The sequence below is a fragment of the Nitratireductor sp. WH36-1 genome (assembly GCF_058725515.1).
In genome coordinates, this window is record NZ_CM178970.1 from 3856019 (window position 1) to 3970437 (window position 114419).

Consider the following 114419-nt stretch of genomic DNA (forward strand, 5'->3'; position numbering starts at 1 on the left):
CACACCCGAAAAAGACGACCCGCTGACGCGGGCCGCCGCACGCTGGCTCGGCCGGGACGCCTTTACGGGCCGGTCCATCGCGCCCGTGGAGGCAGGCCCCTTCTCTGCTGCGGAGATTTCCTTTCACACCGCAGCCGCGCGCCGCTACGGCTTCCATGCAACGCTGAAGGCCCCGTTCCATCTGGCGGAAGGTCAGAGCGAACAGAGCCTGATCGCCGCGCTGGCGGACTTCTGCGAGCGCACGGAGCCCGTGATCATTCCGCGTGCGGTTGTGCGTCGTCTCGACGGTTTCTTTGCGCTGGTGCCCGAGGACCGCTCCCCACGGCTGGATGCGCTGGCCGGCAACATCGTGGAGGCGTTCGAGCCCTTCCGCGCACCGCTGACCCAGGAAGAGCTGGAGCGCCGCAACCCCGAGGGCCTGTCGCCCAGCCAGCTCAAGAACCTCTACAAATGGGGCTACCCCCACGTGTTTGAAGCATTCCGCTTCCACATGACGCTGACCGGCCGCGTGCCGCAGGCAGAAGCTGTCCGCATGGAGCGCGCCATAGACGCCTTCTTCGGGCCGCTTTTGTCGGAACCATTGGAAATCGGCTCGCTGGCGCTGTTCATCGAGCCTGAGCCGGGCGCACCTTTTCAGGTGAGATACTCCCACGCGCTCGGCTGGAACAAGACAAGAAAGACCGCCTGATAATGACGCAAGAACTGGTTTTAAGAAACGCCCGCATCGTGCTGCCCGATGAGGTCATCGAAGGCAGCGTGGTGATCCGCGACGGGCGCATCGTCGACATTGCCGCCGGCAATGCATCCATCGGCGAGGACATGGAAGGCGACTACCTGCTGCCGGGCCTTGTCGAGCTGCACACCGACCATCTGGAACGCCACTACGCCCCGCGCCCGAAAGTGCGCTGGAACCCCATCGCATCGGTGCTGGCGCATGATGCGCAGATCGCCGCTTCGGGCATCACCACCGTGTTTGACGCGCTGCGCATCGGCCTCGACGAGGACAGCAATCTCGGCGCGGAAGAAATGCGCGAACTGGGCAACGCCATCGAGAACAGCGTGGAGGCCGGCCGCCTGCGCGCCGATCACTTCCTGCATCTGCGCTGTGAGGTTTCCGCACCCGATTGCCTGGAAGGGTTCGAGCTCTTCAAGAACGACAGCCGCGTGAAACTCGCCTCGCTGATGGACCATTCGCCGGGCCAGCGTCAGTTCACGAGCATCGACACCTACAAAGTCTACTACATGAACAAGACGGGCATGACGGAAGAGGATTTCCGCCAGTTCTGCGAAAAGCGCGTTGCGCAGTCGCAAACCTATTCCAGCCGTCACCGCAACGCCATCTCCGACATCTGCCGCGAGCAGGGCATCATTCTGGCGAGCCATGACGACGCCACGATGGAGCATGTGGACGAGGCGGCGACGCAGGGCGTGCGCGTGGCCGAGTTCCCGACCACACAGGAAGCGGCAACCGCCTCGCGCGACGCCGGCATGCAGGTGCTGATGGGCGCGCCCAACGTGGTGCGCGGCGGCTCGCACTCCGGCAATGTCTCCGCCCGCAGCCTGGCCGAGGGCAACACGCTCGACATCCTGTCTTCCGACTACATTCCCTTCAGCCTCGTTCAGGCCGCTTTCGCGCTGGGCGAGACCGTGGACCACATCTCGCTGCCGCAGGCCGTTGCCATGGTTTCAAAGAACCCGGCGGAAGCCGTGGGTCTCGACGACCGTGGCATCCTCGAACAGGGCCGCCGCGGCGACGTCATCCGCGTGCGGGTGGACGAGCATGTTCCGATCGTGCGTTCGGTCTGGCGTGAGGGGGCGCGGGTGGCATGAGGGCATCGGCCACGCTGGAGCGTGTCATCGACGAGCAGGACGTCCCGATCCGCCATGGCGTATTCATCGCCGTCGCCGGTCCTTCGGGGGCCGGCAAGGACTCTGTGATGGACTATGCGCGCCAGCGGCTCGGGCCGCAGGACAGCGACGTGACCTTTGTGCGCCGTGTCATCACCCGTGAGATGGACGGCGCCGGCGAGGCCCATGACTGCCTGACGCGCGCCGATTTCGATGAAGCCGAGGCAAAGGGCGCATTCGCCGTGAGCTGGGAAGCGAACGGACTGAAATACGGCCTGCCGGCAAGCGTGGATGACATTGTGCGCGACGGGCATGTGGCCGTGGCCAACGTGTCGCGCGCCGTCATTCCGCTCCTGCGTGAGCGCTATGGCAATGTGGTCGCCGTGATCGTGACCGCCGCCCGCGACGTGCTGGCCGAGCGGCTTTCGAGCCGTGGCCGCGAAACCCGCGAAGAGGTTCTGGCGCGGCTCGAACGGGCGCACGCGAAGGAACTGACCGTCGAAGGCGCAACCGTGATCGACAATTCCGGTACGCTGGAAGAAGCGGGCGAGCGGTTTCAGGACGTTCTGCGCCGCGCCGCTGCCTGGAGCGCGGTAAGCGATTCCGTGTGAGGCTCCGCCTCCCGTTTCGGATATGTGAGTAGATGCTGAAAGCGCCTCTTGGCGCTTTCTCTGTTCTGGTTTAGTTCTAGTTCATCTTGGAACACCGGACGCACCCCATCGACGGCATTGCCGCCCCGTTTCTGCCAGCGCCCTTCAGCGCGTGGTTCGCCACGCGCGGGTGGCAGCCCCGCGCGCATCAGCTTGAACTTCTGGCGCGCACGCAGGCCGGTCGCTCCGCACTGCTGATCGCCCCCACCGGTGCGGGCAAGACGCTGGCCGGCTTTCTGCCCACCCTCACCGATCTCGCGGCGCGGCCGAAGCGCAAACCCGGCGCAGCGCGGCGTGGCGTGCACACGCTCTACATCTCGCCGCTCAAGGCGCTCGCCGTCGACATTCAGCGCAATCTGAACATGCCTGTGGCCGAGATGGAGCTGCCGGTAACGATGGAGACGCGCACCGGCGACACGCCCACCCACAAGCGCCAGCGGCAGAAACACGCCCCGCCCGACATTCTGCTCACCACGCCCGAACAGCTCGCCCTTCTGATCGCCTCGCCCGATGCGGACAGGTTCTTCTCGGATTTGCGTTTCGTGGTGTTCGACGAATTGCACTCGCTGGTGATTTCCAAGCGCGGGCATCTGCTTTCGCTGGCGCTGGCGAGACTGCGCCGGATGCGGCCGGAGCTTCAGACCATCGGTCTTTCCGCGACGGTGGCCGAGCCCGATGAGCTGCGCCGCTGGCTCGTGCCGCAGGATGCGGCCCGCGCCCTGTCCGATATCGTGACCGTGTCGGGTGGCGCAAAGCCGCACATCACCATTCTGGAGACGGAGGAGCGCGTGCCCTGGGCCGGGCACTCCGCGCTCTACGCCATTCCGAAGGTCTATGAGGCGATCAGGGCCCACCGCACCACGCTGCTCTTCGTCAACACGCGCAGTCAGGCGGAGCTTCTGTTCCGCGAATTGTGGCGCGCCAACGATGACAATCTGCCCATTGCCCTGCACCACGGCTCGCTCGATGTCGGCCAGCGTCGCAAGGTGGAAAAGGCGATGGAGACCAACAGTCTGCGGGCCATCGTCGCCACGTCGACGCTCGACCTCGGCATCGACTGGGGCGACGTGGATCTGGTCGTGCATGTGGGCGCGCCAAAGGGGGCGAGCCGGCTGGCGCAGCGCATCGGCCGCTCCAACCACCGCATGGACGAACCGAGCCGCGCCATTCTCGTGCCGGCAAACCGTTTCGAGGTGATGGAGTGCCGCGCCGCCCTTGAGGCGAACTATCTGGGTGCGCAGGACACGCCGCCACTGGTGGAAGGCGCGCTCGACGTGCTGGCGCAGCACGTTCTGGGCTCGGCCTGCGCCGCCCCCTTCGACGCCGACGTGCTTTATGGCGAAGTGGCGAGTGCAGCCCCCTATGCCGCGCTTGATCGGGCAACCTTCGACCGCATCGTGGATTTCGTGGCAACCGGCGGCTACGCGCTCAAGACCTATGAGCGCTATGCCCGCATCCGCAAGACGAAAGACGGGCTGTGGCGCATCGCCAATCCGCGCATCGCCCAGCAATACCGGCTTAATGTCGGCACCATCGTGGAATCACCCATGCTCAACATCCGCATGGTCAGGCGCGGCCGGGGCAACGCCTCGCGCGGCGGGCCGGTGCTGGGCAAGGTGGAGGAATATTTCCTCGAAACGCTCACGCATGGCGACACCTTCCTTTTCTCGGGCCGGGTGCTGCGCTTCGAAGGCATTCGCGAGAATGAGTGCCTCGTCTCGACGGGCGGCGGCGAGGATGCAAAAGTGCCCTATTACGCTGGCGGCAAGTTTCCGCTCTCCACCTATCTGGCGTCCGAAGTGCGGGCCATGCTGGCCGACCCGAAGCGCTGGAAGGCGCTGCCCGAACAGGTGGCCGAATGGCTTTCCATCCAGCGCGACAAGTCGATCCTGCCGCGCCGCGAAGACCTTCTGGTGGAGACCTTTCCGCGCGGCGAGCGCTTCTACATGGTGCTCTACCCGTTCGAGGGGCGGCTCGCGCACCAGACGCTTGGCATGCTTCTGACCCGCCGGCTGGAGCGGGCAGGCGCACACCCGCTCGGCTTCGTCGCCAATGATTACGCCATCGCCGTGTGGGGCCTGAACGACATGGCCGCCATGCTGAAGGACGGACGGCTGAGCCTCGCCGCGCTCATGGACGAGGACATGCTGGGCGACGATCTGGAAGCATGGATCGCCGACAGCTGGCTTTTGAAGCGCACCTTCCGCAATTGCGCGCTGATCTCGGGACTGGTCGAAAAGCGCCACCCCGGACAGGAGAAGACCGGCCGGCAGGTGACCGTTTCCGCCGACCTCATTTACGACGTTTTGCGGGCTCATGAGCCTGACCACATTCTGATGCAGGCCACCTGGGCAGACGCCGCGCAGGGCCTGCTTGATGTCAGGAGACTGGGGGAGATGCTGTCGCGCATTCGGGGTCGAATCGTGCATAAATCTCTCAGTCGCATTTCACCGCTGGCCGTGCCCATCATGCTCGAGATCGGCAAGGAGGCCGTGGCCGGCGACGCCAATGAGGCGCTGCTCGGCGAAGCCTCACGGCTTTCCGGCGAGGAATTGATGCAGGAGGCTCTTGAGGCATGAACAGCCTTGCACCCGCAACCGGGACAAGCACCGCGCTGACGATCCGCATCGCCGGACACGAGGCCGTGTGCGACTGGCGCGGCGTGCTGTTCTTCCCGGAGATGAGCCTCATGGTCGTCTCCGACCTGCATCTTGAGAAGGGTGCGGCCTACGCCCGGCGCGGGCGCATGCTGCCGCCCTATGACACCGCCGCCACACTGAAGCGGCTGGCAACAACGTTAGCCGACTACGATCCAGAGATCGTCATCAGCCTTGGCGACAGTTTTCACGACGATCACGGCGCGGCGCACATGCCCGGGCCTTTCCGCACGCGGCTGGTCGAACTCATCGGCGCGCGCGACTGGCACTGGATCGCCGGCAACCACGACCCTGCCCCGCCACCGGACCTTCCCGGCCACTGCGCGCAGGAGATCGCCATTGACGGGCTGATCTTCCGTCATGAGCCGGCAAAGGGAAGTGCCCGTGGCGAGATTGCCGGGCATCTGCATCCCGGCGCGCGCATTGTGCGGCGCGGCCGCTCGGTGCGGCGCGCATGCTTCGCCTCGGACGGTAGCCGGCTTATTATGCCCGCATTCGGCAGCCTGACCGGTTCGCTGAACGTGCTCGACCGTCCTTTCGACGGCCTGTTCGCGCGCGAGCGGCTGGCCGCCTACATGCTGGGCCGGCAGGGCATTTACGCCATTGCAGGCAGCATGCTGCGCTGAAGCACAGCGCCGGAGCGCGCGCGCTCAGTCCTTGCGGAAGATGATCCGTCCCAGCCAGCCGGTGATGATGGCGATCAGCACGGCGGCGATGCCGTAGATCAGGCTGTTCTGATGGGCGAATTCGTAAAGCCGCTGCTCAAGACCCGCTTTGCGGATGGTTAGCTGGGCCGATGTCTCGCGCAGGAACACGCTGTTGCGGAACAGATAGGCGCGCGCCCTGTGCGTGCCGACCGCCACATTGGGGGCCAGCTTGAGGGACGCGCGGAACAGGCTTTGCGAGAGGAAGCGCACGCCGCCGGTCTGCGTCGAGTAGAGCCCGAGCGCCTCCTTGCGCTGAAGCAGCGCCTCGGTGAACTCCTCGATGGTTTTCGGATCGCCATCGGCCTTGAGCGGCTGGAAGTGCAGATTGTCCGCACCCAGCGCGAGCCTCTTGTATCCGTCGGGCGTGCTGATGTCCTGCGGCGCGCGGGTGAGCGCCATGGAATAGGATTCCGGCACATCGCGGAAGATGACCGATTCCGTGTTGATCCACATGCCCAGCACGCGTGTCTTCTTGCGCACCGTGACGGCGCGCGGCGGCCCTTCCAGAACCACCACGACATCGTAACGCCCCTGCCGCGCCACCAGCGGGTCGGCATTGTCGAGCGCGCCGAAAATGGTCAGCTCCGCGCCGCTGAAATCGGACGTGATCGACACCTGATCGGTGGAAAGGCCGATCTGGATGTTCTCGGGGATTTCGTCCTGCGCCCGCACCGGCAGGGCCGGCAGGAGCAGAAGAAGCGAGGTGGCGGCTGCCAGGAAACGCGCGCGCATGGCTCACATCGCTCCCGTGGACAGGCTGTAGACACTCTCCGGCTGCACGAACAGGTCGAAGCCGAGACGCAGCGCCACCGCCAGAACCAGAAGCGCCAGAAGCGCACGCAGTTGCTCGCCGCGCAGACGCTGCCCCACCCGCGCGCCATATTGTGCACCGGCCACGCCGCCGACCATCAGCAGGAAGGCAAGCACGACATCGACGCTCTGGTTCGCTGTGGAGTGAATGATGGTGGTGAAGGCCGCCACGAAGATGATCTGGAACAGGGATGTGCCGATCACGACATTGGTCGGCACTTTGAGCAGATAGATCAGCGCCGGCACCATGATGAACCCGCCGCCGACACCCATGATCGACGCCAGGAAGCCAATGAACGCACCAAGCACCACCACCGGGATGACGCTGACGAACAGCTTCGACGCGCGAAAACGCATCTTGAGCGGCAGACGGTGAATCCAGTTGTGCTGGCCGGGCTTTCTGAGCGTGGCCGTCTGGCCACCGCGCGAACGCCGGATGGCGCGCACGCTCTCCATCAGCATCAGGCCGCCAACGACGCCCAGAAACACCACATAGAGCAGCGAAACGATGAGATCGAGCTGGCCCAGCCGGCGCAGATAGGCGAACACGAACGCGCCGATGGACGCGCCGACAATGCCGCCGGCGAGCAGGACCGTGCCCAGTTTGACATCAAGAGACTTGCGCTTGAAATGCGCCAGCGCGCCCGAGAAGGACGACGCAATCACCTGATTGGCGCCGGTGGCGACAGCGATCGCAGGCGGGATGTTGTAGAAGATCAAGAGCGGCGTGATCAGAAACCCGCCGCCAACCCCGAACATGCCGGACAGAAAGCCCACCGCGCCGCCCATGGCAAGCAGCACGAAAACGTTGACGGACATTTCGGCGATTGGGAGATAAATACCCACCCGCGGCACCCGAATAATTGTTTGCCCGGCAGCGGCGCCGGACGAGGTGTGGAAGCATTAATGCGTGCTTCCGTTCTGCGCCCTACCGCCCGCGAAGTCAAACCGGGAGGTGGCAGAAACCGGAAAAGTTTGAACGGCTTGCCACACAAAGATGACGTGCGTCTTCCGGGACACACATCAACCTGCCGGCAAACGATGCCGCGACAGCTTACTGAGCGCTTACAGCCGCTTCATTCTTCTCCAGAAGGGCACGCACCAGCGCCTCATCGACCTGCCCCGTCGGGTTCAGGCCATTGGCCTTCTGGAACTGCGTGATCGCGGCCTTGGTCTTGGCGCCCATGATGCCGTCAGGCTTGCCCGCATCAAAGCCTTCCTTGTTCAGGATAAGCTGGATGTTGGTGATCGCCTTGGTCATGTCGACGCTCGCCGTGAGCTCGCGGCTTTCACGCCAGGATTCCGGAATATCGACCAGATTGACCGCCGGATCGATCTTCTTGACCTTCCAGAGCGCCGTCTTGTTTTCTGCCTGTTTCAGCTGCCCGGGCGACAGCGCAGCGGCGATTTCGTCGCGCTTGGCGGCTGCATCCCTGTCACCGCCCTGGGCAACGATGGCGAACCATTTGTAGGCTTCCGTCAGGTCCTGCTGCATGCCCATGCCCTTGGCCGAAAGGATGCCCAGATTGAACTGACTGTCCTTCACGCCATGCTCGGCAGCTTCAATGAACCAGCGGGCGGCGGACTTGTTGTCGGCCGGGCCATCCGCACCCATGGCGAACAGCACACCGAGATTGTGCATGGCGCTGGCATTGCCCTGCTGGGCTGCAAGCTGGAACCACATCTTCGCCTTGGCGGCGTCACGGTCCACACCATTGCCCTTCTGGTAGAGGTCGCCCAGCCGATACTGAGCCGGCGCAAACCCTGCTTCGGCTGCCTTGGTGTACCATTCGGCGGCCTTCGCCAGATCGGCCTGCGTGCCACGACCTTCCGCGTAGCGGCTGCCGATCTCGAACAGCGCCTTGGGGTCGCCCTCGGCTGCGGCCTCGCGAAGCGGCACCGGACCAGCATCCACCGGAACCGTGTCCAGCGAAATGGGCTTGGGTGCTTCAGGGGCAACATCTTCCGGAATGCTGACGGTCTCGTTGCCCGTCAGGGTTTCCTCGAACTTGCTGACCGGCTCTTCCAGCGGCGCGTCCAATTCGGGCATGGAGGCCAGCGTATCGACGACGCCATCCGTTGCCTGCTCTTCGGCAGCAGCAACCCTGGCCGGTTCTTCATCCAGCACGCGCACCTTGCGCTCTACCGGGGCAGGCTCGGCCTGCGCCATCACCGGCGCAGGCTCTGCGCTGGTGGTCTCATTGGTCATCTGCACCGGAATGGCGGTGGAATTCGCAAGATAGGTCTTTCCGACCTGATAGCCGCCCGCCGCGACGATGCCCGCGCCGAGCATCACCACCAGAGGCTTCTTGCTCCGCTTCAGAAAGCGTTTGATTCCGAAGCCGCCGGTATCTTCCGCCGCATCGCCCTGACGCTTTTTCAGGATCTCGGCCTCGGCCGCAGCCGCCTGTGCCGCACGGCGCGCCGCCGCGATGAAATCCGACTTGGCCGCATCATCCGTTTCCGGACGGACGGTCGCTTTCTTTTCGTCACGAACACGACGCAGGATCGCATTCAGGTCCGGCGCGCCGGAACCCGGTTCCAGCGGCTCATTGATACGGTCGTCATCCAGATCGATGGCTTCAAGGCTGGCGTCCAGTTCGGCGGGCGCCTCGTTCTCGACCTCATTCCGGGGCTCGTCGCGCTGCTGACGGTCGCGACGGTTTCCAAGAGCGCGGGTGAGCCCGCCCAGAAGCGATGATTTGCCGGGGGCCTTTTCCGTTTCCTGCGCATCCTCGTCCAGCGCAGCGCGCGCGGCGGCAGCTGCCGCTTCGGCGGGCGAGCGCTTCGGCATCGCCTCTTCCGCAGCGCGTGCAGAAACCGGAGACACGTCATTGCCGGGATCGATGGAAGGAGCGGCAGCGACCGGAATTTTTGCCGGCTCTGCCTGCACAGCCACGCCCTCGCCAGCAGTTCCTTCGACAGCGCCAAGCCGGTCCACGATCTTGAGCAGCGTGTCATGGATCGCGCCGAACGTCTTGGTGTTGCGCTCGTCAGACTTGCGGGTCAGCGCTTCGAGCGCCTTCAGTTCTTCGCGCAGTTCACGGTCGAAATTGCTGTCGAAATTCTGCGTGTCGCCCAGCGCGCCGATTGCCTGCTCGGCTGCCTGCCGTGCGGCTTCGACCACCGAAGCGCGGTTTTCCTGAATGGAGCGTTCGATGTTCTCCAGGCGGGGCCCAAGATCCTCGAACTCCGGCAGGTCCGCCGTCGGGCGGGAGAAATGTTCGGAGAGGCTGCGCACCTGCGCCTCGAGATTGTGGATCACTTCCGGATCAATGGACGAAGCCTGCGACGAAGATGTCTGCAGGCGACCGGAAATGTCGTCGAGCCGCATCTCAAGGGCGCGCAGAGCCTCGTTGCCCGGCGCTTCACGTGTGCTCGTGTCGAGCCGCGCCGCCAGTTCGTTGAACCGGGCGTCGATGGTCGCCATGAGATCGGCCTCGTTGCGCACGGGCTCGCTGCTGCTGCGCTCGTCGATGCGGGCGGCAATGTCCTGCAGCCGATGCTCGAGATCGTGAACCAGTGACCGGCCCTGCTCCGCGGCGTCGCCATGGCGCTGTTCGATCATCTGCGACAAATGCGCGAACCGGTCTTCAATACCGCGCAGCATGTGCTCGGGGATCTGCGGCTCCGGTGCGTTGTCCAGCTTGTGCGCGATACCGGCAATCTGGCTGGCCAACCGCTCAACCGTCTGCTCCGGCATGTCGATACGCGCAGCGATTTCGTCCACGCGCTGCGACAGCGAATACATCTGCTCGCTGAGATGCCCGACAGCCTCGCCACCCGGGCGCTCGTTCAGAAGCTCGCCCACCTGATTTGCCAGCGAAGAGATGCGCGCCTCGATGCGCTCGAAGGGCTGCGGGTCAAACGAAGCAGCCTGCGTTTTCGGCATGGTCGCAGCAATCGCGCGGCTGATCTCGTCAAGCCGCTCATCGATGGCGGCATAGAGTTCGGGATTGTCCTGCTGCTTGCGCTCAAGAAGCTGATCCAGCGCGCCTGCGAGCGTGCGGACACGATCCTCCAGAGACTGAAGCGACAGCGATTCCGGCAGGCTGTTCACCGCATGCGCGATCTGCTCGATCCGCTGGTGCAGCATGTCGATGGCGGGGCCGCTGCGGCTCAGATCGCTGGAAACGCGGTCTTCGAATGCGCTCCACCTGTCGTCGAAAGCATCCCAGCGCTGATCCACGGCGCGCAGCGTTTCTTCACGCGCGAGACTGGAAATGGAAGACTTCAGCTCTTCCATCTCGAGCCGCAGCATCTTGACGTTTCTGTCGTCACCGCGCTCGGCGAGATGGGCAATGGCGTTGGACAGGCGTTCGAATTCGACAACCAGCTCGCTGCTGAGCGCGCTGTTGGGAACGGAGGCCATGATGCCTGCCAGCTCCTTGCGTAGCGCGCCGAACTCGTCGCTGATGCCCGAACGCATCACGTCGCGCAGATCCCTGCGCAGCGTCTTGAGTTCTTCGGCAATGTTGCCGATCGAATTGAACTCGCGTTCCTGACGGCGGGAGCGCTCAAGCTCATGCGCCGCGTGTTCGAGCGAGGCGCGCGAAGCCGGCTCCTGCCGGGGCGCGGGCATGCGGCCAGCCGGTCGTACATAGGAATGCGAGACCGTTTCCGACAGCTCCTGGATTCGCCGGGCGACGTCATTTTCATCCACCTGCTGGTCGAAACGCCCGGTCGCTTTTCCAAGGCGGTTTTCCAGGTGGTCCAGCGTCCGACTGATCTCGTCAAGCGACGCATCTGTCCCGGGCCGCCGCCGGCGACCGGCATTGATATTTTCCAGATAGGAACGCTTATTGTTCATCGGAACGCCCGCCTCTCCACCGTGTACCGGTTGGCCGTCGAGATTTCTTGCCACGCGGGACTTTCAGCCTTGAAATGCCGGAAGGCAGAAAACAAACACTGTTAAGACACCCACGGTCAGCAGCGGACCTCGAAGCGAATGCAAACAAGCACCGTGTGCTGACGGTTCACATTTCGCTGATCGTGGTAAACACGGAGTTAACAATCCTTACCGAAGGTTAAGTCTTCGGTGAGGAATCCCGTAAAAAGATTGTTGGCAAGCCGATCACATTTTGCGCTGCGGCCCTTGTAATGCCGCATTCTGCACCGCATAAGCGCGCCCTTTAGAGCGTGTCTGGGCGGCACAATTTTGCCACTGGCGAAAACCTAACGTCAGACATGCCCATCCCGGTCCCCCCGCCGGAGCGCACATCAGTACGGAACAGTGATCATGACGAACATTGCAGTGGCAGTCGAAAAGACGGCCGAGGGAAATGATTTTCCTGAACAGTCCCCAGAGCATGCCCCGGAACACGCCGGAGAACACGCCGGAGAATACACCCGCATCGGCGAGATGGCTCGGGAGTTTGGCGTAACCCTGCGCGCCCTGCGCTTTTATGAAGACAAGGGCCTTTTGAGGCCGGAGCGCGCCGGCACGACCCGCCTTTATTCCCGCACGGACAAGCTGCGCCTGCAGCACATCCTGCTCGGCCGGAAAATCGGCTTCTCGCTGAACGACATCAAGGAAGTGCTCGACCTGCACGAGCCGGATGGCGGAAACGTGAAGCAGCTTCAGCTTGTTCTGAAGAAGTCGGAACGCCAGATGGTGCGGCTTGAAAAGCAGCGCACTTCCATTGATGACGCGATCAATGAGCTGAAGACCCTGATCGGCGAGGTCTCGACCCGCCTGGACGGTGCATCGCCCCTGCGCGACGCAGGCTGACCACCTCCGCCAGCTACCCCCTCTTTCCTTCCGGTTCATCACAAGACCCCGCGCGGACACGCACCGCGCGGGGTCTTGTCGTGCGCTGCGTCGTTTTTGACGTTTACGCAAACGTCAAAATTTGTTAGAGCGACTGTAACGCTGCGCGAATGGCCTCTTCGCGCCTTTGTTACGAGAGCTGGAGGATTCTCATGCCAACCTATCAGGCGCCCGTGCGCGACACGCTGTTCGTGCTGAACGATGTTCTGGGCTATGGCAATCACGACAATCTGCCGGGCTTCGCCGACGCCTCGCCCGACATTGTCGAGGCGATTCTCAGCGAAGGCGCGAAACTGGCTGAGAACGTCATACAGCCGCTCAACCGCATCGGCGACATGGAAGGCTGCACCCGTCATGCCGATGGTTCGGTGACGACGCCCAAGGGCTTCGACGGCGCCTATCGTCAGTATTGCGAGGGCGGCTGGCTTGGCCTTTCCGTGCCGGCGGAATATGGCGGTCAGGGCCTGCCCTACACGGTGCACACGGCGGTGAGCGAGTACCTCGTCTCGGCCAATATGGCGCTGATGATGTATCCGGGCCTCACACAGGGCGCCATCGCCGCGATCCTCGCGCATGGCACCGATGAGCAGAAGCAGAAATGGCTGCCGAAAATGGTGGAAGGCACCTGGACCGGCACCATGAACCTGACGGAGCCCCATTGCGGCACCGATCTCGGCCTTCTGAACTCCAAAGCCGTGCCGAACGGCGACGGCAGCTACCGGATTTCCGGCCAGAAGATCTTCATCTCGGCCGGCGAGCACGACATGGCCGAAAACATCATCCATCTGGTGCTTGCACGCATTGAGGGCGCGCCGGCGGGCGTGAAGGGCATCTCGCTCTTCATCGTGCCGAAGGTGATGGTCGATGACGAAGGCGCGCTGGGCGATGGCAATGCCGTTTCCTGCGGGGCAATCGAAGAGAAGATGGGCATCCACGGCAACGCCACCTGCGTCATGAATTATGACGAAGCCACCGGCTATCTTCTGGGGGAGGAGAATGGCGGCCTGAAAGCCATGTTCACGATGATGAACGAGGCGCGCCTTGGCGTCGGCCTGCAAGGCCATGCCATCGGCGAAGCCGCCTATCAGGGCGCGGTCGAATATGCCCGCGAGCGCCTGCAGGGCCGCGCGCTGACCGGACCGAAAGCGCCGGAGAAGAAGGCCGATCCGATCATCGTTCACCCGGATGTGCGCCGCAACCTGATGACCATCCGCGCCTTCAACGAGGCCGGCCGCGCGCTGATCCTCTGGACCGCGCTGAAATCCGATGTCGCCCATCTCTCCGAAGACGACAAGGAACGCGAGACGGCGTCCGACCACATGGCGCTGATGACGCCGGTGGTGAAAGGCGTGCTCACCGACAAGGGTTTCGAGCATGCGGTGATGGCGCAGCAGATGTTTGGCGGCCACGGTTACATCGAAGAGCATGGCATGAGCCAGTTCGTGCGCGATGCCCGCATCGCCATGATCTATGAGGGCGCGAACGGCATTCAGGCGCTCGACCTCGTGGGACGCAAGCTGCCCGCCAATGGCGGTCGCGCCGTGCAGGCCTTCTTCAAGGAAGTGGGCGATTTCTGCGAAGCGCACCGCGAAGACGAGACCATGGCCCCCTTCACCAAGGCGCTCAAGAAGGGCCTCAACGATCTGCAGGCCGCATCACTCTGGCTGATGCAGAACGCCGTTCAGAAGCCCGACAATGCGGGCGCTGCCTCCCATGACTACATGCACCTGATGGGCCTCGTGGCGCTCGGCTACATGTGGGGCCGCATGGTCAGGACGGCGCAGGAGCAGCTTGCCGCCGGGGCAAATGGCGATGCCGCCTTCCTCGAAGCCAAGATCACCACCGGACGCTACTTCATGGAGCGCGTCATGCCCGAGACCGCCGCGCATCTGGCGCGCCTTTCGAGCGGTGCGGACACCATGATGGCGCTTCCGGAAGAGGCGTTTTGACTGGCGTAACGGCCACACCCGTTCTAGCTTGCACGTGCCAGCGTGCAAGCCGGTCCCTGAGGAAGCGCGACGTGTCAGACCCGCAGCCCGACTTTGACCATCTCCGGCCCGCCGGCCCGCAGCGCACCTGAAGCGCCGAACAGATTCCGGGGCTGGCGATTGCCAGCCCTCTTTGAACCAATTGCACGACCCCGCGTTGGGTCCATAAAGCAGGGAGACCGATATGGCTGACGCTTATGTATATGACGCCGTGCGCACGCCGCGCGGACGCGGCAAGAAGGACGGTTCGCTGCACGAGGTGCCCGCCGTGCGCCTTGGCGCGAAAGTTCTTGAAGCCGTGCGCGACCGCAACGGCCTCGACACCGCAAAGGTGGACGACATCATTTTCGGCTGCGTCGATCCGGTCGGCGAAGCCGGTTCCGTAATCCCGCGCTCGGCTGCCTTCGAGGCGCGCTACGCGAACGCGGCTCCGGGCATCCAGATCTCGCGCTTCTGCGCGTCGGGCCTGGACGCAATCAATCTGGGCGCGGCCAAGATTGCCGGCGGCTCCGACGAGATCGTCATTGCCGGCGGCGTGGAAAGCATGTCGCGCGTCGGCATGGGCATGTCCGGTGGCGCATGGTTCATGGACCCGTCCGTCGGCATTCCCTCCTATTTCATGCCGCAGGGCGTGTCTGCCGACCTGATCGCCACGAAATACGGCTTTTCCCGCGACGACGTGGACGCCTATGCGGTGGAAAGCCAGAAGCGCGCCAAGCACTCCTGGGACAAGGGTTATTTCAAGAAATCCGTGATCCCGGTGGAAGACCAGAACGGCCTGACCATTCTCGATCACGACGAGCACATGCGCCCCGGCACCGACATGCAGGCGCTTGGCCAGCTCAACCCCTCCTTCGTGATGCCGGGTGAAATGGGTGGTTTCGATGCCGTCGCCGTGCAGCGTTATCCGGAGCTTGAGAGCATCAACCACGTCCACCACGCCGGCAATTCGTCGGGCATCGTCGATGGCGCGGCTGCAGTGCTGCTCGGTTCGCGCAAGGCCGGCAAGTCCATGGGGCTGGAGCCGCGCGCAAAAATTCGCGCCTTCACCAATATCGGCTCCGAGCCAGCGATCATGCTGACCGGCCCGGTCGACGTGACGGAGAAGCTTCTGAAGAAAGCCCGGATGAAGCTTTCGGACATCGACCTGTTCGAGCTGAACGAGGCCTTCGCCTCGGTGGTGCTGCGCTACATGCAGGCTTTCGAGATCGACCACGACCGGATCAATGTGAATGGCGGCGCAATCGCCATGGGCCACCCGCTCGGCGCAACCGGCGCGATGATCTTCGGCACGGTTCTCGACGAGTTGGAGCGCCGCAACCTGAACACGGCGCTTGTCACGCTGTGCATCGGCGCGGGCATGGGCACCGCAACCATCATCGAACGCGTTTGAGCTGTCGGGGAGAGATCAGACCATGACCGACTACAAGAACTTTACCGTTGACGTGGACGCAGACGGCGTCGCGCTCGTCACCTGGGACATGCCGGACCGCTCCATGAACGTCTTCACCGAAGAGGTGATGAACGAGCTGGATGCGATCATCGATCACGTTGCCGGCAGCGATGCGATCAAGGGCGCAGTCATCACCTCCGGCAAGGAGACCTTCTCCGGCGGCGCGGACCTGACCATGCTGCAGAAGATGCTCGGCCTGTTCGAGAAGGAGAAGGCAAACGACCGCAAGAAGGCGGTCAAGCTGCTGTTCGACAATGCCGGCCGCATGGGCTGGCTCTGGCGCAAGCTTGAAACCTCCGGCAAGCCCTGGGTCTCGGCCATCAACGGTACCTGCATGGGCGGTGCGTTCGAGCTGTCGCTCGCCTGCCATGGCCGTGTCGCAGCCGACAGCCCGGCAGTGAAGATGGCGCTTCCGGAAGTGAAAGTGGGCATCTTCCCCGGCGCGGGCGGCACCCAGCGCGTGCCGCGTCTGGCCAAGCCGCAGGAAGCCTTGCAAATGCTCACCACCGGCCAGACGCTGACGCCGCAGAAGGCGAAGGCCATGGGTCTGATCCACGAGATCGCCGCGCCGAAGAAACTGGTCGAGACCGCGAAGAAGATGATCCTCGACGGCCTCAGCCCGGTTCAGCCATGGGACGAGAAGGGCTTCAAACTGCCCGGCGGCCCCGTCTACTCGGCGGCGGGCGCGAATCTCTGGCCGCCGGCAATCGCCATTCTGCGCCGCGAGACCTACAACAACTACCCGGCAGCAGCCGCGATCCTGAAATGCGTCTATGAGGGCATGCTGGTGCCCTTCGAGACGGCGCTGACCATCGAGCAGCGCTATTTCACCGAGATCATGCAGACGACCGAAGCGAAGATGATGATCCGCTCGCTCTTCGTCTCGCTGCAGGAACTCAACAAGGGCGCGCGCCGCCCCGACGACGTGCCGGTCAGGAAGTTCAAAAAGATCGGCGTTCTCGGCGCGGGCTTCATGGGCGCGGGCATCGCCTTCGTCACGGCCAAGGCCGGCATTCCGGTTGTTCTGATCGACCGCGACACGGCGTCCGCCGAAAAGGGCAAGGCGCATTCCGCCGAGCTGATGGACAAGAGCATCAAGCGCGGCCGCGCCACCGCCGAGGACAAGGAAAAGCTCCTCTCGCTCATCACGCCGAGCGAGGATTATGCGGAGCTTGAAGGCTGCGATCTGGTGATCGAGGCCGTGTTCGAGGATTCGGAGATCAAGAAGACGGCGACGGAGAAGGCCGAGGCCGTTCTGAAGCCGTCGGCCGTGTTCGCCTCCAACACCTCGACCATTCCGATCTCCGGCCTGGCCAAGAACTCCAAACGCCCGAAGAACTTCATCGGCATCCACTTTTTCTCGCCCGTCGACAAGATGATGCTGGTCGAGATCATCATGGGCAAGAAGACCGGCGACAAGGCGCTTGCCATGGCGATGGACTATGTGCGCGCCATCAAGAAGACGCCCATCGTGGTGAACGACACGCGCGGCTTCTACGTCAATCGCTGCGTCCTGCGCTACATGCAGGAGGCCTTCTCCATGGTCATCGAAGGCGTGCCCGCCCCGATGGTGGAGAATGCGGCGAAGATGGCCGGCATGCCGGTCGGCCCGCTTGCGCTCACCGATGAGACGGCTGTCGATCTCGCCCAGAAGATCATGAAGCAGACCGTGCGCGATCTCGGCCCCAAGGCCGTCGATCCGCGCCACATGGCGCTGATCGACACGCTGGTCGACAAGCATGGCCGCCTTGGCCGCAAGAATGGCAAGGGCTTCTATGACTATCCGGCAAAGCCCGCGAAGAAGCATCTGTGGGCCGGCCTGAAGGATCTCTATCCGCAGAAAAACCCGGACAAGATCGACGTCGAGGAATTGCAGGAGCGCTTCCTCGCCACGATCGCGCTGGAAGCGGCCCGCATCATGGAAGAAGGCATTGTCGTCGATCCGCGCGAGGCGGATGTCGGCTCCATTCTCGCCTTCGGCTTCGCGCCCTACACGGGCGGCGCCCTCTCCTATATCGACGGGATGGGAGCAGAAGCCTTCGTCGCCATGACCAAGCGCCTGCAGAAGAAGTACGGCAAGCAGTTCAAGGCCCCGAAACTCCTTCTGGACATGGCCGAGAGCGGCGAGACTTTCTACCAGCGCTTCGCACCTGAAAAGGCCGCGGAGAAAAAGGCCGCATGAGGCGCGCCGACTGAAATGAAAACCATCGTCCCGGGCGCTTTCCGCATCCGGGACGGTGAACAGGACAACACCCAAAAATCGCGGTGTCCCCAAAGCGCCCGAAACGCTCTGATCTGTGTTTTTGAGCAATTCCAGACGGAAAACCGGCTCCCGCTTTTTCTGGAATTGCTCTAGGACAAGCACCGACCGCAACGCCAACCTCCCCGGGATAGAAAATCATGTATGTCTGGATGCGTCTTCTTCGCGTGGCCGCCACACGCAAGAGCCGGGGCGTCTATCGGCTGGGCGACGAGAGCAAGCTCTCCTTCCGTTGCCTGCCCACCGATATCGACATGAACATCCACCTGAACAACGCCCGCTACATGATGCTGGCGGATATGGGGCGGATCGACATCTTCCTGCGCAGCGGACTGGTCGCCGCAGCCCGCAAGCGCGGCTGGGCTCCCTTGCTCGGCGGCCTGCAGACGGCCTATGTGCGCGAGGTTCGCTTATGGCAGCGCTTCGAGGTCGTCTCCACCATCGAAACATGGGAAGACACGCAGATCATCGGCCAGCATCGTTTCGTGCTGGATGACGGGCGCGTTGCCGCCATGGTGCTGACCACGGGCGGGGTCTACGACAAGCGCGGCAAACGCTTCGTGCCGGTCGACGAGTTGATGAGCACACTCGGCCACGATGGCGCGCCGCGTGCGCCCAATGCGGAAGAGAAAGCCTTCATCGCCTCGCATCAGGGCCTGCGCGCTCGCGCAAAAGTGTTGTCCTCACACCTTTAAGTCGCCAGGCCGCATCGCTACTCTCCGGCCACCAACATACACCGGAGACATCGATGACAGCGACCGTCGACTATTACTTCACTTCCGCTTCGCCCTTCACCTATCTCGGCCACCAGGCTCTGCGCACCGTGCTTTCCAAGCATGGCGCGGATGTGCGCGTGAAGCCGATCAACCTGATGGGTGTCTGGGAGATCTCCGGCGCGGTTCCGCCGCCCAGGCGCCCCCCGGTGCGCCAGCGCCAGCGGCTGGTGGAGATCCAGCGCATCGCCGATTTTCGCGGCCTGCCGATCAACAAGACGCCCAAACACTGGCCCGTCGACCCGGAGCTTTCCGACCGTGTGATCGCAGCACTAGCGGCAGAGGGCCATGATCCGCTGAGCTATATGGAGCGCGTCTTCGCCGCCGTGTGGGCCAATGAGGAAAACATTGCCGACCCGGACACGCTGACCAGATATCTGGAACTGGAGAAGTTCGACGCCGCGTCCATTCTGGAGAAGGCGCAAAGCGAGGCGATTGCCGAAATCCGCGCGCAGAACACCAGGGACGCCGTAGAGGCCGACGCGGTGGGCGTGCCCACCTTTGTGCTGAACGGCGAGGCCTTCTTCGGGCAGGACCGCGTCGAGTATCTCGACCATGCACTTGCGACAGGCCGTCAGCCGATCACGCCGTAAGCCTCAGCCTGTCTCACCCTCGGCCAGCGGCACGTCGATGCCCGCAAGTTCCGCAGCGGTGAGACGCGCCGCCCCCGCCCGCGCAAAGCGCAGCATCATCGCCTTGCGGGTGGCGGCGGCAAGGCGGTGCTCGTCCGGCTCGCGCAGGATCTCCGCGCCATAACCGTCCGACAGGATGAAACCGCATTCCTCGGGAAAAATCTCCGCCGGCACTTCCGGGTGGGTGGCGAAGAAAAAGCGGTCGGAGTGCAGGCGATAATCCGGCCATTTCCGGTCCACCCGAAAATCCTCCACTGACGACTTGATCTCGATGATCCAGATGTCGCCCTTCTTCGTCAGCGCCACGAGATCGGCGCGCCGGCCGGTGGCGAGCGTCAGCTCCGGCAGAACAACAGCCCCCATGGTGATGAGCAGGCGCTGCACGCCCCGGCGAATGACCATGGCGCGTTCCGACTGGCGACCATCGGCCAGCGGGTTGACGGGAATCGGTGAAATGATCGGCATGGAAGGATTATGCCATCAACGGTGAGCAGCTTGAAGCGTCACTGCGCCCCGGCAATATCGTCCAGGATCGGACAATCGGGCCGGTTGTCGCCATGGCAGGCATTGATGAGTTTGCTCAGCGTGGCGCGCATGGCCTGCAGTTCCGCAATTTTCTCGTCGATTGCCACCACATGCGAAATGGCGATGCCGCGCACATCATGGCTCGCCCGGTGCTTGTCACGGTAAAGCGTCATCAGCTGGCGGCATTCCTCGATGGCGAAGCCGAGACCGCGCGCGCGCTTCAGAAAGGTCAGGAAGTGCAGATCTTCATCGCTGTAATCGCGGTAACCGTTTCCGGCCCGCGCCGGCGAAACAAGGCCGATTTCTTCATAATAGCGAATCGTCTTTGCCGGTAGGCCCGAACGACGGGCCGCCTCGCCAACGTTCATGACACGTCTCCTGAACTTCCACGCTTGCTGAATTCCGCCATCTGAAACTGGGGATTGTGTTGCGCGTTTGCAATATCACGCGGCAATAACGGGATTACGCAACGTAAGACGCATCCAAATCTTGTCATTTCATTAACCAGGAATTTAAGAATGATGGTCAAAGTGCGGCGCAATTCAGGCACACTTAACAAATTGGGGGACCGGGGGAACATATGAGATTCAAATCAATCGTCGTGGCTGCGGCACTGGGACTTGCAACCGCTCTTGCCGGGTGCACGACGGGTGGGCCTCTCAAGGTGTTCACCTCCGACTACGGTACGGTGAAGGATGCGGGCTACCAGCTGCCGCGCATTCCGATCAGCCAGGTTCCGCGAAAATATCATCGCCAGATCGTCTCCTACGAGACGAAGGAAAAGCCCGGCACGATCATCGTCGATACCAAGGACAAGTACCTCTATCTGGTGCAGGAAAACGGCAAGGCCATGCGCTACGGCATCGGCGTTGGCCGCGAAGGTTTTGAGTGGTCCGGAACGGCGCGCGTTGCGATGAAGCGCGAATGGCCCACCTGGACCCCGCCCGCAGCCATGATCGGCCGTCAGCCCGAGCTGGCGAAATGGCGCGGCGGCATGCCGCCCGGCCTGTCCAACCCGCTTGGCGCGCGCGCGCTCTATCTCTTCAACCGCAGCGGCGACACGGGCTATCGCCTGCACGGCACGCCGGAATGGCGCTCGATCGGCAAGGCAATGTCTTCCGGCTGCATCAGAATGATGAACCAGGACATCATCGACCTTTACAACCGTACCGAAATTGGTGCTAAAGTAATCGTTAAGCGGTAGTAACCGTCTCAGCAACAGGGGTCGGCCTTGGTCGACCCTGAAAAAAACCGGGCCTCAGAGCCCGGTTTTTTCGTATCTCTCCATCCTTAGCGCTTCGGATGCACAAAGGGCGCTCCAGCCGGATGACGACTTCCTTCTCCCCGCACGCGGGGAGAAGGTCCCGGCAGGGGGATGAGGGGCTGACGCCGCGTATGAAAATCCCGCCATGTTGTGGGTTCGCGCAAGCTGGCGCTCGCCCCTCATCCTCACCTTCTCCCCGCACGCGGGGAGAAGGGGGCCTTGAAGACGGTGCCCGCAATTGCGCAAGAACATTGAATGAGGCGTTTTCGCTATTGAATCCAAACATCGTGCGAAAAAGAAAGCGCCAAGGAGGGGTCAGACGACCTGTTCGACCTCCCGGACTTCCGGCACGAAGTGGTGCAGAAGGTTCTGGATGCCGTGCTTCAGCGTCGCCGTGGAAGACGGACAACCGGCGCAGGCACCTTTCATGTGCAGGAAGACCGTGCCCTTCTCATAACCGCGGAAGGTGATGTCGCCGCCATCCTGCGCCACAGCCGGACGCACACGCGTCTCCAGAAGCTCCTTGATGGTGGAGACGATGGCCTCGTCGGCCTCGTCGTAGAACTCGCCATCCTCGGAGGCAGGCAGGCCTGGACCGCCCGTGGCCATGACCGGCTGGCCCGACATGAAATGCTCCATGATCGTGCCGAGAATGGCCGGCTTCAGATGCTGCCAGTCGGGACCGTCTTCCTTCGTGACCGTGATGAAGTCGTAGCCGTAGAACACGCCCGTCACGCCGGGCACGGCAAAGAGGCGCTCTGCCAGAGGCGATGCCTCTGCGGCCGTTTCCGCCTGACGGAAATCGGCGGTGCCTTCTTCAAGAACAACACGGCCAGGCAGGAATTTCAGCGTCGCGGGATTGGGAGTCGCTTCGGTCTGAATGAACATTGTAACTTTCCGATCTGGCGTTTCTTGGAATAATTCTAAAATAAGCAGAAAGCCTGCCGCATTCAAGCATGCATGTGTCCAGACCGCCCTGCGCCATGCCGACGCATAAAAGACGACCCGAACCACTGGGGAAGCATCGGAGCAGCCGAAAACGGGGGCCGCTTTCGGTCCGGCGCTCCGGAGCACATATGGGAAGCGCCCCGCCCCTATGCCAGGCTTTCGATTTCCTCGTCGCTCAGATTCTGCGGCACGACCGTGACGGGAATCGGGAACGCGGCCGTTTTCCCGGCGATGGAGGAGACGAGCGGACCCGGCCCTTCCTTGGAACTGCCGGCTGCCAGAACCAGGATCGCAATGTCCTGATCCTCTTCGATCAGCTTGTGGATCTCGTCGGCCGATGCGCCTTCACGCACCACCAGTTCCGGCTCGATGCCGACCGTTTCGCGCACCTTGGTGGCGTGGGTGTCGAGCGCGGCGTTTGCCGTCGCGGTCGATTCTTCCCGCATGATCTGCTCGACGCCGAGCCAGTGCTGAAAATCGCCCGGCTCGATCACGAAGAGAAGGACGAGCGCGCCGCTGGTGGCCTGGGCGCGCCGCGCCGCATAGGCCACGGCCCGTTCGCATTCCGGAGTGTCATCGATGATGGCAAGGAACTTGCGGCGGTGCCCTGCCTCGCGGATCAGTCGCTTAGAGACCATTCACACGTCCTGTGTTGCAGGCGAGTGCCCCGCCCCATTCCGCGCAATCTGCCATCGCGAAAGGGTTTCGGCAAGACGATGCGTAAAAGGGGCTCACCCGTCGATGAGCCCGATGATTTCACGCACCATCTTCATGGTCGTCTCGGCCTTTTCGCGCGCCCGGCCCGCGCCCTCGCGCAGAACGCCGTCGATATAGGCCGGATCGGCCAGGATGCGGCGCATCTCGCCGGCGATGGGGGCGAGTTTGTCCACGGCGAGTTCGGCCAGAGCAGGCTTGAACTCGGAGAACTGGCGACCGCCGAACTCGGACAGCACATCGGCCTTGGAGACGCCGGACAGCGCGGCATAGATGCCGACAAGGTTTTGCGCCTCGGGACGGTCGGCCAGACCATCGACCTCGGACGGCAGGGCCTCGGGGTCCGTCTTCGCCTTGCGGATCTTCTTGGCGATGGCGTCGGAATCATCGGTCAGGTTGATGCGCGACAGGTCGGACGGGTCCGACTTCGACATCTTCTTGGAACCGTCGCGCAGGCTCATCACCCGCGTGATCGCGCCTTCGATAAGCGGCTCGGTGAGCGGGAAAAAGCCGTTCACCTTCTCTTCGCCGACTTCCATCTCCACCCCATAGCCAAGCTCGGCAATGCGCTGGGAGAAGTCGTTGTTGAATTTCTGCGCAATGTCGCGCGTCAGCTCAAGGTGCTGCTTCTGGTCGTCGCCCACCGGCACGTGGGTGGCGCGGTAGACGAGAATGTCAGCGGCCATGAGGCTCGGATAGGCGAGCAGACCAAGCGAGGCGTTCTCGCGGTCCTTGCCGGCCTTGTCCTTGAACTGCGTCATGCGGTTCATCCAGCCGATGCGCGCAACGCAGTTGAAGATCCATGCGAGTTCGGCGTGCTGCAGAACCTGGCTCTGGTTGAAGACGATGTTCTTCTTCGGGTCGATGCCGCTCGCCAGGAAGGCGGCGGTGATCGAGCGCGTCTGGTCAGCCAGATCGGCATGCGCCATGGTCGCGGTCAGCGAGTGCAGATCGACGACGCAATAGATGCACTCATGGCTGTCCTGCAACGCCACAAACTTCTGCAGCGCGCCCAGATAGTTGCCGAGGTGAAGATTGCCCGTCGGCTGAACGCCGGAGAAGACGAGCTCCTTGAATTCGCTCATGGATCTTTCCTGAATGCCTTTTGGAGCGCGAAAACCGCGCGCCTTGGCTTATGAACGACGCGAAACCGGCAATCAAGCCCCACGGGCCGATTGCGTTTCCGCGCCACCGGCCGGAAGCGTCTTGCCGCGCGGCGCAAGCCCCACCAGAAGGCCCGTGCGGCCGGGCAGCCATTCGGCCGCGATGGCGAACAGGAAGGAGCCTGCAAACGTCGCGATCAGCACCAGCGCATATTCGGTCCAGACATCGAGCCCGAGCGGCAGCACGTAGTAAAGCGCCGCCACCACCACGGTCTGATGCACGATGTAGAGCGGGAAGACCTTGCGGTTGAGCCATGCGACAACGGCGCTCGGCGCGTTGAGATATCTGGCCGAGAAACCGCACAGCGCCAGGATCATCGTCCATGCGAGCGCCATGAGCAGCGTCTTGAAAAGCGGCGTCATCGCCTCGTAATCACCGATGAAGAAGCCGCCTTCTCCCGTCCAGGAAAACAGGTAGAGCGCCACAGTCAGCGCCGTGGCGAGCGCAGCACTTCGCCAGCGCAGGGTGATTACATTGCCAATCAGCGCCTGATGATAACGCGCGAAGAGAAAGCCCAGCCCGAACCAGCTGGCCCACACCGCAAACCATGCCCCGTCATTGTAGAGCGAATTGGTCTGGCGCGGGAAAACAGGTGACAGCGCGAGGTTGAGCACGAGCGGCAGAAGAAAAAGCAGATAGACCCACCCCGATGCGGCGACCCGCTGGAACCAGTCATTCACCGGCTTCATGAAGGGCTGATCGATCAGCCGGAACACCGGATAGCAGACGAAGGTCATCGCCAGAAGATAGGCAACGAACCACATATGCGCCCATGTGAAATTGCCGTCTGGATATTTGCCTTCGGTGAAATAACGCGTGAGCCAGAAGGTCAGAAACGAGCCCTGATAGCCATCTTCATACATGCGCTCATACCAGACCTGCGGCACGATGATGACGCACATGGCGAAAATCAGCGGCGGGAAAAGCCGCATGAACCGGCCCGTCAGGAAACCGAGATCGTGGCAGCGGCGATAGACGAACCACGTGCCCATGCCCGACACGAAGAACAGGAGCGCCAGCCGCCAGGCGCGCGGGAACTTCATGATCAGCGACAGCGCGGCGCTGCCTTCCGGCGCTTCGATCAGCCATTTCATGTCCGGAAAGAACGCCACCGACGCATGGTAGACGATCAGCAGCATGAACGCCGAGACGCGCAGGAAATCGATATAGTAGAGCCGTTGCTGCATGCCTCTCCCCCGAAATGGCAAAGGCGATGCTACACGCACCGCCTTCGAATTCCGTTAATGAGAGGGATGAGCGGTCTTATGCGCTTTTGCGCCGGCGGCGCGCAACGCGTGCAAGCTCGCTCCGGTCGATGCCGCCCGTGAGAAGGGCGACGCCGAAATAGGCGACCACCGCCACACCGACAATGGCGGCGACCGTGAGAATGCGCACGATCAGCAGATCGTGGCCGACGAATTGCGGCAGGGCCGCGAGCAGCGCCCACACGACGCCTCCCATCACCACGCTTGCAACCAGCATGAATGTGATCCGCCTGAGCGTGACGGGCGAAGGCCGGAAATCGCCCCGCCACCAGAGTGTCGCCGCCAGAAGCAGGACATTGACCCATGCCGAAAGCGCCGTCGCCCCGGCAATCGCCACATGGCCATAGACGGGGAAGAAAAGCAGGCTCGCCGCAATGTTGACCACGACCGTGACCAGCGAGAACCACATCGGCGTGCGCATGTCTTCACGCGCGAAGAAGGCCGGCTGAAACACCTTGGTCAGCACATAAGCCGGCAGGCCACTGGCAAAGGCGGCGAGTGCCGCAGCCGTCATCGCCGTGTCGATGGCGGTGAACTGGCCGCGCTCGTAAAGAACAGCGACGATGGGCGCCGGCATCACCATCAGCCCGACGGCAGCCGGCAATGTGAGCCCCAGCGCGAACTCCATCGACCGGTTCTGCAAATGCTGTGCGTCGGCCTGATCGCCGGCCTTCAGCGCGCGCGAAAGTTCTGGCAAAAGCACCACGCCCACCGCGATGCCGATCACGCCCAGCGGCAGCTGGTTGATGCGGTCGGCGAAGTTCAGGAGGCCAATGGCGTTTTCCTGTGTGGAGGCGATGATCTGCCCGACCAGAAGATTGATCTGCATGATGCCGCCGGTCAGGAGCGCTGGCGCCATCAGCACCAGCAGGCGCTTGACGCCCGGCGTGAGACGCGGGCGACGCACCCGCATGGAATAGCCTGCCCGCCGCGCGCCCTGAATGAGGAAAAAGAGCTGCGCCAGACCAGACGCGAACACCCCCCAGGCAAGCCATACACCCGTCTGACGCGGATCGAACTCCCAGAAGAGTGCGGCCAGAAGAACGCCGATCAGGATCACATTGAGCAGCGTCGGCACCAGCGCGGCCAGAAAATAATGCCGCATCGCATTGAGGATGCCGGAGAACATGGCGACCAGCGACATGCAGAACAGATAGGGGAACATGATCCGCGTCATGACCACCGTCAGATCGAACTTCTCCGGCGACGCCGCAAAGCCCGGTGCGATGATGGTGGAGACCAGAAACGGCATTGCGAGCATCGCCGCCGCCGAAAGCGCCAGAAGCACGGTCATCAGAACGGCCAGCACATCTTCGCCGAACCGGCGCGCGGCCTCCACGCCGCCGCCCTCCATCTCCTTGGCGAAGAGCGGGATGAAGGCGGTGTTGAACGCACCCTCGGCAAAAAGCCGCCGGAACAGGTTCGGAAAGCGGAACGCGGCGTAAAAGGCGTCCGTCACCGGACCAACGCCGATGGCGGCGGCAATCAGCGCCTCGCGCGCAAAGCCGAGAATGCGGCTGGCCATGGTGGCGCTGCCAACGCTGGCGAATTTTCCGATAAGGCTCATGGATGGAAAGACCTGAAAATGGGGGCCGGACAGGGGCTGCAATTGGAACGATGGTGACGCTGAGATGCGCTGGCATGGCCCCTCGGGTCAAGCCCGAGGGTGACGAACGTCATGGGTGGCCTGTGCGGCACAGCATCCAAACGCCGGCAAACACCACCCCTTTTCGTCATCCTCGCTCCCTCTTCGTCATCCTCAGGGCTCCTGCACCATCCCGGACACCATCATCAGCCCGGCCTTTTTCGCAATGGTCAGACGCTCTTCCTCACCCCGAACCACCTTCATCATCCTCAGGGCTCCCGCGTCATCCCTGGCCACCATCGTCAGCCCCGGCCATTTTCGCGCCCCTCAGGCGTCCGCCATCATCTCAGGCGCTCGCCCTCACGGCCCCACCCTTCGTCATCCTCGGGCCTGACCCGAGGATCCATGCCGGAACACTGCTCCCCCGCCACCCTGCGAGATAAAGCCCACCGCCCCGCTCATTCGGCAGCCGCCTGCGACTTGCCCTTTGCCGGACGCTCCACCCTGCTCTCCAGCGTCTTGAGAAGAGCCGTGCGGATAGCCTCCAGCCGGTCGGCGCTGACGATCTTCTGGCCCGTCAGATCGGTGACGTAGAACGTGTCGATGACCTTTTCGCCAAAGGTGGTGATGTGCGCCGAGGCAATGTCCAGCGACAGGTCGGAAAGCGTTTCGGTCAGTTCCGAAAGCAGGCCCGGCCGGTCGAGCCCCTTCACTTCCACCACGGAAAAACGGTTCGACAGCGTGTTGCCGATCTCCACCCGTGGCTGAACCCGGAAAGCCTTTGTGCCACGGCGCGGCTTTGCGCGCTTCTCGATCACCTCGGGCAGGTAGGACTTGCCGGACAGGACATCCTCAATGAGCCTGCGCACACTTTCCGCACGCCGGCGCTCATCCGCATCGAAATCGAACTCGCGGCTGATCAGGATCGTGTCCAGCGCGCGGCCATGCGTTGTGGTGAAGATCTGCGCATCGACAATGTTCGCCCCCGCCGCCGAACACGCCCCTGCGATGATCGACAGGAGACGCGGATGGTCGGGCGCAAAGATGGTGATCTCGGTCACCGCCTCGAATGTGTGCGGCTTGACCATGGTGGCAAGCGGACGCTCTTCCTTCTCCGCTTCGCGGATAAAATCCGCATGGCGCAACTGGTCTTCCAGATCGACGGCGAGCAGATAGGCCGAGTAATGGAGGCCGAGATAGTCCTCGATCTCCTTTTCCTGCCAGCCGTTTTCTGCAAGGGCTGCGGCAAGCCGCAGGCGTGCTTCCTCGGCGCGGGTGGCGCGCGAGGCTTCCGAGAAACCGCCGGTCAGAAGCACTTCGGTTTCATAATAGAGCGTGCGCAGAAGCTGCCCCTTCCAGCCGTTCCAAACGCCGGGGCCGACGCCGCGAATATCGCACACGGTCAGCACCAGAAGCAGTTTCAGCCGCTCTACCGACTGCACCTTGTCGGCAAAATCCTGAATCGTCTTGCGGTCGTTCAGATCGCGCGTCTGGGCGACCATGGACATGTCGAGATGATGTTCCACCAGCCAGGCGATCATCTCTGTTTCCTTGGGATCGAACCCCATATGCGGGCACAGCCTGCGGGCGATGCGCGCGCCCGCGATCTCGTGGTCTTCGGGCCGCCCCTTGGCGATGTCGTGCAGAAGCACCGTGGTGTAGAGCACCTCGCGCCACGATTTCAGCGACGGCATCAGCGAGTGCGAGAGCGGATGCAGCTTCTCCCCGTCGCCATGCTCGATTTCCGAAAGCACGCCGATGCAGCGGATCAGATGTTCGTCGACCGTGTAGTGGTGGTACATGTTGAACTGCATCATCGCCACGATCTTGTTGAAATCGGGGATGAGCTTGCCGAGCACGCCGGCCTCGTTCATGCGACGCATGTTGAGCGCGGGATCGCGGTCTGACGTCAGCACGTCCATGAACAGGCGATTGGCTTCCCTGTCGCGCCGCAGATTGCGGTCGATCAGCTTCAGCGAGCGCGTGAGCAGCTTCAGCGCCTCGGGGTGATATTCGAGCCCGTGCCGGTCCGCGAACCAGAACAGCCGCAACAGGTTCACCGGATCGCGCTCGAAAACGCCTTCATCCGCCACGTTGATGCGGTGATTGTCGACGATGAAATCGCTGGTGCCGGCAAGTTTGCGCCGCCGCCGCGAGAAATTCATGAAGAAGCGGTTGAAGCCGGGCACATGCTTGCCCTGCTCCTCCTCCAGCGCTGCGCAGAAGATGCGCGTCAGGTCGCCCACGCCCTTGGCCGTCAGGAAGTAGTGCTTCATGAAGCGCTCGACATCCGAGAGGCCGGGATGGCTCATATAGCCAAGCCGCTCGGCGATATCGCGCTGAATGTCGAAATGCAGCCGCTCCTCCGCCTTGCCGGTGAGGAAGTGCATGTGGCAGCGCACAGCCCAGAGAAAATCCTCGGCCTTGCGGAACTGGAGATATTCCTTGCGGGTGAAAACGCCCTGCCCCACCAGATCCTCCGCGCGGCGCACGCGGTAGAAATATTTGCCGATCCAGAACAGCGTGTGCAGATCGCGCAGGCCGCCCTTGCCGTCCTTCACATTCGGCTCGACCAGATAGCGGCTTTCGCCCGCCTTGGCGTGGCGCAGGTCGCGCTCGGCGAGCTTGGCCTGGCTGTATTCCGCGCCCGTGTCCTTCACCACTTCTTCGTCAAAGCGGGTGACCATCTCTTCATAGAGAGGTTTTTCGCCACAGATGAAGCGCGCTTCCAGAACCGCGGTGCGGATCGTCATGTCGGTGCGCGCCTGGCGGATGCACTCATCGATGTTGCGGGTGGCGTGGCCGACTTTCAGCCCCATGTCCCACAGCATGTAGAGCACATATTCCACGATCTGCTCGCCCCAGGGCGTCTGTTTGTAGGGAAGCAGGAAAAGCAGGTCGATGTCGGAACCCGGCGCAAGCGTGCCGCGTCCGTAGCCGCCAACGGCGACAATCGCCAGACGCTCGGCGGAAGACGGGTTTTGCATGGGATAGACATGCGTGGCGGCGAAGTGGTGCAGCTCGGTGATCACCACGTCCATCAAATGCGACAGCCGCGCCGCGCAGGCCGTGCCGCCGCCATCGTTCATGAGCATGGTTTCGGCCGCCTTGCGGCCTGCCGCGATGTGCGCCTTCAGCGACGCCATCACCTTCGAGCGCAGCTCTGAGCCGCCCGTGTTTTCTGCAAAACTGTCCAGTTCGGCGCGCAATGCCGCGCCATCGACGATCTGATCGAGCTTGAGTGGAACCTTGGCCATGAGCATCCCGGATTGGCGGCGCTGTATAGCGTGTTTTCGCGCGCCGCGAAACGACTGTCAAAAGATGCGGTTGCAGCGCTGACGCCCTGCCGCTATGTCGCACGGGTTTCGCACACCAAGGACACGGGTTTCAAATGGAGCTTCCCGCCCCGCTGCGCCAGGCAGTCGACGCGTTTCTGGAAGGCACGCCGCTTTCCGAAATTCAGGGCGCTGCCCAGCGCCTTTCGAAGCGCTACCGCGCCGAAACCCGCGATGGCAGCCTGCATGTGGGCGATGCGCTCGCCGCCAAGGCCTATCTGGCAACCCGCCTGCCCGCCACCTTTGCCGCCGTGCGCCAGTGCCTTTCGGAAACGGCCGCGCGGCGTGAGGATTTCGCGCCATCGCGCCTGCTCGATGTGGGCGCCGGTCCCGGAACCGCGCTCTGGGCGGCCCGCGCCGAATGGCCGGAGCTCGGTGCGGCCACGCTGGTGGAAACCAGCCGTGCGATGCGTGACGCCGGTGCAAAACTGGCCGAAGCGCTCTCCATCGACACGGACTGGCAGGCAGCAAGCGTGAAAGACGGGCTTGGGGACATCGCGCCGGCGGATCTCGTGACGCTTTGCTATGTGCTGGACGAGCTTGCCCCGGCAGCGCGCGATGCTCTGGTGGACCGCCTCTGGGCGCTGACCGCCGACACGCTGGTAATCGTCGAGCCCGGAACGCCAGCCGGCTGGCAGCGCATTCTTGCCGCGCGCGACCGGCTGACTGCTCTTGGCGGGCACATTCTGGCCCCCTGCCCGCATCATGCGCCCTGCCCGGTGAAAGCGCCCGACTGGTGTCATTTCTCGCGCCGCGTCGCACGCTCGCGCCTGCACCGCACCGCCAAGGGCGGCGAAGTGCCATGGGAAGACGAGAAGTTCAGCTATCTGGCGGTTTCACGCCATGCGCCCGACGACCGCCCCGACCGCGTGCTCGCCCCGCCGAAAACGGCCAGCGGCATGGTGCGCCTGAAACTGTGCACCAGCGACGGCGCACTCGACGAACGCCTCGTCACCCGCCGCGAAGGCCGCACCTTCAAAGCCGCCCGCAAAGCCGACTGGGGCGACGCGCTTTAGGGGCGCTGGAGGGGTTGGGATGCTCAGGCATGGATCCTCGGGTCAAGCCCGAGGATGACGAAGGGAGGAATGTTCTCCAGCCCGGCCCGGATACGGTTGCGAACAAGCGTCTAAACACACTCGTCATCCTCGGGCTTGACCCGAGGATGACGAGGGGGGAAGCGGGACGCGGTTGCGCGAAAGATCGGGGTGTATGCACTTGCCGATCTTCTGCCGCTGAGGTGATATTGCCCGGTTGAAACGGAGAGGTTTTCCGTGACCGGTTACGTCTACATGCTCGCAAGCCAAAAACGTGGGACGATCTATATCGGCGTCACCAATGATTTGGGGCGGCGCATCATCGAACACAAGACGGGCCGGATGCCTGGCTTTACCAGTCGATACGGTGTGGCCCGGCTTGTCTGGTACGAGGAGCACTTCGATATGCGCGACGCTATCCAGCGTGAGAAGTCATTGAAGCGCTGGTCTCGTCAGTGGAAGATTGAGTTGATCGAGAAATCCAACCCGGAGTGGAACGAGCTTTTGCGTGGATGGGGCTGGTCCTGACGCTTCGAAGCGCAGGGCATGGATCCTCGGATCGAGCCCGAGGATGACGAGCTTCTTTTAACGCCTATGCGCGGATGGCATCTGCCGGTAACCCGAAACCCCTCTTGGTCATCCTCGGGCTTGACCCGAGGATCCATGCCAGAACGCCACATGCCAGAAAGCCCGCCCCGGCGTGACCTACTTCTGCGCAGCCAGCTGCTTCAGCCGATAGAGCGCGTCCAGCGCCTCGCGCGGGGTCAGGTCGTCGGGATTGATCGCCAGCAGTTCCTCGCCAACGCGATCCGGCGTCTTCGACGCCTTCGCTTCCTGCTTCGCCGCCACCGAGAACAGGGGCAGATCGTCGATCAGCTTCGATGCCTTGCCCGAGGTCTCGCCCTCTTCGAGCTGCTGCAGCACTTCGCGCGCCCGCTCCACCACCGCATGCGGCAGGCCGGCAAGCCGCGCCACCTGCACACCGTAGGAGCGGTCGGCCGCGCCGCGTCCCACCTCGTGCAGGAACACCACGTCGCCCTCGAATTCCTTCACCCGCATGGTGACATTGGAAAGCCGTCCGAGCTTTTCGGAAAGCGCGGTCATCTCGTGGAAATGGGTGGCGAACAGCGCCCGGCAGCGGTTCTGCTCGTGCAGATACTCAACCGCCGCCCAGGCGATGGACAGACCGTCGAACGTTGCCGTTCCCCGGCCGATTTCGTCGAGGATCACCAACGCGCGCGGGCCCGCCTGATTGAGGATCGCCGCCGTCTCCACCATTTCGACCATGAAGGTCGAGCGGCCGCGCGCCAGGTCGTCGGATGCGCCGACACGGCTGAACAGCCGGTCGACCACGCCGATGCGGGCAACGGCAGCCGGCACGAAGGAGCCCATCTGCGCCATAACCGCGATCAGCGCGTTCTGGCGCAGGAAGGTCGATTTACCGCCCATGTTCGGACCGGTGAGAAGCCAGATCGCGCCGGCCTGCTCCTCACCCGTTGGCGACAGGTCACAGTCATTGGCGACGAAAGGCTCGGCCAGCTGCCTGCGCAGCGCCTGCTCCACCACCGGATGGCGTCCGCCCTCGATGTGAAATTCGAGACTGTCATCCACCTGCGGGCGGCAATAATTCTCGGCCTCGGCAATCGTGGCGAGCGCGGCCGAAACATCGAGCACCGCCAGTGCATCGGCGGCGGCGCGAATGGCGTCAGCAGCCGCCACGGCTTCTCCAAGCAGTTTCTCGAAGGCCGCCAGCTCGATCTGCTGCGCCCGGTCGGCGGCATTGGCGATGCGGGTTTCCAGCTCGGCGAGCTCGGTGGTGGTGAACCGCATGGCGTTGGCCATGGTCTGGCGGTGGATGAAGCGCGCCTTGGCCTCGTCCGTGCCGTTCATTGCCGCCGCGTTGTTGGCCGTCACCTCGATATAATAGCCGAGCACATTGTTGTGCCGGATCTTGAGCGACTTGACCCCGGTTTCCTCCGAAAGCTGCCGCTCCATCTCGGCGATCACCCGGCGCGACTGGTCGCGCAGCGCGCGCATCTCGTCGAGTTCTTCATTGTAGCCCGCGCGGATGAACCCGCCGTCGCGCTTCAGAAGCGGCAGCTCATCGGAAAGCGCCCTGTCGAGATGGGCCGCAAAATCCATCGGCAGGCCGGCAATGCCCGAAAGCGCCCCGGCGATCTCTGCGGGAACCTCCCTGCCCTGAAGCAGCTCGGCCACGCCATGCGCCGCCTCAAAGCCGGAGGCAAGCGCGCCAAGGTCGCGCGGGCCGCCACGGTTGAGCGCCAGCCGCGAGAGCGCGCGGGCAATGTCCGGCACGCCTTTCAGAAGCCGGCGCGCATCGTCGCGCAGCCCTGCCTCGGACAGGAAGAAGGACACGGCATCAAGCCGCCCGCCAATCGCGTCCGGGTCGGTGAGCGGCGACATCAGCCGCTCGTAGAGAAGCCGGCTGCCTGCCCCCGTCACCGTGCGGTCGATCGCCTTGGCAAGACTGCCATCGCGGCTGCCGGAAAGCGTGCGGCCAAGCTCCAGGTTTGCGCGGGTGGCCGGGTCGATGAACAGGCTCGCGCCCTCATCGTCACGCTCCGGCCGGCCAAGCGGCGGGCGTTCCGCCTTCTGTGTCTTCTCCACATAGGCGACCGCACCCGAAATGGCCGAAAGCTCGGCGCGCGAGAACCGGCCGAACCCTTCCAGCGTCGCCACGCCGTAAAAGCGCGTCAGGCGCATCTCGGCGGATGCGGAATCGAACATATTTGCCGGCTGCGGATTTGCCGTCCGCCCCAGCACGTCGAACACCGGGCGGTAGGACTGGTCGTAATAGAGCGCTTCCGGCACGATCAGCTCGCGCGGGTCGATCCGCAGCACATCGGCCAGAAGCCGGTCGGGCCGCGTGGGCGCAACGCGGAACGCGCCGGTGGAAATGTCGATCCAGGCCAGCGCCAGGCTCTCATCCCCGCCCTTCACCCGGCCAAGGGCCATCAGGTAGTTGGCTTCTGAAGGATCGAGCAGCTTTTCCTCGGTGATGGTGCCCGGCGTGACCAGCCGGATCACATCGCGCTTCACCACCGATTTGGAGCCGCGCTTCTTGGCCTCGGCGGGATCTTCCATCTGCTCGCAGACGGCTACGCGATGGCCAAGCCCGATCAGCTTCTGCAGATAATCGTCGGCCGCGTGCACCGGCACGCCGCACATGGGAATGTCGTCGCCCTGATGCTTGCCGCGCTTGGTGAGCGTGATGCCCAGCGCCCGACTGGCGATCTCCGCATCCTCGAAGAACAGCTCGTAGAAATCGCCCATGCGATAGAACAGCAGCGAATCGGGATTCGCCGTCTTGATCTCGATGAACTGGGCCATCATTGGCGTGGCCCCGGCGGCAGCGGCCTGCATCGCCTTTTGGCGCATGGGCGTTTCGTCGTTCAAGGAAGGGCTCCCCGGCCTTTGCATTGGCTTTGTACTGGCTTCAAATCAACAGCTTCAAACTGCTTGGCCATTTACTGGGCAAAAGTGTAGCCTTATGCACCCGTCACTGGCAAAACTCCACAGAAAGCACATGCCAGAGCCCGTCTCCCGGAGGAAACACACCGACATGCCCGCCAGCAACAAGCCCGAACGTCAGGGACCGTCCGTCAGCCCGCAGGAAGCCCTCGACTTCCACTCCACCGGCAGACCCGGCAAGCTCGAGATCACGCCGACCAAGCCGATGGCGACCCAGCGCGACCTTTCGCTGGCTTATTCGCCCGGCGTGGCCGTGCCCGTTCAGGCCATTGCGGAAGACCCCAGCCGCGCCTTCGACTACACGACGCGCGGCAACATGGTGGCCGTGATTTCCAACGGCACGGCGATCCTAGGCCTCGGCAATCTGGGCGCGCTCGCCTCCAAGCCGGTGATGGAGGGCAAGTCCGTGCTCTTCAAGCGCTTCGCCGATGTCGATTCCATCGACCTCGAGGTCGACACCGAAGACGCCGACGCCTTCGTGAACTGCGTCAAGCTGCTCGGCCCCTCCTTCGGCGGCATCAATCTGGAAGACATCAAGGCGCCCGAGTGCTTCATCATCGAAAGCCGGCTGCGCGAGCTGATGGACATTCCCGTCTTTCATGACGACCAGCACGGCACCGCCATCATCGCCGTTGCCGGCCTCATCAACGCGCTGCACCTCACCGACCGCGACATCAAGACGACGAAGCTCGTCTGCAATGGCGCCGGCGCTGCCGGCATTGCCTGCATCGAGCTTGCCAAATCGCTTGGCCTCGCGCCCGAAAACGTCTTCCTGTGCGACACCAAGGGCGTGGTCTACAAGGGCCGCGAGCAGGGCATGAACCAGTGGAAGTCGGCCCACGCAGTGGAGACCGACAAGCGCACGCTGGCCGAAGCGCTCGAAGGGGCGGATGTGTTCTTCGGCCTTTCGGCCAAGGGCGCGCTGACCCCGGCCATGGTGCAGTCCATGGCCAAGAACCCGATCATCTTCGCCATGGCCAATCCCGATCCGGAAATCACGCCGGAGGAAGTCGCCGAGATCCGCACCGACGCCATCATGGCGACGGGCCGCTCGGACTATCCCAACCAGGTGAACAACGTTCTCGGCTTCCCCTACATCTTCCGTGGCGCGCTCGATGTGCGCGCGACCACCATCAACGACGCGATGAAGGTGGCCGCCGCCGAGGCGCTGGCCGAGCTCGCCCGCCAGGACGTGCCGGACGACGTGGCCGCCGCCTATCAGGGCAACCGCCCGAAATACGGCCCCAACTACATCATCCCCGTGCCGTTCGATCCGCGCCTCATCTCCGCCGTTCCGGTGGCCGTGGCAAAGGCCGCGATGGATTCCGGCGTTGCCCGCCGTCCCATCCTGGACATGCAGAAATACACGAACGAGCTTTCCGCCCGTCGCGATCCGCTCGCCTCCACCCTGCAGCGCATCTACGACCGGGTGCGCCGCCAGCCCAAGCGCGTGGTCTTCGCCGAGGGCGAGGAAGAACAGGTGATGCGCGCCGCCGCGTCCTATGTGAACCAGAAGCTCGGCACCGCCATTCTCGTCGGGCGCGAGGAGCAGATCCGCGAGACCGCGCGGCACGCGGGCGTGGACCTTTCCAAATCCGGCATCGAGATCATCAATGCGCGGCTTTCGCGCCGCAACGCCATCTATGCCGACTATCTCTATGAGCGCCTGCAGCGGAAGGGCTATCTCTTCCGCGATGCGCAGCGCCTGATCAACAACGACCGCAACCACTTCGCCGCCACCATGGTGGCGCTGGGCGATGCGGATGCGATGGTGAGCGGCGTGACCCGCAACTATTCGACCGTGCTGGACGATGTGCGCCGCGTGATCGACGCCCGCCCCGGCCACCGGGTCATCGGCGTGTCGCTGGCGCTGTGCCGGGGCCGCACCGTGCTCGTGGCCGACACGGCGGTGCACGACATGCCCAATGCCGAAGAGCTGGCCGACATTGCCGAGGAGGCCGCAGGACAGGCCCGCCGCATGGGCTATGAGCCGCGCGTGGCGATGCTCGCCTACTCCACCTTCGGCCACCCGCCGGGCGAGCGTTCCGACCGTGTTCAGGAAGCGGTGAAGATGCTCGACAAGCGCCGGGTCGACTTCGAATATGACGGCGAGATGGCCGCAGACGTGGCGCTGAATTCGAGCCTGATGCAGCAATATCCGTTCTGCCGCCTGTCAGGCCCGGCGAACGTGCTCGTCATGCCCGCCTTCCACTCCGCCTCCATCTCCACCAAGATGCTTCAGGAACTGGGCGGCTCCACCGTCATCGGCCCGCTTCTGGTGGGGCTGAACAAGTCGGTGCAGATCGTTCCGCTGAACGCGAAGGATTCGGATATCGTGAACATGGCGGCGATTGCGGCTTATAACGCGGCGGTTTGAAGGGGGACAAAAACTCTCAGTAGAACATGCTAGTTTCGAGGAAAATCAACTTGCCAACATCTTGAGGATCGACTCTCCAAAGTCAGCGTGCTCTTGTAGCGAAGAATGACGCGATAGGGTTTCTCCATGTCCTCTCTTCCTTACATTACTTCACCTGGAAACATTGACAAAGCGCTCAACGCAATCAAGGCCGCAGCAGTTCCAGACCGCGTAAGCCAAGACTTTGTAAAGACGATTTTAAAAATTCCAGGCGGTTCTGGCGCGCAGATAACCACCTATTTAAAGAAAATAAACTTTTCCACACCGAATGGCGAACCTACCGATATTTATACCAAGTTCCGAAACCCAAAGACATCTGGACAGGCCGTTGCTCAAGCTATCCGACACGCCTACGCTCCTCTTTATTTGCGAAATGAATTTATGCATGAGCTTTCTGATGATGACTTGCTAGGATTAATAATAGAAGAGACAGGGCAAGCACATGATTCCAACCCTGTAAAGCTGACTTTCTCTTGCATAAAATATTTGAAAAACCACGCTAAATTTGATGTGAAAACTGAGTATATCGACGCAACATCAAACCATCATGAGGAAGCGGGAGAAATCTCCACGAGCGCCCCGCAGAGAGCGTCAAGCCAAGACTCGTTTGGAGCAGGAAGCAGAACAGGTAGCGTTGGGTTAAATTTAGGATACACAATAAACCTGAATCTTCCCCCGACTACCGATCAGGCAGTATTCAACGCGATATTCAAAAGCTTGAAAGAGCACCTCCTGAGGGATGATGATGCCTAAGCGACCTGATGGTTTGATCCGCGCCTTTGGCATGTCAGGACTGCAGATCCTTATCGACTTGAAGGCAATCGAGAAAGATAGTGGGCATGACTTGGCTGTGACTCCTACGTTGGCCAAAGACCGGAAAGTTTCTGAGTATGCCCAATTTGAAGCTCAGTTGCGCGCTGAAGCCGCCCGAATGTCTGAGTTTTACGAGATTTTCTACTGCCTCGAGAATTCCATCAGGAAGCTGGTAAAGGATATAATGCTTGAAGCAGAAGGTGCCGATTGGTGGAGTAGTGAACGGGTTGATGAAAACAAGATTCGAAACCCAGCAAAAGGACGCCACAAAAAGGAAATTGATAGCGGCATTACACCACGCTCTGATGAACTGATTAATTATCTAACCTTTGGAGAGCTTTCTCAGTTGATCACTGACAACTGGGAAATTTTTGATCCTGTTTTCTCCTCAAAAGGGGCTGTAAGCAATATTACAAATCAGCTCAACCTTTTGCGTGGACCTATCGCACACTGCAATCCGACTGACGAATTGGAGCAGGAACGATTGAATTTAGCTGTAAGATCTTGGTTTCAACTTATGTCCTAAAAACAATCCCACCCGTTCAAGCCGCAAAACGCTGCGCTTCGGCCCCGTAGTAATTGATATACCGGTCCGAGATCGCCTCCACCGGCAGGACCACGAACACATCCGTGGTGCCGAAATCATGGTCGATCACGCAGCCTTCGCCGAAGCGCGCGCCGAGGCGCAGATAGCCTTTTACCAGCGGCGGCATGGCGGCAAGCGCGGTGCGCATCTGGATGGCCTCCTTCGGCATCAAATCCATCGGCGCATAGCGGCTGGCCACAGCGCGCACATGCCAATCGGCTTCCACCTGGCAGAAATGCCCGAGGAAGGAGAGCGCCTCCGCATGGGCGGCCGGCACCACGCCGGGGAATGAGGCGCAGCCCATCATCACGTCGATGCGCTTCTTGCGGCAATAGGCCCAGATGCCCTGCCACAGAAGCTCGATGGTGCGCTTGGTGCGATAGGCCGGCAGCACGCAGGAGCGGCCAAGCTCCAGAAAGCGGCGGCCATCATGGCGGGCCATCAGCGTTTCGATGGCGAACTCGTCTTCGGAATAGAACTTTCCGGCCCGGCGCGCGCCCTCCGGCGTCAATAGCCGGTAAGTGCCCACGATCCGGTCCACATCTTCGCCCGGAAGCGTGGTGTCCAGCACCAGAAGATGGTCGCAGACGGCGTCGAAACCGTCCATGTCGCGCTCTTCGGCCATGCCGCCCTGCGGCGCGCGCGCGCCCATCTCCTCGTAGAACACGCGGAAACGGATGGTCTGGGCGGCGGCGACTTCCTGCTCGCTGCCGGCAAGGCGCACTTCAAGCGGCCCGATACGGCCGAGCAGTGCACCGTCGGCGCCGTCAAGCAGCGACGCTGCGGCCCGATCGTTCAAAGAGGTCTGGTTCAGCGCGATGCCCTGCATTGCTCTTACTCCTCCGCGTGGCGTTGACGCTGAAATACTGCTCTGCTGCGACAGAACTGTGACACTAAAGCATCGGACCGAAAAGTGGAATCCGGTTTTCGGCTATTCCGATGCTTCATCATTATTTGCGATCGTCCTTCGTGCGTCCGAATGAACACACGACGATCTGGCGTCGAGGTCGTGATTCACGAGTGGCAGGTATCAGACCACCGCGTGCATATCCAGTGCGGTGAGCAATTCATCCGGGTCCAGCGGCTTGGTGACGAACCCGTTGGCCCCGTGCGCCAGTACGCCATGGCGGGTTTCTTCCTGCCCGTCGGCAGTCAGAACGAGGATTGGCAGCGGCGCGAGGCCCGTTTCCTCCTCATGCCGGCGGATCGCATTGATGGCGTCCAGCCCGTCCATCACCGGCATGTGCAGATCCATCAGAACGATGTCGTAGCGCGCATGCGCCTCGTCGTTCACCGCTTCCACCGCCTCGCGCCCGTTCGACACGATGCGCACCCGGTGGCCGGCCTTGCCGAGAGCGGCGCGCGCCAGCATGGCGTTGATCTCGTTGTCCTCGGCCACGAGGATGTTGAGCCCGTTCTTGCGGTGCGCGGGGCGGGGCGCGCTGCCGGCCTCTTCGCCCGCCTCGGCCACGGGCCAGGCGATTTCGCCATGCGCGCTCAGAAGCTGGCGCACCAGCGTGTTGCAGCGCACCGGGCGGGCGAGGAAGGCCCCGTAGCCACTGGCGCGGAAAGCCGCCAGACGCCCGCGCTCCGATGGCGTGATCAGGGTGAGCGCGCGCCCGCCGCCCACGCCAAGCCCATGCAGCCGGGTGATCAGCGCGCCATCGTCGCTTTCAAGCGAGGCGTCCACCAGAACCGTGTTGAACGGCGCGCCGCCATCTTCGGCCAGCCGCGCCGCATCCTCTGCGCTGGCGGCAATTGCCGCGCGCCCGCCATGGACGCGGATCGTCATGGCGATGGTCTCCGCCTCCTGCGTGAAGGGCGAGAGGATGACCGCGTTCACCTCTTCCAGAATGGGCTCCACGCGCATGCCCTCATCGTCGCTCTCGCCAAGCGGCAGGAGCACGGCGAACTCCGAGCCCTCGCCCGGCGTGCTGGCAACCGTGATGGAGCCGTTCATGGCGTCGATGATGCGCTTGGTGATGGCGAGGCCAAGCCCCGCGCCGCCATGGCGGCGGGTCGAGCTGCCATCCACCTGCTCGAAATCCTTGAAGATGCGGTTGATGTCGTCCTTTTCGAGGCCCGGTCCGGAATCGGCCACCGCAATGCGCAGCGCCGGCTGGCCGTTCTTCTCCGCCCGCGTCACCGCCACGGTCACGCCGCCCTCATCGGTGAACTTGACCGCATTGCCGAGCAGGTTGAGCAGTACCTGGCGCAGACGCCCCGGATCGGCCGTGATCGTCTTCGGCAGGTCGGGCGCGATGTAGCAGCCAAGCCCGATATCCTTGGCGAAGGCGCGGGCCGCCAGAAGCTCCACCACGTTCTCCACCATCTCATGAACCGAGAGGCGGCGCGGCTCCAGCTCCAGCCGGCCTGCCTCGATCTTGGAATAGTCGAGCAGATCCTCGATCAGCGCCACCAGCGCGCTTGCCGAGGTGGAAACCGCCCCCACATAGGTGCGCTGCTCGGGCGTCAGCTCCGTGTCGGCCAGAAGCGTGGCCATGCCCATAATGCCGTTCATCGGCGTGCGGATCTCGTGGCTTACCGTCGCCAGAAAGCTGGATTTCGCGCGGCTCGCCTGCTCGGCCCGTTCGCGGGCGTTGATCAGCGCCGTCTCGGCCCGTTTGCGCGCCGTGATGTCGCGCGCGATGGCGCGGTGCGAGACCGAGTCCGCCTTGTCGTCGCGCACCGAATGCTCGATCCACGAATACCAGCGAATGCCGTTGCGCGTGTGGATCGCCACATCGGTGGAGCTCAGGCATTCGCCATCGGAAAACGCTGCATCCGGCACGAGGCCGATATCTATGCCAAGCTGGCTAAGCGTGTGCCCCATCAGCGAAGACGGATCGCGGCCCAGCAGGTCTGCGAACACCCGGTTCACATAGACGATGCGGCCACCCCGGTCGCGATGCACGATCAGATCGCCCAGCGCGTCGACAAGCCCGTGAAAGCGCTCCTCGCTTTCGCGCAGCTCCCACATGCGGTCCGCCAGATCTTCCAGCTCGCCGCGATTGACCGCCTCCTTCTCCGCCAGTTCCGAGACAAGCCGGCGGTCCATGGTCGAGGCGCGGAAGGCTACCGCCAGCGCTATGCCGCCCAGGATCACCAGCATCATGCTGATGAGCGGCGAAGCGCCCGTCAGATGGCTGAGCCCGGCAATGAAGATGATGGCAAGCCCGACCGCGACCTCGCCGTAATGCGTCTGCACCGGCAGCGTCAGCGACACCGGCGCGAGCGCCGGCGGCTTGATGCGGATCCGTTTGCGTGGCTTCGTCTCTGTCGCGAGCTTCTTCGCCGGCTTTGGATCGATTATGTGCTTCCCCACCCTTTTCATGGCCGCGACTTTACGCGACGGGAATTACGGAAGCTTTTGGCGGATCGCTCGCATTTTAACGGTTCCGCGCCGTTACGGCATCTCCACCACCACCCGGCCGCGCACCCTTCCTTCGATGATGTCTTCCGCCGCCGAAAGCACGTCGCCAAACGGGATCACGCTGGCGATGGAGCTGAGTTTCGCATGGTCGAGTTCGGTGGCGATGCGCCGCCAGGCTTCCAGCCGCAGCGCTTTCGGGGCCATCACGGAATCGATGCCCAGCAGCGACACGCCGCGCAGGATGAACGGCGCAACGCTTGTCGGCAGGTCCATGCCCTGCGCCAGCCCGCAGGCCGCCACCGCCCCGCCATAGGAGGTCATCGACAGCACATTGGCGAGCGTGTGGCTGCCCACGGCGTCCACGCCGCCGGCCCAGCGCTCCTTGCCAAGCGGCCGGGCGGGGCCGGAAAGCTCCTCCCGGTCGATGATCTCGGCAGCACCCAGTTCCTTCAGATAATCGGCTTCGGAGGCCCGCCCCGTCGAGGCGATCACGTGATGCCCCTGTCCGGCAAGCAGCGCCACGGCGACAGAGCCGACACCGCCGGCAGCGCCCGTCACCACCACCGGCCCGCGCTCCGGCGTGATACCGTGGCGCTCCAGCGCCATTACGCACAGCATGGCCGTGTAGCCGGCTGTGCCCACCGCCATCGCATCCTTCGCGCTCATGCCGTCGGGCAGCGGCACGAGCCAGTCGCCATTGACCCGCGCGCGCTGGGCATAGGCGCCGTAATGCGCTTCGCCCACGCCCCAGCCATTGAGGATGACGCGGTCGCCTTCCTTCCAGTCGGGATGGCTTGATGTCGTGACCGTGCCGGCAAAATCGATGCCGGGAACAAGCGGAAAGCGGCGCACCACCGGGGCCTTGCCGGTGATGGCGAGCCCGTCCTTGTAGTTCACCGTGGTCGCTTCGACGGCAATCGTAACGTCGCCCTCCATCAGGTCGTTTTCGGAAAGCTCCGTCCAGGCAACGGATTGCTTCTTGTCTTCATCCCGCGAAATCAGAACCGCTTTGAACGTCTCCGTCATCACTCACTCCGGCTGGTTACGGTCTTCAATGATGAGAGAGAGTGCGGCGCGCGGGGCGCAAGGTCAATCCGGGCGCGCCTCACCGCCTGAGCGGCCTGAGCGCCCGCGCCGCCAGTCGAGAAACTCCTCGAGGATCACAAGCCCCGCTCCCACGGTGATGAAGACATCCGCCAGATTGAAGATCGCAAACGACCAGACCGGCGTGTGGAAGTAGATGTAATCGGTGACGAAGCCGAGGGTCAGCCGGTCGATGAGATTGCCCACCGCGCCGCCCAGAATGAGCGCGAAGCCTAGCCGCGCCCAGGTCTGCGAAGCGCCGGTGCGCAGCGCCAGATAGCCGATGAACAGGATCACCCCCGCCATCACGATGCTGAGCCCGATGCCGCTCATGCCCGAGAACATGGAGAAGGCGATGCCGGTGTTGCGCGAATGCAGAAGCGAAAGGAACGGCAAAAGGTCGATCCGCTCATGCAGCGGCATCATGGTCTCGACCAGTTCCTTCACCACCTGATCGGCGAGCGCAAACAGAGCAATCAGGAGGCTGTAGAAACCGATGCTGCGCATGCTCATGGGCCCGCCCTTTCCTCAAGCGGCAGCGCATCGCGCCGGATCTCGTAGAGCATCACGCCCGTCGCCACGGCGAGGTTGAGCGAATCCGCCCGCCCCGCCTGCGGAATGCGCACCAGCGTGTCGCAGCTTTCCGCCAGCACGTCCGGCAGGCCCTGCTGCTCATTGCCCATCAGGAGCAGCACCGGCCCCTTCCGGTAATCGACGGTGCGGTAGTCGACCGAGCCCTTCAGATGCGTGCCGACCACACGGCCGCCAAACCCCTTGCGCCAAGCAAGAAACGCATCCTGGCTCGCGCGCACGATCGGCACGGCGAAGATGGAGCCCATGGTCGCGCGCACCGTCTCGAAGGAGAACGGGTCGGTGCAGTCGCCAACCAGGATGATGCCCTTTGCGCCAACGGCGTCGACCGTCCGCAAAACCGTACCCAGATTGCCCGGATCACGCACCCGGTCGAGCGCCACCCACACCTCGCCATCGGCCGGCTTCACGCTGGCAAGCGGCGTCGTCTTCTGCTCGAAAACGCCCACAACCATCTGCGGATTGTCGCGCTTGGTAACGGCCGACATCACCTTCTCGCTGACGATCAGCACGAGGCCGCCGGCAGCCACGGTGCGGGCGGCAAGCCGCTCCACTGCTTCATTGCCGCGCCCCGCCTTGGCGTAGAGCAGTGTGCGGATCGTCCAGCCGGCGTCGAACGCATCGATCACCAGCTTCTGCCCCTCGGCGATGAAGGCGTGTTCGCGGTCGCGAAACTTCTTCTGCGCCAGCGCGCGAATGTCCTTGATGATCGGGTTGGTCAGGCTGGTGACTTCCTTCACCTGGCCCGGCCTGCGCCGCTCGTTCTCATGTCCGCTCATGACGCCACCCAGCGCGAAAACAGCGAGGTCGACAGGGCCCGGCCCGCCGATTGCTCGCGAATGATCAGTTCACCCGATTCCACCCGACCGCCATAGCCCGCAAATGTGTCACGCATCAGCGCATGAATGGCAAAGAAGGAAGAGCGGATGGAATAGGCCGTCAGCACCACGGCCAGCGGCTTCGGCGTCAGGATCGAGCGGCAGAGATCCGCCAGATAGGGCAGATCCTCGAACAGCTGCCACACCTCACCCTTCGGTCCACGGCCATAGGCCGGCGGGTCGAACAGCACGATGTCATAGCTGTTGCCGCGCCGCGCCTCACGCTCGGCAAACTTCACCGCGTCTTCGCAGATCCAGCGGATCGGCTTGTCGCCGAGCCCGGCCATTTCCTGATTTTCCCGTGCCCAGCCAATCGCCTTCTTGGAGGCATCCACATGGGTCACTTCCGCGCCGGCGCGGGCGGCCACCAGCGAGGCAAGCCCCGTATAACCGAACAGGTTCAGCACCTTCACGGGACGGCGCGCCTCGCGCACCAGCGTTTCCATGTGCGACCAGTGGGTCGCCTGCTCGGGGAAAACGCCCACATGGCGAAACGAGGTGAAACGGCCCAGATAGTCGATCCCGTCATGGCGCATGGGCCAGGTCTCGCCCAGCGGCTCCTTCGGAAAGCGCCAGCGCCCCATGCCCTCTTCATCCGTGTCGCCGGTGAAGATGGCGTCCGCCCTCTGCCACTCGGCCGGACCGAGTGCGGGCTGCCAGATCGCCTGCCCCTCGGGGCGCACGATGCGGTAAGGACCGTATTGCTCGAGCTTCTGCCCGCCGCCGGAATCCAAAAGCGCATAATCGTCATTGGGCAGCACTTCCAGAATGACGGGCAAACGCTCGTCAGGAAGCTTGCCCTGACGGCGCGGCGGCGCGGGGCGTGAATTGGGTTCGGACTGGCCCTGCGTCTTCTCGCGGGGGGCCGTCTGTTTTTTTGGGCTGCGCCGGTCATCGTTCCGGCGCTTGGCGCGCGCAGGCTTCAATCGGGTCTCCGCCAATGAGCTATAATGCCCGCGCTTCTGCCACAGGCGCGCGGGACAGGCAACAAAGCCGTCAGCGATGCTTTTCGTAGATCGCGATACCGCCGGCCAGATCTTCGATGGCCGCGCCGACGGATTTGAACAGCGTGATTTCGTCGTCGCTCGTCCGCCCCGGCTTCTCGCCGCGCGTCAGCTCGAAGAAATCCGCCTTGATGTCATCCGCCGTAAGTGCGCCAGCGGCAATCGCCTGAACGACGTCGCCGGCCTCCTTGGTCGCGCCGGCATGCGTGTCCACGAAAACCGACGCACGGCGCATCGCCTCGTCGTCGCTCTCGCGCATGGTCGGCGTGAACGCGCCCACCAGATCCACATGAACGCCGGGCTGCAAAAGCGCGCCTTTGACCAGCGGCACGGTGGAAAGCGTTGCACACGACACGATGTCCGCTTCGCCGATGGCAGCATCGAGATCGTCGGCCACGGAGGCGTTCATGCCCTCAGCGCGCAGCGTCTCGGCAACCTTCTCGGCATTTTCGCTGGAGCGGTTCCAGATCCTGATATCGTCAATCGGCCGGATCGCCGAATGGGTGCGCGCCAGCATGGGCGAAAGCGCGCCCGCTCCGACGATCAGCAGCTTCGAGGCATCCTTCCGCGCCAGATAAGAAGCGGCGAGACCGGAGGCGCATGCGGTGCGCCATGCCGTCAGGCGCTGGCCGTCGATCAGCGCCAGCGGTTCGCCCGTGGTGCCGTTCATCAAGAGATAGACCGCCATCACCGCCGGTTTGCCGATGGCGTTGTTGTCCGGCGAGACTGCCGCGATCTTCACGCCGATATAACCGGAATCGTCACCCGCCAGCCGCGAAAAATCGCTCCATGCCGGCATGAGAAGAAGCGTGCTGTCCGCGCCTTCAGGCCGTTCGATATTATGGTGATGACGCACCGGCTGAACGGCGCCCTTCCTGAAGGCTTCGCCCAATGTCTGCACGAGTTCGGCATAGTCCAGGCACGCGTCGACCTGGTCGGCGGAAATGGAGAGCATTGGCTGGGCCTTCTGGCTGGAGGGTCAGGAGGGGGATTGCGGGATCTGCGGTGCGTTCGGGCTGGCCGGCGGGGCCTGGCGCAGCTTGTCGACTTCCTTCTTGCGCTCGCGCGCATCACGCCGGTAGCGCCCCTGACGCAGCCAGGTGGCGAGACTGCCGACAATCATGCCGAAACCAAGGGCGGCAAAAAGATAAACGAACAGCGGCCACTCGATGGTGAGCGCCGGATTGCCCGGATTGAACGGGTCGATGGTGAAAGGCACTGCCGCGCGGTTCGCCACTGCAAGCGCGATGATGATCACCGCCAGAGGCACGAGGACAAGAACGAGAATGATGCGGTTGGCCATTTCAATCCACTGCTATCTAAAAAGTAAGTGCCCCCTGAAGAATAGGTGTCCGGGGGAAGGACTAGCTGTCCTTGTCCTCATTGAGGCGCTCGCGCAGCTCTTTGCCGGTCTTGAAGAAGGGAACCCACTTCTCCTCCACCTCAACGGATTCACCGGTGCGCGGGTTGCGGCCCGTGCGGGCGGGACGGTTTTTCACCGAGAACGCGCCGAAGCCCCTTAACTCCACGCGATTGCCTTCTGCGAGCGCGTCCGAAATCTCTTCGAAGATCGCGTTGACGATGTTCTCGACGTCGCGAAGGTAGAGATGCGGGTTGCGATTGGCGATCGTCTGCACGAGCTCTGATTTGATCATGGATTCTTTTCCGCCGCTGAAATGGCCTGTTTAACGCCCGGTCGTATACGACACAATGGTGATTTTGTTTGCTTTTTTTAGTCAGGCAACCTTCTGTTTTCAGGTTGCCAGACCGACAGCAGACCGTCAAGGAAGATGCGATCCGCGCCCAGCTCGCGCAGGATGTCCGCGCCGCCCTCCGGCACACCGAGGAAACGCGAAGCAAGGTCCGGCAGGAACAGGTTCCCCGTTGTTTCGCGCTTCTTCCACTCCACCACGTCCAGATCTTCGTCCAGCCCCTGTGTGACCAGCCAGGCCTTGGCTTCGCGCTCACCGCCCAGCTCATCGACCAGCCTGAGTTCAACGCCCTGCCGCCCGGTAAAGACCGAGCCGTCCGCAACCTCGAGCACCTCGTCGCGCGTCAGCGGGCGGCGCTCCGCCACCAGATCGACGAACCAGTCGTAGCTGTCGAGGATCATTGAGCGGATCATCGCGCGCGCTTCTTCGCTGGTCGGCTTGAAAGGAGAAGGCTCGGCCTTGAGCGGCGAGGATTTGATTTCCTCCAGCTTCACGCCGAGCTTGTCCATGAGGCCGCTCACATCGGGATACTGGAACAGGACGCCGATGGAGCCGACGATGGAAGACTGCCGCGCAACGATGTGATCCGTGGCGCTGGCGATCATGTATCCGGCGGAAGCGGCAAGCGTCCCCACCTGTGCGACAACGGGCTTTTCTGCGGCCAGAAGGCGGATTTCCTCGAAAATGGCTTCACCGCCAGCCGTCGTACCGCCGGGGGAATCGATGGTCAGGATGACGCCCTTGACCGCCGGCGTCTCGCGAATCCGGTCGAGCCGCTCAAGCAGTTCGTCATCCTCGAAGATCGTTCCGGAGATTTTCACCTGCGCAATGTGGCTGGAAGACACGCCGGCCGCATCGCTCATCAGGCGCTGCGTGGCGAAGCCGATTGCCAGCACGATCACCACGAAGGCGGCAATGCGCCAGAAGGTGAGCTTGCGCCGCAAACGCCGACGATCGATCAGTTCATCCGCACGATTGGACATGACAGCCTCGCTTTCACCTTCACAGGGATTTCGTCCTAAACCAGCGCCTTTTAGTCCAAAGCCGCCCCCGGAACCACCGCCTTGTACAAGATTTCGCCGGGAATTCGCGCAACAGCTGCAAACACGAAGAAACTTGCACGTAAATCATTGTCGTTAATCCAAAAATAGCCATATTGGGGTGAGATTTGGAAGCAAGGGGCAAGTTTAGGATCTGAGGCTTTCCGGCTACGCAGTTCTGACCAAGGGGTCGGCGACATCGTTTCGCCGTCAGGCGCGAGGTGCATTCCTCGATGTGCATCCCTCGAGGTGCATCCCTCAGGGGGATGGCGCTGACTGTATCCGGGAAGGGCCATGCCCGGGCGTCCACCCGGGCGTCCAGTTGACTGGCCGCCAAGCTCACGGAAAAGCGCAAAGCACATGAGTAACCCAAAAGACAATGCCGCAGGCGCGGCAAGGAGAGGTCACGGCGACGCGATCCGCAACACCGAGCGCGGCGCCGAAGACTTTGCGCTGGCCTCGCGTCACTCCCGGCGCGTGCGCCTTTTGAAGCGCGTGCTGCCGGCTGTTGCAATCGCCATCACGGTGGTCTTCGTTGGCTATTCCTACCTGTTCTCCGGCACACGCGGGGCGATCGATCTGGCCAGCGCCTCCATCGAGGGCGGTTCGCTGGTCATGTCCAGCCCGGAGCTGAACGGCTTCACCAGCGACGACCGCCCCTACAAGATGACCGCCGAACGCGCCCGCCAGAAGCTTGGCGGCGAGGATGTAATCGAGCTGGAAGGCATTCGCGCCCATGTGCCGGTCGATGGCGACAATTTCGCCACCATTCAGGCAAGCGACGGCGTCTATGACCGCGGCAACAACCGTCTCGACATCACCAGCGAAATTGCACTGCGTACCACGTCGGGCATTGTCGCAAAACTCGACTCCGCCGAAATCGACATCGCAAAAAGCAGCCTCTCCTCCTCGAATCCGGTTGAAATCGAACTTGACGGGACGAAGATTGCAGCCGATTCCTTCGCTGCGGAGGAAGGCGGCAAGGTGTTTGTATTCGATAAACGCGTTCGCGTTACAATCGACCCGTCACGGATCCGTGAAACCGCCGACGCACGCAACTGAGGCTGCGGCACAAGAGGGAACGGAAAGGAACATCATGCGCATCAGAAGCTTCTCAGGGCTCGCCACGGGCGCGCTTCTTTTGGCCGGACTTTCGTCCGCCGCACTTGCGCAGGATTCGCAAAGCCGCCTGACCGGGCTGCAGCTTTCCGGCGACAAACCCATTCAGATCGAGAGCGAGCGGCTTGAGGTTCGCGAAGAAGACAATGTCGCCGTGTTCTCCGGCAATGTCTCCGTCGTTCAGGGTCCGACCCTGCTCAAGGCCGGACGCATGAAGGTCTACTACTTGCAGGACGGCGGTTCGGCCGCAACCGGCAGCGCCAATATCGACCGGCTCGAAGTGGACGGGAACGTCTATGTGAAGTCGGAAAATCAGGTCGCCACCGGCGACAGCGCCACATTCGACATGAAGACCGAAGTGCTTGTTCTCTCGGGCAAGGAAGTGGTCCTGTCCGAAGGCGAGAACGTCATCGTCGGCTGCCGTCTCACGGTTCAGATGAAGAACGGCCAGGCCGAACTCGATGGCTGCAAGGACACGAAGGCCGGCGGCCGCGTGAAAATGCTCCTCACTCCCGGCTCCCAGAACAGGCAGTAAACCGCGTTGATTTCCAAGTTGCGTAAAATGCGGGCCGCCAAGGAGCCCGCGGCAGAGAATCCTGCAAGCGGCAAGCTTCCCGAATACAAGGGCACGCTCATCGCACGCGGCCTCACCAAGGCCTATAGGGGCCGCCAGGTCGTCAGCGGTGTGTCCATCGGCGTGCGCGCCGGCGAGGCCGTGGGCCTGCTCGGGCCGAACGGCGCCGGCAAGACCACCTGTTTCTACATGGTCACCGGCCTCGTGCCGGTGGATCAGGGCACGATCCACATCGACGGCCACGACGTGACCGGCATGCCCATGTATCGCCGCGCCCGGCTTGGCATCGGCTACCTGCCGCAGGAAGCCTCGATCTTTCGCGGCCTGACGGTCGAGCAGAACATCCGCGCCATTCTCGAAGTGGTGGAGCCGAGCCGCAAGGAACGCGACAAGAACCTCGACGCACTTCTCGAAGAGTTCAACATCAGCCATCTGCGCAAATCGCCCTCCGTCGCCCTTTCGGGCGGTGAGCGGCGGCGTCTGGAAATTGCGCGCGCGCTTGCCAGCCGGCCCAACTTCATGCTGCTCGATGAGCCCTTTGCGGGCATCGATCCCATCGCCGTGACCGATATTCAGCAGCTCGTGCGTCACCTGACGGCGCGCGGCATCGGCGTGCTCATCACCGACCACAATGTGCGTGAAACGCTGGGCCTGATCGACCGGGCCTACATCATCCATGCCGGTCAGGTTCTGACCCACGGCCGCCCCAACGAGATCGTCGGCAATGCCGATGTGCGTCGCCTCTATCTGGGCGAAGGCTTCACGCTCTAAGCTGCGGCTTCACTGCTTTCTGGCTTGACAAGCAAAAGTCGGGCCAATTGAATCCCGTTCTGCGGCAACATTGTTGCCGCACCGAACAGGGGCCAAAACTTCATGGTGCTCGCGCCAAAACTCCATCTGCGTCAGACACAATCGCTGGTCATGACGCCGCAGCTTCTGCAGTCCATCAAACTGCTGCAGATGACGCATGTGGAGCTTGAGCATTTTCTCGACGCCGAGATTGAGCGCAATCCGCTTCTGGAACGGGGCGAAGAGAATTCGGAAGAACGCGCCGAAACCTGGCAAAACGAGCTGGAACCGCGCGAAAACACAGCAAAATCCATCTCGGAAAAACTGGATTCTTCGCTCGAAAACCTGTTCCCCGACGATCCCGGCACGCAGGAGCGCATCAGCGCGGACCTGTCGGCCCAGTGGAAATCGGCCGGCGGAAACGGCCTGCAAGGCTCCGGCGGCAGCGCCTTCGACCTCGAAAGCACCACCGCCGCCGCAACCACGCTGCGCGACCATGTGAACGGTCAGATCGCGCTCGCCTTTTCAGACGCGGCGCAATTGCTCATCGCTCATGAACTGGCCGATGGCCTCGATGAGGCGGGCTATCTGGCTGTCGAAACGGCGGAGATTGCCGAACGCATCGGCGCGGAGCCCGCAACGGTCGACGCCGTGCTCGCCACCTGCCAGACCTTCGACCCGCCCGGCATTTTCGCGCGCGATCTGGCTGAATGCCTTGCCCTGCAACTGATTGCGCAGGACCGCTACGACCCGGCCATGAAGGCGATGGTCGACAATCTCGACCTTCTGGCAAAGCGCGACTTCCGCACGCTCGGCCGGCTCTGCGGGGTGGATGCCGAGGATCTGGCCGACATGCTGGCCGAGATCCGCATGCTTGATCCCAAGCCGGGCATGGTGTTTTCCGGCGGCACCGCCGATCCGATCGTGCCCGACATCGTGGTGCGGGCGGCAAGCGACGGAAGCTGGGCGGTGGAGCTGAACCCGGAGACCCTTCCGCGCGTTCTCGTCAACGAGCCCTATTATGCCGAGATTTCTCCCCAGGCGCGCGACAATGAGCGCGAATTCCTGAGCGAATGCCTGCAAAGCGCCAACTGGCTGGCGCGAAGCCTCGACCAGCGGGCAAGAACCATCCTGAAGGTGGCGTCCGAGATCGTGCGCCAGCAGGATGCCTTCCTCGTCCACGGCGTGAGCCATCTGCGCCCGCTCAATCTACGCACGGTGGCCGAAGCCATCGGCATGCACGAGTCCACCGTCAGCCGCGTCACGGTCAACAAATACATGATGACCCCGCGCGGCACGTTCGAGCTGCGCTACTTCTTCACCTCCGCTCTCGCATCGGCGTCGGGCGGCGATGCACACTCGTCAGAATCCGTGCGCGACCGCATCCGTGCGTTGATCGACGCGGAGAAACCGGCCGCCGTACTTTCCGACGACGCGCTTGTGGATATGCTGCGCTCGGAGGGCATCGACATAGCCCGCCGCACCGTCGCCAAGTACCGGGAAGCGCTCAATATTCCCTCTTCGGTACAACGCAGGCGCGAGAAGAAGATGCTGGCGGCGGCAGGGGCCGGCTCCTGACCCGAAACCCCGGTCGAATTGACAAGACCGCCGGAAAACACTAGAAGCCCGCCCGCATGGACCACAGGCCTGAGAGCCTTTTAGACTTTTGTCCGTAGTGCCAGCAAACGAAGAAGGGAAACGCGGCAGACCGAGATCACAATCCGCCGCGGCACCTTGTACATGCAAGCCACACGTATAAACTCGATTCGTTCGGTGTCTGATCAGGAAAGGTCTGTAGTCAGATGAGCTTACGTATTTCCGGAAAACATATGGACATCGGCGAAGCGTTTCGCTCGCGTATCGAGGGACGCATCGGCGAAGCCGTCGACAAATATTTCGACGGTGGGTTTGCTGGTCGCGTTACGGTAGAAAAGTCGGGTTCTCGTTTTGCCGCCGATTGCATGATCCATCTCGACACTGGCATGGTGTTGCAGGGCACGGGTCAGGCGCAGGAGCCGCAAGCCGCTTTTGATGCTGCCGCAGAGCGCATCGAAAAGCGTCTTCGCCGCTACAAGCGCCGGCTTAAGTCCCACAACAACGGCCAGCATGTCGATCAGATGGACATTGCCTATCGCGTCATGGCCCCGGTGGCCGAAGATGAAGAAGAGGTCCCGGAAGACTACGCGCCGACCGTGGTTGCTGAATCGAAGATGGCCCTGCAGACCATGTCTGTGGCTACCGCCGTCATCGAACTCGACACCAAGGACAATCCCGTCTTCGTGTTCCGCAATGCCGGAAGCAACGAAGTGAACATTGTCTACCGACGCGCCGATGGCAACATCGGCTGGATCGATCCGTCGGTAGTGGCAAGCGCATAAGTTCCGTGCCAGCGTCAGCGCCGGCCATCGAGCATGGCCGGCGGACAGACAAAGCAAAGGATGCATAAGACATGGATCTGAGCGATCTGATCGACCAGAAAGCGGTGATCCCGGCGATGAAGGCCAATTCGAAGAAGCAGCTTCTGCAGCTTCTTGCCGAAAAGGCGGCTGGGGTAACCGGATTGCCGGAGCGCGAGATCTTTGACACGATCCTGCAGCGCGAACGCCTGGGCTCCACCGGTGTGGGCAATGGCGTCGCCATTCCGCACGGCAAGCTGCCCGGCATAGACCGCATCACCGGCGTGTTCGCACGCCTGGAAACGCCGGTCGACTTCGAAGCCATCGACGATCAACCCGTCGATCTGGTCTTCCTGCTGCTTGCGCCGGAAGGCGCCGGCGCTGACCATCTCAAGGCGCTGTCGCGCATTGCGCGCGTGCTGCGCGATGCCGAGAACACCGCCAAGATCCGCGGCACCAAGGATGCTGCCGCCATTCACAGTTTCCTGGCGCAGACGCCGGCTTCCAACGCCGCCTGATCGTCTGCGACAAGCCTGATCGTCTGCGACAGGCAAAATGCCGGAACGGCCTTCTCACATCGAGAAGGCCGTTTCCTTTTGCGTGACCGCAATTTCGACGAAGGGAACCGCCGGATCATTGCCCCGACGGATGTGCATGCGCCGCTCGGCCAGATCCATGGCGATGGTGCAGATCGTGCCCTTGCGCCCCAGAAACCCGTCACTGTCCCGATACGGGGCCAGGATGGCGTGTTCGGGATGCGCATTGTCGGAAAGCACGGCTTTTAGCCGGGCGAGATCAGCCGGCGTTCCCGGCGCCGTCAGCGCGCGGATGCGCTCAAGCCGCGCCGTGGAATTCTCCAGAAGCTCGGCATCGACCGGAGCCTTGCAGGTGACGTAGTGATTGGTGTGCGTGGTCGCCGTACCGCCCGGCTCCATGCGCCGCGCCGCGTCGCCCTCATACTCGATATTGATAGCGCGGCCGTCCCTGCCGGCGACCAGAAGATTGAGCGAGCGCCCCACCCCTGCCCGCTCCAGCGTCTCTTCCACATCGGCCCAGGAGCCGGCGTCGAGAAGTGACCGCAGGAGAATGTGGGAAGGCACGCCGCGCGTGGGCTTGGGCGTCGGCAGGAAGTTCAGGCACACGCCGAAGCCCGCATCATTGAGGCCGACCTTGGCCAGCATGCCGGGCTCGGTCATTGTCAGAAAGCGTTTGCCGCGTTCATCTTCCGAGCGAATGAGAACGACCAGCTCTTCAAGCTTTTCCGACCAGTCCCAGTTCTGCCCCACAAAGGGCGTTCCGGTGTATTGCACCACGGTGCATTCGGACGCTGAGAGTGCGGAGAGAAGCTCGCTGCGCACATTGAGCGCGACGATCCAGAGAGGATCGACATCCGCACCATCGGCGATGCCATCCATCTCGGCGCAGGCGCGCGGATCGAAAGCAGCGATCACATCGCGAAACTGCGCTGCCGCCGCGAGGATTTCGCCTTCGGGGCGGTCGAAATAGGTTTTGTAGATAGAAAGCGTACGGGCGATCCGCTCATTCAAGGCCGAACCGATCTGGCGGCCTCTTTCTTCCGGTTTGCCCCAAACATCAATAAGCGGAAACGTCCTGCTGCTGGCCGGCATGGCCTTCCTCCAGATTTGACGGCAATCACGATGTAAGTGCCTGCGCCATTCCCTGGAAGATCGGCCCGGCTGTCAAGACGAAAAGGAGACGGCTACCGGCAATCTCTCACCGAAATCCGTCATGTAAGAGTGACTTTTGACAGTGGCTTTCCATCTGCGCGGAAGCGGCGTCGCCTGTTTCCGCGCAGAACGTGTTCGGTCAGTGGAGACTGACGGTCTCCAGATCGTTCTGCATCGCGCCTGCGAGCGCTGTGTCGCGGGCGTCTGCCAGTAAGATGGGCTGACCGTCTGCGCCGAAAAGCGCCCAGAGCCGTGTGCCCGGCTTCAGGTCAGGCATGCCGGGAAACTTGCCCTGCAGGTCTTCGGCATCCATCTCGCGCATATAGGCCACTGCACCCTCGCCGATGTGGGCGAGCTGCTGCTGGGTAATGGCGATCTTGCTTTCATGTTCGGTCATCGAAGCCTCCTTAACGCAGGCGTTTCCCCTGGAAACCAACCCGCTGAAGAGCCCAAGGTTCCGGGACGGGTCAGCCCGCCCGGTTTCCTCCCGAATAAGACCAGTATGTCAGTCTTTCACGGAAATGTTTATTTTTTGTACCAGCCGTTCCGGCTCGGGTCGGTCCAGGTCTATGGACAGGAGGCCGTTCTTGAGATCGGCGTTCAGCACCCGCATGCCTTCCGCCAGCACGAACATGCGCTGAAACTGGCGCGCGGCAATGCCGCGATGGAGGTACTCACGCTCGCCTTCTTCGGTCTGTCGGCCGCGAATGATGAGCTGGTTTTCTTCCGTTGTGACGTCCAGATCATCCGCACCGAAGCCCGCTACGGCCAGTGTTATGCGGAGTCTCACGCCCTGCCCGCCTTCGGCGCGGATGCGCTCGATATTGTAGGGCGGGTAACCATCGCCCGATTTCGCAATGCGCTCGAGCGTTTTTTCCATGCTGTCGAACCCTAAAAGGAGCGGATTCGAGAAAGGCGTCATACGCGTCATCAATTACAGTCCTCAAAGAGCGACGTGGATAGAAGAAAACCCGAATGGCATTTTCTCCGTTGCAACTGATATGGTCGCTCAAACCCTGCGTTTCAAGCATTTTGGAGCAACTGCATGACGGCGGCGCGCAAGATTATTATCGACACGGATCCCGGTCAGGACGACGCTCTTGCCCTGTTACTGGCGCTGGCCAGCCCCGAGCTGGACGTGCTGGGCATCACCGCCGTGGCCGGCAATGTGCCGCTTGCGCTGACGGAGAAGAACGCGCGCAAGATCTGCGAACTGGCCGGAAAGCCCGGGACGAAGGTTTTCGCCGGCGCGATCCGCCCGTTGGTGCGCGATCTGGTGACGGCAGAGCATGTGCATGGCCGCACCGGCCTCGACGGTCCCGAACTGCCGGAACCCGAAATGCCGCTTCAGGATGGCCATGCGGTCGATTTCATCATCGACACGCTGATGGCCCACGGCGAAGGCGAGATCACGCTCTGCCCGCTCGGCCCCCTCACCAACATCGCGCTGGCGCTGAACCGTGAACCGCGGATCGCCACGCGCATCCGCGAGATCGTGCTGATGGGCGGCGGGTTCTTCGAGGGCGGCAATGTCACCCCCACGGCGGAGTTCAACATCTATGTGGACCCGCATGCGGCCGATGTGGTGCTGCGCTCGGGCGTGCCGGTCGTGATGATGCCGCTCGACGTGACCCACAAGGCGCTGACCACGCGCGCCCGCATCGCAGCCATTCGCGCGCTCGACACAAAGGTCGGCACGGCATGCGCCGAGCTTCTGGAATTCTTCGAGCGCTTCGATGAAGAAAAATACGGCACCGATGGCGGGCCGCTGCACGACCCCTGCGTCATCGCCTATCTTCTGAAGCCCGAACTCTTCACGGGGCGCAGCTGCAATGTCACCGTGGAGACCGGCTCCGGACTGACCATGGGCATGACGGTGATCGACTGGTGGCGGGTGACGGACCGCCCGGAAAACGCGCTCGTGATGCGCGACATCGACGATGACGGCTTCTTCACGCTCCTGACGGAGCGGCTTGCGCGGCTTTAGGTCGGGTTGCAGTCAGGTGAAAACACCTGACTGCTGAACGCTCAGGCGAGCGCCGCGTCCACATCCTTGCGCAGCGGAATGGCTGGCTGCGCGCCGGGTTTCAGGCAGGCGAGCGCGCCTGCCGCCGCAGCCTGACGCAATGCGGCTTCCAGTTTCAGCCCCTCGGCCAGCCCTGCCGCCAGATAGCCGCAGAACGTGTCGCCCGCACCGACCGTGTCGACCGGCGTGATCTTCATGGACGGGCAGGTAACGAAACCGTCCGGCGTTGCAGCCCACGCGCCTTCACCGCCCAGCGTCACGATGACGATGCGGCCGGTCTTTGCCACGAACGCTTCCATGCGCGCGCGCCGGTCAGCACCTTCAAGCCCCAGCGCATCGGCGTAGAGGTCGAACTCGGTCTCATTGGCGACCACGTAATCCGCATCGGCAAGCATCGACGCCGCCTCGGGCCGGTAAGGCGCGGTGTTGAGCACCGAAATGGCCTCGGCCCTGCGCGCTTCCTCGATGGAGGCCGCAACGGTCTCGATCGGGATTTCAAGTTGCAGAAGCACATGGTCACCGGCGGCCAGTGCGGCCTGCGCCACATGGCCGGGCAGAACATCGGCATTGGCGCCCGGAACGACGGCGATGGTGTTCTCGCCTTCCCGGTCAACGAGGATATGGGCCGTGCCGGTGGCGCTTTCGGCCCTGTGCACGGCGGAGAGATCGACGCCCGCCGTCTCCAGAAGCTCCAGCGCCTCGCCGGCGAAAGGATCATTGCCCACCGCACCGACGATGCGGGTGCGCGCTCCGGCCCGCCGTGCGGCCAGCGCCTGGTTCGCTCCCTTGCCGCCCGGCGCAGTGACGAATGTGTCGCCGGGCACCGTTTCGCCGGGCTTCGGCAGCCGATGCACCGTGGCGATCAGGTCGAGGTTGATGGAACCGATAATGACGATCAAGACTGTCTCCCGCGCTTATTCGCGCCGGAAAGTAGAGCATCGGGCCGAAAAGTGGAATCCGGTTTTTCGGTTGTTCCGATGCGCACTCAAGAGACGTCTTTGCGGGGTCAGGCCGGCTGGCTGTCCTGCGAAAGCTGCCCCGCTTCCCAGCCAAGAATGGCGCGCTTGCGCGTGAGGCCCCAGTGATAGCCCGTGAGCGCACCCGACTTGCCGACGGCGCGATGGCACGGCACCACGAAGGAAACCGGGTTGGCACCCACCGCTGCGCCAACCGCGCGCGAGGCGCTGGGCTTGCCGATGGTGCCGGCAATGTCGGAATAGGCGCAGGCGCGTCCCATCGGAATCTTGAGAAGCGCGTCCCAGACCCGCACCTGAAAATCGGTTCCGATCAGCACCACGCGCAGCGGCTCGTCAGCACGCCAGCGCGACGGCTCGAACACGCGCGCCGCATAGGGCGCGGTGGCGGCCATGTCTTCCACATAATCGGCATTGGGCCAGCGCGAGGCCATGTCCTCGAACGCCGCACGCTCCTCGCCCGCATCGCAGAAGGCAAGGCCCGCAAGGCCGCGTTCCGTGACCATGATCAGGGCCTGACCGAAGGGCGAAATGTGAAACCCGTAGCGCATGGTGAGCCCTGCCCCGCGCGCCTTGTATTCGCCGGGTGAAATCGCCTCATGGGTCACGAACAGATCGTGCAGACGGCCCGGCCCCGACATGCCAAGTTCAAGGGCAGCATCGAGCAGCGGCATGCCGGAATCGAGAAGCCGCCGCGCGTGATCCAGCGTCACCGCCTGCAGGAACGCCTTGGGCGAAAGCCCCGCCCAGCGCGTGAAGAGTTTTTGCAGGCCGGTCGGCGTGTCGCCCACCTCCTGCGCGATTTCCTCCAGCGAGGGCTGGTCGCGATAATCGAGGCTGATCTTTTCGATGACCCGGCGCACGATCTCGTAATCGGTGCCCTCCGGGGTCACATCGCGTTGCAAAAGCGCGGTCTGCATGTTCATGGCGTCCATTCCCGGCGCCGGCCGCTGTCGCGCCGCGCCTCGTCAAATCTCTATCGAAGGCGACAATGACGGTTTCAGCGCATCCGCACCACCCGTTTCCTGCAAAGCTCAGCGCCCCTTCGCGGTGGCCAGCGCCTGCCCGAATGCGGTCGCGAAGCTTTCACGGTCGTCGGGGTTCAGAAAGCTGCCCAGTTCGACCCGCTCGCCACGCATTTCCACCGCCATGTCGGTGATGCCGATCTCGTCGTGACGGTCGATGCGGAACCGCGTCCAGAACGGGTTGAAATGATGCTCCTCCGCCTTGCCGGAGGGCGGCACTTTGCGAATGTCGAGGCTGGTGCGCGACAGGCGCACTTCCTCGCGCACCTGCGCGGCGCGGTAGTTCACCCGAAACGCCACATAGATGGCCAGAATGTCGAGTCCGAAAAAGCCGAACACCGGCCATGCGCCGATCCGCAGGAAGACCGCGCCGATGGTCAGCCACACAAGCAGGAGAAGGCCCATAAGAACGGCAAACCCGCGCCCGCTCAGCGAGCGATAAGGCGTGAGCAACGCCTGAAAAACAGGTGCGTCTGCGGTGTTTGTTTCAGCCATGATCCCGATTATAGAAGGCACATGGAAAAGCCCAAGAAGAAAATTGCAGCACCCCGCAAACCAGGCCGCACCCGCCGCCGCAGGACCGTTTACACGCCAGAGGAGATCCACGAGATCTTCCGCCGTTTCTCGGTGCAGCGCCCGGAGCCGAAGGGCGAGCTGGAGCATGTCAACGCCTTCACGCTTCTGGTGGCGGTGGTGCTTTCCGCGCAGGCAACCGACGCCGGCGTGAACAAGGCGACGCGCGATCTCTTCAAGGTGGCCGACACGCCGGAGAAAATGCTGGCGCTCGGCGAGGAGCAGGTGGGCGAATACATCCGCACCATCGGCCTGTGGCGCAACAAGGCGAAGAACGTCATCGCGCTGAGCGAGGCGCTGATCCGCGATCACGGGTCACAGGTGCCCGACAATCGCGAGGCGCTGGTCACCCTGCCGGGCGTCGGGCGCAAGACGGCCAATGTGGTTCTCAACATGTCGTTCGGGCAGCCCACCATGGCCGTCGACACGCATATTCTGCGCATCGGCAACCGGATCGGACTTGCACCGGGCAAGACGCCCGAACAGATCGAGGACACGCTGGTGAAGATCATTCCGGCGGAGTTCATGCGCCACGCCCATCACTGGCTGATCCTGCACGGGCGCTATGTCTGTAAGGCGCGCAAGCCCGACTGCGTGGCCTGCGTGATCGCCGATATCTGCAAGTCGGCGGAGAAAACGAACGAAATCCCCGCCCCGCTGGTGGAGCTGGCTCGCAGGCCTGATCCAGCAATTCCAGAAGAAGCGGAAGCGCTCTAGCCGCGCAACTCCACCCCGCGCGCGGTTCTTGCCGCGTCTTCCTGCGAAATCAGCTTGTGCAGGTGCACCATCATGGCGGCCGCAAACAGCGGCGTCAGAAGGTTGAGGATCGGCACGGCCAAGAAGCCCGCGATCACCAGACCAGCAAGGAAGATGGTGCCCGCATGGCGGCGGCGCAGCGCCTTTGCATCCGCCTCGCTGCGGAAGCGCATGGCGGCGAATTCGAAGAATTCACGCCCCAGCAGATAGCCGTTGACGAGGAAGAAGGCGAGAATGTTCACGCCCGGCACCAGAAGCAGCAGGAGCGCGATGATGTTGCCGAGAATGACGACGCCGAAAAACTTGATGGATGTGGCTATGGCCGCGCCAAGCGGCAGCGCCTTGCCGGGCGGGTCCTGCGGATAGTCTTCCTTCTCCACCACCTCGGCCACATCGTCGAGGAAGAGACCGGCGATCACGGCGGTCACCGGCGCGATGAGAAGCGCAAGCCCGGCCGCAAGACCGAGCCCCGCCGCAATCGCCGCGACGAAGCTCAGCCAGCCCAGCCATGAAGGCATATCCGGGAAGAACGCATCGAACCACGGCAGCGCGAAATACTCGAACAGTTCCTTTGTGCCGAGCCACACGCCGACAAGCACGAGAAGCGTCAGACCGAGCGTCTTGAAGAACACGCTGCGGAACTCACGGGAGAAAAGACGGCTTATGGCGGCGCGCGCCGCATCAAGGATCATACGGGTAAAGGGCCTTTCACGGTGTGTCTGCCGCTTCGAGATAGGGTGCGCTCAAGGCCGGTGCAAGGCGCACGGTTCGCACCGATGGCTTGCAAATCCCGGTCAAACCGCTAAACCGCCCGGAGATTTGAGCCAACAACGCTTCCCTTGCATATCTGGAGATCTGAACTTGAGCGAATATGACGTGCTGTGCATCGGCAACGCCATTGTCGACATTATCGCCCGTTGCGACGAAGCGTTTCTGGAAGACAACAACATCATCCGCGGCGCGATGAACCTCATCGATGTCGACCGCGCCACCCTGCTCTATGACCGCATGGGACAGGCCATCGAGGCTTCCGGCGGCAGCGCCGGCAACACGGCGGCCGGCATTGCGGGCTTCGGCGGCAAGGCTGCCTATTTCGGCAAGGTCTCCGACGATGCGCTCGGCAAGATCTTCGCGCACGACATTCGCGCGCTGGGCGTCGCCTTCGACACCAAGCCGCTTGACGGACATCCGCCGACAGCCCGCTCCATGATCTTCGTCACCCCGGATGGCGAGCGTTCCATGAACACCTATCTGGGCGCCTGCGTGGAGCTTGGCCCGGAAGACGTGGAAGAGAAAAAGGCCAGCGGCTCCAAGGTCACCTATTTCGAGGGCTATCTGTGGGACCCGCCGCGCGCCAAGGAAGCGATCCGCATGACCGCCGACGCGGCCCATGCCGCAGGCCGTGAAGTGGCCATGTCGCTGTCAGACCCGTTCTGCGTCGACCGCTACCGCAACGAGTTTCTGGAACTGATGCGCTCGGGCCGCGTGAACATCGTTTTCGCCAATGAGCACGAGCTTCTGTCGCTTTACCAGACCGCGTCCTTCGACAGTGCACTGGAAGAAATCCGCAGAGACACTAGCATGGCGATCGTGACCCGCTCCGAGAAGGGCTCGATCATCGTCACCAGGGATGAGACGATCCCGGTCGACGCCATTGCCATCGACGAGCTGGTGGATACCACCGGCGCAGGCGATCTCTATGCGGCAGGCTTTCTCTACGGCTACACGAACGGGCGCAGCCTCGCCGATTGCGGCCGGCTGGGCTCATTCGCCGCCGGTCTGGTCATCCAGCAGTATGGCCCGCGCCCGCAGAAAGACCTGCGCTACGAGGCCGAACAGGCTGGCCTGATCTAGGGCACTACTCTAGCTCTTCCGGCGGACGGCCCGGCCGCGAACGATAGCGCGGGATCGTCCAGCCGAATTTGAGGGCGCCGCCGCGCACCAGAAAAGCGGCGGTGACGGCGATCAGGGCCGCCACAGCGCCCTGCATACCTGCCAGATCGGCCACGGTGAACACGCTGGCTCCGACCAGCGCGGCAGAGACATAGACTTCCGGACGCATGAGAACCGAAGGTTCGCCCGCCAGCACATCGCGCAACACGCCGCCGAATGTTGCGGTGAGCATGCCCGTCACCACCGCCACGATGGCCGAACCGGACGCTTCAAGCCCCTTGGCCGCGCCCAGCACCGAATAGGCGGCAAGGCCGGCGGCATCGAGCCACAGAAGCAGCCGATAGCGATATTCCACCAGCGGCGCGCCAAAGAAGACGAGCAGCGCCACGACGGCGCAGACGATGATGTAAATGTGGTTTTCGACCCAGAAGACCGGAACGCCCAGAACGAGATCGCGCAGCGTGCCGCCGCCTGTGCCCGTCACACCGGCCAGGAACATGAAACCGATAAGGTCGAGTTCCTTGCGTGAGGCCGCAAGCGCGCCTGTGGCGGCAAACACCGCAACACCCGCATAATCAAGAAGCTGAATAGGATCCATCTGCCCCTCCCCGGCACTCTGGATAGCCGAAGGGCGGATGAATAGGAAGCAAGCGCCGCTACAAAGCGATTTTTGCGCCCGGAAAGAGGTGCAGGAGAGGTCTGTCGCCGCGGGCGCGCGATGCCCCGCGGCGATGAACAAATCACGCCTTACGCGTCGCGTTCGGCCTGCGGATTGGGCGGGCCGGGCTCTGCCGAAGCATTCTCGCCATTCTGTACCGCGCCGGCCTTCGGGCCGCCCTTGGCGACGCCGACCATGGCCGGGCGCAGAACGCGCTCGCCGATCACGAAGCCCTGCTGCACCACCTGAACGACGGTGTTTTCAGGGGTTGTCGGATCCGGCACCTCGAACATTGCCTGATGGAAATGCGGGTCGAAACGCTCACCCTTCGGGTCGAGCTGCTTCACGCCATGGCGCTCCAGCGTGGAGAGCATGGAGCGCTCCGTCATCTCGACGCCTTCCATCAGCGAGGCAAGTCCGCTCTCGGCAGCCGCACGGGCTTCCGCCGGCACCGCTTCGAGCGCACGGCGCAGATTGTCGGAAACCGTCAGCATGTCGCGGGCGAAGCCGGCGATCGAATAGCTGCGCGCTTCGGCGACGTCGCGTGCGGTGCGCTTGCGCAGGTTTTCCATTTCGGCCGCGAGGCGAAGGGCGCGTTCCTTCAGCTCCTCGTTTTCCCTGGCCAGCCGCACCAGGACGTCTTCTTCCGAAACCGCCTCGCCGCCGGCGTGCGCTTCGGACGCCTTCAGGTCCTGCTCCTCGGCCGTTCCGGGTCTGGTTGCTTCGTTGTCCTTAGCCTGATTGGTCATGACAGTCCGTCTATGGTTCTAGAATTGTTCGGATATTGCGTCCGATATCGAGGTTCGTGCGGGCAAAATCAAGGGGTGGGCTGACGCAATCGCGTACTGGCTTCCGGTGTGACTTAATCCGCTAACGCAGAAGGCGCCCCACGATCTGGGCCGTATAGTCGACCATCGGCACGATGCGGGCATAGTTGAGCCGCGTGGGGCCGATGACGCCCAGCGCGCCAATCACACGCGATTCCTGATCGCGATAGGGCGCAACCACAAGCGACGAGCCGGAAAGCGAGAAGAGCCGGTTCTCCGAACCGATGAAGATGCGCACGCCCGACCCTTCCTCGGCCATGTCGAGAAGCTGGATGAGACCCTCCTTGGTCTCCAGATCTTCGAACAGCCGGCGCAGAAGCTCCAGATCGGCCTCCGCCGTCAGGTTTTCCAGAAGGTTTGCCCGGCCACGCACGATCAGCCGCGCTGGCTGGCCGCTTTCGGTCCCCGCCCACACGGCGAGCCCCTGCTCCACCAGCTCCTGCGAGAGCGTGTCGAGCGCGGCGCGTGTTTCTTCCTGCAGGCGCGACAGCTCGGTCCGCGTTTCGGCGAGCGTGCGGCCACGAATATGCGCATTGAGGAAGTTGGACGCCTCATGCAATTGCGAGATGGTGACGCCTTCCGGCAGATCGATGACGCGGTTTTCCACGTCGCCATTCTGCGAGACGAGCACGGCAAGCCCCTTGCGCGGCTCAAGCTGCACGAATTCGATGTGCTTGAGCGCTGCTTCCGACTTTGTGGCGAGCACCAGTCCCGCACCGCGCGAAAGGCCGGACAGAAGCTGGCTCGCCTCCGTCAGCATGTGATCGAGCGAATGACCGCTGCTCGACGCCTTGACCTGCGTTTCGATGATGCGGCGCTCATTGTCCGACAGGTCGCCGATTTCCATGAAGGCGTCGACGAAGAAACGTAACCCCTGCTGCGTGGGCATGCGGCCGGCAGAAACATGCGGCGCGTAAATGAGGCCCAGATGCTCCAGGTCGCTCATCACATTGCGGATGGTGGCCGGCGAAAGCTGCGTGGAGAGAATGCGCGAAAGGCTGCGCGAACCCAGCGGGTCGCCGTCTCTCAGATAGGATTCCACGATGACGCGGAAAATCTCGCGGGAGCGGGAATCCAGCGATTGCAGTGCGTGTTCGTGAAAATCTCTGTCCAAGACTGGTTTCGTCATTCGCGGCCTCTGATATGTCGAATATAAGCGGCATCCCATGGATGACAACAGTCATGAAGGTGCGCGCACAGCTGGATTTCCAGTCGTTTCCGGATTTCCTTTGCGTTGACGCACCCGCGAAGCTACAAGCCGCCAACACCAAATGACACTGGAGAGAACCGCCCATGCGCCCTTCCAAACGCGAACCCGATGAAATGCGTGCCGTCAGCTTCGAGCGGGGCTTTTCCAAGCACGCTGAGGGGTCGTGTCTGGTCCGCTTCGGCGACACCCATGTGCTGTGCACGGCCAGCCTCGAAGAGCGCGTGCCGCCATGGCTCCGCAATTCCGGCCAGGGCTGGGTGACGGCGGAATACGGCATGCTGCCGCGCTCCACCGGCGACCGCATGCGCCGCGAGGCCTCTTCCGGCAAGCAGGGCGGCCGCACGCTCGAGATCCAGCGTCTGATCGGCCGCTCGCTGCGCTCGGTCGTCGACCTGCAGGCGCTTGGCGAAAAGCAGATCACCGTCGACTGCGACGTGATCCAGGCCGATGGCGGCACCCGCACGGCAGCCATCACCGGCGGTTTCATCGCCCTTTCGGACTGCCTTTCGTGGATGGAAGCACGCCAGATGGTCAGCCGCGACAAGGTCCTCAAGGACCATGTGGCCGCCATTTCCTGCGGCATCTACAACGGAACGCCCGTTCTCGACCTCGACTATCCCGAGGATTCGGCTGCCGAGACCGACGCCAACTTCGTGATGACCGGCAAGGGCGGCATCGTGGAGATTCAGGGCACGGCTGAAGGCGAGCCCTTCTCCGAGGACGAGTTCGCAGCCTTGATGGGACTCGCCCGCAAGGGTATCACCAAGCTCGTGGACATGCAGAAGATGGCAATCTCCTGAGCTGGCTCCTGAGCTGGATCGCCGTGCGTCCCATTCGGACGCACAAAGGACGATCTGAACATTAGATGGAGCATCGGAATAGACCGAAAACCGGTTTCCACTTTCGGTCCGATGCTCTGATCCCGAAAGGGTCGTAACCGAGCCATGCAACCCCCGGCCATACTGGAAGCCGCGCTCTATGTGAGCGACCTTGCCGAAGCCGAGCGCTTCTATGGCGAGGCGCTCGGGCTGGAGCGGATTGCCAGGGTCGAGGGCAGGCATGTGTTCTTTCGCTGCGGGCAGACCGTGCTGCTGCTGTTCAACCCGGCGGCAACCGCCGAACCGCCCGCAGCCGACGCCCGGCTTCCCGTGCCGCCGCACGGCGCGCGCGGACAGGGCCACCTCTGTTTTGCCGCAACTGCCGAAGAGATTGCCCGCTGGAAGGCGCATCTCGAAGCCGCCGGCATCGCCATCGAGGCGGATTTCGAATGGCCGGGTGGCGGCCGCTCGATCTATTTCCGCGATCCTTCCGGCAATTCGCTCGAATTCGCCGAACCGCGCATCTGGGGACTGACTTGAGACCGATCGACAACAAGACCTTTGTGCTCGCCAGCCATAACAAGGGCAAGCTTCGCGAGTTTTCAGACCTTTTGGCCCCGTTCGGCTACACGGTGCGCTCGGCTGCCGAGCTTGGCCTGCCCGAGCCGGAAGAAACCGGCACGACGTTTGAAGAGAACGCCCGCATCAAGGCGCTTGCCGCCGCCGAGGCCACCGGCCTGCCGGCGCTGTCGGACGATTCCGGTCTCTGCGTGGATGCGCTGGACGGCGCACCCGGCGTCTACACCGCCGACTGGGCGACGAAGGATGACGGCAGTCGCGACTTCATGATGGCCATGGAGAAGACGCAAAAACTGCTTTCCGAGGCTGGCGCGGACACGCCGGAAAAGCGCACCGGCCGCTTCGTGGCGACGCTTTGCCTGTGCTTTCCCGATGGCGAGACCGAATACTACCGCGGTGAAGCCGAAGGCCATCTGGTCTGGCCGCCGCGCGGCACGGACGGGTTCGGCTATGATCCGGTGTTCCAGCCCGAGGGCTATGACGTCACCTTCGGCGAGATGACGGCCGAGGAGAAGCACGGCTGGAAGCCCGGCGACGAGCACGCCCTCTCCCACCGCGCCCGCGCATTCCAGAAGTTCGCCCGGGCAAGGCTGGGCGCCGCGTGATCACCCCGCTCGATAGGACGCCGGGCTTCGGCATCTATCTGCATTGGCCGTTCTGCGCGGCCAAATGCCCTTATTGCGACTTCAACAGCCATGTGCGCCACCAGCCGGTGGATCAGGAGCGCTTTGCCGCCGCCTTTGAGCGCGAGCTTGCCACCATGCGCGCCCGCACCGGGCCGCGCACCGTCACCAGCATCTTTCTGGGCGGGGGCACGCCCTCGCTGATGGAGCCGCGTACGGTCGGCGCTCTACTCGACGCGGTCGCCGCCAACTGGAATATTCCAGACGGCATTGAGGTGACGCTGGAGGCCAATCCAAGCTCCGTCGAGGCCGACCGTTTTCGCGGCTACCGCGCTGCCGGCGTCAACCGGGTTTCGCTCGGCGTGCAGGCGCTCAACGATCGCGATCTCAAGTTTCTCGGCCGTCTGCACAATGTGGAAGAGGCGCTGAAGGCCATCGGCCTTGCCCGCGAGACCTTCCCGCGCCTTTCCTTCGACCTGATCTATGCGCGTCCCGGCCAGAGCGAGGAAGCCTGGGCCGAAGAGCTCAGACAGGCCATCGGCCACGCCGCCGACCACCTGTCGCTTTACCAGCTCACCATCGAGGAAGGCACGCGCTTCCAGCTTCTGCATGCCGCCGGCAAGCTCGACATGCCCGATGGCGACCACGCCGCGCGGCTCTACGAGATCACGCAGGAAGTGACGGCGGCGCACGGCCTGCCGGCCTATGAGATTTCCAACCATGCCCGCCCCGGCGCGGAAAGCCGCCACAACCTCGTTTACTGGCGCTATGGCGAATATGTCGGCGTCGGCCCCGGCGCCCATGGCCGTTTCATCGAGAATGGCCGCCGCCATGTCACCTTCACCGAGAAGATGCCGGAAACCTGGCTGGAGCGGGTGGAAACCAAGGGCCATGGCGTGATCGGCGGGGAGGTGCTGACGCATGACGAGGAAGCCGACGAGTTCCTGCTGATGGGCCTGCGCCTTGTCGAGGGCATCGACCTGCCGCGCTACGAGACGCTTTCCGGTCGTGCGCTTTCAAACAGCCGCATCGCCGTATTGCAGGAAGAGGGCCTTGTCGAGCCCATCGGCAACACCCGCCTGCGCGCCACCCCGCAGGGCATGATCGTGCTGGATGCGGTCGTGGCCGATCTGGCGCGCGAATAGGCCGGCATTCCCGGGTCTCAGAAACCGATTGCAGCATATGGCAGGAGCGAATGCGCCTGTGTCCCTCGTCGCCTTGTTGCCTCGCCGGTGGCCCGCTATAGCTCGGGGCCCGGGAAGAGGAGACGATTGATGGCAGAGCTGACGCTGACGACGTTCGACTGGGTGCCCGAGCTGCCGCGCGGCTATGTGCGCGACCTGAGGATAAGATGGGCTCTGGAAGAGGCCGGCCTGCCTTACCGCGTGGAAAGCGCGGCGTTCAGCGACCGGCAGCCCGGGCACTTCTCGCACCAGCCCTTCGGGCAGGTGCCGTGGCTGACGGATGGCGACACCTCGATCTTCGAAAGCGGCGCGATCCTGCTGCATCTGGGCGAAAAGAGCGATGCCCTGATGCCCACGGATGAAAAGGGCCGCAGTGAAACCATCGCCTGGCTGTTTGCAGCGCTGAACTCGGTCGAGGCGGCAAGCCTGCCCTGGACGATCTTTCAGTTTCACGGCCTTGCCGGCGACACGCCCGGCTGGAAGCCCCTCAACGACTTCCTGAACGCCCGCCTGAAGCACATGGAGAGCGTTCTGGCTGAGCGCGAATGGCTGGCGGACAGCTTTTCCATCGCCGACATCGCCATGGCCGATGTGCTGCGACTGGTCGACCGTTTCGACGGGCTGGCGGGTTATCCGGCCTGCCGCGCCTATGTTGCGCGCGCCACCGCCCGCCCGGCCTTTGCGAAGGCGCATGCCGACCAGATCGCGCATTTCGCCGCAGCAGACTGAGCCGACGCTCGATCAAAGGACGGTCTAGAAAGCCCCGCCGAACCGGGTTGGCGCGGCCTCAATGACCTGCGGACGGCCCTCACGCACCTCGTAGACCGCGTAGCCGCGTTCGGTCGTGCCGTCGCCATTGAAGCGGAACAGCCCGGTATAGCCATTGAAGCCGACCGGCGTTTCAAGCGCATGGCGCTGAATGCCGCCGCCGCCCTTTGCAATGTTGGCCACCAGAACGACCGTGTCATAGGCGAGCGCCGATGTGAGCGAGGGCTCGGCACCGAAGCGGGCCTGATAGCGCTGCTTGTAGGTGTTGACGCGCGCCTGATCCGTATCGGCGAACCACGCGCCCTGAAGCGCAGGGTCGGCGAGATTGGCGCTCGTCCACTGCCCGGTTCCGAGGATCTTCTTGTTGGAAACGTCGATGCCGGTTTCCGTCATGGTGGTGACGATGGTCGCCGGGCTGCTGCCGCCATCGGGAATGAACACCGCATCGGCGGCCCGCACGGCGCTGGCCACGCTTTGCACAGCTTCATAGACGGACATGTTGTCATAGGCGTAGCGCGCCACCGCCGTAAGCTCACCGCCGGTTTGCTGCATGGTGCGCCGCGCCTCGGCCTCGGCGAGATCGCCAGCCGCCCCTTCCGGCAGGATCGCCACAACGGAGCGCACGCCCTGACCGGCGGCATAGGTGAGCGTGCGGTTCACGACGCCCTGCGGCAGGAATGAGTTGAGGTAGACGCCCGGCGAAGCAGCCGCGCGGTCCGACGAGAATGCGATCATCGGCGTCTGCGTTGCCTGCAACGCCGGTGTTGCAGCGCGAACATTGGCCGAGAAGAGCGGCCCCAGAACGGCAGACGCGCCTTCCGTCAGCGCCTGTGTGGCGGCGGCGGTCGCGCCTTCGGTCGTGCCGCCCGTGTCCTTGACGACAAGTTCCAGCGTCTGCATGCCGCTGTCGTCCATCGCCAGCAGGGCCGCGTTCTTGAGTTCGGCGGCGATGCGGCTTGCGTTGCCCTCACCCGTCAGCGGCAGGAGAAGCGCCACCCGCGTATCGCCCGAGCCGATCACCTCGCCCGTGGCCGGCTGACGCGGGGCATTGTCCGCGAAGGGCTGGTTGAAGCCGCTCTGGCCATTCGTCTGCGGCACGCCGTAAGGCACATCGCTGCCCATGCAGCCGCCAAGCGCCAGAAGCGCTGCAAGCGCGCCCGTGAGAAACCCGGCCCTGCGACCGGGCATTGTCCATAACTTCATTACCGCATCCGTCCCAAATTGAGCGCGCGACTTTGCAACCCTCATGTCGGCATGTCAAAGAGATGAGCGAATAAGGACCAATGAGCTATGGATAACCCGCGCGTGGAGAAAAGTTTCGTCGTCGGCAACGCCCGTATCGGCGCCGACCCGCTGGAGCCCGCGCTCTATCTGGTGGCGACGCCCATCGGCAATCTGGGCGACATCACGCTGCGCGCGCTCCACATTCTGGCGGGCGCGGACATCGTTGCCTGTGAAGACACCCGCGTCTCGCGCGTGCTGATGGCGCGCTATGGCATCAGCCACAGCCTCACCGCCTATCACGAGCACAATGCGCGCGAGGCAGGCCCCCGCCTGCTGGCCGCCATCGAGGATGGCAAGAGCGTAGCGTTGATCTCCGACGCCGGCACGCCGCTTGTCTCCGACCCCGGTTACAGGCTTGTCGATCAGGCCGTCGAAAAGGGGCTGCGCGTCGTTCCCATTCCCGGTCCCTCGGCGGTGCTGACGGCGCTTTCAGCCTCCGGCCTGCCAACGGATGCCTTTCTCTTCGGCGGCTTTCTGCCGGTCAAGGAAGGCCAGCGCCGCGCGCGGCTCGAAACCTTCCGCCAGACGCCGGCCACGCTGATCTTCTTCGAATCCCCGCGCCGGCTGGCCGAGAGCCTTGCCAGCATGGCGGCAACACTGGGAGCGGAACGCTCTGCCTGCGTCGCGCGGGAACTCACCAAGACCTTCGAGGAATTCCGCCGCGGCACACTGGCCGAGCTGGCCGAGCATTATGCCGAAACCGGCGCACCCAAGGGCGAGGTCGTTGTCTGCATCGAGCCGCCGCAGGAAGAGGAAAGCGTCAGCGCCGAGGATGTCGACCGGCTGCTTCTGTCGCTCTCCACCGAAATGTCGGCCTCCAAGGCCGCCGGCGAGGCGGCGCGCATGACGGGCGGCCGCAAATCCGAACTTTATCAGAGGCTTCTGGCGCTGAAGGCCGAAAGCGATGCCGGCTGAGGCGCGGCGCAAGGCCTACAGGCTCGGCCATCGCGGCGAATGGTTCGCAGCAATGGCCCTGCGCCTCAAGGGCTACCGCATTCTGGCCCGGCGCTACCGCACGAAACTCGGCGAGATAGACCTGATCGCCCGGCGCGGCGATGTGGTTGCGATTGTCGAGGTCAAGGCGCGGCCGACGCTGGAGCAGGCAATGGACGCGGTCGGCTATCAGGCGCAGATCCGCATCGAACACGCCGCCGATCTGTGGCTTGGCCGCCAGCCCGACCACGCCCGCCTTTCGCTACGCTTCGATCTCGTCGCCATCCTCCCCCGCCGCTGGCCGGTGCATGTGGAGAATGTGTTTCAGGGGGGATAGTTTTCACCCCTAGCGCCTCCTCAGCGTCGGCTCACGCGCATGGGCAGGCCGCCCTGTGGCTGGGTGGTCAGTTTCTGAACCGGCCATGGCTTCGTTTCCGGCAGCGTGTCGAAACGGAAGCGGGAAAGCAGGATGGCGAGCGCTATGACGGCCTCCTGCATGGCGAAAGTGGCCCCGATGCACACGCGCGGCCCCGCGCCGAAGGGCAGATACTGATAGCGGTCGAGCGTCTCCCTGTTGCCCGGATGGAAGCGCGACGGGATGAAGGCCTCGGGATTGTCCCACAGCGCCCGGTGGCGATGCACCGTCCATGGCATGACAAGCACCTGCGCCCCCTTCACGATGGTCAGGTCTTGGTAGCGATCCTCCGCGATTGCCTCCCGGTTGATCGAAGGTGCAGGCGGATAAAGCCGCAACGCCTCCTCAAACGCGGCGCGCGTCAGGGGCATGGCATCGAGCCAGTTGACCGGATCGGGCTCGCGGGAGAGCACCGCATCGATCTCGGCTTCCACCTTCTCGCGCTCCCAGGGGGCTTCGGCGAGACAGTAGATCGTCCAGCCCAGCGCCCGCGCCGTGGTCTCGTGACCGGCGCCGATGAAGGTGATGATGTTGTCCTCGATCTCCTCGCGCGTCAGCCCTTCCGGCCCTTCGGCGCGCAGGAGAAGCGTGAGGAAGTCTTCCGGCACATCGCTGCCGCGCGCCATCTTCTCTTTCCGTAGAGCCATGGTCTCGGCCACGATGTTGCGGAAGAAGGTAAGCGAGTTGCGCCCCAGAAGGCGCGTGATGCGGGGCAGCCAGTCCGGCGCGCCCAGAAGATCCAGCGGATCGACGCGGCCCATGGTTTCAAACAGGCGATCCACCTGTTCGGCGAAACTGCCCGGCTCGCCCGCAATTTCGCCGGAGAAAAGCGTCTCGGCCAGAATGTCGAAGGTCAGGAGCGTCATGTCGCGCGACACATCCACCGGCCCTGCCGCATCTTCATAGCGTTCGACGAAGGCGCGGCTGCGCTCCAGCATCGGCTTTGCAAAACCGGCAATGTGGCGCGGCGTGAAGACCGGGGCCATGGCCTTGCGCGAACGCCGCCACACGGCCCCTTCCGCCGTAAGAAGACCATCGCGCAGAATCGGGCGAAGGATTTTTTGGCGCACTCGCGCCATCTTGTAGTTTTTCGCATTGTCAACGAGCACATGCCGGATCAACCCCGGATCATTGGCGATGACCAGCGGCCCGCCAATCGTGTTCTCGATGTTGATCCACGGCTCGTTGTAGGAAGGCTCGCCCCACAGTTCGAGCGGATTGCGATAGACGATCCGCATCATCTCCAGCGTGGAGGGCGGCTTGGTGCGCGGGCTGGGGGCCGGCGGCACAAAGGGGGCGGGCTGGCTTTCCATGATCGCTTCCTTTCCCGCTTGATTTAGGTCCTGCGACGCTGCGCTTCAATTTGGGCGCGGCTATGAAAAGGCGGGAACTTCATCACCGCTCGCGCATTGTTGAGACACCTAGGCCGATGAAGACAAACCGGAGTGCACTCCGCAGAGATGCGGAAGGATAAGTCATGAATTGGAATCAGATCGAAGGCAATTGGGAACAGTTCAAGGGCAAGGTCCAGCAGAACTGGGGCAAGCTCACCAATGACGATCTCGACGTGGTGCGCGGCAACCGACGGGAACTCGCCGGAAAGCTGCAGGAGCGCTACGGCAAAGCCCAGGAAGAAGCCGAGCGCGAGATCGACGACTGGCTTTCGCGCCACTGAGCGCACGCACTGACCGCGCTTTGAGACATCCCTGCCCCAAAGCAAAAAGCCCCGGCAATGCCGGGGCTTTTTTTCATTCCAACACAATCCTGGATCAGTGGTTTTCGTGCTGCTCGCCCGAACCACCGACGGCCACGATGTTGTAGGGCATGCCCTCAACGGCAATGTCGCGCGCCTTCTCGAAGGTCTCCGCGTCGACCGCACGGATAACGCTCTTGAGCGGATCGGTGACCATGATCTCGTCGCCGGTGACGGCGATGCGCGGACGCGGATCGGACCAGTGGCCATCCATCGAATAGGCTGCCGTCAGCTCAACCGACTTGTCGATCTTGCCCGAAAGCACATTGATGCGGTTCAGCTTGCCATCCTCGGTGAAGACATAGGCGAACTTCGGACGCACCGGGTCGACCACGAAGTGCACGGCGCGCACCGGCAGTTCGATCAGGCGGAAGGCATCTTCGTCTTCCGGGTCGATCAGGACGAGGTTCGACTTGCCGAAATTGCCGAGGAAGTACTGCAGCGCCTTGCCGCCGGCGAGCGTCGAGACCTTCAGATCGTCGGGCAGCGACTTCGTGTAGGCGAGATGCTGGATCACGGGCGCGGCACTGCGGCTTCCCGAAACCAGGAGCAGGCCCGTATCGCAGGCAATGGCCGTGATATTGCCGGAGGTGGCTTCACCATGCAGGCCCGGGCAGGCTGCGGCATCCCCCACGGCTTCTCCCTTGGCGTCCACCACCTGCACACCCTCGGGCAGCTCGCTCGGGTCCTTGCTGTTGGGAACGGTCGCGATGGCGTGCGCGCCATAGGGAATGACGACGCCATGGTGCGGTGCGGAGGTCTTCAGCTCGCGGAATTCGGGCTTGCCGTCCTGCACCTGCTTCTCCGAAACCACGCGGGCCACGCCCTCGCCATCGAAGAAAAGGGCGATCTCGCCATAATGGGAGACGAAATGCACCGGCCGGTCGCCATCGACGGAACCGTCGAGCGCCTTGGGAGCGCTGACTTCCATGTCGGCATGATCGCCGTGATCGTCGAAATGGATGCCGCTGGAGAACGCCGTCACCGTGTTGGCGTCACGCTGGACGGCAAAGACGGTCTCATTGCTCTCCGTGGCGTAGACGCGCGCAGGAGACTTGAGCGAGAAGGTTTCAATCGTCTCGCCCTTTTCCGCATCGAGCACACGAAGCTCCGGCGCGGAATGGTCGGCGACGAACAGCCGCCAGGCCTCGTGCTCATCGGCGTGGGCCGGATGCAGCGCGGCGAGCGCTGCACCCGCGCTCAAAAGCCCTGCACGCAGAAGGACTATGGAAGGACGCATCGTTTCTCTCCTATTTGTTATAACGTTACTAAAATTGGACAAGCAAATGCCGGCTTTCTCCCCGGTAGAGAACCGGGCCCAGGCAAGTCTGGAAACTCATGGCCACCCCAGAGGCGGGCGGCTACTGAAACGGGTTTTGGCGCGGGGCCGTCATCCAGCCGGGCAGGTAATGGGCTCGGAACCCGGCCGGATGAGCGGGCCTGGAAGCAATCGCCTCCATGCCCCTGAACCTATTTCGTGAGACAGGTCTTCAGCGAGGCCGCCATGCCGCGCATCAGCTCGAAATAGAGATCCTTGCCATCTTCGATCTCGGCGCCCAGCGGATCGAGCACACCGGATTTCGCGTCAGTGCCTTCGGTGACCACCTCCACGAGACGCGGCTCGAACTGGGGCTCGGCGAAGACGCAGGCCGCATCAAGCTCACGCACCTTGGTGCGGATTTCATCGACACGCTGCGCACCGGGAATGATCTCGGGGCTGACGGTGATGGAACCGGCTGCCGCAAGGCCGAACTGTTTTTCGAAATACTGATAGGCATCGTGGAACACGATGAAGGGACGGTCTTTGACGGGCTCCAGCTCGGCGGAAAGCTCGGTCTGGAGCGCCGCGATGCGCTCGTTGAGTGCGGCGGCGTTGGCCGCATAGGCAGACGCGTTCTCCGCATCGGCCGCACTGAGCGCCTCGGCAATGGCGCTCACCATGATCTTCGCATTGTCCGGATCAAGCCAGAGATGCGCGTCGGGACCATGCTCATGGGCGTGATCATGGCCGCCTTCTTCCTCTTCGTGGCCATGGTCGTCATGGTCATCATGATCGTCGCCATGCGAATGCGCTTCGAACGCGCCGCCCTCGCGCATCTCGAGCAGGGTCAGGCCCTCGCTGTCGGAAAGCGCCACCTGCGTCGCCTCACCGGCCAGCGTTTCCAGCGGCTTTTCAAGGAAGACTTCAAGGCCCGGCCCGACCCAGAACACCAGATCCGCATTGGCCAGCATGCGCGCCTGCGACGGGCGCATCGAATAGGTATGCGGCGAACCGGCGCCCTGCAGGATGAGCGCCGGCTCGCCTACGCCCTCCATCACCCCGGCCACGAGAGAGTGCACGGGCTTGATGGACGTGACGACCTGCATGTCGGCGGCAAAAGCTCCGGTCAATGCGCCCGGCGTCAACAGCGCAAGGGAGGATGCGGCTGCGGCGAGCGAAAGGCGAAACGACTTCATGGAAGGCTCCTGTAGGCATTGAACGGACGGACATGGCATGCAAGCCCAACCTTCACCGCCTCGGTGAATGTTATGACATTACATATCCTTGCGTTACGCTATAACGTGTGCCATATCCGCTGACAAGTCGGAAAAATCACATGCTGAAAAAACAAAGCCCCTCCCCCGAAACCGCCGGTGAAATGCTGGTGGAGATGCACAATGCCGGCGTGAGCCGCAGCGGGCGCTGGCTGGTGCGCGGCGTCGACCTTTCGGTGCGGCGCGGCGAAATCGTCACGCTGATCGGCCCCAATGGCTCGGGCAAGAGCACCACCGCGAAGACGGCCATCGGCGTCATCCAGCCGAACGAGGGGCATGTGCATCGCGCGCCGGGTCTCAGGGTCGGCTACGTACCGCAGAAAGTGGCCATCGACTGGACGCTGCCACTGACCGTCGAGCGCCTGATGACGCTGACCGCGCCGGCCGGCAGCGCCGAGATCAAGGCAGCGCTCGCGGCAGCGGGCGTGGCGCATCTGGCGGGACGCCAGGTGGCCGCCCTTTCCGGCGGCGAGTTTCAGCGCGCGCTTCTGGCCCGCGCCATGCTGCGCAAGCCGGACCTGCTGGTGCTCGACGAGCCCGTTCAGGGCGTCGACTTTACCGGCGAGGCCGCGCTTTACGAACTCATTCGCGAGATCCGCGACCGCACCGGCTGCGGCATCCTGATGATCTCGCACGACCTGCACATCGTCATGGCCGACACGGATACGGTGATCTGCCTGAACGGCCATGTGTGCTGCCGCGGCGCGCCGCAAAGCGTCATGGACAGCCCCGAATACCGCAAACTCTTCGGCACGCGTGCGGCGGAAGCGCTGGCGCTCTACCGCCATCACCACGACCACACGCATCTGGCCGACGGGCGCGTGCGCCATGCAGATGGCACCATCACCGAGCACTGCCATCCCGAGGATGGTCACCACCATCACGACCATGCGTGCGCCAGCGACACGCCGGCGAAGGGAGCAAACAATGCTCGATGATTTCTTCACCCGCGCGCTGGTGGCCGGTGTCGGGCTCGCCCTGGTAACCGGCCCGCTTGGCTGTTTCGTCGTGTGGCGGCGCATGGCCTATTTCGGCGATACCATGGCGCACTCCGCACTTCTGGGCGTCGCGCTGTCGCTGGTCATGGAAATCAACCTGATGGTCGGCGTGTTTCTGGTGGCCGCGCTCGCCTCGGTAGCGCTCATCATCATGGAGCGGCGTCGCGCGCTTTCCACCGACGCCCTGCTCGGCATTCTCTCGCACTCGACACTGGCGCTCGGCCTCGTCATGGTGGCCTTCATGACGTGGGTGCGCGTGGATCTGATGGGCTTTCTGTTCGGCGACATTCTCGCCGTCTCGAAACTCGACATCGCCGTCATCTATGGCGGCGGCGCGGTTGTTCTCGGGCTGCTTATCTGGCTCTGGCGGCCGCTTCTGGCGGCCACCGTCAACACCGACATCGCGCAGGCCGAGGGGCTGAAACCCGAGCGCTCGCGCCTGATCTTCATGCTGCTCATGGCGGCGGTCATCGCCATCGCCATGAAGCTGGTGGGCATTCTGCTCATCACCGCGCTGCTCATCATTCCCGCCGCCACCGCCCGCCGCTTTGCCGGCGGACCGGAGATGATGGCCGTTCTGGCCGCCATTGCCGGTGCACTTTCGGTCATCGGTGGGCTGACGGCGTCGCTGCAATTCGATACACCGTCCGGACCTTCCATCGTGGTGGCTGCGCTGGCGCTGTTTCTCGTCAGCCTCATGCCGTCGCCAAGGGCAGGAACCGACGATCGCGCAACGGAGACCAAGCCATGAGTGCCGACCTGACACGCAACCAGGCGCTGGTGATGAAAACGCTCTCCGGCGCAGAAGCTCCTCTCAGCGCCTACACGATCCTCGACCGGCTGCGCGGCGATGGCCTGCGCGCGCCACTGCAGGTCTATCGTGCGCTCGACAAGCTGACCGAGATGGGCCTTGTGCACCGGCTGGAAAGCCTGAACGCTTTCGTCGCCTGCGCACACCCGAACTGTCACGAACAGGAACTGATCGCCTTCGCCATCTGCGAGGCCTGCGGCAAGGTGGAAGAGTTTTCCGACGAGATCGTGAAGGACCGGCTCGACGGCTGGGCCAGAAGCCACCGCTTCAAGCCGGCCAAGACCACGATAGAGATCCGCGGCAATTGCGGATCATGCGTGGCGAAGGCCTAGAGAGCCTCACCATCGCCCGGCGGCTGCAAAAGCAGCGCCTTGGCCCTTGCCGTTCTGGGATTGCGCATCGCGCTTTTGAGCCACAGCAGGTAATAGGCGATTTCAGGATTGCCGCGTGGCCCTGCGATCACGTCCAGCGCACCGGAGCGCAGATGCGCGGCCACCAGATAGCGCGGCAGAACACTCCATCCGAACCCTTCAACCACGAAGTTCCTGAGCGCTCTCAGATCGGGCGTCGTAACCGCCTCTTCCGCATTGCCGATGGACATCCGATTGTGCTCGATCCACATGCGGATCATATAGCGCTGCAGATCATAGGAGAGGAACGGAACCTCCTGCAGCGCTTCCGATAGCGCCGTTTCACGCCCGATCCGCTCCACGACCTCAGGCGCAGCCACCAACAGCAGCTCCTCGCGCCCATAGAGCGCGGCCTCGATCCGTGGATCGTCCGGCACCTTGACCGCAAAGGCGAAGTCTGACCGCCCCTCGACCAGCATGCGGGGTGGCTCGTCATCAACGGCGGGGTGAAGCTGCACCGCCAGATTGCTGTGCATCAGGGTCTTGATCCGGTCGGTAATGAGATCGGACAGAATGTCCGACGGGCCGCACAGATGGATCGTGCCGGAAACGCGCATGGAGCGGGCCCGCACCTCCGCCAGAACATTCTCCGCCACATCGATGGCGCCGGTGACGCGACTGGCCAGTTCGTCGGCAATGACCGTCGGCGTCACGCCACGGGCGTGGCGCGTGAAAAGCTTGCGCTCAAGCTGCGCTTCAAGACTGGCGATATGCCCGGTGACGGCTGGCTGGGTGAGCCCTAGCTCATGCGCGGCGCGACTGACCGAACCCTGACGGTAGACCTCAACGAAGCTTCTCAGATGCGTGATCGACATGTTCGAGACATAACATATTTTATGCCTATTCAAAAATCCGATAATTGGCTTTCTGGCATGACAACACCGATCTTCAGGTCACGGGCAGCGATGAGGCTGCCGAAGAAATTGTCTGACCAAGGAGATCATGATGTCCAAGCTTGTCGCGATCAGTTTCAAGGATGATGCAACGGCCTTCGCCCTGCGTTCGGATCTGGCTGCCATGCAGTCCGATTATCTGCTCGCCCTGGACGACATTGTCGTCGTGACCAAGGACGAGAAGGGCAAGCCCAAACTGCACCAGCCCGTCAGCCTGACCGGGGCCGGTGCCCTGAGCGGCGGCTGGTGGGGCACGCTCATCGGCTTCCTTTTCCTCGCCCCTCTGGCCGGCCTCGTAATCGGCGCGGGCACCGGCGCACTGGCCGGCAAGTTCACGGATATCGGCATCGATGACCGCTTCATGCGCGATGTCGCCGCGAGCCTGGAGAAGGACGAAGCCATGGTGTTCGTGCTCGTCCGCGATGTGACAATCGACAAGGTGATGGACGGTCTGAGCGCCTATCGCGGCAAGGGCAGAATCCACACGACCTCGCTCTCCCGCCGCGATGAAGATGAACTCAGGAAGCTTATCGAAGCCGCCTGACCAGACCCTCAAACCCTATTGCCCCCCAACCCCCTACTGAAAGGACAGGATCATGTCCGAGAACAAAGTTGCCATCGTCACCGGTGGCGGAACCGGCCTTGGCCGCGCCATTGCGATACGTCTTGCCGAAGACGGCTTCTCGGTCGTCGTCAACGGCCGCGAACAGTCCAACCTTGATGAGATGGTCGCAAAGCTCGGCCCGGAACGGGCCATGGCCGTCGCTGCGGATATCTCCGTGAAGGCGGAAGCAGAACGCCTGATCGCCGAAACCGTGACGCGCTTCGGGCGCATCGACGTTCTCGTCAACAATGCCGGCGTGGCCAATCCGGGCACGGTGGACACGCTGAGCGACGACGATTTCGAAGCCATGCTGGCCATCAATGTCAGCGGCCTGCGTCACGTCTCTCTTGCCGCCCTTCCCGCCCTGCGCCGGTCGGGAGGCAACATCGTCAACATGTCGTCCGTTTCGGGCATGCGCGCCGACTGGGGCATGTATGGCTACAACGCCTCGAAGGGTGCCGTGACGCTGATGACGCAGGGCATGGCGCTGGAACTCGGGCCGGAAGGCGTGCGCGTCAACGCAGTGGCCCCTGCTACGGCTAACACGCGCCTGGTCAACGGCCTGAAAGGCAAGCGCGGCGCGCTGGAGGCCTTTGCGGATCGCATCCCCATGGGCCGGATCGTCGAGCCCTTCGAGGTCGCAAACGCGGTGGCCTTTCTCGCCAGCGATCAGGCAAGCTTCATCACCGGCGTCATTCTGCCGGTCGATGGCGGCCTGACCGCATCGAACGGCCAGCCCAACTTTCTCACCCTGATGGCCTCCTGATCCTGCCGCCGGTGAAAGACAATAAACCTGCCCCCGCGTCTTTCACCGGCGCTTATCCTTCGCCCCGGAACCGGACCCACGCAATGTCTGAACGCTTTCTGCGCAACACGCTGTTCTTCACGTTTTTCTACAATCTCATGGGCTTCGCCACATTCATGTTCCCCGCACAGTTCGGCGGCATGGCGGCGCTGCCCACGGATGTGCCCTTCCTGTATTCAGGCTTCATCGCGACGAACATTCTGCTATTTGCCCTTGTCGGCCTTTGGCAGGCCCGCGCGACGACGCTTCACACACCCGTGCTTGTGATCTTCGGTGTGAGCAAGATCGTGTTCTTCGGCCTCATGACAGCCGCCTGGTCTCTTGGTGAAGTCGCATTTGCCGGTGTCGCCATGAGCGCGGTGGATCTGGCGATGGGCGTCATCTTCCTGCTGGGCGCAAAACGGTTCGCTGCGTGAAGCATGCCTAGCGCGGTGCCGGTAGATCCCAGTTCCGGTAAAGCGCATTGAGCGCACCCGCCGTGTGGCACTCGACGGCGGGCAGACCGGAGCCGCGCACGACCTCGGCATATTTGGCGTCGCTGTTGCGGGTCTTCACGAGGATCCAGTGGATCATCGCCCACTTCACGCTGTCCTGCGCGCCTTCCAGATGTCCCGCGCGATCAGACCGGTTGGCGAGCGTGCGTCTGAAATAGCGCGCAATGCGCAGCCACGGGCTGGACGTGACCAGAATGACGCCGGTTGCCCGCGCCAGACGCTGCGGCATCAGGCGCGAGTAATTGCCTTCCATCACCCAGCCATCTTCAAGAATGGCCGCATCGTGCAGTGCCGCGAACTCGGCCTCCGGTCGCGGCTGCCAGTCGGTGTTTGGCAGGTGCTGCAACTGATCGAGATGAACCGGCGGCACGCCAAGTTTTTCGGAAAGGGCGACGGCCAGCGTCGACTTGCCCGCATTGGACGGACCGAGGATCGCTATGCGCTCTCCAAGCGAAGACAGGGGCAGCATGTGGGACACCCATTGGCCGCGAGGCAAGGAAGCGCGATGAGCGAAGGACGCACCGGAACCCGGCGCGCCCGTCATTCTTCCCGCACTTGCCTACTCGCCTTTTTCGACGTGGTTGTTGCGCAGCCGCGTAACGGCGTTGCCGTGCGCATCGAAGCCCTCATAACGGGCAAAGCGCAGCGTATGAGGCGCAAACTCGGCATAGCCCTGTGCGGTCACGTGACCGATGGACGAGGTCTTCATGAAGTCGTGCACGCCGAGCGGCGAATGCGCCCGCGCCATGCCCGACGTCGGCAGGACCGCGTTCGGCCCCATCGCGTAATTGGCCATGGACCCCGCCGCATATTCGCCCAGCAGGATTTCCGACGCATTGCGCACGTGCGACAGATATTCGAACGGCGTCTTGGACAGGATCTGAAGGTGCTCCGGCGCGTAATCGTTGACGAAGGCGAACGCCTCTTCCGGCGTGTCCGCCAGAACGATGCCACCGCTTGTGCCGCCCAGAACATCGGAGGAGTAGCGCACGCGCTCGGCGCTCATCTCCGCCCAGTATTTCGGCAGCGCATCGCGCACCTTTTCTGCAACCTCGCGCGACCAGGTGACGAAGAAGTTGGAGCTGTCGCTGCCGTGTTCGGCCTCGACCAGCAGGTCGAGCGCCGCGATCTCGGGATCGGCGCTCTCATCGGCAAGCACGATGCTCTCGGTCGGGCCGGCGGGAAGCCGCGAGGCGATCTGCCCCTGAAGCAGCCGCTTGGCAGCGGCGATCCACGGGCTGCCGGGGCCTTCGAACTTGGCGCAGCGCGGCACCGTGTCCGTGCCGAATGCGGCAGCGGCAACGGCCTGACCGCCACCGGCCTTGTAGACATGCTTCACGCCGGCAATGCGCGCGGCAACCAGCGTCGCCGCATCCACCTTGCCGTCCGGTCCGGGCGGGGTGAGCACGATGGGCATCGGCACGCCGGCCACCACGGCCGGGATCGCCGTCATGAGCGTCATGGAGGGGAAGGTGCCCTTGCCGCGCGGCGAATAGAGCGCAACGCTGTCAATGGGCGTGGCGCGCTCGCCCACCAGAACGCCGGGGCGGATTTCCTTCATCCACATTTCCTGCGGGCGCTGCGCCTCGTGGAAACGGCGAATGTTGTCGGCGCAGAATTCCAGCGTCTCGATCATCTCCGGATCAAGCGTCTTGAACGCGGCGTCGAAATCCTCTTCCGTCGCAGCGATCGCGTCCGGCTCGACCTGGGCCTTGTCGAACATGCGCGCGAAGCGGGCCAGCGCCACATCGCCTTCCTTGCGCACCGCCTCGATGATGGGCGCGACATTCTCCAGAAAATGGGTGAGATCGTCTTCCGTTCGTGTGAGGAGCGTCTTGCGCTCTTCAGCAGACAGTTTCGACAGTTCGTGCCAGGCAACGCGGTTCGACATTTTCACCCACCAGTTCAAAGGATGCGTTTCGGCGCCACGTATAAATCATTTTCGGGCGAGGCATAGGGTCAGGACCAATCAAATCGGCAAGATTGACCGGCCACGACCTCATGCCGCAGCGCCAACCGCTCAGCGCAGCATGTCGCCATAGATGCCGGGGGTGGAATCGGGAATCTCGATTGCGCCGCACTGGCTCTTGTAGAATTCGATCGGCCCGGCGCTGCCGATCACGCCATAGACATAGCCCGCATCGCGCATAGCCTGGAGCGTGGCCATGAGCAGCGCCGCCCCGACGCCGCGCCCGCGCGCGGCCTCGTCAACGCCGGTCGGACCGAAGAAGCCCTTCGCCGTGGCGTCGTAACAGGCAAAGCCCAGAAGCTCTCCGTCTTCCACCGCGACCAGAACATTGGCCGGCTGCGCCGCCATGGCCACGGCGCACTCGCTGGCCCAGTTGCGGCTGAAATGCTTCTCGGCGAAATCGCACACGACATGCATTTCCGGCCCGATGGCGCGACGAATGACAATGCCCTCGGCCACTGGTTTGGCCGGCGGGAGCTTGTAGAGGGGCACGAGCATATCAGTCATGGTCTGCATCCGAATAGGCAACGAAATGGTCTGGCGCAACTTCACGATAACCCGAGATGGGACGCGCCGCGCGTGACCGCACGGCCTCCGCCTGCCGCGTAAAGGCAAGCCCGTCGCCATCGGCGTCGTCGAAACGCTTCGCCGGATCGGGCACAGCGGAAATGAGAAGGCGCGAATAGGGATGGCGCGGATTGCGGATGACCGCATCGGACGGGCCACGCTCCATCACCTGCCCGGCATACATCACCGCCGTTTCCTCGGCGATGTAGTGAGCGGTCGCGATATCGTGCGTGATGTAGAGGAAGGCAATGTTGCGCTCTTCCTTCAAGCGCCGCATCAGGTCGAGCACCGATTTGCGGATCGACACATCGAGCATGGAGGTGGGCTCGTCGGCAACGATCAGCTCCGCGCCCACCGCAAGCGCACGGGCAAAGCTGACACGCTGGCGCTGGCCACCGGAGAGCTGGTGCGGGAACTTCTCAAGCGTGGTGTCGGGATCAAGCTCCACATCGGCCAGCGTCTGGCGAAGCCGCGCTTCGAGATCCGCCGTCCCACCATGCAGCCGCAACGGGCGTTCGAGATGGTGACGGATCGTGTGGGTGGGGTTGAGCGAGGAGAACGGGTCCTGAAACACCATCTGCACCGCGCGCAGATAGGCGCGGTCGCCGCTGCGGGTGCGGTTTTCGAAAATGTTCTCGCCGCGAAACCGGACCGTGCCGGCGCTCGGCTCGAAATGGCGGATCACGGCGCGCCCGCAGGTGCTCTTGCCCGACCCGCTTTCGCCGACCAGCGCCAGCGCCTTGCCGGGCTCGATGGAGAAGGTGACATTGCGCAGCGCATCCACGCGGCGCACCGCACCCAGAACCGGGCGCACATGGAAGGTCTTTGAGACGCCTTCAAGCGACAGAAGCGGGGCGGTCATGCGGCTGCTCCCTCAATGCGCGGCATGGCTGCCCAGAGCTTGCGCGTATATTCGTGCTGCGGATCGGCCACCAGGCTGCGCGCCTCGCCCTGCTCGACGATGCGCCCTTCCAGCATGATCGCGATGCGGTCGGCGAACTGCGCCATCAACGCCAGATCATGCGTAATGAAAAGCACCGAGAAGCCGAGCGTTTTGCGCAGCGCCACGATCTCCTGCAGGATCTCGCGCTGCACCACCACATCGAGCGCGGTGGTGGGCTCATCCATGACCACGAGGCGCGGCTTGAGCGTCAGCGCCATGGCGAGCACCACCCGCTGGCGCATGCCGCCGGAAAGCTGGTGCGGGAATGAATCGAGCCGGTCTTCGGGGATGCCCACCATGGCCAGCATTTCACCGGCCTTCACGCGGGCCGCGTCGCGCCCCATCTTCTCGTGACGGGCGAGCATGTCGCGGAACTGCTCGAACACCGTCAGCACCGGGTTGAGCGAGTTCATCGCGCTCTGGAACACCATGGACGCCCCACTCCACCGCCAGGCCTCGAGCCGGCGGCGCGAAAAGGCGAGAACATCCTCACCCTCGAACAGGATCTTGCCATCGCTGATGAAGGCCGGCGGCCGGTGGAGCCGCATGATCGAGAAGGCGATGGTGCTCTTGCCACACCCGCTTTCGCCGGCAAGCCCGAGGATCTCGTTCTGCCCGATGTCGAGCGAGACATTGCGCACGGCGCGGAACGTGCCATTCGGCGTCAGGTAGTCGACGCACAGATTCTGCACCGAAAGAAGTGGCGTTGCGGTCTCCATGCTCATGCCTCCTTCTCCGCAAGACGCGCGCGGTCGAGCTTCTTCTGCAGCTTCATGGCCTTGCCGATGGCGCCCAGCGTGCGCAGCCGCGGATTGGAAATCTCGTCGACGCCGAAATTGAGCAGCGACAGGCCCACGCCGATGATGACGATGGCGACGCAGGGTGCGGCCATCTCCCACCATGCGCCCACGGTAATCGCCGAGGCGTTCTTGGCGTTGTAGAGCATCGTGCCCCACGAGACGGAGAGCGGATCGCCGAGCCCGAGGAACTCCAGCGTGGCCTGGGTGATGATGGTGAAGATCACGCTGCCGATGAAGTTGAAACCGATGATCGACAGGAGGTTCGGCAGCATTTCCACCAGGATCATGCGCCAGACCGGCTCGCCGATCAGTTGGGAAGCCTGAATGAACTCGCGGTTCTTCAGCGTCATGGCCTGTGCGCGTGTCACGCGCGCACCCCACGCCCATGATGTCAGGCCGATGATGATGGCGATGGAGAGCGGCCCCACTTGCCCGAGAAACGCCGCCAGCACCAGAAGCAGCGGCAATTGAGGCAGCACCAGCACCACATTGGTTGCGAAGTTGAGCGTCTCGTCCGTCGCGCCGCCATAATAGGCGGCGGTCAGGCCCACCACGGTGCCGATCAGCGTGACGATGAGCCCGGCCAGAATGCCGACCATGAGCGAGGTGCGCGTGCCCCACACGAGCTGGGTGTAGACATCGCGGCCCATGCGGGTGGTGCCCATCACATATTCCGCGCTCGGCGGCTGATGCGGACGGCTCACACGCTTGTTGGGATCGTGGTCGGTGATGAGCGGCGCGGCCAGCGCCACCACCACGTAGAAAACGACGATGAAGACGCCAAAGGCTGCCTTGCGGTTGCGCACGAAGATCTTCAGGAGATTGAGCATCACGCCCTCCTCAAGCGCGGGTCGAGCGCCACATAGGCGATGTCGACAGCAAAGTTTGCGCTCAGCATGGCGAGCGTCATGATGAGAAGCTGGCCCTGAATGAGCGGGAAATCGCGGGCGATCACCCCCATGTAGAGCAGGTTTCCAAGTCCCGGATAGTTGAACACCACCTCGGTGATGAGCGAGCCGCCAAACACCGAGCCAAGGCTGATCGCAAAGGCGGTGATGGACGGCAGGAAGGCGTTGCGCGCCGCATAATTGTAGCGCACGCGGGCATCCGAAAGCCCCTTCGCCTCCGCCAGATGCACGTAATCCTCGCCGAGCTGGCCGATCATGTTGTTGCGCATGGTGATGAGGTAGCCGCCCACCAGAACGATGCTGAGCGACAGGACCGGCATCAGCGCGTGAAAGAACACGGAGGACAGGAACGGCCCGCTGAGCGACGGCTCAAGCGAAGGGTCGAATGCATAGCCGGCCGGCAGCCAGTTGAGCGAGACGGAGAAGAGGAACATCGCCGTGATCGCGATCACCACCGGCGGAATGGACTGCAGCGCCAGCGCCAGCGGAGACATGAAACTGTCGAACCCGCTGCCACGCCGCCACGCGGCGCGAATGCCGAACAGCGTGCCGAGCGCATAGGCCAGAAGCGTCGCCGTTCCAGTGAGGAACAGGGTCCACGGCAGCGCGCGGGCAAGCAGGTCGAACACCGGCGTCGGATAGTATTTGACGGAAAGGCCGAAATCCCAGGTGAAGATCGAGCCCAGATATTTGAGATATTGCAGATACAAGGGTTCGTTGATGAAGCCGAATGTCTCCATCAGCGCCTCGCGCGCCTCGGGCGGAATGGTGCCCTGGGCCTGGGCCAGCATGACGTCTGCCGGATTGCCCGGCATCAGCCGCGGTATGAGGAAATTGAATGTGGCCGCCACCAGAAAGGCAACGAGATAGAACGCCAGCCGGCGCAGAATGAAGCGCATGGTGTCCCCCTGCTCTGTACGCCGTCAGACGGCCCGAAGGCCACGGCGTCTTTTCTGAAGGCGGGGCGAAGGCCCCGCGTCAGCTCCCGGTTTCCCCTCCGTGGAACCCTTCTCCCCGCGAACGGGGAGAAGGGGGGGAGGATGCAGTCAGATCGAGGATTGGATCAATCTTCGACCGGACGCAGGGAGAGCAGGTGAAGGAGACGCTCCGGCGTCTCGTCGTGAACGACGGGCTTGGCCTGAGGGTTCTCGGCGCTGAAGAAGCCCGTGAAGCGCTTGGTGTTGTACTGGTACCAGAGCGGGTTGTTGAACACGGCGATGAACGGCATGTCACGACCGACTTCCATCTGGATGTCGTTCATGATCGCGCGCTGCTTCTCCGCATCAACGGTCTGGAAGAAGGAGTCCAGCAGGCCGTCGAGTTCTTCATTGTAGTAACGCGTCGCGCCGAAGCGGGTCTTGCCCTGGTTCTGCGAATGCAGGCCCAGATCATACTGGTAATGCGGCGTGACACCGGTGAAGTAGGCGTTCATGGCCATGTCGTAATTGCCGTTGATCAGGCTTTCCGACCAGACCGCATGCTCGGGCGTGGCCACCTGGGCCTCGATGCCGATCGCCGTCAGACCTTCCACCGCCAGCTGCACCGTGTTGATCCAGTCAGTCCAGCCATTCGGCACGATGATGTTGAACGAGATCTTCTTGCCGCTCGGCGTTTCCAGATTGCCGTCACCATCGGTGTCCTTGTAGCCCGCTTCGGCCAGAAGCGCCTTTGCGCCTTCGACATCATAGCGGGTGAACTTGCCATACTCGGCATCCACTTCCGGGTTGTTCCAGGAGTGGTAGGCCTGGCCGAGACCGGACGGATACTGGTTGATGGTCGGGTAGCCGTAACCGGCAATGTCGACCATGGCTTCACGGTCAAGCGACATGGAAACGGCGCGACGGAAATCCACGTCGCTGAACGCTTCGCGGTTGCCTTCGTTCTTGGATTCCATGTTCACGTTGAACATGACGAGCGAACCGGCCGGGAACCAGTATTTGTGGTTCTCGGGGTCCTTGCCGACAAAGGTCTTTTCGATGTCTGGCAGGAACGAGCCCATCCAGTCCAGTTCGCCACGGGCGGCAGCCGCCAGCGCCTGATCGTTTGTGGCGATCTGCGGGAAGCGCATGCAGTCGACCTTGAGGGTCTCCGCATCCCAGTATTTTTCATTGCGGCACTGGATGTATTCCTGCGGCGTGAAGCGGCGGATCTCCGTCAGCGGGCCGGTGCCGACCGGGTTCGGGTTGGTGAAGGTCACCGGGTCTTCGACGCTTGACCAGACATGCTCGGGCACGACCGCCAGACGGACGATGGAGTAGATCGCGCCGGAATTGGCATCGCTCAGCTGGAAGCGGACGGTCTTGTCGTCCACAGCCTCGACCGTATCGACGAGCTTGCCATGACCATAGATGTCGAGCGGCTTGTTCTCCTTCACCAGATTGAGGCTGAACACCACGTCATCAGCCGTGAAGGGCTCGCCATCGGACCAGGTCACGCCGTCCCGCAGGGTGACGGTCAGCGTCTTAAGATCTTCGGAGAATTCATAACCCGTCGCCAGCCGATAATTCGGCTCACCGCCTTTCAGGGTATTGAAGATGATCAGCGGCTCGTAGATGAAGTCGTTGACCGAAGGCAGTCGCGAGGACTGGTTGAAGGGATTGTAGTTTTCAATCCACGCCGTGCGCTGGATCGGCAGGGCCGTGAGAACGGATTCAGCCGCGGCCGCTTGCATCTGCAGAATACCGGCGGCAAGGACCAGCCCGGCCGTCAACGAATGTTTCATGCTTTCCTCCCTCAAGAGTCCGGGCGGACCGTCCGCCCTCTTCTACTGCTCCGCCAAAGGCTCCACCCTGGCGCGACACGCGCCGGCAAGAACAGTCCAGTCATTCTGGTAGATAGGACCAATCTAATGCCACCGTCTATTTCGTAAATTTCGTCAGTTTCGTTGCATTCGCCTTCGGGCGTGGCTCGCGGTCTTGGCGGAGCCTTCGGCTTTCGCTAGCGTATTCATTGAAAGGCGTGCTTTTTGCCGTCTCGGGAGGATTACATGAATTGGCGCAGGATTTTACCGGCCGGTTTCCAGGCGCGGCTCTTATTGGTCTTGCTTGCGGTATCGATCGTGCCGCTGGCGATCAGCGCTGCCGCCTTCTACTCCCTCGTCAACGCAAACATTGCACGCGAAACCTTCGAGAAGATCGCCTTTGCGCGCGATGCCAAGACCAGTGAACTGACACAATATGTGTCTTTCGCCAAGCGGCAGGCCGAAAGCCTCGCCCAGACCAATATAGCGCGCTACTCGATTGGCGATTTTTACGGTTTCAGCTACGCCATGAGCCAGATGGCGCCCGATGAGGAGCAGGCGGCGGAAGAGCTGCGCAGCCTGTTCGAGGTCGGGCCGAACGAGCCGGCGCGGGCCGAAGCGCCCAGCCATGACCGGCTCCTGCGCGAAGCCCTCGCCTACGCCAATGCGCACAGCCAGTTTCACGAAGAATATCTGACCTTTGTTGAAAGCTCCGAGTTCGACAATGTCTATCTCGTCAATGCGCGCGGGCGGGTCGTCTATTCCGTTTTCAAGGACGATTATCTGGGCAGCCTCCTGACCAAAGGCGATTCAACGCTTTCCAGGGCGCTGATGGAGCTGCGCTCCGCGCCCGACGACCGGCACATCGTGTTTTACGATTTTGCGCGCGATCCGCGCACCGGCGAATTCGCCGCCTATTTCGCTGTTCGCGTGAGCCTTTATCAACGCGCCAGCGGCGCGGCCATTCTGCGCCTGCCCGCCAGCAAGCTTGCCGCCCTTCTGGGTGGGCATGAAGGCGTCAACGGCACGCTCAGCCTCATCTCGTCGCGCGGCGCCGTCATCGCCTCTTCGGCCCCTGCCCTCAAGACCGGCGTGAGCGCCAGCGTGCCGGAGGAGATGGAAGCGAAAAGCGGTGTGACGATGCTCGAAACGGGACTGCTTGGCGCACCCGTCCTTTCGGCATGGACGCATCTTCTCCTGCCCGACGCCACCTGGCTCTTCGCCGTCGATGCAGACGCCGCATCGGCCTTCGCGGCGAGCACCAGACTGCGCAACCTCATCCTGGCGCTGGCGGCACTCGCGCTGCCGCTGATCCTGCTTCTGTCCTACTATCTCGCCCGCTCGCAGACCCGCCCCCTGAAATCCGTCACCGATGCGGCAGAGGCCGTGGCCGATGGCGCGCTGGACATGAGCCTGCCGAAATTCGACAAGCCGACGGAATTCGCGAGGCTCTCCCATTCCGTCGCCCGCATGCGCGATGCGCTGCGCGATCAGCTTCAGCTCATCAGCCAGAAGAACCGCGAACTGGAAGTGCATATCCGCGAGATCGGCGAGAAGAATGCGGAGCTGGAACAGGCCGACCGCATGAAGGACCAGTTCCTCGCAAACACCTCGCATGAGCTGAGAACACCGCTCAACGGCATTATCGGCATCTCCGAAACACTGGCTGCGGGTGCGGCCGGCGACATCGCACCGACACAACGCAACCAGCTTCAGCTCATCACCTTCTCGGCCCGCCGCCTGTCGCGCCTCGTGGACGATTTGCTCGACCTCTACCGCATCCGGCAGGGCCGCATGCGGCTCGACATTCAGGGCGTGGATGTGGCCACCAGCGTGCGCCAGGTTCTGCTCCTGTCAGAGCCGCTGCTTTCCGGCGAGCCGGTGAGCCTCAGGGTGGACATTCCCGATGTGACGCCGCCGGTGATCGCCGACCCGGTGCGCTTTGAGCAGATCCTCTACAATCTCATCGGCAACGCCATCAAATATGTCGATGACGGACACATCCACGTCACCGCATGGCATGAGGGTGAAGGCGACAGCGCGACGGTTTCCGTCGCCGTGGAAGACACCGGACGCGGCATCTCGCCCGAGAATCTGGAACGCATCTTCCAGCCGCTCGAACAGGCAAAATCCGGCGACGTCACGCAGAAGAAGAGCGGGACCGGCCTCGGCCTCGCCATCGCGCGCAATCTGGCGGCCCTGCTCGGCGGCACGCTGACCGCGACCAGCGAACCGGGCAAGGGCTCGCGCTTCGTGTTGCAGCTTCCCGCCGCCAGCGCCGATGCGGCAGAACAGGCGCGCGGGAAATATCCCGGCGGCCTGCACCAGACCATCAATGCGCTCGATGCCTTCGAAACCTCCGTCTCCGAGCGCGGCGACGCCAATGCGCAGACCATCGTGGTGGTGGATGACGAGCCGATCAATTTACAGGTTCTGCGCAACGTGCTCCTGCCGCAGGGCTATCGCGTCATCTGCGCCGACAATGGCCGCGACGGCATCGAGGCCGTTCTGGAACACAAGCCCGACCTTCTCATCCTCGACGTGATGATGGACGATCTCTCGGGCCTCGAAGTGGCGCGCAGGCTGCGCCGCCAGTTCTCGCTGATCGACCTGCCCATCATCATGGTGACGGCGCGCAGCCGCACGCGCGACATGATCGCCGGTTTCGAGGCGGGTGCGAACGACTATGTGGTGAAGCCCTTCGTCAAGGATGAGCTTCTGACGCGCATCTCCACCCTGATCGACGCCTCGCGCGCCCGCAGCCGTGCGGAGGAAAATCAGGAACTGCGCGACGAGGTGGATCGCCGCATCCAGGTCGAAGACGCATTGCGCCTGTCGCAGCGCCGCATGGCGCGCCTGCTCGACGCGCTGGAAGCCGGTCTTGTCTGCGTCAACGACAAGACGATCATCACCTATGCCAACCGGGCTGCGGAGACGATCTTCAGTCGCCCGCTCGACCGCGCCACGCCCCTGTCTCTCCTGCTGCCGTCGGACATGGCCGCGCTGCTCGACAGCCAGTGCCGGGTGGACGGCGAAAGCAGCGCCACGCTGCATCTGGGCGGACGCGAGTTCACCATCAATGCGTTCGAGCTGGAGCCCGAGGCGGGCGCGGGCATGGCGCTCGTTCTGAGCGACGCCTCGCTGGAGGCCGAGAACCTGCTCGTTTCGGTGCGTGGAGCCATCGACAGCGCGCTGCCGGTAATGGCCGGCGAAGCGCAGGCCGAGCCGGGCCCGGCATCGGATGAAGCCTATCGCGCCCTCATCGTGCAGGTGATGACGGGCAGCCTCAACCTGTGGCGCGACGTGACCGGCAAGGAGCGGATCGAATTTGCCGAGGAGAGCGGCATCTGGCGCGTCAGCCTCGACAAGACATCGCTGCAGACCCGCACGCTCGACAAATATCTGCTGATCGAGACGCTGCCGCTCAACCCGCGCTGGCGCGATGTGGTGCGCTCGGCCGAGTTCACCCTTGCCCGCGCGGAGGCTGCCGACCGGCAGGCCGAAGCGCAGAAACTCGCCGCCGATCTCGCGCGCCTGCGTGAGCATCTGCGGATCGCCAACTCACCCCGGCAGCGGCAGGACCAGCCCACCGCCGCCGATCTCTGAAATCCATCAATCCACGCATTCTTTTTTCGGGAGGAACACCGATGCCGAACAGCCATGCCTGCCGCCTGCTGACCAATTGGGACGCAGAGCGCCGCGTGATCGAGCTGAAGCTCGAAATGACCGAAGGCGCGCCCATCAGCGGCGCGCAGCTCGCCACCACCTCGCTCTTCCGCATTCATCCCGATTGCGAGATCGAGGGGGCGACGCTTGCCGACCAGCTTTCCAACTACCACGTGTTCCTCCAGCCGAGCGGCGCAGTGCTTGCGCCGGGCGAAAGCTGGGTCATTCGGGCAGACCGGCTGAGCCATGTGCTGCGCCACTACACCTATGGCCCCAAGAGCGCGCATCTCATCCTGAAAGACGGAACCACCTGCCCCGTGGACGTCGAACCAATGACGCTGAATGGCGTTCCCGGCGAGCCGAATTGGGAAAAACTCGAGCCGACCGCGCTGCCGGAAGGGGCGGCCCCCATCTCCGTCATTCCCGCACCGCTGGACGTACGGGTGGATGGCCGGCGTGACACGGCTGCACCCTTCGTGCTCGCAGCCGGGGCCACGCCGGATGCGCAGAAAGCATTCTCGGTGATCAGCGCGCTTGCAGGCCGCCTCTTCGCCGGTGAGGCCCCGCTCTTCGGCCACGACGGCGGACATGCGGTGACGACGACGGCCGATCCCGATCTGGGCGATGGCGCCTATGCGATCACTTTCAACGCGGAAGACATCGCGCTCAGCGCCGGTGATGAAAACGGCTTCCGCCACGGCCTCATCACGCTGGGACAGATGCTGCGCGGTGCACGGCTTCGCCCGGACGAGTTCACCCTGCCGGCCAGCGGCGCGATCAACGACAGGCCGCGTTTCGGCTGGCGCGGCGCGCATCTCGATGTCGCCCGCCAGTTCTATCCGATGCAGGACCTCAACGACTTCCTCGACTGCCTCGCCTGGAACAAGCTGAACCACTTCCACATCCACCTGAACGATGACGAGGCGTGGCGTCTTGAAATTCCGGGCTGGCCCGCGCTGACAGAGCGCACCGCGTTTCGCGGCGGCAACGAAATCCTGCCGCCGCTTCTGGGCACGCCGGCAGAGCGTTCCGGCGGTTTCTACACCGGCGACGACATGCGCGCGCTGGTCGCCCATGGCGCGGGGCTCGGCATCGAGATCATTCCCGAGATCGACATTCCCGGCCATTGCTACTGCGTGCTGCGCGCGCTGCCCCAGCTCTGCGATCCGGGTGAGAACCGCATCTACTATCGCTCGGTGCAGTATTTCCCGAACAACGCGCTCAACCCCGCGGTCGACGCCACCTGGACCTTCCTCGGCGATGTGTTCGACACGCTGGTGGACATCTTCCCGGCACGCTACATCCACGCCGGCGCGGACGAAGTGGCCGAGGGCGCATGGCTGGAATCCCCGCTCGCCCGCGCGTTGGGTGAAAAACTGTTCGGCAAGGTCGAGACCTTCTCGCTGCAGTCCTATTTCCTGAAACGCGTGCAGGAGATGCTGCGCGAGCGCGGTCGCGATATCGCAGTCTGGGAAGAGGGCGCGCTTGGCGGCGGGCTCGATGTGGACGGCGCGCTGCTTGTCGCATGGAAGGAATCGAAGAGCGGCCGTGCTCTGGCCGAACAGGGCTATCAGGTCGTGCTGGCCCCTGCCGAGCATTACTATCTCGACATTGCCCGTTCGACGGAATGGTGGGAACCCGGCGCAAGCTGGGCCGGAACCGTGACGCTGCGCGACGCCTATGACTATGAGCCGGGCGGCGACTGGCCGGATGCACTGAAAGATCAGCTCGCCGGTGTGCAGACGTGCCTCTGGTCGGAGAACCTGGCGACGCCCGGCCTCTTCGCACATCTGGTCTATCCGCGCATCTCCGCCATGGCCGAGACGGCGTGGTCGGCAAGTGAGCGCAAGGACTTTGACCGGTTCCGGGCGATCCAGGATCTGATGCCCGTTTCACACCGCACGGTGTCGTAAAGAAATTCCGCCCTCATGGTCCGACAGGCTGACCATGAGGGCGGAAACAGGGTCAGCCCTGCAGCTGGCGGCTGGCGAGATACGCAGCCTTCGCCGGCACCGAGAGCCAGGCCTTTGCAAGCGCCACGCGCTCGGGCGTGTAGTGATGCTCGACATCGAGGATGTTGACGGTGCCGACCAGCGTATCGCCCAGCACCACCGGCAGGTTGATGACCGAACCGCAGCCGAGTTCACCGATCAGCGTGGCGTCGGGGAACACGGTGTCGATGTCGGCCAGCGTGTTGGCGACAAAGCATTCGCGCTTCTTGTGCACCGTCTCGAACCAGCGGTCATAATGGATCGGCTTGGTGCCGGACACCGGATATTCTTCCGGATGCGAAGTGTAGGAACGGCTTGCCGTTTCCGTCTTCATGTCTGCCGTCATGAAGGTGAACAGCTTCGTGCCGACCACGGCACGCGTCAGCTCCAGCAGCGCATCGAAGGGTGCATCCGGGGTCGTGGCGAGTGAAAGCGCACGGTCGAATTCGGCCAGCGGGCCGGTGTAGTCGGTCATTTTCAGTCTCTGTTATGCGGGTTGGAGCGTGCCGCCACTGGCGGCGTAGAGTTCGCGCGAATAGGGATCGGAAAGCCGACCCGTCTTCAACGCATCCACCTCTGCGATCTCGACAACACGGCCATGACGCATGACCGCCATCCGGTCGCAGAGGAAGGAGACCACGGGCAGATTGTGGGTCACCATCAGATAGGTGAGCCCCTGCTCGCGGCGAAGCTTCTTCAGGAGGTTGAGGATTTCCGCCTGCACCGACACGTCGAGCGCCGAGGTGGGCTCGTCGAGCAGCATCACACGCGGCTCCAGCATCAGCGCACGGGCAATCGCCACGCGCTGCCGCTGGCCGCCCGAAAGCTGGTGCGGGAAGCGGAAACGGAAACGCTGGTCGAGACCGACCGCGTCGAGCATGTCCTTCACGCGCGTGTCGCGTCCGCCGATGCCGTGCACGGCAAGCGGCTCGGCCAGGCAGTCATCCACCGTCTTGCGCGGGTGCAGCGATCCGTACGGATCCTGAAACACCATCTGGCAGACTTTTGCGAACGCGCGGTCCGGCGCATGGCCGCGCGGCTTTCCAAGCACGGAGATCTTGCCGGTCCAGTCGGGCGCAAGCCCGCTGATCGCCTTCAGGATGGTCGACTTGCCGGAACCCGACTCGCCCACCAGCGCGAAGCTCTCGCCCTCGGACACCGAGAAATTGACATCGAACACCACCGGCGTCTTGCCGTAGCTGATCGACAGGTTTTCGAGATGAATTGCGGCGTTCTTCATGTGCCCGCTCCCGTGGTCCAGGTGCTGCGGTCGAGAACCGGCAGTTCGTCGCGGTCCTCGTTCATGCGCGGCATGGCCGCAAGAAGCCCCCTCGTATAGGGGTGCGTCGCCTTGTGCAGATCGCTGGCCTTGCACGATTCAACGATCTCGCCGCTGTTCATCACGAGGATGCGGTCGCAATAGCGCGAGACGAGGTTCAGATCGTGGCTGATGAGGATCAGCCCCATGCCCTTGCCGGTCACGAGATCGTCGATGATGTCGAGCACCTGCGCCTGCACCGAAACGTCGAGCGCCGAAGTCGGCTCGTCGGCGATCAGAAGGTCGGGCTCTGGGATGAGCATCATGGCGATCATGACGCGCTGGCCCATGCCGCCCGAAACCTCGTGCGGATAGAGGTTCGCCACCCGCTCCGGCTCGTTGATGCGCACGGCTTCCAGCATGGCAAGCACCCGCGCCTTCAGCTCGCTGCGCGGCAGCTTCTTGTGGGTGAGCAGCGCCTCGCCAATCTGCTCGCCGATGGTCATCACCGGGTTCAGCGAGAACTTCGGGTCCTGCATCACCATGGAGATGCGCGCGCCGCGAAGCTCGCGCATCTGCCGTTCGCTCTGCGACAGAAGGTCGATGCCGTCGAAGGTCATCCGGTCCGCCGTCACGCGGCCCGGCTTGCGGATGAGCCGCAGGATCGACCGGCCCGTCATCGACTTGCCGGAACCGGATTCGCCGACGATGCCCAGGCGCTCGCGGCCAAGCGAGAAGGAAATGCCCTTCACCACGTCGACCGGTCCCCTGGACGTCGGGAAGGTGACGGTCAGGTTTTCGATTTCAAGCAGCGGTGCGCTCATTGCTTTTCTCCCTGCTTGGGATCGAGCACGTCACGCAGACCGTCACCCAGGAAGCAGAAGCCGAGGCTGACGAGAATGATCGCAAAGCCCGGCATGGTGGCGACCCACCACTGATCGAGGATGAAGTTGCGCCCGCGCGAGATCATCGCGCCCCATTCGGGAAGCGGCGGCTGCGCGCCGAGGCCGAGGAAGCCGAGGCCGGCGGCGGTGAGGATGATGCCCGCCATGTCGAGCGTCACGCGCACAATGGTCGATGACGCGCAGAGCGGCAGCACGTGACGCAGGATGACCCGCGTCGCAGAAGCGCCCTGCAGCCTGACCGCCGAGATGAATTCCGAATCCCGGAAGGTGATCGTCTCTGCGCGTGCGATGCGCGCATAGACCGGCCATGCGGTGATGGCGATTGCGATGATGGCGTTTTCGATGCCCGGTCCAAGCGCCGCCACGAAGGCAAGCGCGAGAATGAGCTTCGGCATCGACAGGAAGATATCGGTCACGCCCATCAGGACGCGGTCGACCCAGCCGCCGAAATAGCCGGACACCGCACCGACCACGAGGCCGATGGGAGCGGCGATGACGGCCACCATGGTGACGATCAAGAGCGTGATGCGCGCACCGTAGACGACGCGCGAATAGATATCGCGGCCAAGCTCATCCGTGCCCATCCAGTGTTCGGCGGAGGGCGGCATGAGGCGGTTTGCGAGATCCTGCCCAACGGGGGAGTAGGGCGCAATCAGCGGTGCGAAGATCGCCATGACGACCAGCACCAGCACGATCAGCGCGCCGACAACGGCGAGCGGATTGCGTAACAGTGCGGTCCAGACGCGCCATGCGCGGCCCATATTGGCCTGCAGGCGCGAAGTCGGGGAATCGTCGAGAAGCCAGTCAATCATCGGCGTGCCCTCGGGTCGAGGATGCGGTAAAGCACATCGGAAATCTTGTTGATCATGATGAAGACGGCGCCAATCACCAGCGTCGCGCCGAGAACGGCGTTCATGTCGGCGGTCAGAAGCGCGGTCGTAAGATAGTTGCCGATGCCCGGCCAGGAGAACACGGTCTCGATCATCACCGAACCTTCCAGCAGCGCTGCATAGGACAGGCCGATCACGGTGATGAGCTGGATGCGGATCGGATAGAACGCATGCCGCCAGATGACGCGGCGCTCGGACACGCCTTTAACCCGCGCGGTCGTCACATATTCCTGCCCGAGCTGGTCGAGCATGAAGGAGCGCGTCATGCGGGCAATATAGGCCAGCGAGAAGAAGCCGAGGATCGACGCCGGCAGCATCAGATGGTCGAGCGCGTTCCAGAAGATATCCCACTCACCGGCGATCACGCTGTCGACCAGATAGAGCCCGGTCACGGGATCGAGCAGGCCGTCATAGAAGATATCGACGCGGCCCGGACCGGCAACCCAGCCAAGCCCCGCATAGAATATCGCCAGACCGACAAGGCCGAGCCAGAAGGCCGGCACCGAATAGCCGAGCAGGCCGAGCACGCGGATCACCTGGTCGATCCAGCTGCCCTGATGCGTGGCGGCGACAACGCCCATGGGCACGCCCAGCACGACGCCGATGATGATGCCGATGGTGGCCATTTCCAGCGTCGCGGGGAAGACGCGCGCCAGATCGTCGACCACCGGACGCCCGGTGGAGATCGACATGCCGAGATCGCCCGTCAGAACGTCGCCCACATAGGCGAAGAACTGCACGATGAGCGGCCGGTCGAGCCCCATGGCCTGACGCGCCGCCTCATAGACTTCCTGTGTCGCCCGGTCGCCAACGACCGAGAGCACTGGATCGATCGGCACGACACGACCGATGAAGAAGGTGATGGCCAGAAGGCCGAGAAAAGTGCCGGCGACGACGACGGCGAAACGCAGGACGCTCGCAACGCCTTCCCAGGCACGGCCGGCCAGCATGCTCAAACGCGCGCTGGCAGCCCCTGTGGATGGTTCAAATGCCATGGCTTGTTTGCTCTCTGGCCGCTGTTTTTGTTGATGGACGCCCCAAACGCGCCTCCTGTCCCTTGGCTGGCCGGCAGGCCTGCCGTGAGACAAACCAGACGCCAACGTCTTGTTTTCATGCAACTTTGGGGCGCTCAAGCTCGTCCCGCGCCCTGCCAAGTCAGTCAAAAAAGTGCTTGGATCATACAAAAAAATCTGATTACATCAAAAAAATTTTTGTGGGGGAAAAATCTTTGAGCAGCCCGACGGTCCGCGCCACACCCGAAGTCGACACCAGGATTGGTGTGCTTATTCGTGCACGCCGCCGCCAGCTCGGCCTCACGCTTCAGCAGCTTGGCAAGGCGGCCGGTCTTTCCGTTGGGTATCTGAGCCAGGTGGAGCGCGACAACGCCACGCCGACGCTCGGCTCGCTTGCCGGCATTGCCCGCGCGCTTGGCGTCGGCCTCGACTATTTCGTCTCCCAGCCCCGCGCCGAAGACGGCCTGACGCGGGCCGAAAGCCGCCCGCAGTTTTCCATCGCCGGATCGCCCATCGTCTATGAGCGGCTCGGGACCGAGTTTCCCGGCAGCCAGCTTTCTTCCTTCCTCCTCACCGTACCGCCCGGCTACGCCTCGGAGACGGTGAGCCATGAGGGCGAAGAGATGATCTACGTCCTCGAAGGCTCCATCACCCAGTATCTCGATGGCGAAGAGATGGAGATGAAGGCCGGCGACAGCCTGCATTACCGGGGCAACACCCCGCACGCCTGGAAGAACGGCACCGACAGTCCCGCACGCCTGTTGTGGACCGGCACGCTGACCGTGTTCGGCGCCAATGGCCAGGCGACCAACCGCATTGAACTGGTTTCTCCGGACAAGGGCAGCCCCAAAGGCTCCCGGTCGGGAACCGGTTCGTCAACCAGCAAGACCAAGAGCAATTCCTGATCCATAAGGAGGAGAAAACAATGAAGCTCTTCAAAACGGCGCTCCTTGCCGCCGCTCTCACCATGCCGCTGTCGCAGCATGTGCTCGCAGCCACGCCGGACAATGTTCTGGTCGTCGCGCAGAACATCGACGACATCGTCGCCATCGATCCGGCGCAGGCCTACGAGTTCTCGTCGGGCGAGCTGGTCACCAACATCTATGACCGTCTCGTGCAGTACGACGCCGAAGACCCGACGGTGCTCGCTCCGGGCCTCGCAGCCGAGTGGGAAGCCGATCCGGAAGCCAAGACGATCACCTTCACCATGCGCGACGGCGCGACCTTCCATTCGGGCAATCCGGTCCGCGCGGAAGACGTGGCGTTCTCGTTCGCCCGCGTCATCAAGCTGAACCTGACCCCGGCCTTCATTCTCACCCAGCTCGGCTGGACGCCGGAGAATGTCGACGCGATGGTCACCGCCGATGGCGACAAGGTCGTCGTGAAATATGAGGGCGACTTCTCCCCCGCCTTCGTGCTTAACGTTCTGGCCGCCCGCCCTGCCTCCGTCGTCGACGAAAAGACGGTCATGGAGCATGAAGAAAACGGCGACATGGGCAACAAGTGGCTCAACGCGAACTCCGCCGGTTCCGGCCCGTTCAAGCTGACCGCCTACCGCCCGGGCGAGCTGGTGCGCATGGGCGCCAACGCCGACTACTTCAAGGGTGCGCCGAAGGTCGAGAACGTCATCATCCGTCACGTGGCCGAAGCAGCGACCCAGCAGCTTCTCCTGCAGTCGGGCGACGTGGACATGGCCCGCAACCTGACGCCGGACCAGATCAACGGCATCAAGGCCGACAACATCAAGGTCGAGACCTACCCGCAGGCCGCCGTGCACTTCGTGTCCTTCAACCAGAAGACCGAAGCACTGCAGCCGGAAGCCGTCTGGGAGGCCGCGCGCTACCTCGTGAACTATGAGGGCATGGCCGACAGCTTCCTCAAGGGACAGATGGAAATCCACCAGGCCTTCTGGCCGAAGGGCTTCCCCGGCTCCTATGACGAGACGCCCTACACCTACGATCCGGAAAAGGCGAAGCAGATTCTCGCCGACGCCGGCATTGAAACGCCGATCAAGGTCACGCTCGACGTCATCAACTCGACGCCGTTCACCGACATGGCGCAGTCGCTGCAGGCAAGCTTTGCGGAAGCCGGCATCAACTTCGACATCATCCCCGGCACGGGCTCGCAGGTCATCACCAAGTACCGTGAGCGCAGCCACGAGGCGATGCTGCTCTACTGGGGCCCGGACTTCATGGATCCGCACTCCAACGCGAAGGCCTTCGCCTATAACCGCGACAATTCCGACGACAATTACCAGGCCACCACCACATGGCGGAACGCCTGGGCCGTGCCGACGGAGATGAACGACAAGACCGCTGCCGCTCTGGCCGAATCCGACGCTGACAAGCGCAACGAGATGTATGTCGAGCTGCAGAAGGAAGTGCAGGCCAAGTCGCCGATCGTCATCATGTTCCAGGCTGCCTACCAGGTCGCCATGGACGAGAAGGTGAACGGCTACGTCAACGGCGCCACCTCCGACTTCGTCTACTACCGGCTCGTCACGAAAGACTGACGAACGCCGCACCAATCGAGGCCGCCCCGCCAGCCGGGGCGGCCTCTTTCCTTTGCATAGCGCCATTCTTTTCAGGAGTTTCTGATGTCCAACACCTCCGCCCGGCGGCTTGAGGCACTGCGCCAGCGCATGAGCGAAACCGGCACCGACCTGGTGGCCATCGGCCCGTCCAGCCACATGGTCTACCTTGCCGGCCTCGACCCGCACGGCGACGAACGCCCCGTCATGCTTCTGATCTCGAAGGATCATGCCGGCTTCCTGATGCCCGCGCTCAATGTCGACAGCTCGCGCCAGAAGACCGACCTGCCCTTCTTCCCCTGGCGCGACGATGACGGCCCGGACGCCGCCCTTGCCGGGCTTCTCAAGGCATCGAACCTGCCGGACACCCCGAGCGTGGTGATCGACGAGACGATGCGCGCCGATTTCGCGCTGCTCCTGCTCGACGCGCTGCCGGGCGCAAAGCGCCGCTTCACCGACGACACGGTCGGCCACCTGCGCGCCCGCAAGGACGAAGACGAGTACAAGCGCCTGAAGGCGAGCGCGGTGCTCAACGACAAGGCCGCCATGGCCGGTTTCGATGCACTGAAGCCTGGCGTCACCGAGCTGGAAATCTCCGCAGCCATCCGCGACGTCTACAAGGCGGCGGGTGCGGTGCCGGTGTTCACCAGCGTCTGCTTTGCCGGCAATGGCGCATTCCCGCATCACCACACCGGCGACACGAGGCTGAAGGAAGGCGACGCGGTTCTCATCGACACCGGCGGCCGGCTGGACGGCTACCCCTCCGACATGACGCGCGTCGGCTACTACGGAAAGCCCGATGCGGAGTTTGAGAAGGTCTACGCCATCGTCGAGCAGGCAGTTGCCGCGGCTCTTGCAGCTGCAAAGCCCGGCGTCACCGCAAAGACCATCGACAAGGCCGCGCGCGACGTGATCACCGAGGCCGGTTATGGCGATTTTTTCCCCCACCGCACCGGCCACGGGCTCGGCATCGACATTCACGAGCCGCCCTACATGACCGCCACCTCAGAGACGGTTCTGGACGAAGGCATGGTGTTCTCCATCGAGCCCGGCATCTATCTGCCCGGCAAGTTCGGCCTGCGGCTGGAAGAGATCGTCATCATGCGCGCCGACGGTGCGGAGATCCTCTCCGACCTGCCGCGCACCGCGCAGCTGCGCGGATAGAGGCTCACAAAACCAGGCGGCGGTCGGGAAACCGATCGCCGCTTTTCTTTGGGCTGAAGGTCTGATACGCCTCCAGCCGCCGGAGAGTTCCGGCACCGGTCGCAGCCTACCCGGTCATTAAAACAAGGAACCCGATCATGAAAACGCTCGTCGTCTGCTCAGGCGGACTCGATTCCGTTTCCCTTGCCCACAAGGTGGCGCGGGAACAAAACCTTATTGGCCTGATCTCCTTCGATTACGGCCAGAGACATCGCAAGGAGCTGGATTTCGCGGCAAAGGCAGCCGCCCGGCTCGGCGTCCCCCACGACCTTCTCGACATCTCCGCCATCGGCCGGCATCTGGCGGGCTCCGCCCTCACCGACGCCATCGACGTGCCGGATGGTCACTACGCCGAGGAGACCATGCGCGTGACGGTGGTGCCCAACCGAAACGCCATCATGCTCACCATCGCCTTCGGCATTGCCGCAGCGCGCGGGGCCGATGCCGTGGCCGCCGCCGTTCATGGCGGCGATCACTTCATCTATCCCGATTGCCGGCCGGGCTTCATCGATGCGTTTCAGGCCATGCAGGACGCCGCCCTCGAAGGCATGGGCGCGGTCAGCCTCTACACGCCCTTCGTGAACGGCTCCAAGGGCGACATTGTGCGCGAGGGCGCGCGCGCTGAAACGACCTTTGCCGAGACCTGGTCCTGCTACAAGGGCGGCGAAAACCATTGCGGGCGCTGCGGCACCTGCGTGGAGCGGCGCGAGGCCTTCTACGAGGCCGGCGTTCCAGACCCCACCCTCTATGACGATCCGGACTTCTGGCTTGCCGCCACACAAAGGGCCACCGCACAACAGGTCACCCCACGACAGCCCACTGGGGAGGCAGACCATGTATAGGGTCAGCAAGGAGTTTCATTTCTCCGCCTCGCACCGCCTGACGAACCTGCCCGACGACCACCCTTGCGCGCGGCTGCACGGGCACAATTACATCGTGGTGGTGGAACTGGCCGGCGAGCGGCTCGACAATCACGGCTTCGTCCGCGACTACCGCGAGCTCAAGCCCCTGAAAGACCATATCGACGACACGCTCGACCACCGGCACCTGAACGAGGTGTTCGGCCATGACGGCGTCACCGCCGAGTTTCTGGCCAAGGCGCTTTTCGACTGGTGCCGGACGCGCTGGAGCGAGGTGACGGCGGTGCGCGTGAGCGAGACGCCCAAGACCTGGGCGGAATACCGCCCATGAGCACGCTGCGCATTGCCGAGATTTTCGGCCCCACGATCCAGGGCGAAGGCGCATTGATCGGCATGCCGACCGTGTTCGTCCGCGCCGGTGGCTGCGACTATCGCTGCCGCTGGTGCGACAGCCTCCACGCCGTCGACAACGCCTATCGTCATGACTGGCTGCCGATGCAAAGCAAGGATGTAATGGACCGCATAAGGGACCTCTCCGGCGGCACGCCCGTCATGGTTTCGCTGTCCGGCGGCAACCCGGCGATCCAGCCCTTCGAACGGCTGATCGATACGGGCCGCGCCGAGGGCTATCGCTTCGCGCTCGAAACACAGGGCTCCATCGCCCGTGACTGGTTCGCAAAGCTCGACATGCTGGTTCTGAGCCCCAAGCCGCCCTCCTCCGGCGAGACGGTGAACTGGGAGCGTTTCGACGCCTGCGTCGCCGCCGCCGGCGATGCGCCCATGGCGATGAAGATCGTCATCTTCGACGAGGCCGATTATCGCTGGGCGCGGCATGTGGCGGACCGCTACCCCGCCCTGCCCCTCTACCTCCAGCCCTGCAACCACACCCCGCCGCCGCCAGAGACCGAGGACGCCTCCATCGACATGGAAGGCATTCTGGAGCGCATGCGCTGGCTGGTGGACCGCACCGTTGCCGACCGCTGGTTCTCCCCCCACATCCTGCCGCAGCTTCACGTGCTCCTGTGGGGCAACCGGCGCGGCGTCTGAAAGGAAGCGACCGCAATGACCGACAAGACCATTTACGACAATCTGACCCTTCTCGGCGGCAAGACCGAACTGCCCGCATCCCCCGAAGAAGCCGTGCTCGAACGCGTGCCCAACCCGCAGGAGGATGTGCGCTACGCCGTGCGCTTCACCGCGCCGGAATTCACGTCGCTCTGCCCGCTCACGGGCCAGCCCGACTTCGCCCATCTGGTGATCGATTATGTGCCAGCCGGCTGGCTGGTGGAGAGCAAATCGCTAAAGCTTTATCTCGGCGCGTTTCGCAATCACGGCGCGTTTCACGAAGACTGCACCGTCTCCATCGGCCGCCGCCTCTGCGACCTTCTGGAACCCCACTGGCTGCGCATCGGCGGCTACTGGTATCCGCGCGGCGGCATGCCCATCGACGTGTTCTACCAGACCGGAGAACCGCCAAAGGGCGTGTGGATCCCTGATCAGGGCGTCCCGCCCTACAGGGGGCGTGGCTAGGGAGAGGACCCTAGGTCCTGGCACCAGAGAGAGGAGCGTTCTCTGAACAGCTTCTCTCCGTCTGGATACTAGTTCACACGCACCAAGCAAAAACAAAAAGCCGACTAAATACATTTAATTTAATCAAGAAATTGGATTTGAATACTTTTTACTGAAAAACAAGAGTAAAGCCTCGCGCAAGCTAACGCCCCTACTCCTCATCTTGATTTTATATAAATGAGGGTTGCCATGAGCCTTTATGGAACGATGCGAACAGCAGTCTCCGGTATGAGCGCACAATCAACGCGCCTTGGAACTGTTGCTGACAACATCGCAAACTCTGGAACTAGTGGCTACAAACGCGCCAGCACCGAGTTTTCATCAATGGTGATGCCCAACACTGGAACCGGTTACACTTCAGGCGGCGTTTCCTCATCCGTCAGATATGCGATCTCCTCTGAAGGCGTGCTGAGCTACACCACCTCGGCCACAGATCTCGCGATCAGCGGCAACGGCTTCTTCGTTGTTTCCGACAAGAATGGCGCGCCAAGCCTAACACGCGCGGGCGCTTTCGTTCCCGATAGCAACGGCTACCTCGTGAACGCCGCCGGTTACAGGCTTATGGGCTATGACTACGCTAATGGCGTTCCAGCCCCCACCGCCAACGGTTACGCAGGCCTCGTCCCGGTTTCATTACGGCAGGACGAGCTCATGAGCGCACCATCCACCTATGCAAGGTTCGATCTCAATGTTCCGGCTGAAGCCCAGACCAACGGAACAGCGGTTTCCGGAACACCGCCGTCGGAAAACGGACCATACACCGCCTATTCGTACCGGACGAGTTTTGCCCATGGCGGACCGCTGGGAGGTCTGGCCGGCGACGTCTACTATACCAAAGTCGCGGACAACACCTGGGAAGTCACCGTCTTCGCCAGGGACCAGTCATCACCCGCAGGCTTTCCCTATCCGCTTCCAACACCAGGCCTGACTGCAACCACGACATTGACGATGGACCCGACGACCGGCGCAATCACCGGCGGCAATCCGCTGGTCACGCTCTATCCCGGCGGCGAACCACTCGGCATCGACCTGTCCGGCGTCACACAGAACGCAGCACCTGCGGGAGCGCCAGGTTATCGCCCGCACATGAACCTGGCGTCCAATACTCCGGCAGTCGCCCCGGGCGACCAACGACCATCCGACAACGACCCTGCAAGTATCTTCCATATACGCCAGCAAATGTCCGGCTACACAGGACTTGGCGCCCCCGTAAACATCGATGCCTACTACACCAAGGTCGGCCCCGATACATGGGAAGCCAGCTTCTTCGACAGTGCTCTGGCAGGCCCGCTTGGCTTTCCTTACGGCACAGCCGGCGATCCGCCGCTTGCCACGACGACGCTGGAGTTCGACCCCGTCACCGGCGCACTTGTCTCGGGCTCGCCCGCCAGCATTCCGCTCGGTGGCGGTGACACGTTCGTCATTGATTACACGGACATGGTCTCTCTGGACGACAGCCATCCAGACTGGGACGACGAGCTCGGCTCCATAGCGGTAAACCTCAACCTGTCGCCATTCGCGCCGGCTCTTGAGCCCTACATCGCCGGCCTGACGCCCGCCAACAACGCCCCCAACAGCGCTTTCACCAACAAGACATCGTTTGTTGCTTACGACAATCTCGGCGGCGAAGTGCTTCTCGACGTTTATCTGACCAAGGGCCCCGATAATCACTGGGAAGTCACCGTCTTCAACCGGGCCGATGCATCTGCGCATGGTAGCTTCCCTTATGGCGCGCCCGGCAGCGCGCCTCTGGCGACCGGCCTGGTCGAGTTCGATGCAAACTCCGGGCAGTTGATTGATGGTGGCCTGTTGACCGTACCGGTTCCGAACGGGGCTGAACTTACACTCGACATGACCAGCATGACGCGGCTGGCCGCCCCATTCACCGTGCATGACATGAGCGCCAATGGAACGAGCCCCGCCACGGCCAGCGATTACACGATCTCGGATGACGGCATTCTCTACGCCGACTATGGCGAGAACGGCCTTGTGCCTCTTTACCGGCTTGCGCTGGCCACCGTTCAGAGCCCTGACCAGATGTCCGTTCATTCAGGCAACATCTTCCGCCCCAGTGCGGATTCCGGCGACGTACGTCTCGGCTTTGCGGGAGCCGGCGGATATGGCGAAGTGGTTTCTGGCGCACTTGAAAACTCGAATGTCGACCTGGCCGAAGAATTGACGTCCATGATTGAGGCGCAGCGCAGCTATACTGCAAACTCTAAGGTCTTCCAGACAGGCTCCGAACTCATGGACATTCTCGCGAACCTGAAACGCTAGATGGTTCGACACTTCTTCAAGAACCGACGCGCACTGAAAGCAGCGCATCCCTGTCGAGGCGCGTCCTGAAGAAGCGGCCGTCGAAATAGGTCTCGTCGCGGATATCGGGCAGCGCCTCGGCCGTCATGTCGGCGAAGCGCCCTTCGGAAAGGCGCGCGGAAGCATAGTCGGCGAACACACCGATGCGGCGCTGCCGTTCCCGCCCTACGCGCCGCTCCTTGCGTGAGGGAAAACCGTGCGCCGCCATCTTTCTGCGCAACCAGAATTTGAAGCGCTGCGGCCCCGTCAGTGTGAGCGGGCGCGCCAGCGCTGCGGCGTCGCAGCCGGCATCTTCCAGAAGCGCATCGTACACATCGATGATGGCTTCATCGATATTGGTCGCGGCGTCGCCCCGGCGGTCGAACCAGGGCTTTTCATACTGACAGAAATGCACGAACACCGGATCAATGGCCGCAAACATGCCGAAACCGAGCACCGACGCCTGAAAATTGAAACGCGGGCTCAGCTCCGTCCATGCGCCATCGAAGAGCCAGGCAAGAAAATCCTGATCGAAACGCTCGGCCTGCGGATATTTTTCAAAATATTCGACAAGCCTGCCGGCAAAGTCATGCTCCCGCCAGCGCTGCGGGTCGATAACCAGAAAGCCCGAGTTGAAGCCACGACCGGATGAAATGCCCAGCGTCTCCAGCCAGTCCTCCCGGCACAGATTTTTGGCCGTTGGCGGCAGCTCGAAAAGCGTTCCGTAATCTTCCACGGCGGCAAGACCGGACGGCAGATCCACATCCCAGATCGCGTCATCGGGCTTCATGCTCAGGACATCGGCATCGAGATAGATCAGCCGGCTATATTGCTGCAGGCGCGCCGGAGCAAACAGCCGGAGATAAACGATATGCGGCCAGCTGCGGCTGCTCGGCAGCCCTTCCGGAAGACAGGGCATCAACGCGTCGAAATGATAGTGAATACGCCCTTCATGCTCGACCTGCCGTACGGTGGCTGCGGGATCACGCCTTTCGACAAAGATGTGAACATCGCAGCCCCAGCTGCGCGCAATATGCAGGGCCTGCGCGCTGGCAATGCAGCACATCCCCTCATCGACGACAAAATAGAAAGCGTTCAAAACCTTGCCTCGGAACAGGCAAGGCTTCCGTTTCCTATCTGAAAAGAAAGTCCACTTGCCGATCAAATTTCGAAATATCGAACTCGGGCATTGAGTTCCAAATAACGCCGTCCTTATGAACGACGGCCCACTCTTTCCAGCACGCAAAAACGTCATTTGAAAGGCGACGGATAGCCGGCGAATATTCTACGCAGAACGGCAGCCCCGCCATGGAGGGCCAGCCGGCGATGGCGTCCCCCTCGAAGCCTTCCACATCCATCCAGACCAGTCCGATCTCATCCGGTGACACGCCCAGATCGGCCATCACGTCCTCGATGCGCACGACAGGCACATCGACGGCAACGCCGCTGCCGCCATCGTGCAGAAGGCTGCTCGCACCGGTGTTGAGCGTGTTGAGAAAAAGCCGGGCCTCACCGGGCTCCCTGCCGGCCGCCGCTTCCATGATCGTCACCCGGTCGGTCAGATCGTTGATGGCCATGTTGGCCTTGAGGATCCACAGATGTTCCGGGTGCGGCTCAAAGCAGATCGCCCGTTCGAAGCCGCCGAACTTGAGCGCATAGATCGTCTGGGTTCCGATATTCGCACCGACATCGACAAAGATCCCGCGCCGCGCCGCCGCCTCGAACACCGCCATGGTTTCTTCCCGAAACCAGCCCTTCTCCTGCCGAATGGCTTTTCCGATACACTGGTCCTGAATGCTGACCGCACATCGGTGATCATCGAGCTCGACGATCAGCGCGCCCGCTTCTTCATAAAGATGCCGCTGAAAATACCGCGAACGAATGAGCGGCTTGATGATGCGTTCGTCCCGAAAATTCCGGGCGCTCTTTTCAAGCGTCTTGAGAAAACCCATGGCCTGCATCCCGGATAACCGCGCGGAAACACAACCTTAATGACAGAGCCCGGCGATCACGACAAGCCTGTGGTTGCGGGCCGGATGGAGAGAGCAGGAATTGGTGGATGCCCCGCCGAAGACCATGAAACCGAAATCCACGCAAACGCCACCGCCCACAGATTATTGACTATAATTAGGCACCGTATTATATGCCGCCATATGAATGAGATGCTTGAACAGAAACACCTGGCGCTGCTGAACGAAGCCGAGCGCCGCGCCACCGCCCCCACGCACAACATCCGCGCATGTTTCGAGCTGCTGACACTGGCCGGCGCGATTGATCGCGACTGCGCCGCCCGGCTCGCGCCGCACCGGCTTTCCGAAAGCAAGTTCGTCCTGCTTTTTCTCCTGCACGACAAGCCCGAGGGGCTTTCGCCGCATGAGCTGGCGGAACGTGCAGGCGTGACGCGCGCAACGATCACCGGACTTCTCGATGGCCTCGAACGCGACGGCTTCATCGCCCGCCGCGGCGGCCTTGATGACCGGCGGAAGGTCGCCGTCATCCTGACCGAAGCAGGACAAAAGACGGCGCGTGACCTGTTCAACGAACACACCGAATGGGTCGCTTCGCTGTTTGAAGGCTTCGCCGACGACGAGCGCAAAACGCTGAACACGCTCCTGCAACGCATCTGGCAAAATCTGGAAACCGGCAGACCACAGGCGGGCCAGCCAAAGGATGCGCGCGCATGAGCGCAGCAAAGCCCGCAGGGCGCAGCGTCAGGGATATAAGCCCGGATCGCCTCGCCCGCCTCAATGCCGGAGAGATTGAAGCCGCGACGCTCACCGAGTGTCTCGCCGTCGATTTTGCCGTGCTCATGGGCAATGTCCTGCCGGAAATCGGCACAGACACGCTGGCCGAAATGAAACAGAGCGCAGCGCAAGGCATATCAAGACGCATGGCGCTTGCCGCGCAATTGATCCGGCAGGAGCTTGGCGACACCGTATTGGACCGGCTTGGGCAGCACCCTTCGGACACCGCGCGCGGCTGGGCCTGCTTCATGGTCGGCGCGGCCCAAATGCCCCTTCACGACAGGCTTGCGGCGATACGGCCCTATGCCGACGACCGGCATTTCGGCGTGCGGGAATGGTCGTGGATGGCCGTCCGCCCGCATCTCGCCGCCGAACTCGAAAGCGCCATCGCGATGCTGGCCGCGTGGAGCGCAGATCCATCGGAGCGCGTCCGGCGCTTTGCCTCGGAGGCGATCCGCCCGCGCGGCGTGTGGTGCACGCATATCGGCGCGCTGAAGACACAGCCACAGCTTGGGCTTCCGGTCCTCGAACCGCTTCGAGCGGACCCTTCCGGCTATGTGCAGGACTCGGTTGGCAACTGGCTGAACGACGCCGGAAAAGACCGGCCGGACTGGGTTCCGGCCCTGTGCGCCCGGTGGTCCGCCGAAAGCCCGACACCTGCGACAGCCCGCATCTGCAAGCGCGCCCTTCGCTCGATCAAACCCGATCTGCAACGTTGAACCGGAAGTGAACCATGGCGCACCGTTTACTCAAACAATCGGTCTACCTTTCCCTCACAAGATTGGTGTTCTTGACGCAACGAGCTTCAAAACGCCCTACGGCACCGACACGCCCTTTGCCTTCCTAATGGCTTGGCCGTCCCTGCTCAGAACCAGCTCCTTGAAGACCAACAACCGATCGGCTTGCATCTTTAGAGCATACTCAACGCATCTTTGCAGGATATGACTCTGTTTGAAACGAAGACTCCTGCGGAGGAGCCAAAATCAACTACTCGAAGAAAAGGGCCCGCGGCGCTTCAACTTGGAAATGCTCCGAGAGAAGTACCCTAAACGGCAATCTTAGTCCTATCTCTCAGCCCCAGTCGCCCAATTGTTCAGTCTCCGCAGCTTAGCCAACCCGCAAGGATGTCGGGTTTCAAGCGGGGATGCGTCAGAGATTGTTTGCCAATGGCAATTCTGTCGTAGTGGTTGTGCAAGCGGCTGGCATTGCGGCCAAACTTATCGCAGCGAGCTTCCTCATACCGCTCCCTCTGATCTCGCAGATAAGGCTAAACCGTCAGGGCCAGCGGTTCAGCATGCTATCCGACAGGCTTAATTTCAGACCAATACGCGCACGCGCCGGAGAACTGCCGCAGCATGCCAACTTGAAACAGATGATAATAGGGGAAAGAGCCCGAAAGGGACTACCACCCGCAATCCTTCGCAGGAACACGTCAGTCTCAACGAGATTCAGCTCGGATCGTCGAGAGCCTTTTCGAGCCATTCTGCCACCAAAGGTCTAGCACGCCGTGCGGCCTCCAAACTGGCGTGAGAATACACGTCCCGGTACAGCAAGACGCCATCACGGTCTGTGTATTCGCAAATCTCATCAGGGCAAAACACATCAAACAGATCTAGCACCTGGATCTTTCCAGCATCGACCAGCGACTGGAGTAGCGTTGCCATAGGCTGGAAACGCTCGATTGTGTCTACGCGGCTGTAGTACCGACAAAGTGAAAGCTCGGCCGATTGTCGCTGACGGAGCGCCATCTGCGGCGTGCATTGCGCATCTCGAAGAAACGGAAGCGGCCCTAAAATTGAGAGGCCAATATCACGTGTCGCCAACTCATCACTCAAAGTTATCAGACCGTTGCGAAGGTCTTCCCGCGCCTCCCCCCCCAATCGGATTCGTTTTCCGGCGACAGCTTCTCGAGGTCGCTGACAATCAACACGTGGTCACCCGGCTCCAAGCGCTGCAGCAAGCCAGGAATTACCCGCGTCCAGTAGTCGACGTTTGCTTCCGGGCTATGGGACCGCCACTCAATATCGGGCACGGGTGAACCGCCGAACTTCGCACTCAGAATGAAGCTCGTTTCCACGCCATTGTATATATCGCCGACGTCAAACGCAGCGGCAAATGCCGGTGCGTAACTATTGCCGATAATCAGAACCCGGGAACGGGCATTGTCTAAGGTCTCTCCGACTGTACATCGCTCAATGTCAATTTCCTTGCCGATATCCGAGTTGTCGACAAGCGTACAGTCGCGGCCGGCCCAAACAGTTCCGTTCTCGGAAATATATGGCAGAAAAAGCGAAGACCGCCCTAGCGACGCGTCCATATCGAGCTGATGGCCGAGCAGCGCCTGCTTCCCCACAACATTGTAGATGTGCAGCCCGCCCGCGGCGACCGCTATCGCAACGAGTCCGACACCCAACTCGCGGCTCGGGGTCGATGACCAAGTTGCGTGGCGTAGCGGTTGTTCAAGGTAAGCCCAAGAGAAATGCGCGATGATGATCGAACCGAGAATTCCAAGAAAAGCCGCACTTGTATGAAGCCCGACCGTCCAAGATAAAAACACAGCAATCGGCCAATGCCACAGGTAAAGCGAGTATGAGATTTTTCCAACGTAAGTAGATGCTCTCGCTCGCAGTATCCCGACTGGTTCAATATCCTCATGTATCCAGTACAGTGCGGCGCAGGTAGCGACAGAGCAAAACACCGTTGCAATCTGGCGGTCGATGTCGATCGGAAAAAATAGCAATATGGCAATCGAAGCCACGACAATCGTTTTGAGTTCAACGACGCCTCTGGACGAACGTTTTCGCGAGAAGCGATTTTGAAGCAGGAAAGCGAGTGCCCCTGCGGCGATCTGCCAAAACCGAAACAGGACTATGTAAAAGACCGCCAACGGATCGCTGTTGAACACGACGCCCCAACTCACCAAGGACAACAGCAGCAATCCCGCGAGAAGGTACGTCACCCCCTTCCACCCGCCAAGCCGCCATCCAAGCCAGAACATCAGAGGAAAAACGAAGTAGAACTGCTCCTCAACTCCGAGTGACCAAGTATGAGTGAACGGATTCAATTTCGAATTAATTCCAAAATAATCCTGCTCTGCAATATATAAATAGTTGTTTGCGAAACCTATAACGGCCGCAACTCCAGTATTTATGCTTTGCTCTGGAAACGGATCAATCAAGGATATTACGACAGACGTAATTATAATCATGCACATAAGTGCCGGCATGATTCGCTTTATGCGCCTTGTGAAGAAATCAATCAGAAAATTACTTAGAGAACGGTGTGACCTACGATATATGGAAGCGGTGATCACAAAGCCCGAAATTACGAAGAATATATCCACACCCAGTCCGCCGTTCGGAAGACTTTCCGGGAAAAAGTGGTAGGCTAAAACTGAAAGTACCGCGAGTGCGCGCAGCCCATCGATTTCTGCCCGGTAGGTCATTGAGCGTCCAGCCTCCAAGTCTCCAAATGCTGACACGCTTTCAATGAGTAAGCCCACGTCTTGGGAGGGAAATCGCCACGGCTTCGTTCTCCGTGACCTATGCTTGACGGTCGTTTAATCGCACATGCGCGCGGTTGCAATAGGACGACCCTCGGCGCTGGCAGACATATCCGAGCCTCACGCCGCAGCGGCTTCGAACCCGCCGGAGCTGACACTGACCACGTTTTCGCAGAAGTAAGCGCGGGCACCCGAGGCGTTGAGTTTTATCACACCAAAGGCGCAGAAGGTTTTTTGTCAATTACAACGCGCGCGACGTTTTTTTTCCGACGGTCACATACGGGAAGGGGAAGGCAGCCCGGCTAACCCTATCATGATTGACACCCCAAAAAGGGCATACGTCGCCGTTCACAGTTATACACCGCGCGCTTTGAGGGTAATTCTTAGGGCGAGAAGGGTGTTAAAAAGCGCAAGCTCAATAATCCCGATGCTGTACCCTAATTCAATGGCGGAGAGAGAGGGATTCGAACCCTCGATACGGTTTCCCGTATACACGCGTTCCAGGCGTGCGCCTTCAACCACTCGGCCACCTCTCCACGGCGCTGCATTTTTCAGCTACGCGACGCTCATCTAGTCGATCTGATCGCGAATGCCAAGACCAGTCTGTGACAGATTTGCAATTTGACGCATTTTCCTGTGTCCGGAGTTCACAAACGCTCAACTTTCCGTAGCGCAATTGCCATCCCGCGCACCGCAGCCTATGTCTCGACAGGTAGTTTCAAATGCACCGCGCGAACACACCCAAGGGGAAGCGATGTTTCGCTTGATCTTTCGAATCCTGGCCCTGTTTGCCCTGGCCGTCGCCGTCGTGATGGCGGTGATCGACGCCACACGCTCCATCGCCGCTTCCGCGCTCATCGTCACCCCGCTGGGTGAAAGCTGGTATTCGGTCTCGCCCGATACGCTCAATCTCAGCCAGGCGCTGATCCAGCGCTACACCTTCCCCGTCATCTGGGATCCGGCCATCATCTACATTCTCACCCTGCCGGGCTGGCTGGTCTTCGCCGTGCTCGCGCTTCTCTTCCACGCCATCGGATACCGGCGCAAACGCCACGCCTTCTCATAAGGCGCGCGGAAAGAGACCGCACAGCCAGGCAGCAGATCGCCCGCTTTCGTACGGCCACAAAACGCGCGCTCCGAACTATTGATATGTCCGAAAACCGGATTCCACTTTTCGGCCCGATGCTCTCCACTGAACCCCGGCAAGACTATCCAAAGTCGTTTTTCCGAACGGTCAAAATTCCACGTGAAATTTGAATTCAGCCATGCAAGAGTGCTGGC

The 114419-nt window shown here is 62.8% G+C and carries 107 protein-coding genes and 1 tRNA gene (1 of these 108 cut by a window edge); 53 read left to right on the top strand and 55 right to left on the bottom strand.

Translation table 11 applies throughout. From position 1 onward, the window contains the following. From AC4PTT_RS18385 to pdeM, 5 genes are all read left to right on the top strand, one after another. Positions 1-688, top strand: the 3' portion of a protein-coding gene (locus AC4PTT_RS18385; protein ID WP_283800355.1) for a DUF1045 domain-containing protein. 20 nt of this gene lie to the left of the window's left edge; the window shows 688 of its 708 coding nt (coding positions 21-708); its start codon lies beyond the left edge, outside the window; the stop codon is at positions 686-688. A 2-nt stretch (positions 689-690) separates the two neighbouring features. Beyond that, positions 691-1830: an alpha-D-ribose 1-methylphosphonate 5-triphosphate diphosphatase gene (locus tag AC4PTT_RS18390; RefSeq protein WP_206544475.1), complete on the top strand. Its 1140-nt coding sequence runs from the start codon at positions 691-693 to the stop codon at positions 1828-1830. Beyond that, positions 1827-2459 (top strand): phosphonate metabolism protein/1,5-bisphosphokinase (PRPP-forming) PhnN, encoded by a 633-nt coding sequence (gene phnN / locus AC4PTT_RS18395; protein WP_206544474.1) that lies wholly within the window; start codon positions 1827-1829, stop codon positions 2457-2459. Before AC4PTT_RS18390 ends, phnN begins: the two co-directional genes overlap by 4 nt. 86 nt (positions 2460-2545) lie before the next feature. Further along, positions 2546-5077, top strand: a complete 2532-nt coding sequence (locus AC4PTT_RS18400; protein ID WP_297564260.1) for a ligase-associated DNA damage response DEXH box helicase — start codon at positions 2546-2548, stop codon at positions 5075-5077. Next, complete coding sequence (gene pdeM / locus AC4PTT_RS18405; protein ID WP_432515841.1) at positions 5074-5781, top strand: ligase-associated DNA damage response endonuclease PdeM; 708 nt, start codon at positions 5074-5076, stop codon at positions 5779-5781. Before AC4PTT_RS18400 ends, pdeM begins: the two co-directional genes overlap by 4 nt. Positions 5782-5805: 24 nt before the next feature. Here the strand turns inward: pdeM and AC4PTT_RS18410 are convergent, their stop codons facing one another. The 3 genes from AC4PTT_RS18410 to AC4PTT_RS18420 all read right to left on the bottom strand — a co-directional run bounded on the left by AC4PTT_RS18410 (position 5806) and on the right by AC4PTT_RS18420 (position 11482). Next, positions 5806-6594, bottom strand: a complete 789-nt coding sequence (locus AC4PTT_RS18410; RefSeq protein WP_113153967.1) for a TIGR02186 family protein — start codon at positions 6592-6594, stop codon at positions 5806-5808. Between the two features lie 3 nt (positions 6595-6597). Next, positions 6598-7518, bottom strand: a complete 921-nt coding sequence (locus AC4PTT_RS18415) for a sulfite exporter TauE/SafE family protein (RefSeq protein ID WP_113156140.1) — start codon at positions 7516-7518, stop codon at positions 6598-6600. A 208-nt stretch (positions 7519-7726) separates the two neighbouring features. Next, positions 7727-11482: a peptidoglycan-binding protein gene (locus tag AC4PTT_RS18420; protein WP_492161834.1), complete on the bottom strand. Its 3756-nt coding sequence runs from the start codon at positions 11480-11482 to the stop codon at positions 7727-7729. 429 nt (positions 11483-11911) lie between these two features. Here AC4PTT_RS18420 and AC4PTT_RS18425 point away from each other — a divergent pair, with 429 nt between their 5' ends. The 6 genes from AC4PTT_RS18425 to AC4PTT_RS18450 all read left to right on the top strand — a co-directional run bounded on the left by AC4PTT_RS18425 (position 11912) and on the right by AC4PTT_RS18450 (position 19509). After that, positions 11912-12403, top strand: coding sequence for a MerR family transcriptional regulator (locus AC4PTT_RS18425; protein WP_206548706.1), 492 nt, complete (start codon positions 11912-11914; stop codon positions 12401-12403). A gap of 191 nt (positions 12404-12594) precedes the next feature. Next, positions 12595-14391 carry an acyl-CoA dehydrogenase C-terminal domain-containing protein gene (locus tag AC4PTT_RS18430; protein WP_113153964.1) on the top strand — a complete coding sequence of 599 codons (1797 nt, stop codon included), beginning with the start codon at positions 12595-12597 and terminating at the stop codon, positions 14389-14391. A gap of 223 nt (positions 14392-14614) precedes the next feature. After that, the gene (locus AC4PTT_RS18435) at positions 14615-15823 is read left to right on the top strand and encodes an acetyl-CoA C-acetyltransferase (RefSeq protein WP_113153963.1); all 1209 of its coding nucleotides are present in this window, start codon (positions 14615-14617) and stop codon (positions 15821-15823) included. 22 nt (positions 15824-15845) lie between these two features. Further along, positions 15846-18065: a 3-hydroxyacyl-CoA dehydrogenase NAD-binding domain-containing protein gene (locus AC4PTT_RS18440; RefSeq protein WP_492161835.1), complete on the top strand. Its 2220-nt coding sequence runs from the start codon at positions 15846-15848 to the stop codon at positions 18063-18065. Positions 18066-18283: 218 nt separating this feature from the next. Then, the gene (locus AC4PTT_RS18445; protein WP_420507225.1) at positions 18284-18838 is read left to right on the top strand and encodes a thioesterase family protein; all 555 of its coding nucleotides are present in this window, start codon (positions 18284-18286) and stop codon (positions 18836-18838) included. Between the two features lie 53 nt (positions 18839-18891). Beyond that, entirely contained in the window at positions 18892-19509 is a 618-nt protein-coding gene (locus AC4PTT_RS18450) for a 2-hydroxychromene-2-carboxylate isomerase (protein ID WP_113153960.1), read from the top strand. 3 nt (positions 19510-19512) lie between these two features. On the opposite strand, the gene AC4PTT_RS18455 is transcribed toward AC4PTT_RS18450, so the two are convergent. Further along, the gene (locus tag AC4PTT_RS18455) at positions 19513-20013 is read right to left on the bottom strand and encodes an MmcB family DNA repair protein (RefSeq protein ID WP_113153959.1); all 501 of its coding nucleotides are present in this window, start codon (positions 20011-20013) and stop codon (positions 19513-19515) included. Between the two features lie 38 nt (positions 20014-20051). Then, on the bottom strand, positions 20052-20441 hold the full coding sequence (cueR, locus tag AC4PTT_RS18460) for a Cu(I)-responsive transcriptional regulator (protein WP_113153958.1): 390 nt from the start codon (positions 20439-20441) through the stop codon (positions 20052-20054). Between the two features lie 212 nt (positions 20442-20653). Here cueR and AC4PTT_RS18465 point away from each other — a divergent pair, with 212 nt between their 5' ends. Then, a complete protein-coding gene (locus tag AC4PTT_RS18465; RefSeq protein WP_113153957.1) occupies positions 20654-21277 on the top strand; it encodes a L,D-transpeptidase in 624 nt (207 codons plus the stop codon). Positions 21278-21652: 375 nt separating this feature from the next. Here AC4PTT_RS18465 and AC4PTT_RS18470 read toward each other — a convergent pair whose 3' ends face one another. From AC4PTT_RS18470 to AC4PTT_RS18495, 6 genes are all read right to left on the bottom strand, one after another. Next, entirely contained in the window at positions 21653-22225 is a 573-nt protein-coding gene (locus AC4PTT_RS18470) for a NifU family protein (protein WP_113153956.1), read from the bottom strand. Between the two features lie 206 nt (positions 22226-22431). Beyond that, on the bottom strand, positions 22432-22923 hold the full coding sequence (locus AC4PTT_RS18475; protein WP_113153955.1) for a universal stress protein: 492 nt from the start codon (positions 22921-22923) through the stop codon (positions 22432-22434). Between the two features lie 93 nt (positions 22924-23016). Beyond that, on the bottom strand, positions 23017-24084 hold the full coding sequence (gene trpS / locus AC4PTT_RS18480; RefSeq protein ID WP_206553572.1) for a tryptophan--tRNA ligase: 1068 nt from the start codon (positions 24082-24084) through the stop codon (positions 23017-23019). 72 nt (positions 24085-24156) lie between these two features. After that, on the bottom strand, positions 24157-25350 hold the full coding sequence (locus AC4PTT_RS18485) for an acyltransferase family protein (RefSeq protein ID WP_492161836.1): 1194 nt from the start codon (positions 25348-25350) through the stop codon (positions 24157-24159). 76 nt (positions 25351-25426) lie between these two features. After that, entirely contained in the window at positions 25427-26995 is a 1569-nt protein-coding gene (gene murJ, locus AC4PTT_RS18490) for a murein biosynthesis integral membrane protein MurJ (RefSeq protein WP_420507229.1), read from the bottom strand. A 476-nt stretch (positions 26996-27471) separates the two neighbouring features. After that, positions 27472-30270 carry a [protein-PII] uridylyltransferase gene (locus tag AC4PTT_RS18495; RefSeq protein ID WP_206553569.1) on the bottom strand — a complete coding sequence of 933 codons (2799 nt, stop codon included), beginning with the start codon at positions 30268-30270 and terminating at the stop codon, positions 27472-27474. A gap of 134 nt (positions 30271-30404) precedes the next feature. On the opposite strand from AC4PTT_RS18495, the gene AC4PTT_RS18500 reads away from it, so the two are divergent. Together AC4PTT_RS18500 and AC4PTT_RS18505 are read left to right on the top strand one after the other, a co-directional pair. Beyond that, a complete protein-coding gene (locus tag AC4PTT_RS18500; protein ID WP_492161837.1) occupies positions 30405-31364 on the top strand; it encodes a small ribosomal subunit Rsm22 family protein in 960 nt (319 codons plus the stop codon). Positions 31365-31619: 255 nt separating this feature from the next. Then, positions 31620-31910, top strand: a complete 291-nt coding sequence (locus tag AC4PTT_RS18505; protein WP_113153950.1) for a GIY-YIG nuclease family protein — start codon at positions 31620-31622, stop codon at positions 31908-31910. 177 nt (positions 31911-32087) lie between these two features. On the opposite strand, the gene mutS is transcribed toward AC4PTT_RS18505, so the two are convergent. Further along, positions 32088-34781: a DNA mismatch repair protein MutS gene (gene mutS / locus AC4PTT_RS18510; protein WP_475080914.1), complete on the bottom strand. Its 2694-nt coding sequence runs from the start codon at positions 34779-34781 to the stop codon at positions 32088-32090. Positions 34782-34965: 184 nt separating this feature from the next. Here mutS and AC4PTT_RS18515 point away from each other — a divergent pair, with 184 nt between their 5' ends. The 3 genes from AC4PTT_RS18515 to AC4PTT_RS18525 all read left to right on the top strand — a co-directional run bounded on the left by AC4PTT_RS18515 (position 34966) and on the right by AC4PTT_RS18525 (position 38629). Continuing rightward, complete coding sequence (locus AC4PTT_RS18515) at positions 34966-37251, top strand: NADP-dependent malic enzyme (protein ID WP_113153949.1); 2286 nt, start codon at positions 34966-34968, stop codon at positions 37249-37251. A gap of 126 nt (positions 37252-37377) precedes the next feature. Next, positions 37378-38043 carry a DUF5343 domain-containing protein gene (locus AC4PTT_RS18520; RefSeq protein WP_492161838.1) on the top strand — a complete coding sequence of 222 codons (666 nt, stop codon included), beginning with the start codon at positions 37378-37380 and terminating at the stop codon, positions 38041-38043. Next, a complete protein-coding gene (locus AC4PTT_RS18525; RefSeq protein ID WP_492161839.1) occupies positions 38036-38629 on the top strand; it encodes a Swt1 family HEPN domain-containing protein in 594 nt (197 codons plus the stop codon). Before AC4PTT_RS18520 ends, AC4PTT_RS18525 begins: the two co-directional genes overlap by 8 nt. 16 nt (positions 38630-38645) lie before the next feature. On the opposite strand, the gene olsB is transcribed toward AC4PTT_RS18525, so the two are convergent. The 10 genes from olsB to sppA form a co-directional block, all read right to left on the bottom strand. Beyond that, positions 38646-39518: a l-ornithine N(alpha)-acyltransferase gene (olsB, locus tag AC4PTT_RS18530; RefSeq protein WP_206548715.1), complete on the bottom strand. Its 873-nt coding sequence runs from the start codon at positions 39516-39518 to the stop codon at positions 38646-38648. A gap of 201 nt (positions 39519-39719) precedes the next feature. Beyond that, positions 39720-42023, bottom strand: coding sequence for a PAS domain-containing hybrid sensor histidine kinase/response regulator (locus tag AC4PTT_RS18535; protein ID WP_492161840.1), 2304 nt, complete (start codon positions 42021-42023; stop codon positions 39720-39722). Between the two features lie 72 nt (positions 42024-42095). Then, the gene (gene acuI, locus AC4PTT_RS18540; RefSeq protein ID WP_492161841.1) at positions 42096-43088 is read right to left on the bottom strand and encodes an acrylyl-CoA reductase (NADPH); all 993 of its coding nucleotides are present in this window, start codon (positions 43086-43088) and stop codon (positions 42096-42098) included. Positions 43089-43151: 63 nt separating this feature from the next. Beyond that, on the bottom strand, positions 43152-43658 hold the full coding sequence (gene lspA, locus AC4PTT_RS18545; protein WP_492161842.1) for a signal peptidase II: 507 nt from the start codon (positions 43656-43658) through the stop codon (positions 43152-43154). After that, positions 43655-44515, bottom strand: a complete 861-nt coding sequence (locus AC4PTT_RS18550; RefSeq protein ID WP_206544455.1) for a TrmH family RNA methyltransferase — start codon at positions 44513-44515, stop codon at positions 43655-43657. The genes lspA and AC4PTT_RS18550 overlap by 4 nt, the downstream gene beginning before the upstream one ends. Then, entirely contained in the window at positions 44512-45540 is a 1029-nt protein-coding gene (locus AC4PTT_RS18555; RefSeq protein ID WP_297564230.1) for an RsmD family RNA methyltransferase, read from the bottom strand. Before AC4PTT_RS18555 ends, AC4PTT_RS18550 begins: the two co-directional genes overlap by 4 nt. A gap of 70 nt (positions 45541-45610) precedes the next feature. Continuing rightward, on the bottom strand, positions 45611-46573 hold the full coding sequence (lhpI, locus tag AC4PTT_RS18560; protein ID WP_206548719.1) for a bifunctional Delta(1)-pyrroline-2-carboxylate/Delta(1)-piperideine-2-carboxylate reductase: 963 nt from the start codon (positions 46571-46573) through the stop codon (positions 45611-45613). A 24-nt stretch (positions 46574-46597) separates the two neighbouring features. After that, a complete protein-coding gene (locus AC4PTT_RS18565; RefSeq protein WP_113153940.1) occupies positions 46598-46921 on the bottom strand; it encodes a LapA family protein in 324 nt (107 codons plus the stop codon). A 61-nt stretch (positions 46922-46982) separates the two neighbouring features. After that, on the bottom strand, positions 46983-47273 hold the full coding sequence (locus AC4PTT_RS18570; protein ID WP_113153939.1) for an integration host factor subunit beta: 291 nt from the start codon (positions 47271-47273) through the stop codon (positions 46983-46985). A gap of 77 nt (positions 47274-47350) precedes the next feature. Continuing rightward, the gene (sppA, locus tag AC4PTT_RS18575) at positions 47351-48313 is read right to left on the bottom strand and encodes a signal peptide peptidase SppA (RefSeq protein ID WP_206544452.1); all 963 of its coding nucleotides are present in this window, start codon (positions 48311-48313) and stop codon (positions 47351-47353) included. Between the two features lie 417 nt (positions 48314-48730). Between sppA and lptC the strand changes: the two genes are divergently transcribed. From lptC to ptsN, 6 genes are all read left to right on the top strand, one after another. Then, complete coding sequence (gene lptC / locus AC4PTT_RS18580) at positions 48731-49432, top strand: LPS export ABC transporter periplasmic protein LptC (protein WP_206544451.1); 702 nt, start codon at positions 48731-48733, stop codon at positions 49430-49432. A gap of 34 nt (positions 49433-49466) precedes the next feature. Further along, positions 49467-50024 carry an LptA/OstA family protein gene (locus tag AC4PTT_RS18585; RefSeq protein ID WP_113153936.1) on the top strand — a complete coding sequence of 186 codons (558 nt, stop codon included), beginning with the start codon at positions 49467-49469 and terminating at the stop codon, positions 50022-50024. A 27-nt stretch (positions 50025-50051) separates the two neighbouring features. Continuing rightward, entirely contained in the window at positions 50052-50834 is a 783-nt protein-coding gene (lptB, locus tag AC4PTT_RS18590; protein ID WP_492161843.1) for an LPS export ABC transporter ATP-binding protein, read from the top strand. Between the two features lie 102 nt (positions 50835-50936). Next, on the top strand, positions 50937-52430 hold the full coding sequence (rpoN, locus tag AC4PTT_RS18595; protein WP_492161844.1) for an RNA polymerase factor sigma-54: 1494 nt from the start codon (positions 50937-50939) through the stop codon (positions 52428-52430). 224 nt (positions 52431-52654) lie between these two features. Beyond that, complete coding sequence (gene hpf / locus AC4PTT_RS18600; RefSeq protein ID WP_113153933.1) at positions 52655-53230, top strand: ribosome hibernation-promoting factor, HPF/YfiA family; 576 nt, start codon at positions 52655-52657, stop codon at positions 53228-53230. A 71-nt stretch (positions 53231-53301) separates the two neighbouring features. After that, on the top strand, positions 53302-53766 hold the full coding sequence (ptsN, locus tag AC4PTT_RS18605; protein WP_113153932.1) for a PTS IIA-like nitrogen regulatory protein PtsN: 465 nt from the start codon (positions 53302-53304) through the stop codon (positions 53764-53766). A gap of 54 nt (positions 53767-53820) precedes the next feature. Here the strand turns inward: ptsN and AC4PTT_RS18610 are convergent, their stop codons facing one another. The 3 genes from AC4PTT_RS18610 to AC4PTT_RS18620 all read right to left on the bottom strand — a co-directional run bounded on the left by AC4PTT_RS18610 (position 53821) and on the right by AC4PTT_RS18620 (position 55867). Next, positions 53821-54876, bottom strand: a complete 1056-nt coding sequence (locus AC4PTT_RS18610) for a C45 family autoproteolytic acyltransferase/hydrolase (RefSeq protein ID WP_492161845.1) — start codon at positions 54874-54876, stop codon at positions 53821-53823. Positions 54877-55075: 199 nt separating this feature from the next. Then, the gene (locus AC4PTT_RS18615; protein ID WP_113153930.1) at positions 55076-55333 is read right to left on the bottom strand and encodes a BQ00720 family protein; all 258 of its coding nucleotides are present in this window, start codon (positions 55331-55333) and stop codon (positions 55076-55078) included. A 108-nt stretch (positions 55334-55441) separates the two neighbouring features. Continuing rightward, positions 55442-55867: an Hsp20 family protein gene (locus tag AC4PTT_RS18620; protein WP_113153929.1), complete on the bottom strand. Its 426-nt coding sequence runs from the start codon at positions 55865-55867 to the stop codon at positions 55442-55444. Positions 55868-55981: 114 nt separating this feature from the next. On the opposite strand from AC4PTT_RS18620, the gene AC4PTT_RS18625 reads away from it, so the two are divergent. Next, complete coding sequence (locus AC4PTT_RS18625; RefSeq protein WP_492161846.1) at positions 55982-56923, top strand: nucleoside hydrolase; 942 nt, start codon at positions 55982-55984, stop codon at positions 56921-56923. 41 nt (positions 56924-56964) lie between these two features. Here the strand turns inward: AC4PTT_RS18625 and AC4PTT_RS18630 are convergent, their stop codons facing one another. The 3 genes from AC4PTT_RS18630 to AC4PTT_RS18640 all read right to left on the bottom strand — a co-directional run bounded on the left by AC4PTT_RS18630 (position 56965) and on the right by AC4PTT_RS18640 (position 59456). After that, positions 56965-57861, bottom strand: a complete 897-nt coding sequence (locus AC4PTT_RS18630; protein WP_492161847.1) for a ribokinase — start codon at positions 57859-57861, stop codon at positions 56965-56967. Between the two features lie 107 nt (positions 57862-57968). Then, a complete protein-coding gene (locus AC4PTT_RS18635; protein WP_317088974.1) occupies positions 57969-58862 on the bottom strand; it encodes a methylated-DNA--[protein]-cysteine S-methyltransferase in 894 nt (297 codons plus the stop codon). Between the two features lie 108 nt (positions 58863-58970). Continuing rightward, positions 58971-59456 carry a DUF2244 domain-containing protein gene (locus tag AC4PTT_RS18640; RefSeq protein ID WP_492161848.1) on the bottom strand — a complete coding sequence of 162 codons (486 nt, stop codon included), beginning with the start codon at positions 59454-59456 and terminating at the stop codon, positions 58971-58973. Positions 59457-59477: 21 nt separating this feature from the next. On the opposite strand from AC4PTT_RS18640, the gene nth reads away from it, so the two are divergent. Then, a complete protein-coding gene (gene nth, locus AC4PTT_RS18645) occupies positions 59478-60251 on the top strand; it encodes an endonuclease III (protein ID WP_492161849.1) in 774 nt (257 codons plus the stop codon). Here the strand turns inward: nth and AC4PTT_RS18650 are convergent. Continuing rightward, on the bottom strand, positions 60248-60982 hold the full coding sequence (locus tag AC4PTT_RS18650) for a sulfate transporter family protein (RefSeq protein WP_206548725.1): 735 nt from the start codon (positions 60980-60982) through the stop codon (positions 60248-60250). The two genes, nth and AC4PTT_RS18650, sit on opposite strands and share 4 nt — an antisense overlap. A 169-nt stretch (positions 60983-61151) precedes the next feature. Between AC4PTT_RS18650 and AC4PTT_RS18655 the strand changes: the two genes are divergently transcribed. Further along, positions 61152-62144: an adenosine kinase gene (locus tag AC4PTT_RS18655; protein WP_113153923.1), complete on the top strand. Its 993-nt coding sequence runs from the start codon at positions 61152-61154 to the stop codon at positions 62142-62144. 4 nt (positions 62145-62148) lie between these two features. On the opposite strand, the gene AC4PTT_RS18660 is transcribed toward AC4PTT_RS18655, so the two are convergent. The 3 genes from AC4PTT_RS18660 to hrcA all read right to left on the bottom strand — a co-directional run bounded on the left by AC4PTT_RS18660 (position 62149) and on the right by hrcA (position 64797). Continuing rightward, a complete protein-coding gene (locus AC4PTT_RS18660; protein ID WP_206553554.1) occupies positions 62149-62781 on the bottom strand; it encodes a trimeric intracellular cation channel family protein in 633 nt (210 codons plus the stop codon). A 149-nt stretch (positions 62782-62930) separates the two neighbouring features. Further along, on the bottom strand, positions 62931-63590 hold the full coding sequence (gene grpE / locus AC4PTT_RS18665; RefSeq protein ID WP_206544440.1) for a nucleotide exchange factor GrpE: 660 nt from the start codon (positions 63588-63590) through the stop codon (positions 62931-62933). A 121-nt stretch (positions 63591-63711) separates the two neighbouring features. Further along, positions 63712-64797, bottom strand: coding sequence for a heat-inducible transcriptional repressor HrcA (gene hrcA, locus AC4PTT_RS18670; RefSeq protein WP_113153920.1), 1086 nt, complete (start codon positions 64795-64797; stop codon positions 63712-63714). A gap of 164 nt (positions 64798-64961) precedes the next feature. Between hrcA and rph the strand changes: the two genes are divergently transcribed. The 5 genes from rph to AC4PTT_RS18695 all read left to right on the top strand — a co-directional run bounded on the left by rph (position 64962) and on the right by AC4PTT_RS18695 (position 68811). After that, positions 64962-65678, top strand: coding sequence for a ribonuclease PH (gene rph, locus AC4PTT_RS18675; RefSeq protein ID WP_113153919.1), 717 nt, complete (start codon positions 64962-64964; stop codon positions 65676-65678). Between the two features lie 144 nt (positions 65679-65822). Then, positions 65823-66236 (top strand): VOC family protein, encoded by a 414-nt coding sequence (locus tag AC4PTT_RS18680; protein WP_206544439.1) that lies wholly within the window; start codon positions 65823-65825, stop codon positions 66234-66236. Next, positions 66233-66880, top strand: coding sequence for an RdgB/HAM1 family non-canonical purine NTP pyrophosphatase (gene rdgB / locus AC4PTT_RS18685; RefSeq protein ID WP_299940357.1), 648 nt, complete (start codon positions 66233-66235; stop codon positions 66878-66880). The genes AC4PTT_RS18680 and rdgB overlap by 4 nt, the downstream gene beginning before the upstream one ends. Continuing rightward, positions 66877-68043, top strand: a complete 1167-nt coding sequence (hemW, locus tag AC4PTT_RS18690) for a radical SAM family heme chaperone HemW (RefSeq protein ID WP_492161850.1) — start codon at positions 66877-66879, stop codon at positions 68041-68043. The genes rdgB and hemW overlap by 4 nt, the downstream gene beginning before the upstream one ends. A gap of 129 nt (positions 68044-68172) precedes the next feature. Then, on the top strand, positions 68173-68811 hold the full coding sequence (locus AC4PTT_RS18695) for a glutathione S-transferase family protein (protein WP_492161851.1): 639 nt from the start codon (positions 68173-68175) through the stop codon (positions 68809-68811). Positions 68812-68835: 24 nt separating this feature from the next. Here the strand turns inward: AC4PTT_RS18695 and AC4PTT_RS18700 are convergent, their stop codons facing one another. After that, positions 68836-70053 (bottom strand): penicillin-binding protein activator, encoded by a 1218-nt coding sequence (locus tag AC4PTT_RS18700; protein ID WP_492161852.1) that lies wholly within the window; start codon positions 70051-70053, stop codon positions 68836-68838. Positions 70054-70140: 87 nt separating this feature from the next. Here AC4PTT_RS18700 and rsmI point away from each other — a divergent pair, with 87 nt between their 5' ends. Both rsmI and AC4PTT_RS18710 read left to right on the top strand, forming a co-directional pair. Continuing rightward, entirely contained in the window at positions 70141-71049 is a 909-nt protein-coding gene (gene rsmI, locus AC4PTT_RS18705) for a 16S rRNA (cytidine(1402)-2'-O)-methyltransferase (protein ID WP_492161853.1), read from the top strand. Next, the gene (locus AC4PTT_RS18710) at positions 71039-71404 is read left to right on the top strand and encodes a YraN family protein (protein WP_113153913.1); all 366 of its coding nucleotides are present in this window, start codon (positions 71039-71041) and stop codon (positions 71402-71404) included. The genes rsmI and AC4PTT_RS18710 overlap by 11 nt, the downstream gene beginning before the upstream one ends. 20 nt (positions 71405-71424) lie before the next feature. On the opposite strand, the gene AC4PTT_RS18715 is transcribed toward AC4PTT_RS18710, so the two are convergent. After that, positions 71425-72795 carry a cytochrome P450 gene (locus AC4PTT_RS18715; protein WP_492161854.1) on the bottom strand — a complete coding sequence of 457 codons (1371 nt, stop codon included), beginning with the start codon at positions 72793-72795 and terminating at the stop codon, positions 71425-71427. Positions 72796-72959: 164 nt separating this feature from the next. Here AC4PTT_RS18715 and AC4PTT_RS18720 point away from each other — a divergent pair, with 164 nt between their 5' ends. Further along, a complete protein-coding gene (locus tag AC4PTT_RS18720) occupies positions 72960-73157 on the top strand; it encodes a CsbD family protein (RefSeq protein WP_206544432.1) in 198 nt (65 codons plus the stop codon). Between the two features lie 94 nt (positions 73158-73251). Here the strand turns inward: AC4PTT_RS18720 and aztD are convergent, their stop codons facing one another. Together aztD and znuA are read right to left on the bottom strand one after the other, a co-directional pair. After that, positions 73252-74475, bottom strand: coding sequence for a zinc metallochaperone AztD (gene aztD / locus AC4PTT_RS18725; RefSeq protein ID WP_492161855.1), 1224 nt, complete (start codon positions 74473-74475; stop codon positions 73252-73254). Positions 74476-74705: 230 nt separating this feature from the next. Then, positions 74706-75692, bottom strand: a complete 987-nt coding sequence (gene znuA, locus AC4PTT_RS18730) for a zinc ABC transporter substrate-binding protein ZnuA (protein WP_492161856.1) — start codon at positions 75690-75692, stop codon at positions 74706-74708. 140 nt (positions 75693-75832) lie between these two features. On the opposite strand from znuA, the gene AC4PTT_RS18735 reads away from it, so the two are divergent. Genes AC4PTT_RS18735 through AC4PTT_RS18745 form a run of 3 tightly spaced genes read left to right on the top strand, consistent with a single transcriptional unit; the run spans position 75833 to position 77911 of the window. Next, positions 75833-76708 (top strand): ATP-binding cassette domain-containing protein, encoded by an 876-nt coding sequence (locus AC4PTT_RS18735; protein WP_206544429.1) that lies wholly within the window; start codon positions 75833-75835, stop codon positions 76706-76708. Beyond that, the gene (znuB, locus tag AC4PTT_RS18740) at positions 76698-77519 is read left to right on the top strand and encodes a zinc ABC transporter permease subunit ZnuB (protein ID WP_206544428.1); all 822 of its coding nucleotides are present in this window, start codon (positions 76698-76700) and stop codon (positions 77517-77519) included. Before AC4PTT_RS18735 ends, znuB begins: the two co-directional genes overlap by 11 nt. Continuing rightward, on the top strand, positions 77516-77911 hold the full coding sequence (locus tag AC4PTT_RS18745; RefSeq protein ID WP_206544427.1) for a Fur family transcriptional regulator: 396 nt from the start codon (positions 77516-77518) through the stop codon (positions 77909-77911). The genes znuB and AC4PTT_RS18745 overlap by 4 nt, the downstream gene beginning before the upstream one ends. On the opposite strand, the gene AC4PTT_RS18750 is transcribed toward AC4PTT_RS18745, so the two are convergent. Then, on the bottom strand, positions 77908-78804 hold the full coding sequence (locus tag AC4PTT_RS18750; protein WP_206544426.1) for a LysR family transcriptional regulator: 897 nt from the start codon (positions 78802-78804) through the stop codon (positions 77908-77910). The genes AC4PTT_RS18745 and AC4PTT_RS18750 overlap by 4 nt on opposite strands. Positions 78805-78934: 130 nt before the next feature. Here AC4PTT_RS18750 and AC4PTT_RS18755 point away from each other — a divergent pair, with 130 nt between their 5' ends. The 3 genes from AC4PTT_RS18755 to AC4PTT_RS18765 all read left to right on the top strand — a co-directional run bounded on the left by AC4PTT_RS18755 (position 78935) and on the right by AC4PTT_RS18765 (position 80707). Then, on the top strand, positions 78935-79426 hold the full coding sequence (locus tag AC4PTT_RS18755) for a DUF1269 domain-containing protein (RefSeq protein WP_206994378.1): 492 nt from the start codon (positions 78935-78937) through the stop codon (positions 79424-79426). A 52-nt stretch (positions 79427-79478) separates the two neighbouring features. Next, positions 79479-80252 (top strand): meso-2,3-butanediol dehydrogenase, encoded by a 774-nt coding sequence (gene budC / locus AC4PTT_RS18760; RefSeq protein WP_492161857.1) that lies wholly within the window; start codon positions 79479-79481, stop codon positions 80250-80252. A gap of 83 nt (positions 80253-80335) precedes the next feature. Then, positions 80336-80707, top strand: coding sequence for a hypothetical protein (locus AC4PTT_RS18765; RefSeq protein ID WP_283800318.1), 372 nt, complete (start codon positions 80336-80338; stop codon positions 80705-80707). 7 nt (positions 80708-80714) lie between these two features. Here the strand turns inward: AC4PTT_RS18765 and AC4PTT_RS18770 are convergent, their stop codons facing one another. The 8 genes from AC4PTT_RS18770 to AC4PTT_RS18805 form a co-directional block, all read right to left on the bottom strand. Continuing rightward, complete coding sequence (locus tag AC4PTT_RS18770) at positions 80715-81254, bottom strand: P-loop NTPase family protein (RefSeq protein WP_297561296.1); 540 nt, start codon at positions 81252-81254, stop codon at positions 80715-80717. Between the two features lie 90 nt (positions 81255-81344). Continuing rightward, entirely contained in the window at positions 81345-82676 is a 1332-nt protein-coding gene (hisD, locus tag AC4PTT_RS18775) for a histidinol dehydrogenase (protein WP_113156135.1), read from the bottom strand. Between the two features lie 129 nt (positions 82677-82805). Beyond that, positions 82806-83261, bottom strand: coding sequence for a GNAT family N-acetyltransferase (locus tag AC4PTT_RS18780; RefSeq protein ID WP_475080255.1), 456 nt, complete (start codon positions 83259-83261; stop codon positions 82806-82808). Beyond that, positions 83254-84183, bottom strand: a complete 930-nt coding sequence (locus AC4PTT_RS18785) for an ABC transporter ATP-binding protein (RefSeq protein WP_492161858.1) — start codon at positions 84181-84183, stop codon at positions 83254-83256. Before AC4PTT_RS18785 ends, AC4PTT_RS18780 begins: the two co-directional genes overlap by 8 nt. Then, positions 84180-84989, bottom strand: coding sequence for an ABC transporter ATP-binding protein (locus AC4PTT_RS18790; protein ID WP_206994380.1), 810 nt, complete (start codon positions 84987-84989; stop codon positions 84180-84182). Before AC4PTT_RS18790 ends, AC4PTT_RS18785 begins: the two co-directional genes overlap by 4 nt. After that, entirely contained in the window at positions 84986-85894 is a 909-nt protein-coding gene (locus tag AC4PTT_RS18795; protein ID WP_065817299.1) for an ABC transporter permease, read from the bottom strand. Before AC4PTT_RS18795 ends, AC4PTT_RS18790 begins: the two co-directional genes overlap by 4 nt. Then, entirely contained in the window at positions 85894-86871 is a 978-nt protein-coding gene (locus AC4PTT_RS18800; RefSeq protein WP_113153898.1) for an ABC transporter permease, read from the bottom strand. Before AC4PTT_RS18800 ends, AC4PTT_RS18795 begins: the two co-directional genes overlap by 1 nt. Before the next feature lie 164 nt (positions 86872-87035). Next, positions 87036-88694 (bottom strand): ABC transporter substrate-binding protein, encoded by a 1659-nt coding sequence (locus AC4PTT_RS18805; RefSeq protein WP_206553539.1) that lies wholly within the window; start codon positions 88692-88694, stop codon positions 87036-87038. 264 nt (positions 88695-88958) lie between these two features. Here AC4PTT_RS18805 and AC4PTT_RS18810 point away from each other — a divergent pair, with 264 nt between their 5' ends. Continuing rightward, positions 88959-92318 (top strand): ATP-binding protein, encoded by a 3360-nt coding sequence (locus AC4PTT_RS18810; RefSeq protein WP_492161859.1) that lies wholly within the window; start codon positions 88959-88961, stop codon positions 92316-92318. 41 nt (positions 92319-92359) lie between these two features. Next, positions 92360-94291 carry a beta-N-acetylhexosaminidase gene (locus AC4PTT_RS18815; RefSeq protein WP_492161860.1) on the top strand — a complete coding sequence of 644 codons (1932 nt, stop codon included), beginning with the start codon at positions 92360-92362 and terminating at the stop codon, positions 94289-94291. A gap of 52 nt (positions 94292-94343) precedes the next feature. On the opposite strand, the gene AC4PTT_RS18820 is transcribed toward AC4PTT_RS18815, so the two are convergent. The 5 genes from AC4PTT_RS18820 to AC4PTT_RS18840 are packed head-to-tail and all read right to left on the bottom strand — an operon-like array spanning position 94344 to position 98372. Beyond that, complete coding sequence (locus AC4PTT_RS18820; protein ID WP_113153894.1) at positions 94344-94844, bottom strand: GAF domain-containing protein; 501 nt, start codon at positions 94842-94844, stop codon at positions 94344-94346. A gap of 12 nt (positions 94845-94856) precedes the next feature. After that, the gene (locus AC4PTT_RS18825; RefSeq protein WP_206544414.1) at positions 94857-95609 is read right to left on the bottom strand and encodes an ABC transporter ATP-binding protein; all 753 of its coding nucleotides are present in this window, start codon (positions 95607-95609) and stop codon (positions 94857-94859) included. After that, the gene (locus tag AC4PTT_RS18830) at positions 95606-96451 is read right to left on the bottom strand and encodes an ABC transporter ATP-binding protein (RefSeq protein ID WP_206553536.1); all 846 of its coding nucleotides are present in this window, start codon (positions 96449-96451) and stop codon (positions 95606-95608) included. The genes AC4PTT_RS18825 and AC4PTT_RS18830 overlap by 4 nt, the downstream gene beginning before the upstream one ends. Continuing rightward, positions 96448-97344: an ABC transporter permease gene (locus tag AC4PTT_RS18835; RefSeq protein ID WP_065817307.1), complete on the bottom strand. Its 897-nt coding sequence runs from the start codon at positions 97342-97344 to the stop codon at positions 96448-96450. The genes AC4PTT_RS18830 and AC4PTT_RS18835 overlap by 4 nt, the downstream gene beginning before the upstream one ends. Further along, positions 97341-98372 carry an ABC transporter permease gene (locus tag AC4PTT_RS18840; RefSeq protein ID WP_224873387.1) on the bottom strand — a complete coding sequence of 344 codons (1032 nt, stop codon included), beginning with the start codon at positions 98370-98372 and terminating at the stop codon, positions 97341-97343. Before AC4PTT_RS18840 ends, AC4PTT_RS18835 begins: the two co-directional genes overlap by 4 nt. Positions 98373-98650: 278 nt before the next feature. Between AC4PTT_RS18840 and AC4PTT_RS18845 the strand changes: the two genes are divergently transcribed. The 8 genes from AC4PTT_RS18845 to AC4PTT_RS18880 all read left to right on the top strand — a co-directional run bounded on the left by AC4PTT_RS18845 (position 98651) and on the right by AC4PTT_RS18880 (position 106874). Next, a complete protein-coding gene (locus AC4PTT_RS18845) occupies positions 98651-99340 on the top strand; it encodes a helix-turn-helix domain-containing protein (RefSeq protein WP_206544413.1) in 690 nt (229 codons plus the stop codon). Positions 99341-99360: 20 nt separating this feature from the next. Further along, entirely contained in the window at positions 99361-100947 is a 1587-nt protein-coding gene (locus AC4PTT_RS18850) for an ABC transporter substrate-binding protein (RefSeq protein WP_206544412.1), read from the top strand. Between the two features lie 84 nt (positions 100948-101031). Next, a complete protein-coding gene (locus tag AC4PTT_RS18855; RefSeq protein WP_492161861.1) occupies positions 101032-102129 on the top strand; it encodes a M24 family metallopeptidase in 1098 nt (365 codons plus the stop codon). Positions 102130-102266: 137 nt separating this feature from the next. Continuing rightward, entirely contained in the window at positions 102267-103010 is a 744-nt protein-coding gene (queC, locus tag AC4PTT_RS18860) for a 7-cyano-7-deazaguanine synthase QueC (RefSeq protein ID WP_492161862.1), read from the top strand. Continuing rightward, the gene (gene queD, locus AC4PTT_RS18865) at positions 103003-103359 is read left to right on the top strand and encodes a 6-carboxytetrahydropterin synthase QueD (RefSeq protein WP_113153887.1); all 357 of its coding nucleotides are present in this window, start codon (positions 103003-103005) and stop codon (positions 103357-103359) included. Before queC ends, queD begins: the two co-directional genes overlap by 8 nt. Then, on the top strand, positions 103356-104075 hold the full coding sequence (queE, locus tag AC4PTT_RS18870) for a 7-carboxy-7-deazaguanine synthase QueE (protein WP_492161863.1): 720 nt from the start codon (positions 103356-103358) through the stop codon (positions 104073-104075). The genes queD and queE overlap by 4 nt, the downstream gene beginning before the upstream one ends. Before the next feature lie 15 nt (positions 104076-104090). Further along, positions 104091-104558 carry a preQ(1) synthase gene (gene queF / locus AC4PTT_RS18875; RefSeq protein WP_206553532.1) on the top strand — a complete coding sequence of 156 codons (468 nt, stop codon included), beginning with the start codon at positions 104091-104093 and terminating at the stop codon, positions 104556-104558. A gap of 267 nt (positions 104559-104825) precedes the next feature. Continuing rightward, positions 104826-106874, top strand: a complete 2049-nt coding sequence (locus tag AC4PTT_RS18880; protein WP_492161864.1) for a flagellar hook protein FlgE — start codon at positions 104826-104828, stop codon at positions 106872-106874. Between the two features lie 16 nt (positions 106875-106890). Here the strand turns inward: AC4PTT_RS18880 and AC4PTT_RS18885 are convergent, their stop codons facing one another. Both AC4PTT_RS18885 and AC4PTT_RS18890 read right to left on the bottom strand, forming a co-directional pair. Further along, complete coding sequence (locus tag AC4PTT_RS18885) at positions 106891-107991, bottom strand: glycosyltransferase family 8 protein (protein ID WP_492161865.1); 1101 nt, start codon at positions 107989-107991, stop codon at positions 106891-106893. A 34-nt stretch (positions 107992-108025) separates the two neighbouring features. Beyond that, positions 108026-108844 carry an FkbM family methyltransferase gene (locus AC4PTT_RS18890; protein WP_162742225.1) on the bottom strand — a complete coding sequence of 273 codons (819 nt, stop codon included), beginning with the start codon at positions 108842-108844 and terminating at the stop codon, positions 108026-108028. Positions 108845-109045: 201 nt separating this feature from the next. Between AC4PTT_RS18890 and AC4PTT_RS18895 the strand changes: the two genes are divergently transcribed. Together AC4PTT_RS18895 and AC4PTT_RS18900 are read left to right on the top strand one after the other, a co-directional pair. Further along, complete coding sequence (locus AC4PTT_RS18895; protein ID WP_492162624.1) at positions 109046-109576, top strand: MarR family winged helix-turn-helix transcriptional regulator; 531 nt, start codon at positions 109046-109048, stop codon at positions 109574-109576. Further along, positions 109573-110355, top strand: a complete 783-nt coding sequence (locus AC4PTT_RS18900) for a DNA alkylation repair protein (protein ID WP_492161866.1) — start codon at positions 109573-109575, stop codon at positions 110353-110355. Before AC4PTT_RS18895 ends, AC4PTT_RS18900 begins: the two co-directional genes overlap by 4 nt. A 729-nt stretch (positions 110356-111084) precedes the next feature. Here AC4PTT_RS18900 and AC4PTT_RS18905 read toward each other — a convergent pair. The 3 genes from AC4PTT_RS18905 to AC4PTT_RS18915 form a co-directional block, all read right to left on the bottom strand. Then, positions 111085-111459: an SGNH hydrolase domain-containing protein gene (locus AC4PTT_RS18905; protein ID WP_492161867.1), complete on the bottom strand. Its 375-nt coding sequence runs from the start codon at positions 111457-111459 to the stop codon at positions 111085-111087. Positions 111460-111476: 17 nt separating this feature from the next. Further along, a complete protein-coding gene (locus AC4PTT_RS18910; RefSeq protein WP_492161868.1) occupies positions 111477-113081 on the bottom strand; it encodes an acyltransferase family protein in 1605 nt (534 codons plus the stop codon). A gap of 503 nt (positions 113082-113584) precedes the next feature. Further along, positions 113585-113674: transfer RNA gene (locus AC4PTT_RS18915), tRNA-Ser, on the bottom strand. 218 nt (positions 113675-113892) lie between these two features. Between AC4PTT_RS18915 and AC4PTT_RS18920 the strand changes: the two genes are divergently transcribed. After that, entirely contained in the window at positions 113893-114204 is a 312-nt protein-coding gene (locus AC4PTT_RS18920) for a hypothetical protein (RefSeq protein ID WP_206544402.1), read from the top strand. The last annotated feature ends 215 nt before the right edge of the window (positions 114205-114419 follow it).

Coding starts and splice junctions, on each gene's coding strand:
- AC4PTT_RS18390 (WP_206544475.1), top strand. CDS start 691: ATGACGCAAGAACTGGTTTTAAGAAACGCCCGCATCGTGCTGCCCGAT.
- phnN (WP_206544474.1), top strand. CDS start 1,827: ATGAGGGCATCGGCCACGCTGGAGCGTGTCATCGACGAGCAGGACGTC.
- pdeM (WP_432515841.1), top strand. CDS start 5,074: ATGAACAGCCTTGCACCCGCAACCGGGACAAGCACCGCGCTGACGATC.
- AC4PTT_RS18410 (WP_113153967.1), bottom strand. CDS start 6,594: ATGCGCGCGCGTTTCCTGGCAGCCGCCACCTCGCTTCTTCTGCTCCTG.
- AC4PTT_RS18420 (WP_492161834.1), bottom strand. CDS start 11,482: ATGAACAATAAGCGTTCCTATCTGGAAAATATCAATGCCGGTCGCCGG.
- AC4PTT_RS18425 (WP_206548706.1), top strand. CDS start 11,912: ATGACGAACATTGCAGTGGCAGTCGAAAAGACGGCCGAGGGAAATGAT.
- AC4PTT_RS18430 (WP_113153964.1), top strand. CDS start 12,595: ATGCCAACCTATCAGGCGCCCGTGCGCGACACGCTGTTCGTGCTGAAC.
- AC4PTT_RS18435 (WP_113153963.1), top strand. CDS start 14,615: ATGGCTGACGCTTATGTATATGACGCCGTGCGCACGCCGCGCGGACGC.
- AC4PTT_RS18440 (WP_492161835.1), top strand. CDS start 15,846: ATGACCGACTACAAGAACTTTACCGTTGACGTGGACGCAGACGGCGTC.
- AC4PTT_RS18445 (WP_420507225.1), top strand. CDS start 18,284: ATGTATGTCTGGATGCGTCTTCTTCGCGTGGCCGCCACACGCAAGAGC.
- AC4PTT_RS18450 (WP_113153960.1), top strand. CDS start 18,892: ATGACAGCGACCGTCGACTATTACTTCACTTCCGCTTCGCCCTTCACC.
- AC4PTT_RS18455 (WP_113153959.1), bottom strand. CDS start 20,013: ATGCCGATCATTTCACCGATTCCCGTCAACCCGCTGGCCGATGGTCGC.
- cueR (WP_113153958.1), bottom strand. CDS start 20,441: ATGAACGTTGGCGAGGCGGCCCGTCGTTCGGGCCTACCGGCAAAGACG.
- AC4PTT_RS18465 (WP_113153957.1), top strand. CDS start 20,654: ATGAGATTCAAATCAATCGTCGTGGCTGCGGCACTGGGACTTGCAACC.
- AC4PTT_RS18470 (WP_113153956.1), bottom strand. CDS start 22,225: ATGTTCATTCAGACCGAAGCGACTCCCAATCCCGCGACGCTGAAATTC.
- AC4PTT_RS18475 (WP_113153955.1), bottom strand. CDS start 22,923: ATGGTCTCTAAGCGACTGATCCGCGAGGCAGGGCACCGCCGCAAGTTC.
- trpS (WP_206553572.1), bottom strand. CDS start 24,084: ATGAGCGAATTCAAGGAGCTCGTCTTCTCCGGCGTTCAGCCGACGGGC.
- AC4PTT_RS18485 (WP_492161836.1), bottom strand. CDS start 25,350: ATGCAGCAACGGCTCTACTATATCGATTTCCTGCGCGTCTCGGCGTTC.
- murJ (WP_420507229.1), bottom strand. CDS start 26,995: ATGAGCCTTATCGGAAAATTCGCCAGCGTTGGCAGCGCCACCATGGCC.
- AC4PTT_RS18495 (WP_206553569.1), bottom strand. CDS start 30,270: ATGGCCAAGGTTCCACTCAAGCTCGATCAGATCGTCGATGGCGCGGCA.
- AC4PTT_RS18500 (WP_492161837.1), top strand. CDS start 30,405: ATGGAGCTTCCCGCCCCGCTGCGCCAGGCAGTCGACGCGTTTCTGGAA.
- mutS (WP_475080914.1), bottom strand. CDS start 34,781: ATGCGCCAAAAGGCGATGCAGGCCGCTGCCGCCGGGGCCACGCCAATG.
- AC4PTT_RS18515 (WP_113153949.1), top strand. CDS start 34,966: ATGCCCGCCAGCAACAAGCCCGAACGTCAGGGACCGTCCGTCAGCCCG.
- AC4PTT_RS18520 (WP_492161838.1), top strand. CDS start 37,378: ATGTCCTCTCTTCCTTACATTACTTCACCTGGAAACATTGACAAAGCG.
- AC4PTT_RS18525 (WP_492161839.1), top strand. CDS start 38,036: ATGCCTAAGCGACCTGATGGTTTGATCCGCGCCTTTGGCATGTCAGGA.
- olsB (WP_206548715.1), bottom strand. CDS start 39,518: ATGCAGGGCATCGCGCTGAACCAGACCTCTTTGAACGATCGGGCCGCA.
- AC4PTT_RS18535 (WP_492161840.1), bottom strand. CDS start 42,023: ATGAAAAGGGTGGGGAAGCACATAATCGATCCAAAGCCGGCGAAGAAG.
- acuI (WP_492161841.1), bottom strand. CDS start 43,088: ATGACGGAGACGTTCAAAGCGGTTCTGATTTCGCGGGATGAAGACAAG.
- lspA (WP_492161842.1), bottom strand. CDS start 43,658: ATGAGCATGCGCAGCATCGGTTTCTACAGCCTCCTGATTGCTCTGTTT.
- AC4PTT_RS18550 (WP_206544455.1), bottom strand. CDS start 44,515: ATGAGCGGACATGAGAACGAGCGGCGCAGGCCGGGCCAGGTGAAGGAA.
- lhpI (WP_206548719.1), bottom strand. CDS start 46,573: ATGCTCTCCATTTCCGCCGACCAGGTCGACGCGTGCCTGGACTATGCC.
- AC4PTT_RS18565 (WP_113153940.1), bottom strand. CDS start 46,921: ATGGCCAACCGCATCATTCTCGTTCTTGTCCTCGTGCCTCTGGCGGTG.
- AC4PTT_RS18570 (WP_113153939.1), bottom strand. CDS start 47,273: ATGATCAAATCAGAGCTCGTGCAGACGATCGCCAATCGCAACCCGCAT.
- sppA (WP_206544452.1), bottom strand. CDS start 48,313: ATGTCCAATCGTGCGGATGAACTGATCGATCGTCGGCGTTTGCGGCGC.
- lptC (WP_206544451.1), top strand. CDS start 48,731: ATGAGTAACCCAAAAGACAATGCCGCAGGCGCGGCAAGGAGAGGTCAC.
- AC4PTT_RS18585 (WP_113153936.1), top strand. CDS start 49,467: ATGCGCATCAGAAGCTTCTCAGGGCTCGCCACGGGCGCGCTTCTTTTG.
- lptB (WP_492161843.1), top strand. CDS start 50,052: ATGCGGGCCGCCAAGGAGCCCGCGGCAGAGAATCCTGCAAGCGGCAAG.
- rpoN (WP_492161844.1), top strand. CDS start 50,937: ATGGTGCTCGCGCCAAAACTCCATCTGCGTCAGACACAATCGCTGGTC.
- hpf (WP_113153933.1), top strand. CDS start 52,655: ATGAGCTTACGTATTTCCGGAAAACATATGGACATCGGCGAAGCGTTT.
- ptsN (WP_113153932.1), top strand. CDS start 53,302: ATGGATCTGAGCGATCTGATCGACCAGAAAGCGGTGATCCCGGCGATG.
- AC4PTT_RS18610 (WP_492161845.1), bottom strand. CDS start 54,876: ATGCCGGCCAGCAGCAGGACGTTTCCGCTTATTGATGTTTGGGGCAAA.
- AC4PTT_RS18615 (WP_113153930.1), bottom strand. CDS start 55,333: ATGACCGAACATGAAAGCAAGATCGCCATTACCCAGCAGCAGCTCGCC.
- AC4PTT_RS18620 (WP_113153929.1), bottom strand. CDS start 55,867: ATGACGCGTATGACGCCTTTCTCGAATCCGCTCCTTTTAGGGTTCGAC.
- AC4PTT_RS18625 (WP_492161846.1), top strand. CDS start 55,982: ATGACGGCGGCGCGCAAGATTATTATCGACACGGATCCCGGTCAGGAC.
- AC4PTT_RS18635 (WP_317088974.1), bottom strand. CDS start 58,862: ATGAACATGCAGACCGCGCTTTTGCAACGCGATGTGACCCCGGAGGGC.
- AC4PTT_RS18640 (WP_492161848.1), bottom strand. CDS start 59,456: ATGGCTGAAACAAACACCGCAGACGCACCTGTTTTTCAGGCGTTGCTC.
- nth (WP_492161849.1), top strand. CDS start 59,478: ATGGAAAAGCCCAAGAAGAAAATTGCAGCACCCCGCAAACCAGGCCGC.
- AC4PTT_RS18650 (WP_206548725.1), bottom strand. CDS start 60,982: ATGATCCTTGATGCGGCGCGCGCCGCCATAAGCCGTCTTTTCTCCCGT.
- AC4PTT_RS18660 (WP_206553554.1), bottom strand. CDS start 62,781: ATGGATCCTATTCAGCTTCTTGATTATGCGGGTGTTGCGGTGTTTGCC.
- grpE (WP_206544440.1), bottom strand. CDS start 63,590: ATGACCAATCAGGCTAAGGACAACGAAGCAACCAGACCCGGAACGGCC.
- hrcA (WP_113153920.1), bottom strand. CDS start 64,797: ATGACGAAACCAGTCTTGGACAGAGATTTTCACGAACACGCACTGCAA.
- rph (WP_113153919.1), top strand. CDS start 64,962: ATGCGCCCTTCCAAACGCGAACCCGATGAAATGCGTGCCGTCAGCTTC.
- AC4PTT_RS18680 (WP_206544439.1), top strand. CDS start 65,823: ATGCAACCCCCGGCCATACTGGAAGCCGCGCTCTATGTGAGCGACCTT.
- AC4PTT_RS18695 (WP_492161851.1), top strand. CDS start 68,173: ATGGCAGAGCTGACGCTGACGACGTTCGACTGGGTGCCCGAGCTGCCG.
- AC4PTT_RS18700 (WP_492161852.1), bottom strand. CDS start 70,053: ATGAAGTTATGGACAATGCCCGGTCGCAGGGCCGGGTTTCTCACGGGC.
- rsmI (WP_492161853.1), top strand. CDS start 70,141: ATGGATAACCCGCGCGTGGAGAAAAGTTTCGTCGTCGGCAACGCCCGT.
- AC4PTT_RS18710 (WP_113153913.1), top strand. CDS start 71,039: ATGCCGGCTGAGGCGCGGCGCAAGGCCTACAGGCTCGGCCATCGCGGC.
- AC4PTT_RS18715 (WP_492161854.1), bottom strand. CDS start 72,795: ATGGAAAGCCAGCCCGCCCCCTTTGTGCCGCCGGCCCCCAGCCCGCGC.
- AC4PTT_RS18720 (WP_206544432.1), top strand. CDS start 72,960: ATGAATTGGAATCAGATCGAAGGCAATTGGGAACAGTTCAAGGGCAAG.
- aztD (WP_492161855.1), bottom strand. CDS start 74,475: ATGCGTCCTTCCATAGTCCTTCTGCGTGCAGGGCTTTTGAGCGCGGGT.
- znuA (WP_492161856.1), bottom strand. CDS start 75,692: ATGAAGTCGTTTCGCCTTTCGCTCGCCGCAGCCGCATCCTCCCTTGCG.
- AC4PTT_RS18735 (WP_206544429.1), top strand. CDS start 75,833: ATGCTGAAAAAACAAAGCCCCTCCCCCGAAACCGCCGGTGAAATGCTG.
- znuB (WP_206544428.1), top strand. CDS start 76,698: ATGCTCGATGATTTCTTCACCCGCGCGCTGGTGGCCGGTGTCGGGCTC.
- AC4PTT_RS18745 (WP_206544427.1), top strand. CDS start 77,516: ATGAGTGCCGACCTGACACGCAACCAGGCGCTGGTGATGAAAACGCTC.
- AC4PTT_RS18750 (WP_206544426.1), bottom strand. CDS start 78,804: ATGTCGATCACGCATCTGAGAAGCTTCGTTGAGGTCTACCGTCAGGGT.
- AC4PTT_RS18755 (WP_206994378.1), top strand. CDS start 78,935: ATGTCCAAGCTTGTCGCGATCAGTTTCAAGGATGATGCAACGGCCTTC.
- budC (WP_492161857.1), top strand. CDS start 79,479: ATGTCCGAGAACAAAGTTGCCATCGTCACCGGTGGCGGAACCGGCCTT.
- AC4PTT_RS18765 (WP_283800318.1), top strand. CDS start 80,336: ATGTCTGAACGCTTTCTGCGCAACACGCTGTTCTTCACGTTTTTCTAC.
- AC4PTT_RS18770 (WP_297561296.1), bottom strand. CDS start 81,254: ATGCTGCCCCTGTCTTCGCTTGGAGAGCGCATAGCGATCCTCGGTCCG.
- hisD (WP_113156135.1), bottom strand. CDS start 82,676: ATGTCGAACCGCGTTGCCTGGCACGAACTGTCGAAACTGTCTGCTGAA.
- AC4PTT_RS18780 (WP_475080255.1), bottom strand. CDS start 83,261: ATGACTGATATGCTCGTGCCCCTCTACAAGCTCCCGCCGGCCAAACCA.
- AC4PTT_RS18785 (WP_492161858.1), bottom strand. CDS start 84,183: ATGACCGCCCCGCTTCTGTCGCTTGAAGGCGTCTCAAAGACCTTCCAT.
- AC4PTT_RS18790 (WP_206994380.1), bottom strand. CDS start 84,989: ATGAGCATGGAGACCGCAACGCCACTTCTTTCGGTGCAGAATCTGTGC.
- AC4PTT_RS18795 (WP_065817299.1), bottom strand. CDS start 85,894: ATGCTCAATCTCCTGAAGATCTTCGTGCGCAACCGCAAGGCAGCCTTT.
- AC4PTT_RS18800 (WP_113153898.1), bottom strand. CDS start 86,871: ATGCGCTTCATTCTGCGCCGGCTGGCGTTCTATCTCGTTGCCTTTCTG.
- AC4PTT_RS18805 (WP_206553539.1), bottom strand. CDS start 88,694: ATGAAACATTCGTTGACGGCCGGGCTGGTCCTTGCCGCCGGTATTCTG.
- AC4PTT_RS18810 (WP_492161859.1), top strand. CDS start 88,959: ATGAATTGGCGCAGGATTTTACCGGCCGGTTTCCAGGCGCGGCTCTTA.
- AC4PTT_RS18815 (WP_492161860.1), top strand. CDS start 92,360: ATGCCGAACAGCCATGCCTGCCGCCTGCTGACCAATTGGGACGCAGAG.
- AC4PTT_RS18820 (WP_113153894.1), bottom strand. CDS start 94,844: ATGACCGACTACACCGGCCCGCTGGCCGAATTCGACCGTGCGCTTTCA.
- AC4PTT_RS18825 (WP_206544414.1), bottom strand. CDS start 95,609: ATGAAGAACGCCGCAATTCATCTCGAAAACCTGTCGATCAGCTACGGC.
- AC4PTT_RS18830 (WP_206553536.1), bottom strand. CDS start 96,451: ATGAGCGCACCGCTGCTTGAAATCGAAAACCTGACCGTCACCTTCCCG.
- AC4PTT_RS18835 (WP_065817307.1), bottom strand. CDS start 97,344: ATGATTGACTGGCTTCTCGACGATTCCCCGACTTCGCGCCTGCAGGCC.
- AC4PTT_RS18840 (WP_224873387.1), bottom strand. CDS start 98,372: ATGCTGGCCGGCCGTGCCTGGGAAGGCGTTGCGAGCGTCCTGCGTTTC.
- AC4PTT_RS18850 (WP_206544412.1), top strand. CDS start 99,361: ATGAAGCTCTTCAAAACGGCGCTCCTTGCCGCCGCTCTCACCATGCCG.
- AC4PTT_RS18855 (WP_492161861.1), top strand. CDS start 101,032: ATGTCCAACACCTCCGCCCGGCGGCTTGAGGCACTGCGCCAGCGCATG.
- queC (WP_492161862.1), top strand. CDS start 102,267: ATGAAAACGCTCGTCGTCTGCTCAGGCGGACTCGATTCCGTTTCCCTT.
- queD (WP_113153887.1), top strand. CDS start 103,003: ATGTATAGGGTCAGCAAGGAGTTTCATTTCTCCGCCTCGCACCGCCTG.
- queE (WP_492161863.1), top strand. CDS start 103,356: ATGAGCACGCTGCGCATTGCCGAGATTTTCGGCCCCACGATCCAGGGC.
- queF (WP_206553532.1), top strand. CDS start 104,091: ATGACCGACAAGACCATTTACGACAATCTGACCCTTCTCGGCGGCAAG.
- AC4PTT_RS18880 (WP_492161864.1), top strand. CDS start 104,826: ATGAGCGCACAATCAACGCGCCTTGGAACTGTTGCTGACAACATCGCA.
- AC4PTT_RS18890 (WP_162742225.1), bottom strand. CDS start 108,844: ATGGGTTTTCTCAAGACGCTTGAAAAGAGCGCCCGGAATTTTCGGGAC.
- AC4PTT_RS18895 (WP_492162624.1), top strand. CDS start 109,046: ATGAATGAGATGCTTGAACAGAAACACCTGGCGCTGCTGAACGAAGCC.
- AC4PTT_RS18900 (WP_492161866.1), top strand. CDS start 109,573: ATGAGCGCAGCAAAGCCCGCAGGGCGCAGCGTCAGGGATATAAGCCCG.
- AC4PTT_RS18910 (WP_492161868.1), bottom strand. CDS start 113,081: ATGACCTACCGGGCAGAAATCGATGGGCTGCGCGCACTCGCGGTACTT.
- AC4PTT_RS18920 (WP_206544402.1), top strand. CDS start 113,893: ATGTTTCGCTTGATCTTTCGAATCCTGGCCCTGTTTGCCCTGGCCGTC.